The following is a 93,013-nucleotide window of genomic DNA, read 5'->3' as shown; positions in this document are numbered from 1 at the left end:
CAGCAAACGACGTAGCCGGGCCTGGCGCCCGCCCTTCCCACCGGCCGACCGTGACTGCGGCTCAACAAGCTTCCGACTGCCGCGCGCCACAGACTGGCCGGTGCGGGAGAACCCGCATGCCCGGGCCTACGAAGCCAAGCAGGCTGCGCCTAGCTTGGTGGGCTGACTGGCATGGTCGCCCGAGACGAGGGCTTTCGGGTCCATCCGGGTAAGACCCGCGTCCGTGGTCGGGCCGAACGGCAACTCCTCGCCGGACTCGTCGTCAACCAACACCCCGCCACACCCCGCGACGAATACGACCAGCTTCGTACCATCCTGCACAACGCCGCCCGCAACGGCCTGGCCGCGCAGAACCGGACCGGCCACCCCGACTTCGCTCAATACCTCATCGAACGAGTCGCCTGGGTCGGTCATCACCACCCGGCACGCGCGGCCAAGCTCGCCACGCTGCTGGCCTGAGCAATTGCAGCACCGTAGACTGACGCGGCGCGGCAACTTCGCAAGATCTCGGCAATGACGCGTCGAACCGACCGGGGCAGGGCCTGAGCAGGGCTTACGCCTGTTAGGCGATCTTCGGCAAGCGAGCACAGCAAGGGGCGCGTGCGACCCCATTAATGTGAAGACCAATAGGAAAGCGCACGTCATCAGCCAATGGGTACAGATAGAGCGTCGTCTTAGGAAACCGTTGCTCTATCCCCTGAGCTACGAGGGCGCGAGCGCCCAGTCTAGCGACCTGGGGTTCACCGGAGGTGGCAGGGAGTGGCCCACGTTCACCCACATCACCCGGACCCCGGTTCTCCCAGCCCAGAACCACACCGAGCGCACACGAACCCCGGTTTGCGACCGGCGGTCGACGCGGTGACCCGCGTAGGCACCGGTTGACCCGGGTTGGCACCCGCTGGAGAGCACACACCACGCACATCATCCAAGATCATGGTGTGCCGCCCGCTCCGCCGGCTCGGGAGCCGTCGGCCGGCGGAGCGGGCCTCGCCGGCCACCCCTCCGCGGGCTTCGAGCGCTGGCTCAGGTCACGACGCGAACGCAGGGCCAGCGTCGGCGGGACGGGGGTGAACCTGACCCGCTCGCATACCGATAGCAGGCATCGAAACCAGCCTCTCCTATCCACGCCGCGATTGGATCGGGCGGAAGTAGCTCCCGCGCATGCTCACCCGCGGCCGGCCCGCGTGGACCCCGGGGACCGGGTCGGTCCCCCGCCGGTGCTCAGGCGATCAGCGTGCCGCCGTCGACGGTCACCACCGTGCCGGTGGCGTACGTCGAGCGCAGCAGGTAAACGAACGCCTCGGCGACCTCCTCCGGCTCGCCCACCCGGCCGAGCGGCAGCGCTGCGCCGAGCTGGGCGTACATCTGCTCGCGGGTCTCCTCGGGCAACGAGTCCCACAGGGGCGAACGGATGACGCCGGCGGACACGGCGTTGACCCGGAGCGGGGCCAGCTCGACGGCGAGCGCGCGGACCAGCGCGTCGATCGCGCCGGTGATGCTGGCCGCCACCGACCAGCCCGCGCTCGGGCGGTGGTTGGCGGTGCCGGTGGTGAGGGTGATCGACCCACCCGGGCGCAGGTACGGCACGGCCGCGTTGACGGCCGACAGGGAGCCGAAGTAGCGCAGTTCGAACGCGGCGCGGGCGGTGGCGAGGTCGAGGGCGTCGACGGACATCAGCGCCAGCGGCTCACCAGCCGTGTAGATCAGATGGTCGAACGGGCCGAGATCCTCAAACAGCCGGGACACGTCCCCGGTGTCGGTGAGGTTGGCGACGTGCCCGGTGGCGCCTGCCGGCAGGGTCGACAGGGCGCGATCCACGCTGCGCCGGTTGCTGGAGGCGACCACGACCTGGGCGCCCTCGCGGGCAGCCAGGGTGGCGGTGGCGAGACCGATCCCGGAGGTTCCGCCGAGTACCACGACGCGTTGGTCGGTGAGGGCCATGATCTTGTCCTTCGGGGTGCGATGGGAAGGTGTCGTAGTGACGGTTCCACCCTGCGCCGGCCGCGGAGGCGGCGTCCAAGACCTCTTCCACCTCCTGTGATGCCCGCCGGGTATCGTTCGATGCAGGCGCCGCCGCGGATACCGCGAGGGGGCGCCGTACGCCGGAACGAGGGGCCGGATGGACGTCGATCTGCGCAAGCTCCGCTACTTCGTGGCGGTCGCCGAGGAGCTGCACTTCGGCCGGGCCGCCGCGCGCCTGCACATCGCCCAGCCGGTCCTGTCCCGCCAGATCCGGGCCCTGGAGCACGAACTCCAGGCCGAACTCTTCGTCCGGGACCGCCGCTCCACCGTCCTGACCGACGCCGGCCGCCAACTGCTGGCCGACGCCCACCCGCTGCTCGACTCGGCCGAGGCGCTGCGTCGGCGGGTCCGGCGGGCCGCGCACGGCAGGGCGACGTTCACCATCGCCTTCATGCCCGGCATCATCGTCACCGCCGAGGCCCGCGCTCTCGCCGAGCGGCACCCGGACCTGTCCGTCGGCGTCGTCCGCACCTCCTGGAACGACCAGGTCGAGGTGGTACGCGACGGGCGCGCCGACGTCAGCTACGTACGGCTGCCCGTCGACCAGCGGAGCCTGCGCCTGCTCCCACTGTTCAGCGAACCGCGCGTCGTGGTCCTGCCGGGTGACCACCGCCTGGCCGGCAGGGCGTCGGTCGACCTCGCCGAGCTGGGGGATGAGCGTCTGCTCCAGGACCCGCAGGCGGTGCCGGAGTGGCGCGACCTGCCGTACCGGCCGGCCGACTCCGACTCCCGCCCTCGTCCCGTGCTCACCTCGGTCGAGGAGAAGCTGGAGCACGTCGCCGCGTACGGCGGGGTGGTGATCCTGCCCCTGTCGACCGCGACGTTCTACACCCGGCCCGACGTCGTCCACGTGCTCGTCGACGACCTCCGGCCCAATCAGGTCTGTCTGGCCTGGGCCGAGAACAACCGGTCACCGCTGGTGCGCGAGTTCGCCGACCTGGCCGAGCGGCAGGCCCGGTCGGCGGAGGCCCCACCCCCGCCGACCGACGGCTAGCCCGACGCGGCGGGGAAGCCTCGGATCACTCGGCACCCGTCACCAGGCCCTCGACGGTGTGCTTCTGGCGGATCGGCGTAAGCGTCTCCACCACCGGGCACGGCAGGTGCGCGCACCGACGCGGGGAAATTCTCCCAGTACTCTCGGGTGACGGCCATGTCGTGGTGCGCCGCGTTGCCCGAGCCGGGGGCGTCCACGCCGAGCACCAGTACCGGGCGGGCGAGCGTCGAGACGTTCGGGATGCCCCGGTGGATGCGGCGTAACCTCTCCGTCCCGTCGCTCACGAACGCGGGGTCTACCCGGTCTACCGGCCCTGACCAGATGACGTACCCGCCGGGACGACTGCCGGTCGGCCGTGTCGGGCGGGCGAATCACCCGCCCGCCCGACACGTACCGGTCGCCGGGTGCGGCTCGCTGGGCCGGCGCGCGGCGCGGGTATCACCTCGTCGCGGTCCCCGATGGTGGATCAGCGGGCCAGGATCCCGCCCTCGATGAACAGCTCCTGCGCGTTGACACCAGTGTTGCGCAGGAGGAAGTCGGTCGCGTCGACGATCTCCGCCATCGTCACCAGCCGGCCGATCGGGGTCCGGGCGAGGTGCGGGTGGTCGGACATGTCACGCCACTTCGGGCTGTCGCCCACGATGCCGGGGTGCACGACGTTCACCCGGTGCGGGGCGATCTCGACGGCCAGGGTCTTCGCCAGGCCGGTGAGACCCGCGTTGTGGGTCGTGACCATGGTGGATCCGGGGTACGGGCGGTCCTTCGCCACCCCGCCGAAGAGCACCACCGAGGCGCCCGGGCGGAAGCGGTCGCGCAGGACCCGTACCGTCTCGGCGTAGCCGACCAGCTTGATGGTCAGCGCGGTGACCGCCGCGTCGAGGTCGAACTCGCCCAGACTGTTCGGCACCTGGCTGGTGGCGGTGATGACCAGGTGGTCGACCTCCGTGACGTCGCCGAACGCCGAGGCGATGGTCTCCGGCTGGGAGAGGTCGACGCCCAGACCTCGGGTGGCGCCACCGATCTCGGCGGCCACGGCCTCGGCGCGCGCCTTGTCCCGGCTGGTGACGACCACCGTGTCACCGCGGTCCGCGAAATGCTGGGCGATCACCCGTCCCAGCCCGTTACTTCCCCCGACGACAATGGACGTGCTCATAGGCCCTGTTCCTCTCACCGGTCATACCTTGATCAGCAGCTACTGACAGTAGCGCGGTGGGGAGCGGCGCCACGGTCGGGCGGTACGCCGTCCGGCCGGTTTTCGGGAGACACGCCTCACCTTCGTCGAACCGGTGTCCGCGGGTCGGCGTGTGGGTGGACTACCGGCTAATGACCGGTGTCGCCGGACCCGCGGGTGGGGAAGGAGAGTGGGTTTGCGGGCGGTGCCACGGTGGTGCGGACCCCTTCCGGCCCACGCCTGCCGCCGTGGCCGTGGCGCCTTCCGAAATGCCGGTCGACAACACGGAGAGTGATCGCCGTCGCATCGAAATCGCCTCCGGCCCGGCCACACGAGGCGAGGGCCGGCGCGCGGGCACGGGCGCGCGGTGCGGCGGCAGGCCCTCGGGTCGAGGAACCCGCCGCCGCACCGCTCGGAGAACCGGTCGGCGACCCTACGACCGGCGGGGCCGCAGGCCGCGCAGCGCCGTGTCGACGACCTGGTCGGCGTACTCGGGGGTCAGCGGTCCGGTGCGCTGGAGCCACCGGTTGAGCAGCGGCCCGAACACCATGTCGACGGCCACGTCGAGGTCCACGTCCTCGGCCAGCTGCCCGGCGCGTTGGGCGGCGCGCAGGCGGTCCTTCTTCAGCTCCCGCATGGGTTCGTCCAACCGCCTCGCGTACTCGGCGGCCAGGGCGGGATCGTGGACGATCTCGGTGTGCAGCGCCCGCATGGGCTGGTCGTAGCGGGGGTCGTTGAGTTCGGCGACGGTGGCCCGCAGGACCAGCTTCAGGTCGGCGGCCAGGTCACCGGTGTCCGGTAGCCCGCCGCTGGCCTGCGGGTCCTGCCCGTCCGTGGCGAGCGTGAGGAACGCGTCGAACAGCAGCGAGCCCTTGGACGGCCACCACCGGTAGATAGTCTGCTTGCCGACGCCGGCGGCGGCCGCGATGCCCTCGATGCTGAGCTTGGCGTATCCCAGCTCACCGACCAGGTCGAGCGCGGCCTTGAGGATGGCGCGGCGGGCGGTCTCGCTGCGCCGGCTGGAGTCGGGGGCGGCCTTCTGCGGGGGCATGCGGCAAATCTAGCAGGAGATGAGACGAGACGGTCCGTCTTGACAATCGCTCGGCACGCGGTAGAGTCCGGAGCAACAACAAGACGAGACGGTCCGTCTCGCTTGGGAAGGGATCGTCATGAACACCTCAGCCACCGCCGCCTCCCGGATCTGGTTCGTCACCGGCGCCAGCCGTGGCCTCGGCCGCGCCTTCACCGAGGCCGCGCTCGCCGCCGGTGACCGCGTGGTCGGGGCGGCCCGTGACGTCTCCCCGCTCGACTCCCTCCGCGCGCGGCACCCCGAACGCCTGCTGACCCTGTCCCTCGACGTCACCGACCGGGCGGCGGTCTTCGACGCCGTCGACCGGGCGGTCGCGCACTTCGGCCGGCTCGACATCGTCGTGAACAACGCCGGGGCGCTCTACGCCGGCATGGTCGAGGAGTTCACCGAGGCCGAGGCCCGCGCCCAGATGGACGTCAACTTCTTCGGCCCGCTCTGGGTCAGCCAGGCCGTCCTGCCGCACCTGCGCGCCCGGGGCGCCGGGCACGTCATCCAGATCTCCAGCATCGGCGCGCTGGGCGGCTTCCCCAGCACGGGTCTCTACAGCGCGAGCAAGTTCGCGCTGGAGGGCATGAGCGAGGCGCTGGCCGCGGAGGCCGCCCGCTTCGGCGTCAGGCTCACCATCGTCCAGCCGGGCGGCTACTGGACGGATCTCTACACCAGCAGCACGGCGACGACGCCGAACCCGGCCTACGACGAGCTGCGCGCCGAGCTGGCGCAGCAGTGGGCGGAGGGCTCGGTCGACAGCGAACCGCGACTCGCCGCGGAGGCGCTGATGACCCTGGTGGACAGCGACGATCCGCCGCTGCGCCTCCTGCTGGGCAGCATGGTCTACGACGTGGCGTTCGACATCTCCAAGCGGCGCATGGACACCTGGGCCGCCTGGGAGGACGTGAGCCGCGCCGCGGAGAGGGCGGTTCCGGCACCGCCCGCCTGACCGGCGAGCGGTCCGACCGGAACCCCATTACCACCCCGGCCGGACCGGCCCGGTGCCCGGCCCGTACTCCGACTGTCCTCTGTGGATGCGAGCATTGCCGCATGGATATCTACGAGGACGCCCGTACCGTGTCTCGCGCCGACCTGGCCGCCTGGCTGCGCCAGGTGGCGAACCAGCTGGAGTCCGACGGCCGGATCTTCTACGGCGCCGCGGGCTCGGTCGCCGTCGCGGACCAGGTGCGCTGCGAGCTGGAGATCGAGCGCGAGAGCGAGACCGAGGTGTCGGTCGAGATCGAGTTCTCCTGGACCGAGCCCGCGCCGGCGGCATCGGTCGAGGCGGCCGACGGGAAGAAGGACGACGAGCCGGCCGAGGTGTCCGAGGCCGAGGAGACCGCCGAGGCGACGCCGCAGGCGTGACTCCCGGCGACCGCCCGTCGACGGCACCGTCGGGGCCCGCCGCGGAGCCGCACGGGCCGGTCGCGAAGGAGGGCGGCGGCGCCCACCCTGCCGGTGGACGCCGCCGCCCGCGGCCCCGCACGAGGACCGCGCGTGGCCGGAGGACCGAAGAGTTTCGGACGTCACCAGCACGTCCGGCTTTCCCCGCGCCCGGCCGCCGCGGGTATGGCTGGGTCTACCCCCGAAGTCGCCCCAGACGGCTGGGCCGGCCACGGAGAGCGTCGATAGCGTCGACGCCATGACATCGGCCGAGCCTCCGCACCTGGTCAGCGCCCTGCGCCGCCGCCGCTACCTGTTCTCCTGGTGGCCGTGGCGGGCCCTTGCCTACCTGGTGACCACCGTCCCCGTCGCCGGCGTGCCCGCCATCGGGATGCTGCTGGTCGGGGCGCCCCTACTGGCGGCCGTCGACGCCGTGCGCGAACACGACCGTCCCGTCTCGCTACCCCTCGCCCTCTTCCTGGCCGTCGGCGCCCTGACCGTGGTGGCTCTCGCGCCCCTCGTCAGCGCGGGCGTCGCCGTGGTGGAGCGGTGGCGGCTCGGCATCATCGACCCGCGCCCACTGCCCGCCCGACCCTGGCCGGGCCTCGCCGCCCGCTACACCAGTGCCGCCGCCTGGCGGGAGGTGGCGTACGCCGCGTTGCTGGGCAGCGTCGTGCCGCTCGCGTACTGGCTGTACCTGCTGCTCGTCCTGATCGACCTCATGCTGGTCGCCAGCCCCTGGCTGGCCGGCGACGCCGACCAGGTCATCGTGGTCTGGAACACGGTGGACACCCCGGGTGAGGCCCTCCCGTACGCGATCGTGGGGGTCCTGCTCCTTCCCGTGCTCTGGTACGGGCTCGGCCTGCTCGCGGCGGCCCAGGGGGCGGCGGCGCGCCGGCTGCTCGGCGCGCCGGGCGACACCACCGCACTACGCGAGGTGACCCGGTCCCGGGCCCGCCTGGTCGACGCCTACGAGGCCGAGCGCCGCCGCATCGAGCGGGACCTGCACGACGCCGCGCAGCCCCGGCTGACCAGCCTCACCCTGCAACTGGGCCTGGCCCGACTGGACGTGCCCGAGGACTCCCCCGCCGCCCGGCCGTTGGCGGTGGCGCACGACCAGGCCAAGGGGCTGATGGTGATGCTCCGGCAGATCGTGCACGGCATCCGCCCGTCCAGCCTCACGGATCTCGGCCTCGCCGGGGCCGTCCGCGAACTGGCCGACGAGGCGACCATCCCGGTCGAGGTGCACGTCGGCCTCGACCGTCCGCCGGCCGAGGCGGTCGAGACCACCGCGTACTACGTGGTCTCCGAGGCGCTCAACAACGTCGCCCGGCACGCCGCGGCGACCCGGGCGGAGGTACGACTCACGCAGACCGGTGACCGGCTCGTCGTGGAGGTCTCCGACGACGGTCGGGGTGGCGCCGAGCCGGCCCGGGGCACCGGGCTGACCGGGCTGGCCGACCGGGTCGGGGCGGCCGGCGGGCGGCTACTGCTCGCCAGCCCGCCCGGCGGCCCTACCCTCGTTCGCGTGGAGCTTCCGTGCCGCCGCTGACCCGGGTCGTCCTCGCCGAGGACGAGGTCCTCCTGCGTGCCGGCCTGGTCGGCCTGCTGGAGCGGTTCGGCTTCGCGGTACTCGCCGCCGTCGGTTCGGCGCCGGAGCTGCTGGCGGCGGCTCGGGCGCACCGACCGGACCTGGTGGTCACGGACATCCGGATGCCGCCGGGCCGGCGCGACGACGGCCTGCGGGCGGCGGTCGCGTTGCGGGCCGAGCGGCCGGAGCTGGCGGTCGTGGTCCTCAGCCAGCACGTGCAGACCGAGTACGCCGCCGCGCTGCTCGACAGCGGGGACGGCCGCCGCGTCGGCTACCTGCTCAAGGACCGGGTCGCCGAGGTGACCGAGTTCGTCGAACACCTGCGCGCCGTCGCCGCGGGCGGCACGGTGGTCGATCCCGACGTCGTACGGCGGCTGCTGCACCGCCCCCGCGATCCCCTCGCCGCGCTCTCCGGCCGGGAGCGGGAGGTGCTCGCGCTCATCGCGGAGGGCCGGTCGAACGCGTCGATAGCCACGGCCCTGCACGTCACCGAGGCGGCGATCGGCAAGCACATCGGCAACATCCTGACGAAGCTCGGCCTGTTGCCCAGCGACGACACCAACCGCCGGGTGCTGGCCGTCCTCACCTACCTGCGCACGGGCCCGGCCGCCGGCCCCGACCGCTGAGGCGGCCCTCCGGCCGCGACCGCTGGCCCGGCCGCGACCGCTAATCGGGTCCGGCCGCTGGGCGGGTCCGGCCTCGACCGCCGGCCCGGCCGCGACCCAGGGGCGCGCCGCGACTCAGCGGTGACGGCCGGCCCGGCTCACGAGACCCGCGCCGACCGGGCCCGCGCCAGGCGGGCACGCAGCCCCGCGGTCACCGAGCGACCGCCGGTGAGACACCAGACCGCGATGACCGGGTCGCAGATCGCGCAGCCGAACGAGGAGCCGGGCGCGAACGGCAGGATCGGGTTGCCCTTGAGGTGATGCACGACGTCCCAGGCGGTGTGCAGCAGCCACCCGACGCCGATGAACGTCCACGACTCCAGGCCCCGCCAGGCGACGTACGTCAGCACCCCGGTGAACGCGACCTCGACGACGCCGAGGCCGCCGCCGCTGAGGTACGCCGCCCCGGCCCCGCCCACCATCACCGCGTTGAACCGGCGGCGGTGCGGTTCGGGGATGAGCGAGTTCAGCAGGACGTACAGGACACCGATGAGCAGCGGTACGAGAAGAGTCACGCGCCGAAGCTACGGGTGACGGGCGCCGCCGGGCAGTGGCCGGGCGGACGGTGATCGACGGGATCGCGCCAGGATGGACGGATGCAGCGTGTCGCCGTTCTCGCCTTCGACGGCGTGGTCCCCTTCGACCTGTCCGTGCCGATCGAGGTCTTCGGCCGGGCGCGGCTCGCCGACGACCGCCCCGCGTACGAGGTGCGGGTCTGCGCCCCGACCGACCAGGTCCGCGCCGGCCTGGTGACCATCGGCGCGACACACGACCTGGGTTGGGCGGCGGAGGCGGACCTGCTCGTCGTCCCAGGCGCCGCCGACCTCGGCGAGCCGGTGCCGGAGGCCGTCGTCGCGGCGCTCCGCGCGGCCGGGGGCACCTTGGTGTCGATCTGCACCGGGGCCTTCGTCCTCGCCGCGGCCGGCGTGCTCGACGGCCGCCGGGCCACCACGCACTGGGCGGCGGCCGCCGAGCTGGCCCGCCGCCACCCGGCGGTCGAGGTGGACCCGGACGTGCTCTACGTCGACGAGGGGCGGGTGCTCACCTCGGCCGGTGCCGCCGCGGGTCTCGACCTGTGCCTGCACCTCGTCCGCCGGGACCACGGCGCGGCGGTGGCGGCCGAGACCGCCCGGCGGTGCGTGATGCCGCTGGAGCGCGCCGGCGGGCAGGCCCAGTTCGTCGCCCACGAACCACCCCTGCCGGAGGGGCACTCGTTGCAGCCGCTGCTCGACTGGCTGGTCGCGAACCTGGCCACGCCCCTGACCCTCGCCGACATCGCCGCTCGGGCCGCGATGAGCACCCGGTCGCTCAGCCGGCACTTCCAACGGCAGACCGGCACCACGCCGGTGCAGTGGCTCAACCGGCAGCGGGTCCGTCGCGCCCAACAGCTGCTGGAGCGGACGACCACCCCGGTCGAGCGCATCGGCGCGCTGGTCGGCTTCACGTCCGCGACCGCGTTCCGGGAGTGCTTCCGGCAGGTCGTCGGGGTGAGCCCCCGGGAGTACCGCAGGGCGTTCTCCCCCGACCCGAGAGGTCACGCGCGCGGATCGACCGCCGACGCCTCCTCACCGGGTCGCCGGTAGACGCCGTACCACCAGGTCGCGGCGAGCTCCCGGGCGGCGGTCTCGTCACCGCTGCCGTCGTCCCGGGCGACGTGGTCCGCCAGGAACCGTTCGCCCCCGATCACGACCAGCCGGCCGGCGATGAGCGGGTCGACGCCCGGCGGGGTGCGGCCCGCCCGCTGCTCGGCGCTCAGGAGCCGGTGGGTGTTGGCGATGAACCGGTCGACCCGGTCGTTCCAGAACCGGCGCACCGCGGGCTCGTAGGCCGACACCTCGTTGATCGCGGCGAGCACGGCGGCGTGCCGCCGGTAGACCGTGAGGATGCGGCGGAACGTCTCGGTGAGGGCCGCCAGCCCGGCCTCGTCCTCCGCGGGACTCCAGGCCCCGGCGACCTCGTAGGAGGCCCGGGTCAGCGAGTCGGCCAGCCGCATGAGCAGCTGGGTCTTGTCGGCGAAGTGGGTGTAGAAGGTCGACCGGGCCACGCCCGCCTCGCGGGCGATGCGCTGCACGCCCAGCTCGGTGAAGCTCTCCCCCTCCGCCAGCAGGCGCTCGGTGGTGGCGAGGATCCGCGCCTCGACCGTGAGCCGGCGGTCGGCACCGCCGGAGCGTCGGCGGGTGATGGAAGGCATAGCCAGATCCTAGGCACCCCGCCGGGGCCCTCGGTACGCTTTGCCGGACACTGTGTCCGACGTACTGTCCGACACGACGACGAGCGCGGCCCGGCCGCGTACCACGCAGGGAGCTGTCACCTTGAAGTACCGACTCCTCGGCCCCACCGGTGTCTGGGTCTCCGAGCTCTCGCTCGGCACGATGACGTTCGGCGGGGCGAACCACCCCGTCTACTCCACGCTCGGCGCCCTCGGGCGGGAGGACGCCGACCGGATGGTCGGCACGGCGCTGGACGCCGGGATCAACTTCGTCGACACGGCGGACGTCTACAGCGACGGCGAGAGCGAGGAGCTGCTCGGCCACGCGCTCCGCCACCGTCGCGACGACGTGGTGCTCGCCACGAAGGGCTACGCGCCGACGGGCCCCGGCCCCAACCACGTCGGCTGGTCGCGGCTGCACCTGCTCCGCGCGCTCGACGCGAGCCTGCGCCGGCTGGGCACCGATCACATCGACCTCTACCAGCTGCACAACTTCGACCCGGTGACCCCGTTCGAGGAGGTCCTCTCCGCGCTCGACGACGCCGTCCGGCAGGGCAAGATCCGCTACGTCGGCTGCGCGAATCTCGCCGCCTGGCAGGTCACCAAGGCCCTCGGCGTGTCCGCGCTGCGCAACCTGGCCGGCTTAGTGTCGGTGCAGGCGTACTACTCGCTGGTCGGCCGGGACGTCGAGCGCGACCTGGTGCCCATGGCCCAGGCCGAGAACGTCGCGCTCACGGTCTGGAGCCCGCTGGCCGGCGGCTTCCTCACCGGGAAGATCAACCGGGACGGGGAGTCCTCCGGGACGTCCCGCCGCACCGCGGACGGTGGGCAGGACTTCCCGCCGGTCGACCGCGAGCACGGGCACAAGGTGCTCGACGTGGTACGCGACGTCGCCGGCCGCCACGGGGTGAGCATCCCGCAGGTCGCGATCGCGTGGTTGCTCACCCGGCCGGCCGTCACGAGCGTCATCGTGGGCGCCCGGACGCTCGACCAGCTCACCGACAACATCGCCGCGAGCGAGCTGGCCCTCACCGAGCAGGACCTCGCCGAGCTGGACGCGGTGAGCCGGCAGGCGCCCGCGTACCCGAACTGGATCCACGACATGTTCGCCCCGGTGCGCAACCCGAACGGCTGAGCGCCGGCGGGCCGCGGACCGCCGGTCCGCGGCCCGCCGTATCGGCGTCGTGGCCCCACCCCCGCCTGGGATAGGATGGGCGCGGAAGGCGCAGATGGGGACGAGTACCGTCGCACGCAGCCAGCAGCGATCCGGGGATGGTGGGAGCCCGGAGGTGTGCGCGGCGGGAAGATCACCCCGGAGCCGTCGGAAGAAAGGCCGCCAGGCCGAGTAGAACCGACCGAAACCAAACGAGAGGGCCGGACACCGGCCAAGGAGGGTGGTACCGCGGGGCCCCACGGCCTCGTCCCTCCGGCGGAGCTTCAGCACACGCGCCGACGGAGGAGCGATGTACCGCAGCGTACCGACCCAGGTCGATCTGCCCGACCTCGATCACCAGGTCCTGCACTTCTGGCACGCCAACAGCATCTTCAAGCGCAGCCTGGAGCAGTCCGCGGGCCGGCCGGAGTGGGTCTTCTACGAGGGGCCGCCGACCGCCAACGGCATGCCCGGCGCCCACCACATCGAGGCGCGCGTCTTCAAGGACGTCTTCCCGCGCTACAAGACGATGAAGGGCTTCCACGTCGCCCGGAAGGCCGGCTGGGACTGCCACGGCCTGCCCGTCGAGCTCGCCGTCGAGCGGGAGCTCGGCTTCTCGGGCAAGCAGGACATCGAGAAGTTCGGCATCGCCGAGTTCAACGCCCGGTGCCGCGAGTCCGTGACCCGGCACACCGACGCGTTCGCCGAGCTGACCGAGCGCATGGGCTACTGGGTCGACATGGACGACGCCTACCGGACCATGGACCCGGAGTACATCGAGTCCGTCTGGTGGTCGCTGAAGCAGATCTTCGACAAGGGCCTGCTCGTCGAGGACTTCCGGGTCGCTCCGTGGTGCCCCCGGGACGAGACCGGCCTGTCGGACCACGAGCTGGCCCAGGGGTACGAGACGGTCGTCGACCCGTCCGTCTTCGTCCGGTTCCCGCTGACCTCCGGGCCGCTGGCGGACCGGGCCGCGCTGCTGGTCTGGACGACCACCCCGTGGACCCTGCCCTCGAACGTCGCCGTGGCCGTACACCCCGACGTGCGGTACGTGGTCGCCAGCGACGGCAACGAGCAGCTCGTCGTCGCCGAGCCGCTGCTGGCGTACGCGCTGGGCGACGGCTGGGAGCTCACCGGCGAGTCGTTCAAGGGCAAGGAGCTGGAGCGGTGGACCTACCGGCCGCCGTTCGACCTGGTCGAGGTGCCCGACGCGCACTTCGTGGTGCTCGCGTCCTACGTGACAACCGACAGCGGCACCGGCCTCGTCCACCAGGCCCCGGCGTTCGGCGCGGACGACCTCGCCACCGCCCGGGCGTACGGCCTGCCGATGGTCAACCCGGTGCAGTCGAACGGCCGGTTCTCCCCGGAGATCCCGCTGGTCGGCGGACGGTTCTTCAAGGAGGCCGACCGGCCCCTCATCGAGGACCTCCAGCTGCGCGGCCTGCTGTTCAAGAACGTCCCCTACGAGCACACCTACCCGCACTGCTGGCGCTGCCACACCGCGCTGATCTACTACGCCCAGCCGTCCTGGTACGTCCGGACCACCGCCGTCCGCGACGCGCTGCTACGCGAGAACGAGCGCACCACCTGGCACCCCGGCACGGTCAAGCACGGCCGGTACGGCGACTGGCTCAACAACAACGTCGACTGGGCGCTGTCCCGGCGACGCTACTGGGGCACGCCGCTGCCCATCTGGCGGTGCCCGAACGACCACCTCACCTGCGTGGGCTCCCTCACCGAGCTGAGCGAGCTGACCGGCACCGACGTGACCGGCCTCGACCCGCACCGGCCGTTCATCGACGAGGTCACCTTCGCCTGCCACTGCGGCGAGACCGCCCGCCGGGTGCCCGAGGTCATCGACGCCTGGTACGACTCGGGCTCCATGCCGTTCGCGCAGTTCGGCTACCCGTACCGGAACAAGGAGCTGTTCGAGCAGCGCTACCCGGCGCAGTTCATCTCCGAGGCCATCGACCAGACGCGCGGCTGGTTCTACACGCTGATGGCGGTGGGCACGCTGGTCTTCGACCGTTCCCCGTACGAGACCGTGGTCTGCCTCGGCCACATCCTCGCCGAGGACGGCCGGAAGATGTCCAAGCACCTGGGCAACATCCTGGAGCCGATCCCGCTGCTGGAACAGCACGGCGCGGACGCGGTGCGCTGGTTCATGGCCGCCGTCGGTTCGCCCTGGTCGGCCCGGCGGGTCGGGCACACCGCGCTCCAGGAGGTCGTCCGCAAGACCCTGCTGACCTACTGGAACACGGTCGCCTTCCAGTCGCTGTACGGCCGTACCGCGGGGTGGACCCCGTCGGCCGCGGACCCGGCGCCGACCGACCGGCCGGTGCTCGACCGGTGGCTGCTCTCCGAGCTGAACACGCTGGTCAAGCAGGTCGACGCCGCGATGGCCGCGTTCGACACGCACCAGGCCGGCCGGCTGCTCGCCGCGTTCATCGACGACATGTCCAACTGGTACGTGCGGCGCAGCCGGCGGCGCTTCTGGCGGGGTGACGCGTCCGCGCTCGCCACCCTGCACGAGGCCCTGTCCACGGTCACGCTGCTGCTCGCGCCGCTCACCCCGTTCGTCACCGAGCGGGTCTGGCAGGACATGGTCGTGCCGGTCGACCCGGAGGCGCCGCAGTCGGTGCACCTGGCGCCGTACCCGGTCGCCGACGAGTCGCTGATCGATTCGGCGCTGTCCCGGCAGATGGCGCTCGCCCGCCGGCTGGTCGAGCTGGGCCGGGCGGCCCGGGCCGACTCGGGGATGAAGGTCCGTCAGCCGCTGTCCCGCGCGCTGGCCTCGGCGGCCGGCTTCGACGAGCTCACCCCGGAGCTGCTGGCCGAGATCGCCGCCGAACTGAACGTCGGGTCGGTCGACCCGGTCGGCGGGGCGGGCGGGTCGCTCGTGGACACCACGGCGAAGGCCAACTTCCGCACCCTCGGTCGGCGGTTCGGCAAGGCGGTGCAGCAGGTCGCGGCCGCCATCGCCGCGGCCGACGCGGCCGCCCTGAAGGACTCGCTGCGGGACACCGGCTCGGCGACCGTCCAGGTGGGCGACGAGACGGTGACGGTCGGCCCGGACGAGGTCGTGGTCACCGAGACGCCGCGCGAGGGCTGGGCGGTGGCCAGTGACGCCGGCGCCACCCTGGCGCTGGATCTGCACCTCACCCCGGAGCTGCGCCGCGCGGGCGTGGCCCGCGACGCGATCCGACAGATCCAGGAGGCACGCAAGGCCAGCGGCCTGGAGGTGACCGACCGGATCGAGCTGCGGTACCGCACCGACCGGGAGGAGACCGGGCTGGCGCTGCGCGAGCACCGCGACCTGGTGGCCGAGGAGGTGCTGGCGACCGACTGCGCCGAGGGCGAGCCGTCCTGGGACGACGCGGAGCCGTTCACCGACGACTCCCTGGGGCTCACCTTCTGGCTCCGCAGGTCCTGACCCGGCCCCTCGTGTCGATCATGCGGTTGTGGTGGGGGCGAAGGGCGTGGAACGCCCCGAACCCGGCACCACAACTGCGTGATCGTCGGGGTCGGGCGGGTCAGGCTGCCGCGCGGGTGCGGGCCTGCACCGCCCGTGCCCGGGCGGCGTGGGTGGCGGCTTCCCCCTCGCGGCCCAGCCGGCTGGCGAGCGCGGCCAGGTAGCCGGCCACCGGCCCGAGGCTGAGCACGCCGCTGCCCGCCCCCGCCAGCTCGTCGGCGGCGGGCAGCAGCTCGGCGTACGCGTACCCTGCGGTGAGCTCGTCCCCGGTGACCAGCGCGGTCCGGGCCATGAGGCAGAGGCGGGCCTCCCGGAGCAGGTCGTGCGGTGACTCGGGCAGGGCACGCAGGGCGGCCACGGCCTCGTCGCGCCGGCCGGCGCAGGCCAGGGCCACCGGCCGGACCCACGGTTCGTACGGCCCCCAGTCCGTCGCGTCGGCCACGGCGACGGCCGCGTCCGGGGGCGCCTCGGCCAGGCGCAACGACAGCAGGGCCAGCGGCAGCAGGCCCTCCTCCATGCCGGGCATCCCGCCGCGTGGCAGGCGTTCCCGCGCCCGCCGGTACGCCACCTCCGCCTCGGCCCGGCGACCGGCGAGAGCGAGCCGCAGGGCGGCGTACCAGGCGGTGAAGACACCCACCAGAGGAAGGTCGTGCCGCGCGGCGAGGCGGTCGGCGGCCGTCGCTGCCGAATCCGCGGCGGCGAGGTCCCCCGACGCGCAGTGCGCCTGCACGAGGATGAGGTGGCCGAGCACCTCGAACGTCACCAGGTCGTGCCGGGCGGCCAGGTCGACCAGTTCCGCGCCGATACGGGCCCGCTCGGGAGCCAGGCCGGTCCGCGCGAAGGTGTGCATGAACCGGGCGTTGAGCGCGTACGCCAGCAGTGCCGGCTGCCGCCGTGGCCGGGCCAGTGTCTCCGCCTCGACCGCCGCGCGGTGGCCCCGGTCGGTGGTGGTGCCGCGCAGCTCCAGTGCCAGGCTGCTCAGCAGGCGGCTGCGCCGCTCCACGTCCTCTGCGCCGACCCCGGTCAGGGCGCGCTCGGCGGCCCGGACGATCCGGGCGGAGAGCGCCTCGTCGTCGTTGCGGGTCCATACCGCCGGCACGTCGAACGCGGTGAGCACGTCGGCGGTCAACTCCGGGTCGTCCAGCCGCTCCGCCACGCCGATCGCCTCCGACCGGCAGGCACGAGTCCGGTCCAGGTGCCCGGTCACCGCGAGCGCGCGACCCAGCCCCATCACCGCGGCGAGCCGTCCCCGTACGTCGCCGTCGCCGGCCCGGTCGTGGGCGTCCACCGCCTCCTGCCACAGGCGGGCCGCCTGGTGCGGGTGGGCACGGCGTTCGGCCTGCTCGGCGGCGGCGCGGGCGTAGCGGGCGGCGCGGGCCGCCCCCGCCCGGGTGCCCGCCCGACCGAAGTGGTGGGCGAGCGCCACGACGTCGTCCGGGTGCAGCGCCTCGATCGCGGCACCGGCGGCGGCGTGCCAGCGGGCCCGGCGGGGCGCGGACAGGTCCCCGTAGATGGTGTCGCGCACCAGGATGTGGGTGAACCGCAGGCCGTCGGCCGCCTCCCGCTCGGTGAGGAAACCGGCGGCCAGCGCCGGGTCCAGCGCGTCGAGCAGCGCGACGTCGCCCGGCTCCTCGACGAGGCGCGCCAGCACCTCCGGGTCGATCTCGCGGCCGAGCACCGCGGCCCGGCGCAGCACGTCCTGCGTGGCCTCCGGCAGCCGCGCCAGCCGGTGCCGGATGACGTCGCGTACGCCGGCCGGCACCTGCTCCAGCGCCGCGTCGCCCTCGGCCGCCAGCAGCCGGGCCAGTTCGCGTACGAAGAACGGGTTTCCGCCGCTGCGCCGGTGGATCGACCGGACCGCGGTCTCGGCCAGGTCCCGTCCGGCGACGAGGCGGGCGAGGTCACCGGTGGCCGGCTCGGGCAGCCCGCCCAGGTAGACCCGCAGCGGCTCCAGCCGGGCGAGTCGGGCCAGCGCCGCGGTGAGGTCCGGCCCGATCTCGGTGGCCCGGTACGCCCCGACGACCAGCACCGGGCCGGTGACCGGATCGGGCTCGGCGAGCAGCGCGGTGACCAGGTCCAGGGTGCCCTGGTCGGCACGGTGCAGGTCGTCGAGGACCAGCACCACCGGCGCCCGGGCCGCCGCAGCGGAGACCTGCGCCACGGCGGCACGGTGCAGGCGGAACCGGGCCACGGCCGGGTCACCCGCGGCGGCCTCCGGCACCTCCGCCCCGGCTCCTGCCGGGCCGGTCCCGGCGACCGCGGCCAACCGCTCGGCCACCTGCCGCCACGGCCAGGCCACCGGGGCGCCCTCGTACTCGGGGCTGCGCCCCCACGCCGTCGTCCAGCCGGCCTCCGCGAGATGGTCGGTCAGCGCCTCGGCCAGCGCTGACTTTCCGGCGCCCGCCTCCCCGCTGAGCAGCGCCACGGCCGGCACGCCCCCTCGGGCCACCCGCTCGGCCAGCTCCTGGAGGCGGGCCAGCTCCCCGTCCCGGCCCACGAACGGGCGTCGCACGGCGGCGGTCAGCGGGGCGGGCGCCTGCGGCGCGGGGGCCGGCGGAGTGGTCAGGTGCGGCGCCTGGCCGAGGATGTCGGCCTCCAGCTGCCGCAACCGGGGGCCGGGGTCGACGCCGAGTTCGGCCACCAGCGTCTCCCGTGCCCGCCGCAGCGCGGCCAACGCGTCGCCCTGCCGGCCCGCGCGGTAGAGGGCCAGGGCGAGCAGCCGCCAGGCGTCCTCGCGCAGCGGCTGGTCGGCGACGTGCGCCCGCAGGTCGGACGCCGCCTCGGCGGGCCGGCCCAGCGCCAGCAACGCCTCGGCCCGCCGCTCCACGGCCAGCAGCCGTAGCTCGTCCAACCGGTCGATCTCCGCGCGTGCCCAGGGCCGGTCGGCGTACTCGGCGTAGGCCGGGCCGCGCCAGAGGGCGAGCGCGGCGTCGAGCCGGGACAGGGCAGTTCCCGGCGCACCGCCGGCGAGCAGCTCGCCCGCCTCGCCGACCGCCGTCTCGAACCGCCAGGCGTCGACCGCGTCCGGCTCGGCGTGCAGCGCGTACCCGGGCGGGGAGGTGACCAGCAGCCGGGCCGGTCGGCGGGGCGGCCGGTCGGGTTCCAGCGCCCGGCGCAGGTCGGCGACGAAGGTACGGATCGCGCCCACCGCGCCCTCCGGCGGCTCCTCCCACAGGGCCTCGACCAGCCGGTCGACCGGCACCACGCGCCCTCTGCCGACCAGTAGACGGGCCAGCACGGCGCGGTGACGAGCGCCCCGGAGCGCCACCGGGCCGCCCGAGGTGCGGGCCTGCACCGGCCCCAGCACGCCGAACGCCACCGCGGAGGCGGGGGTCGGCTCGCTGGTCATGGCCCCAATCTAGGCAGCCGGGCGCGATGGGCACGCCCCGGCCAGCACTCATCCGCTGCTGATCCGGTGCTGATCGCGGGGGCGGAGGCTCGACGGGCACGCCGGGCCGGGGCACTCACGCCCGCGGGTCCGGGCCTTCCGCCAGAAAGGATCTCCCATGGATCTCCGGATCGAGGGTTTCGACTACCAGCGCGTCCCGGTCGCCGAGGGCGTGACGCTCCAGGCCGCCGTGGGCGGTTCCGGCAGTCCCGTCGTGCTGCTGCACGGCTTCCCGCAGACCCACCTCATGTGGCGGCATGTCGCGGCCGACCTCGCCGCGGACCACACCGTGATCTGTCCCGACCTGCGAGGTTACGGCGACAGCGACAAGCCCGCCGACACCGACGGCGAGCGGTACGCCAAGCGGACCATGGCCGCCGACGTCGTGGCGCTCGCCCGGGCGCTGGGGCACGAGCGGTTCGCCCTGGCCGGGCACGACCGCGGCGCTCTCGTCGCCGTCCGCGCCGGACTCGACCACCCGGAGGCGGTCACCCACCTCGCCGCCCTCGACGTGCTGCCCACCCTCGACATGTGGGACGTCCTGCACGGCACCACGGCGGCGGTCGGTTTCCACCTCTACCTCATGGCACAGCCGCCCGGCCTGCCCGAGCAGCTGATCAGCGCGAGCGCGGACGCCTTCTTCGGGCACTTCCTCGACGTCTGGACGCGCGCCCCGGAGGCGATCCCGGCGGACGTGCGGGCCGCGTACCTGGCGGCGTCGCGGGCGGCGGTCCCGTCGATCGTGGCCGACTACCGCGCCACGGCCGGCATCGACGTCGCGCACGATCGTGCCGACCGGGCCGCCGGGCGACGGCTGCGGATGCCGGTGACCGTGCTCCAGCAGGACTGGGGTGCCGCGCTCGGCTATGACGCCGCGGCGCTGTGGCGGGCGTGGGCGCCGGATCTGACGCACCGCACCGTCTCCTGCGGCCACTTCATGGCCGAGGAGGCGCCGGCCGAGGTCGTCGCCGCGCTGCGGGAGCTGCTGGACCGGTAGGCGGCCACGGCCGGAGTCGCAGGTGACGGCCGACCACCTGCCGTCACGCTCCGCCACCGAGTCGTCCGCGACCGACCCACCCTGTGGGGTCCTTTGCTCTGCACCCCGATCTGCACCGGACACGGCGCGTCACGGTCGGGTCGGGAGCGAGCCGGCATCCACATCGCGTTTAAGCAGCTCAGCCTGCTGGTGCACATGCGGGTGCAGAGCAAAGCGTCGAGAGGGGGACGGGGCGGGTCCGGCGAGAGGTGACGCTCGGTCAGATGACTCCGAGTGAGCGGGCCGGCGCCGATCCCCTCGTCGACAGGGCGGCGGGAGAGAATTTTCGCGGCGCGTGTCGATCGGCGCCGGTCCCGTTCGTCGTGAGGTCGTACGGCAGCCAGAGGAGACGACAGGAGTCGGACATGAAGTACATGCTGCTCATCTACAGCGGTTCCGCGGACGCGCCGGACCCGTGCACCGTCGAGGACTGGATGGCCTTCGACAAGGAGGTCACGGAGGCCGGCGTGGTCGTCTCCAGCCACTCGCTGGCCGACCTGACCACCGCCACCACCGTCCGGGTGGGCGTCGGCGGAGAACGGACCGTCACCGACGGCCCGTTCGCGGAGAGCCGCGAGGTGCTCGGCGGCTACTACGTCATCGACGTGCCGGACCTCGACGTCGCCCTGGACTGGGCGGCCCGCTGCCCGGGGTCACGCGGCAACGGCGCCGTCGAGGTGCGGCCGGTCGCCGAGTTCTGAGAGGGACCGGGATGGACGAGCGAGCGGCCGGCACCCGCGCCTCCGTGGAGGCGGTGTTCCGCGAGGAGCAGGGCCGGCTGCTCGCCGCCCTGGTGCACCGCTTCGGCGACCTCGACCTCGCCGAGGACGTGGCGTCCGAGGCGATCGAGGCGGCCCTGGTGCACTGGCCCGTCGACGGGGTACCGGCACGGCCCGGCGCCTGGCTGCTCACCACGGCCCGGCGCCGGGCCGTGGACCGCCTCCGCCGAGACCAGGCGTACGCCGCCCGGCTGGCCGTCCTCGCCGCGGAGGCGGAACGGGCCGGCGACGGCGCACCGGCGGAGACCGACGGCGGCCTCCCCGACGAGCGGTTGCGCCTCTTCTTCACCTGCGCCCACCCGGCGTTGCCGGCGGCCGACCGCGGCGCGCTGACCCTGCGCTACCTCGCCGGCCTGACCACGCCCGAGGTGGCCCGCGCCTACCTCGTGCCGATGGCGACGATGGCCCAGCGGCTGGTCCGCGCCAAGAAGAAGATCCGCGAGGCCCGGATCCCGTTCCGGGTGCCCGGCCCGGAGGAGCTACCCGCCCGGCTGCCCGGCGTGCTCCAGGCCGTGTACTCGATCTTCACCGAGGGGTACGCCGCCAGCTCGGGCCCCCACCTCCAGCGGCTCGACCTCGCCGAGGAGGCCATCCGGCTGGCCCGCATCCTGCGGCGGCTGCTCCCCGCCGAGCGGGAGGTGGCCGGTCTGCTCGCACTGATGCTCCTCGTGCACGCCCGGCGGGACGCGCGCACCGACCCCGAGGGTGAGCTGGTGCTCCTCGACGCGCAGGACCGCACGCGCTGGGACCGGGCGATGATCGCCGAGGGGCAGGCCCTCGTGGTCACGGCGCTGACCGGCGGTCCGCCCGGCCCGTACGGGGTACAGGCCGCGATCGCCGCGCTGCACGACGAGGCCGCCGACGAGGCGTCCACCGACTGGCCGCAGGTGGTGGCGCTCTACGACGTGCTCCTCGCGCTGACGTCCTCGCCGGTCGTGGCCCTCAACCGGGCCGTGGCGGTCGCCATGCGGGACGGCCCGGTGGCCGGCCTCGCGCTCCTCGACGCGCTGGAGGGTGAGCCGCGGCTGCGCGAGTACCACCCGTACGCGGCCGCCCGGGCGGAGCTGCTGCATCGGCTCGGCCGCCGGACAGAGGCCGCGCGCGCCTACCGCCGGGCGCTCGACCTGGCCGGCACGGAGCCGGAGCGGGCGCACCTGCGCCGCCGGTTGGCCGCGGTGGAGTGAACCCGGGCGCGGGTCACGCGCCGGCGCGCTCCTGGGCGACGAGTTCCCGCGTGGCCGGGGCGACCTCGTTGGCGAAGGTCTCGATCATGGTGGGGTCGTCGGTCGCCAGGATGAAGCCGCTCACCCCGTACTCCAGGGTCAGGCCGGCGAGGTCCTCCGCCCACTGCTCCGGCGGGCCGTCGAGCAGCGCCCGGCCGGTCGGCGTGAACCGGCCGCCGACGTTGAGCAGGCGCCGGACCCGGGCCGGGTCCCGGCCGGCCGCGGCCGCGCCCGCGTCGATCTGCTCGTTCATGGTGGTCAGGTCGGCGGGCCCGCCGGGCAGGTACTGGAGGGTGGGCAGCCAGCCGTCGGCGACCCGGCCGGTCAGCCGCAGGATCCGCGGCTTGTAGGCGCCGATCCAGACGCCGACGGGATGAGCCGGCGCCGGGCCCCGCTTCGCACCGTTGACCTTGTAGAACTCGCCGTCGACGCGGACCCCACCCGGCTTGTCCGCCGCCCACACCTCCCGGATCACGCGGATGGCCTCGTCGAGCGCGGTGATGGACTGCTTCGGGGTGAGCCGCCGCCCGCCCATCGCCTCGATGGCCTCCCAGAAGGCGCCCGCGCCGATGCCCAGCTCGAACCGGCCGCCGCTCAGCAGGTCCAGGCTCGCCGCGCTACGGGCGATCACCGCGGGCTGCCGCAGCGGCAGGTTCAGCACGTTGGCGCTGAGGTGGACCCGCTCGGTACGCGCCGCCACGTAGCTCAGCAGGGTCCAGGTGTCGTGGAACCGCGGCTGGTACGGGTGGTCCTGGAACGTGACCAGGTCCAGCCCGACGCTATCGGCCAGCACGGCCAGGTCGACGGCGTGGCGGACGGGCTGGACGGTGGGCGTGGTGAAGGTGCCGAACATCAGGTCGTGCCCGTAGTCGGTCATGACGTCGTCCTCGATGCGGTGTCGGGTGCGATGGAAAGGTTGTCGTCGAAGAGGTTCTCCGGGTCGTACTGCGCCTTCAGCCGGCGCAGCCGGGCCAGCGTGGCGGGCGGGAAGGCCTCGGTGAGACGCTCCGGGCGCTGGTCGGTGTCGAAGTTCAGGTAGGTGCCGCGCTGGTGTCCGGCCATGAGGCCGTCCCACAGCATGTCCAACCGTCCCCGGTGCCGTCCCATCGCCGTCACGTGGAAGTTGGCCTCCCGGTGGTGCCATGCCATCGCGTCCGGGGCCACGTCGTTGACCGCGCCGCCGATCGACCGGATGTGGAAGAAGTAGACGACGCCGCTGGCCAGCAGGCGGGCGGCGGCGGCGGCGAACTCCGGCGTGATGTGCTCCAGGAGGAGGGACCGGCTGATCGGCTCGCCCTGCCCGTGGTGAGGCCCCTCGGTCGCGTTGGCCATCACCGAGGCGTACGGCGTGATGACCACCTGCTGGTCGTAGCCGGGCGCCACGTCGGCGATCGGTTGCAGTTGGCTGACGATCGTCGCCGGGTCGTCCGAGTCGACCACGGCCATCACCTGCGCCACCGGCCGGCCCGGCCCCATGATGAGCGCGCTCGTCAGGTCGCGCGGGGCGGCCTCGACCGCGGCGCCCCAGCGGGTCAGGAGACCGGCCGGGTCGCTGGCGTCGAGGACGAACTGCGCCCAGCCGACCGGTCCGACCTCGTCGACCTCGAACTCGAACGCGGTGGCCACGCCGAACGCCGCACCCGCACCGCGCACCGCCCAGAACAGGTCCGGGTTCTCCGTCTCGCTGGCCCGGACCTGCGTGCCGTCGGCGAGCACCAGTTCGACCGCCCGCAGGTGGTCGATGGTCAGTCCGTGCTTGCGGGCCAGCCATCCGACGCCACCCGCCGTGGCCAGGCCGCCGACCGCCACCCCGCCGTAGTCGCCGGAGCTGAGTGCCCAGCCGTAGGGGTCGAGAGCCGCAGCGACGTCCATCCAGCGCGCTCCCGGGCCGAGCCGGACCAGCCGGTTCTCCTTGTCCAGCACCTCGATCCCGTTGAGCCGCCCCACGTCGATCACGATGCCGCCGTCGTTGGTCGACCGGCCACGGATCCCGTGGCCGCCGCTGCGGATGCCCAGTGGCACGTCCCGGTGCCGGCGGGCGAAGGCGAGCGCCTCGGCGACCTCGGCCGGGTCGCGCGGCCGCAGGACCAGGCCGGGCGCGCCGCCCCGCAGGTAGTTCGACCTGATCCGGGCGTACTCCAGGTCGCCGGGCTCCACCGCCGTGTCCGCCAGCGAGTCGGGCACGTCGTCGTACCCGATGCCCGGACGCCGCCTGGCGCGGGCCGCCGCGCCGCGTCGCGGTCCGCGCGGCGGCGCCGGCAGCAGCCGTTCGGCGGCCTCGCGCAGCGGCGGGACCACCTCCCGCGCGAACCGTTCCAGCGTCTCGGTGTCGTCGACGGCGAGGATGAGGGTGCGGACGCCCTCGTCCACGATCAGCGGCAACAGGTCGTCGACCCAGCCGGTGGCGGGGCCGTCCAGGAACCCCTGGCGGGTCTCGGCGAAGCGGCCGGAGACGGTCACCAGCCGCCGGATCTCCCCCGGGTCCCGGCCCGCCTTCCGGGCCGCCTCGTCGATGATCCGGTTGCCCTTCCGGAGGCCGTCCGGCCCGTCCGGGCCGAGCGTGGCGAGCCATCCGTCGGCCTTCGCGGCGACCAGCCGCAGCAGCCGGGGAGCGGCGCCGCCGAGCCAGACCGGGATCGGGTGGGCCGGCAGCGGCCCCCGCGGCGCACCGTCGAGGCGGTGGTGGTGGCCGGCGTAGTGCACCGGCGCCGGCTCGCCGGCGTCGAGGACGGCCCGGACGACGTCGACCGCCTCGCCGAGCGCGTCGACCGCCCCGGTCGCGGCGAGTCGCGGCCCGCCCATCGCCTCGACCGCCACCGGGTCGCCGGGGCCGAGGGCCAGCGCCAACCGGCCGCCGGACAGCAGGTCGAGGCTGGCGGCGGAGTGGGCGAGCACCGTGGGGTACGCCAACGGGGTGGTGAGCACGTGGGCGGCGAGGTGGATCCGCTCTGTCCGGCCGGCGACCCAGGAGAGCAGCGTCCAGGTGTCCAGGTGGTCCGGCCGGTCCGGGGCGTCCGCGACGGTGACCAGGTCGTATCCGAGCGCTTCGCTGCGTCTCGCGAACTCCACCGCGGTATCGGGCGACGCGGTCACCGGCGTGACGCGCGAGCCGAACTCGAGGCGGTGGTGGGGGTTGGCTGACACGATGTCTCCCGGAGGTTGATGCGTCAACCAGCGTAGGGCCACGCGCTGCCGACGCGCCTGTGATACCGGTCATGCCGGCTCCCAGCCGGTTCCTCTGCGCGAGCCGGGGTCGCCCTGGTCGAATTACGCTGGTCGGATGGGGGAATCGGCCGACCGGCCCGGCGAGCGCGAGTACGAGGTCTGGCGCGCCTTCCACCGCATGCACGACCAGCTCGCACTGGCATTGAACCAGCATCTCCAGCAGGACGCGGGCATCTCCGAACCCGACTTCCAGGTGCTCTCCGCGCTCGCCGAGGCGCCGCGGCACGCCGCGCGGGCCCGCCACCTGCGCGCGGAACTCCACTGGGAGAAGAGCCGGCTCGCGCACCAGATCCGCCGGATGGAGCAGCGCGGCCTGGTCGTCCGGGACGAGTGCCCGGAGGACGGCCGCGCCGCCACCGTCCGGCTCACCGATGCCGGCCTGGCAACCGTCCGCGCCGCCACCCAGGCCCACGCCGCCCGGGTGCGCGACCTCTTCGTGGACGCCCTCACCCCGGCCCAGCTCGAGGCCCTGCACGCGGCCGGCGCTGCGGTGCTGGCCCGGCTGCGGCAGCGCTGCCCGGCCGAGGCGCCGTGACCGGGGGGCCGAGCCTAGACTGCCGGCATGAGGCGGCGGGCGTGACCGGGCGGGTGTGGCCTTCGACGCCGTACGGACACGTCTGCTGGGTCTACGACGATCCGGCCGCGTTCACCGCGCAGGCCCAGATGTTCCTCACCGCCGGTCTGCTCGCCGGCGAGCGGCTCCGGTACGTCACGGCCGGTCCGCCCGAGCCGGTGCGCGCGCGGCTCTCGGCCACCCCCGTGCTGCGCGAGGCGCTGGCCGGCGGAGCGGCCGAGGTCGTGCCGCTGGGCGACACCTACCGCTCCGGCACGGTGGTGGACGGTCCGGCGCAGGTCCGGGCGTACGCGGCGGCGACCGAGGCCGCCCTCGCCGCCGGCTACCGCGGGCTACGGGTGGTCGCCGAGGCCACCCCGCTGGTCCGCACCCGGGCCCAGCTCGACGCGTTCGCCCGCTACGAGCACCTGGTGGACCGGTACATGCGGGGGAAGCCGTTCGCCGCGATGTGCGGCTACGACCGGCGCGACGTCGGCCGCTCCGGGGTGGCCGAGCTGGCCTGCCTGCACCCGGTGACGAACGCCGCGGAGGCGCCGTTCCAGCTCTACGCCGCCGATCCGGCCGGCGACCGGGTCGGGCTCGCCGGCGAGGTCGACCAGACCAGCGCCGACCTGCTCGACAGCGCCCTGGAACGGGTCGACCTGCGACCGGTCGACGGCCGGCTGGTGGTGGAGGCACCCCGGTTGCGCTTCATCGACCACCGGGCGCTGCGGCGACTCCGCGAGTACGCTCACCGCCGCGGAGCCGCCCTCGTGCTGCGCTCCCCGCTCGCCGCGCCTGCCCGCCTCTCGGCGCTGCTCGACCTGCCCGGCCTCACGGTGGAGGTGGGCCGATGAGGACAGGTGCCGCCGCCGGGCACCACGGCTACTACCACGAGGCCGTGCGGTACGACTCGGACGAGGACCTGCTCGCCGTCGCCGTACCGTTCCTCCTCGGCGGGGTGGCGGCGGGCGAGCCGACGTTCGTCGCCCTCGGTGAGCGCACCGGCGGCCTGATCCGTGCCGCGCTGCCCGCCGGGTCGGGGGTCCGGTTCCTGCCCGGCGGCAGCGTCTACGCCCGGCCCACCGCCGCGATCCGCTCCTACCGTCAGCTGCTCACCGAGCAGGTGGCCGCCGGCGCCGGGCAGATCCGGATCATCGGGGAGCTGCCCCGGGAGGCGTTCGGCGCGACCTGGGACTGGTGGGCGCGGTACGAGTCGGCCATCAACCACGCGTACGACGACTTCCCGCTCTGGAGCATGTGCGCGTACGACAGCCGAATCACCCCGCCCGGGGTGCTCGCCGAGGTCGCCCGCACCCACCCTCGGTTCGCCACCCCGGACGGGGAGCACCGGACCAGCCCCACGTACACCGAGCCGGTCGTCTACCTGACCGAGGAGCGGGCCGCGCCGCCCGACCCGATCCAGGCCGAACCGCCCCTCATCGAGCTGACCGACCCCACGGCGGCGCAGGCTCGCGCCGCCGTGCAGGCCGTCGACCGCGGGGTGCTGCCGCCGGACGACGTCGACGACCTGGTGGTCGCGGTGAGCGAGACCGTCAGCAACGCGCTGCGCCACGGTCGGCCGCCGGTCCGGCTGCGCCTGTGGGCCGGCCCGGACCGAATCGTGGCCACCGTCAGCGACTGCGGCGACGGCCCGAAGGACCCGTTCGCCGGGCTGCTGCCGGCCGGCACGGGCGCGACCGGCGGTCTCGGCCTCTGGATCACCTTCCAGTCGTGCAACCACGTGAGCCTGCACCGGGGCGGCCCGGCCGGCTTCACGCTCCGGCTGACCGCGGGCAACCCGCACGTCCAGGTCTGACCGGGGTCACTCGGCCACGACCAGCGCCTGCGGTGCGGCCTGCTTCATGCGCGTACGCAGCCACTTGAGCTGCAGGGCGGTCTCCCCCTCGCAGCGCCGCACGACCGCGAGCAGGTCCCGGTCCCGGGCGCCGTACGCGGCCTGCCCCACGACCGTCCAGCAGATGTCGCACTCGGCGGCCATCAGGTAGAGGTCCTGCAGGTCGCGGAGCAGCCCGATCCCGCCGCTCCGGGTGCCCCGGAACAGCTCCGAGTGCAGCCGGTCCGGCTCGGCGGGCGCCTCCTCGGCGTACCGGGCGGCGAACGGTCGCAGCTGCGCGGCGTACTCGTCGCAGCGCTCCGCCAGCTGGTGGCAGAGGTGGTAGACGTCCGGCTCCTCCCGGTGGGCCGTGCCGACCTCCCGGAACGCGCCGGCCAGGTTCACCTGCGCGCGGTGCAGCAGGCCGAGATAGTGCGCGAGATGCACGGTCACTCCCCTTCCGCTCGGCTGCTGGCGTCGGCCGCCGCCCCGCCGACCGTCGCCGGCACGGCGGCGACGGTGGGCGCGCCGCCGCCCACGGTCGGGGCCGGGGACGGTACGCCCCCGCCGTCGGCGAGCCGGGCCACGGCCACCGCGGCGACCTTGAACAGCGGCTGCTTGGAGACGGGGTCCCACGCCGTGATGGTGAGTTCGTTGGCGGCCCGGGGCGTGCGCTCGGCCGGGTCCTGGTCGAACCACCCGTAGTGGAACGGCAGGAAGACCACCCCGGGGCGGATGCCGGCGAGCCGCGCGCGGGCCTGCACGGCGCCGCGCGCCGAGGCGATGCCGACCAGGTCCCCCTCGGCGATGCCGAGCCGCTCGGCGTCGGCCGGGTTCAGCTCCACCCAGACGTCGGGGGCCGCCGCGTTCAGCTGCGGGGCCCGCCCGGTCTTCGTCCGGGTGTGGAAGTGGTAGACGGTGCGGCCGGTCGTGAGCAGCAGCGGCCGCTCCTCGTCGGGCACCTCCGGCGAGGGCCGGTAGTCGACCGCGTGCAGGAACGCCCGCCCGCCCGGCTGTTTCGCCCGGTACTCCTCGGCGGTGAACTCGGCGCCGGTGGCCAGGTCCTGGCCGTACGTCTCGCACACCTCGGGGTCGGTGCGGAAGACCGCGTCCACGTAGAGCCGTTCCGTGCCGTCGGGGTGAGCCTCGGTGCAGGGCCACTGGATGCCGCTGCCGCCGCGCAGCTTGTCGTAGCTGAGGCCGGTGTAGTCGCACGGCCGCCCGCGTGAGCACTCCTTCCACGCCTCGAACGCCTCCTCCGGGGTCGTCCACCGGACCAGCGGCCGGCCGTCGCGGTCACGGAAGTCCATCCGCCGCGCGTAGTCCAGGAAGATGTCCAGGTCGGCGCGGGCCTCGCCGGGCGGGTCGACGGCCTTCTCGCTGAGGTGCACCGTGCGGTCCACGTTGGTGAAGGTGCCCGTCTTCTCGCCCCAGGTGGCGGCGGGCAGCACCACGTCGGCCAGCTCCGCCGTCTCGGTGAGGAAGAGGTCCTGCACCACCACGAACAGCTCCGGTCGCCGCAGGATGTGCCGGATGCGGGACAGGTCGGGCAGGGAGACGGCCGGGTTGGTGGCGCTGATCCAGAGCAGCTTGATCGAGCCCTGCTCGGCGTACCGGAAGATCTGCATGGCGTGGGTGGGCGGCGCCCAGTGCGGGATGACCTCGGGTTCGACGTTCCAGAGCCGGGCCAGCTCCGCGATGTGCTCCGGATTGTCCCAGTTCCGCAGCCCGGGCAGGTCCCCGTCCGCGCCGGTCTCCCGGGTGTTCTGCGCGGTGGGCTGGCCGTTCATCTGGTAGATGCCGGCTCCCGGCCGGCCGATCATGCCCCGCAGCAGGTGCAGGTTGTTGACCTGGCAGGCCGCCGCCGTGGCCTGGTTGGACTGGTAGAAGCCCTGCAGGACGGTGGAGAGCAGGCGCTGGGACGCACCGAGCAGCTCGGCGGCGCGGCTGACGTCGGCGGCTGGCACGTCGCAGATGTCGGCCACCCGCTGCGGCGGGTAGGCGTCGACCGTCCGGCACAGCTCGTCGAAGCCGAGGGTGTGCGCGGTGACGTACTCCTCGTCGTACCAGCCGTTACGGATGATCTCCCGCAGCAGGCCGTTCATCAGGGCCATGTTGGTGCCGTTGCGGATCGCGAGGTGCACGTCGGCCTCGCGGGCGACCGGCGTGGCCCGCGGGTCGACCGCGAGCATCGCGGGCGGGTTCGGCCCGCGCCGCCGGTCCAGCATCCGCATCCAGAGCACCGTCTGGGTCTCGGCGACGTTGTGCCCCCAGAGCGCGATCGCGTCGCAGTGGTCGACGTCGGAGTACGAGCCCGGCTGCCCGTCCGCCCCGAAGGTCGCCTTCAGGGCCGACGCCGCGGTCGCCGTGCAGAGCCGGGTGTTGCCGTCCATGTGCGGGGTGCCGAGGCCCGCCTTCCCGATCACGCCGAGCGTGTAGTACTCCTCGAGGAAGAGCTGTCCGGTGGTGTAGAAGCCGAAGTGACCCCACCCACCGGGGCCGTCGAGCAGCTCCTTCGACCGGGCGACGACGCGCCCCATCGCGGTGTCCCAGTCGGTCTCCACGAGCCGGCCGCCCTCGCGCACCAGCGGGCGGGTCAGCCGGTCGGGGCTGTGGTTTGCCTGCCAGCCGTAGAGGTCCTTGGGGTCGACGCGGCCCCGGTTGACCCGGTCCACGGCCCGCCCCCGAACGCCGACGATCCGGCCGCCCCTCACCGCGATGTCGAGCGCGTCCCCGTTCGAGTGGAGGATGGACGCGGACTGGATCCAGGTGTCCACGTCCGACTCGCGCAGACCCTCGTCGAGGAAGGTGTCCACCCGCGCCGGCCACTCCTGCCCCGGCCCGTACGGGGTCCGATCACCCCACGGATCGGCGATCCGGTCGACCATGTCCCGCCTCCTCCTCATCACGGAGCCCACACCGGCATCGCGCGACCGGCGGCCCGGTTGTACGCCCAGTCCACGATCGTCACCAGCAGCACCGCCACGGCGGCGACGACCAGTTGGGCGGGTCTGTGCAGCAGCCCGAGACTCACGATCAGCGTGGTCGCCCCGGCCGGTGGATGCGACATCCGCAGCAGGTACAGCACCGTCACCGTGACGGCCAGCGACCCGGCCGCCGCGACGATCCGCAGGCCCGAGACGCCCTCCTGGAGCACCGACGGTTGATCGGTGAGCCCGCAGGCCACGAGGAAGGCGTACCCGGCCAGCAGCGCCACCACGTGCCCCACGACGGTGTTGCGCGGCGACGACTCCGGCGCCTGCGGCTTCTCGACGTGCAGCATCACCGAGGGCCCGAGGCTCGGGAAGAGCCAGGGCTGGCCGGTCGCGATCGCGACGGCGCCGGCCACCACGACGGGGAGGGCGCTGCCCACGAAGGTGTGCGTGGCCTCCCGCGCGCTCGCCATCCCGTGACCCCCACTCCTCGCCCCCTCGCCCCGATCCTCACACCTGCCCCGTTCCGCGCCGCCGAAACGGGAAAGCGGGACCCCTGTCGTGAGGTGGCACGGGGCGCAGGAATGGCACGACGGGGGCCGGGTAGCCGGGACCGTGATCGACTGGGGACAGCTGTTCGTTCCGAGCACGCCGCTGCCGGAGACGGTCATCCGGGGCAGCGTGATGTACCTGACCCTGTTCGGGCTTCTCCGGGTCATCCTGAAACGGGAGAGCGGCACCACCGGTGTCACCGACCTGCTGGTCATCGTGCTGCTCGCCGACGCCGCGCAGAACGGCATGTCCGGCAACTACACCTCGATCACCGACGGGGTGCTGCTCGTCGCGGTGATCATCGGCTGGTCGTACCTGCTGGACGCCGTCGCGTTCCGCTGGCCCGCCGCGGCCCGGTTGATCCGGCCCGGCTCGCTGGTCCTGGTGCGCGACGGGCGGATCATGCACCGCAACATGCGCCGGGAACTCATCACCGACGAGGAGCTGCGGCAGCAACTGCGCGAGCAGGGAGTCGACGACATCGCGAAGGTACGGGAGGCCCGGATGGAGTCCGACGGGCAGATCAGCGTCACCACCCGCAACGGTGACGACTCGCAGCAACAGAGCGAGAGACGGCGGGCACCGTGACCGCGTTTGCCCGTCCCGGCACCGGGAAAGCGTGCGGTTGCCCGGCGCGAGGCCGCGCCTCGCGCCCGTGACAACGGATGGAGGCTGAGATGACCGGCCGGGAGCAACTGCACGATCTGCGTCAGCGCGCCCACAACGCGGGCATCGAGGGCAACTCCAAGATGACGGAGAGCCAGCTGAAGGACGCGCTCAAGCGCGTCGACAAGGGCATGGACCCGCAGATGGCGAAGCAGCAGGCCAAGCGCTGACCCCGCGCCGTCCCGCCGGCCGTCCGGAACGTTCCGGGCGGCCGGCGGTCGTCGGTCAACCGATCGTCGCCAGCAGGTCCCGGCAGGCCCGCTCGCAGGCCCGGCACGCCTCGGCGCAGATGCGGCAGTGTTCGTGCCGGTCGGCGTGACGTTCGCACTCGTCACCGCAGGCCCGGCAGGCGGTGGCGCACGCCTCCAGCAGGCTCCGGGTCACGTTGGCGTCGTAGCCGGTGTGCCGGGACAGCACCCGCGAGGTCGCCGTGCAGACGTCCGCGCAGTCCAGGTCCGTCCGCACGCACTTCGCCAGCTCGGCGACCATCTCCTCGCTCAGGCAGGCGTCGGCGCACGCCGTGCAGGCCTGGGCACAATCGTTCAGCGTGTCGATCACCGCGGCCAGCTTCGCCCGGTCCAGGTTGATCGACTTCGGGTACGCGTCGAGCATGGGCTTGGTGACGCTGGCCATCGCTGACTGCCTCCGATCTCGGCGGACATCGTTGCGACCTGCCGTACCCGGGACCGTCTTCTCCATGCCCCGGCGCGGCCGGCGCTCCCGACCCCCGGGCCGTCGTCAACAAGGCGTCAAGATTGCCCGCTCCCCCGTCAATTCGCCGTATCGGCGCCGGCCCCCGCGCCACACCGTGGCCACGATGGCGACATGACCTCACGACGGTTGGGTCGGCGGGACGAGCCGGTGGACCTCGGGCCGCGGGCCCGGTGGTCCCCGGACGGCCCGGTCGACGCGCTGACGACGGACGAGCCGGAACGACGGCACGAAGCGCTCGTCGGGGTGCGGCTGACCGCCGCCACGCCCGGCAGCCACCTGCTGGAGTACCTGCGTAGCGAGCCCTGCGCGGTGGCCGCGTGGTGGGTCGCGGCGGACCTCGACGCCGTCGTACGGCTCTCCGCCCCCAGCCTGACCGTGCTGCACCGGGCCATGGCCGACCTGCGCCGCCGCGGCGGCGCGGAGATCGTCGTCACGCACAGCATCCTGCGCGCGCTCGACCTGTCGGGCGCCGCCGCCCCGGCGCGCCTGCGGACGCCGGCATGAGCCGCGCGTCGTCCGCCCCACGGGTCGTCGTGGGCGTGGACCGGCCGCCCGCCGGCCACCGTCTCCATCGAAAGGCAGCAACGATGGATACCTACGTCGTCCCGGTACGCGACACGCCGGGGCGGCAGGCGCTGACCGTACGGACCGGCCGGCTCCCGCAGGGGCAGCGGGTCGGTCTCGCGTTCACCGGGCCGGGCCAGCTGGCCCGCGCGATGGGCGCCGACCAGCCGTGGATCCGGCTCTGCGAGTCGGCCCTGCGGTCGATGCTCCGGCCGTTGGGCATCGACCGGATCCAGGTCGACCCGCTGCTGGTGGCCCCGCCGGTGCGGCCGGGGCCGCCCCGCGTACCCGCGCCCCGGCGCGCCGACGCCGCGCCCGGCCGGTTCCCGGACGCGGTCGGGGCCGCACCCGCCCCGGCGCACGTCGCCACCACCCCGCCGCACGTCGCCACCACCCCGCCGCACGTCGCCACCGCTCCGGCGGAGCGGCGGTGAGTCAGGGGCGGTAGCGGTAGCCCATGCCGGGCTCGGTGATCAGGTGCCGGGGCCGGGCCGGGTCGTCCTCCAGCTTGCGGCGCAGCTGGGCCAGGTACTGCCGCAGGTAGTTGCTCTCGTTCTCGTACTCCGGCCCCCACACCTCGTGCAGCAGTTGACGCTGGCTGACCAGCTTGCCGGGGTGCCGCAGCAGCTTCTCCAGCACCGACCACTGGATGGGGGTCAGCTTGACCTCGGTGCCGTCGTCGCGCACGACCGTGCGGTCGGCGAGGTTCACGGTGTTGCTCCCCACCCGCAGCGTGGCGCTCGCGTCGGCCGGCGAGCCGAGCCGCCGGGTCACCGCCCGGATCCGCGCCAGCAGTTCCTCGACCCCGAACGGCTTGGTCACGTAGTCGTCGGCGCCCGCGTCCAGCGCCTCCACCTTGTCCTCGCTGCCGGCCCGCCCGGAGAGCACGATGATCGGCACGCCGGTCCAGCCCCGCAGGCCACGGATCACCTCGACCCCGTCCATGTCCGGCAGGCCGAGATCGAGGACCACCAGGTCGGGCGGGTGTCCGGCGGCGGACTTGAGCGCGCCGGCGCCGGTGTCGGCCACCTCCACGTCGTACCGGCGGGCGCGCAGGTTGATCCGCAGGGCGCGCAGGATCTGCGGCTCGTCGTCGACGACCAGGATGCGTGTCATTCCTGTGGTCCCTCCACCAGGCCCTGCTGGATCGCGGCGGGCAGCCGCAGCACCATGGTCAGTCCACCACCCGGCGTGGTCTCCGGGGTGAGACTGCCCCCCATCGCCTCCGCGAGCCCGCGCGACAGGGCCAGCCCGAGCCCCACACCGGTCTGGTTGTCCCGGTCGCCGAGGCGCTGGAAGGGCAGGAACACGTGCTCCCACTTGTCCTCCGGGATGCCCGGCCCCGTGTCGATGACCCGCAGCTCGACCTGACCGGCGTGGGCGCTCGCGGTGACCGTGGGCGGTTGCCCGGGCGGGCTGTACCGCAGCGCGTTGGCGATGACGTTGACGAGCACCCGCTCCAGCAGGCCGGGGTCGGCGGTGGCGGCCGGCAGGTCGGCCGGGATGTCGGTGGTGACCCCCACGGCCGGCGGCCCCAGCTCGTCCAGCGCGCGCGGCACGGCGTCCTCCAGGCCGATGGCGACCGGGGTGAGCCCGAGCACGCCGGCCTGGAGCCGGCTCATGTCGAGCAGGTTGGCGACCAGCCGGGCCAGGCGGTCCAGCGACTCCTCCGCAGTGGCGAGAAGCTCCGCCCGGTCGTCCTCGTCGAACTCGACGTCGGGGCTGCGCAGGCTGGTCACCGCCGCCTTGGCCGAGGCGAGCGGCGTACGCAGGTCGTGGCTGACCGCGGCGAGCAGGGCGGTCCGCATCCGGTCGGCCTCGGCCAGCGGCCGGGCGGTCGCCGCCTCCTCGGCGAGCCGCTCCTGCCGGAGCGCCACGGCCGCCTGGGCGGCGAACGCCTCGACCAGGCGCCGGTCGGCGGCCTCCAGCCGGGCGCCGCAGAGCACCACGGTGATCCGCTCGTCGACCGGCACCACGGTCTCGCCGCCGACCGGTGTGGTGGGCGGGTCGTCGCCCACGCTCGCCACCACGCACCAGGCCCGCTCCTCGCGGGCCCGGGCCGGCCTCCCGCTGGCCTCCTCGGCGAGCTCCAGCACGCTGACCGCGCGCAACCCGAACGTCTCCCGCAGTTGGTCGAGCAGTGCGATCAGCGGGCGTCCGCCGCGGAGTACCCCACCGGCCACCGCGGCGAGGGTCTGGGCGTCCGCGGCGGCGCGGGCGGCCTCCCGGGTGCGGCGGGCGGCGACGTCCACGATCCAGCTGACCGACAGCGCCACCCCGACGAAGACGGCCAGGGCGAGCAGGTTGTCCGGCTCCGCGATGGTCAGCGTGTTGAACGGCGGCGTGAAGAACCAGTTGAGCAGCAGGGAACCGCCGAGCGCGGTCACCAGGGCCGGCCAGAGCCCGCCGACCAGCGCGACCGCGACGACGGCGGCGAGGAAGAGCAGGATGTCGCTGGCCAGGGTGAGGTCGGGCAGGACCGTGAGCAGCACGGTGAGCAGCGGTACGCCGACCGCGGCGAGGCCGAAGCCGAGCAGCCGCCGGCGCCGGGACAGTGCCGCCGGCACGGCGGCCGCCCGGCGCCCGCGACCGGCCTGCGTGTGCGTGACCAGGTGCACGTCGATGGCGCCGGACTGCGCGATCGTGGTGACGCCGACCCCGCGGGAGAGGATCTGGGCGAGCCGGCCCCGGCGGCTCGCGCCGAGCACGAGCTGGGTGGCGTTGACCCCCCGGGCGAAGTCGAGCAGCGCGGCCGGAACGTCGGTGCCCAGCACCTGGTGGTAGGTGCCGCCGAGGCTCTCCACCAGCACCCGCTGGCGGGCGAGCTGCGCCGGGTCCGCGCCGACCAGCCCGTCGCTGCGGGCCACGTGCACGGCGAGCAGGTCGGCGCCCTTGCTGCGGGCGGCGACCCGCGCGGCCCGCCGGATCAGCGTCTCCCCCTCCGGGCCGCCGGTCAGCGCGACGACGACCCGCTCGCGGGCCTCCCAGGTCTCGGCGATGCCCTGCTGGTCGCGGTAGCGGCCGAGCTGCTCGTCGACCTTGTCGGCCAGCCACAGCAGCGCCAGCTCGCGCAGCGCGGTGAGGTTGCCGACCCGGAAGTAGTTGCCCAGCGCGGCGTCGATCTTGTCGGGCCGGTAGATGTTGCCGTGCGCCATCCGGCGGCGCAGCGCCTCGGGGGTCATGTCGACCAGCTCGACCTGCTCGGCCGCCCGGACGATCTCGTCCGGCACCGTCTCCCGCTGGACGGTCCCGGTGATCTGCGCGACGACGTCGTTGACCGACTCGAGGTGCTGGATGTTGACCGTGGAGAGCACGTCGATGCCGGCGTCGAGCAGCTCCTGCACGTCCTGCCAGCGCTTGCCGTTGCGCGAGCCGGGCACGTTCGTGTGCGCCAGCTCGTCCACCACGGCGACCTCGGGCCGGCGGGCGAGGAGCGCGTCCACGTCCATCTCGGTGAACTCGGCGCCGCGGTACTCGACGGCGCGGCGCGGCACCTGCTCCAGGTCGCCGATCATGGCCGCGGTGTGCTTGCGGCCGTGCGTCTCGACCAGCCCGATCACCACGTCGGTGCCCCGCTCGGCCCGCCGGTGGGCCTCCTCCAGCATCGCGTACGTCTTGCCGACGCCCGGGGCGGCGCCCAGGTAGATGCGCAGCTCTCCTCGTGGCACGGGACCATCCTCTCCCTGCGATGACGGTACGGGGCGGGGCCACCGGAGTGGCCCCGCCCCGCGTGGATCGGGCGCTCAGCGGGCGGGGAACTCCCGGTCCAGGGCCACGTTGAGTTCCAGCACGTTGACCCCGGGCTCACCCATGAAGCCGAGCGACCGTCCCGTGGTGTGCGCGTCGACCAGGCGGCGGACCGCCGCCGGGTCCGCGCCGCGCTCGCGGGCGACCCGGCCCACCTGCAGTTCGGCGTACGCCGGGCTGATGTGCGGGTCGAGGCCGCTGCCGCTCGCGGTGACGGCGTCCGCGGGGACCGCCGGGTCGGCGGGGGCGTCGCCGCGGATCGGGGTGACGATCCCGCCCTCGGCCACGTAGTCGGTGCCGGGCCGGGCCAGCTCGACCCGGACGCCCTGGTAGCTGGCGAGGAACGGGGTGGCCGGCGCGGTCTGGTTGACGCTGACCACCCGCGTGACCGGGCCGGTGAGCCCGTCCGCGCGGAACACCGCGAGCACCGCGCCGACCCCGTCGGGGGTGCAGAACGGCCGGCTCCCGTCGACGCCGTTGAGCTCGCCGACCGCCTTGCTGCGCTCGCAGACCTGCGTGAGCAGGCTCTGCGTGGACTCCTCGGGGTCGGTGGCGATGGTGTCCACCACGCTCTCCGGGCCGAGGTTGCTGGCCGCCGTGGCGGTCGGGTCGTAGCCGGCGCCGGCCGCCGACGGTCGGCTCTGGAAGTAGCGCGCGATCGGGTTGCCGTCGGCGTCGGTGAAGGACTGGCCGATGAGGCTGCTGCCGACGGTCCTCCCGTCGACGGTGAGGAGGGAGCCCTCGGCCCTGCCGTCGAGGCCGGGGATCCGGCCCACGGCGACCAGGGCGAGCGGGTAGACCAGGCCGAGCAGGACGGTGAAGACGAGCAGGGCCCGCAGGGCGGCGAGGTGCTGGGCGAGCCAGGTTGGTAGGCGCATCACGAGATCCCTGGGATGAACTGGATGAGCAGGTCGATGAGTTTGATGCCGAGGAACGGCACGACGAGGCCGCCCAGGCCGTAGAGCCAGAGGTTCCGGCTGAGCAGCTTCGACGCGCTGGCCGGCCGGTAGCGCACGCCCCGCAGGGCGAGCGGGATCAGCACGACGATGATGATCGCGTTGAAGATGACGGCGGAGAGGATCGCCGACTCCGGGCTCGCCAGCCGCATGACGTTCAGCGCGTCCAGGGTCGGGTAGAGGCCCGCGAACATGGCCGGGATGATCGCGAAGTACTTCGCCACGTCGTTGGCGATGGAGAACGTGGTCAGCGCGCCCCGGGTGATGAGCAACTGCTTGCCGATCTCGACGATCTCGATGAGCTTCGTCGGGTCGGAGTCGAGGTCGACCATGTTGCCGGCCTCCTTGGCGGCTGACGTGCCGGTGTTCATGGCCACGCCGACATCGGCCTGGGCGAGCGCCGGGGCGTCGTTGGTGCCGTCGCCGGTCATCGCGACCAGCCGGCCGCCCTCCTGCTCCTTCTTGATCAGGGCAAGCTTGTCCTCGGGCGTGGCCTCCGCGAGAAAGTCGTCCACGCCGGCCTCGTCGGCGATCGCCTTCGCGGTCCGCGGGTTGTCCCCGGTGATCATCACGGTGCGGATGCCCATCCGGCGCATCTCGTCGAACCGCTCGCGCATCCCGGACTTCACCACGTCCTTGAGGTGGATGACGCCGAGCGCGCGGGCCGGCTCGCCCTCGACGTGCTCGGCGACCACGAGCGGCGTGCCGCCGGTGCCGCTGATCGCGTCCACCAGGTCGCCGACCTGTCCGGTGGGGTGTCCGCCGTTGTCGCGTACCCACTTCATGACGGCCGCCGCCGCGCCCTTGCGGATCCGGCGCACCCCGCCGTCCACGCTCTCCGCGCCGAGGTCGACGCCGCTCATCCGGGTCTGCGCGGTGAACGGCACGAAGGTGGCGTGCGGCATGACGCCCGGCTCGCGCTCGCGCAGCCCGTACTCGTTCTTGGCGAGGACGACCACCGAGCGCCCCTCCGGCGTCTCGTCGGCCAGACTGGACAGCTGCGCCGCGTCGGCGACCTCCGCCGCCTCGACGCCCTCGACGGGCAGGAACTCGGCGGCCTGCCGGTTGCCCAGCGTGATCGTGCCGGTCTTGTCCAGCAGCAGCGTGTTCACGTCGCCCGCCGCCTCGACCGCGCGACCGCTCACCGCGAGCACGTTGCGCTGTACCAGGCGGTCCATGCCCGCGATCCCGATCGCCGACAGGAGCGCCCCGATGGTGGTGGGGATGAGGCAGACGAGCAGGGAGACCAGCACCACGCCGGTGACCCCGCCGTCGGTGATCGCGCCGGTGTCCGCCGCGGCGGCCTGGAAACCCTTCGAGAAGATCGCCAACGGCTGGAGAGTGACCACCGCCATCAGGAAGATGATCGTGAGCGCGGCGAGCAGGATGTTCAGCGCGATCTCGTTCGGCGTCTTCTGCCGGTTGGCGCCCTCGACGAGGGCGATCATCCGGTCGATGAAGCTCTCCCCCGGCTTCTGGGTGATCTTCACGACGATCCGGTCGGAGAGGACCCGGGTGCCGCCGGTGACCGCGCTGCGGTCGCCGCCGGACTCCCGGATCACCGGCGCGGACTCGCCCGTGATGGCCGACTCGTCGACGCTGGCGATGCCCTCGACCACGTCGCCGTCACCGGGGATGACGCCGCCCGCCTCGACCAGGACGATGTCGCCCTGCTTCAGCTCCGGGGCGGGCACCGCCTCGTCCCGGTAGGCGTTCGGGGCGGAGCCCGGCGTCCAACCGATCAGGCGGGTGGCGATGGTGTCCCGCTTCGCCTGCCGCAGGGTGGCGGCCTGGGCCTTGCCCCGGCCCTCCGCCACCGCCTCGGCGAGGTTGGCGAAGACCACGGTCAGCCAGAGCCACACGGTGATCGCCCAGGCGAACACGGACGGCTCCGCGAACGCGAGGACGGTGGTGAAGACGGCGCCGATCTCGACGATCAGCATCACCGGGTTGCGCCACAGCGTGCGCGGGTCGAGCTTGCGCAGCGCGTCCGGCAGGGACCGGAACAGCTGCTTCGGGTCGAGCAGACCGCCGCCGACCCGGTTGCCCTGGGTGGCGGGCGTACCGGCGGTCGGCGCCCCGCCGGCCCCCGATGTCACCGACGTGACGGACATGTTCTCGTTCCTCATGGGGATCAGAGCCCTTCGGCCAGCGGGCCGAGCGCGAGAGCGGGCAGGAAGGTCAGCGCGACGAGGACCACCGTGACGCCGGCGACCATCCCGACGAAGAGCGGGCGGTGGGTCGGCAGGGTGCCCTCGGACGCGGGCACGGGCTGCTGCCGGGCCAGCGCACCGGCCAGGGCCAGCACGAAGATGATCGGCAGGAACCGGCCGAGCAGCATGCACAACCCGAGCGCCGTGTCCCACCAGGTGGTGTTCACCGTGATGCCGGCGAACGCCGAGCCGTTGTTGTTGCTGGCCGACGTGAACGCGTAGAGCACCTCGGAGAGCCCGTGCGGGCCGACGTTCAGGGCGGTGGCGTTGTTGCCGGTGGCGAAGGCCGCCGCCGTGCCGATCAGCACCAGGGCCGGCGTGATCAGGAAGTACATCGAGGCGAACTTGATCTCCCGGGCGCCGATCTTCTTGCCCAGGTACTCGGGCGTGCGGCCGACCATCAGGCCGGCCACGAAGACCGTGATCACCGCGAGGATCAGCAGGCCGTACAGGCCCGCGCCGACGCCGCCGGGCGCCACCTCGCCGAGCATCATGTTGACCAGCGGCATCATGCCGCCCAGCGGGGTGAACGAGTCGTGGAACGAGTTGACGGCACCGGTGGAGGTCAACGTGGTCGCCGCGGCGAAGGTGGCCGAGTTCGACACGTCGAACCGGACCTCCTTGCCCTCCAACGCCGCGCCGACCGCCTGCGGCACGGTGCCGTGCCCGGTCAGCTCGAAGACGTTGGTGAGGGTGACGCTGGCCAGCGCGAGGATGGCCATCACGGCGACGATCGCGTACCCCTGCCGCCGCTGGCCGACCATCCGGCCGAAGACCCGGGGCAGGCTGAACGGGATCAGCAGGATCAGGAAGATCTCCACCCAGTTCGTCCAGGCCGTCGGGTTCTCGAACGGGTGGGCGCTGTTGGCGTTGTAGAAGCCGCCACCGTTGGTGCCCAGCTCCTTGATTACTTCCTGGCCGGCCACCGGGCCACCGGTGATCGTCTGGCTGCCGCCGGTCAGCGTGGTCACGTCGGTGCCGGCGGAGAGGTTCTGCACCACCCCGCCGATCATCAGCACGATCGCGCCGAGCACGGCGACGGGCAGCAGGATCCGCAGGGTGATCCGGGTCAGGTCGACCCAGAAGTTGCCCAGGTGCTCCGTCCGGTGCCGGGCGAACCCGCGCACCAGGGCGACGGCGACCGCGATGCCGACCGACGTGGAGACGAAGTTCTGCACCGCGAGGCCCGCCATCTGCACCAGGTGGCCCATGGTCGACTCACCCGAGTACGACTGCCAGTTCGTGTTGGTCACGAACGACACCGCGGTGTTCCAGGCGCCGTGCGGCACCACCGGGTCGAAGCCCAGCGACAACCAGAGCTTGTCCTGCACCCGCTGGAACAGGTAGAGGAACAGCAGTGACACGACCGAGAAGGCCAGCACGCTGCGGGCGTAGACGCCCCAGCTCTGCTCGGCGGCCGGGTTGACCCCGACCAGCCGGTAGATCCCGCGCTCGACGCGGGACTGCCGGGTGCCGGAGACCACCCGGTGCATGTAGTCGCCGAACGGCCGGTGGACGGCGACCAGCGCCACCACCAGCGACAGGACGAAGATGACGCCGGCTGTTGTCATGGTCATCAGAAGCGCTCCGGGAACAGCAGGGCGGCGACCAGGAAGATCCCCAGGCCGATCGCGAGCACCAGGCCGACGGCGTTGACGGCGCTCACAGCTTCTCCACCGCCCGGACCACCAGGGCGAGCGCCGCGAAGAGCGCCACCGTCAGGACCACGAACACCACGTCAGACACGCTGACTCCTCGTACGGATAAGGTTCGTCGCGACCGCCCACCGGTCGCGCCGGGCAATCAAAGCCCTCGGGAAAGGGGCGCGGCAGGGCCTATAACGGGACCATGACGGCGGCGTTCGGCTTTTTGACGCCCTTTTCACGGCCCGCCCTCCTTCGGGTGAACCGGGCCACACCATCGGCCGTTCCGGCTGGTCGGGTGCGTTCGCGGCGCGGTCCGAGCGGCGGACGCGGGGCCGGTCGGGCGGCGATCGAGGTCTGTTGACACGTTGCCGAACGGGCACGAGGGTGGGGGCCATGTCGACGCCCCATCCCTCGCCGTGGCGCACGCCGGAGCACGACGACCTGGCCGACCTGGCCCGACGCTTCTTCGTGAAGGAGGTCGTGCCGCACGCCGACCGGCTGGCCGCCCAGGGCCACCCGGACCGCGAGCACTACCGCCGCGCGGGCGAGCTGGGCCTGCTCGGCCTCTCCGTCCCCGAGCAGTACGGCGGCGGGGGCGGCGACTTCACCCACGAGGCGGTGATGCTCCAGGAGCAGACGTACGCCGGGGAGAGCAGCCTCGGCCTGGCCGTGCACAGCGGCATCGTCACCGGCTACCTCGTGGCGTACGGCAGCGAGGAGCAGAAGCGGCGCTGGCTGCCCGGTCTGTGCCGCGGCGAGTTGGTCGGCGCCATCGCGATGACCGAACCGGACGGCGGCTCGGACCTCCAGGCGATGCGCACCCGGGCGGTCCGCGACGGCGACGACTACCTCGTCACGGGCGCGAAGACGTTCATCAGCAACGGCGGGCTGGCCGACCTGATCATCGTGGCCGTCAAGACCGATCCGGGGCAGCGCGCGGCCGGCATCTCCCTGCTGGTCTGCGAGGTCGGCGGCGACCCGGAGGGCTTCCGCCGGGGGCGGCTGCTCTCCAAGATCGGCCTGCACGCCAACGACACGGCCGAGCTGTCCTTCGACGGGCTCCGGGTGCCGGCGGCCAACCTGCTCGGCGACGCCGAAGGGCTCGGCTTCGTGCAGCTCATGCAGCAGCTTCCCCAGGAACGGCTGGTCATCGCGGTGGGCGCGGTCGCCGCCATGGAGCGGGCCGTCGAGCTGACCGTGGCGTACGCGAAGGAGCGGACCGCGTTCGGCAAGCCGCTGCTCGGGCACCAGAACACGCGCATGGTGCTCGCCGAGTGCGCGACCCGGGCCCGGGCGAGCCGGGTCTTCCTGGACGACTGCGTCGCGCGCCACGCCCGCGGCGAGCTGGACGTGGCGACCGCCGCCATGGCGAAGTACTGGCTCACCGACGGCCAGTGCGAGGTCATCGACCGCTGCCTGCAGCTCTTCGGCGGGTACGGCTACACCACCGAGTACCCGATCGCCCGCATGTACGCCGACGCCCGGGCGCAGAAGATCTACGGCGGCACCAACGAGATCATGAAGGAGCTGATCGCCCGTGCCCTCTGACGGCGGCGGGCCGCTGGCCGGCGTGCGGGTGGTCGAGCTGGCCAGCCTCGCGCCCGCGCCGTTCGGCTGCATGGTCCTGGCCGACCTCGGTGCCGACGTGGTCCGGGTGGACCGTCCCGGCGGCCCCGACGCGGGCCGGCTGGCCGCGCCCGAGGGCGGGCCGTTGCAGCGCGGCCGGCGGGTCACCGCCCTGGACCTGAAGACGCCGCAGGGCGTGGCGGACCTGCTCCGCCTGGTGGACCGCGCGGACGTGCTGGTCGAGGCGTACCGGCCGGGGGTCGCCGAGCGGCTGGGCTTCGGCCCGGAGGTGGCCCTCGCCCGCAACCCCCGACTGGTGTACGCCCGGATGACCGGCTGGGGGCAGGACGGCCCGCTGGCGGCCCGGGCCGGGCACGACATCGACTACATCGCGGTGGCCGGGGCGCTGGAGCCGCTGGGCCGCGCGGGCGAACGCCCGTACGCGCCGTTGAACCTCGTCGGGGACTTCGCGGGCGGCGGCATGCTCCTCGCGGTCGGGGTGCTGGCCGCGCTGCTGGAGCGGGAGCGCTCCGGCGTCGGGCAGGTGGTGGACGCGGCGATGGTCGACGGCTCGGCGCTGCTGACCGCGTTCCTGCACGGCATGCTCGGCGCCGGGCTCTGGTCGGCGCCGCGCGGGCGCAACCTGCTCGACGGTGGGGCGCCGTTCTACGACACGTACCGCACGGCGGACGGCGGCTTCATGGCCGTGGGCGCGCTGGAGCCGGCGTTCTACGCCGCCCTCCTCACCGGCCTGGGCCTGGCCGACGATCCCGGCCTGCCCGCCCAGTACGACCCGACCGGCTGGGAGGAGCTGCGCCGCCGGTTCGCCGAGCGGTTCGCGAGCCGGACCCGGGACGAGTGGACGGCCGTCTTCGCCAACCTGGACGCCTGCGTGGCGCCGGTGCTCGCCCCCACCGAGGCGCACCGGCACCCGCACAACGCCGCCCGGGGCACGTTCGTCGAGGTCGGCGGCGAGATCCAGCCGTCCCCGGCCCCCCGCTTCAGCCGCACCCCACCGCCACCCCCCACCCCACCCCGACCTCCCGAGCCGGTGTCACGGATCGTGGACGGATCCTGGTAGGAGCGCGCCGCTGAAGGGCGCATTCCTACCAGGATCCGACGCCGCACCTACACCCGCGCCGGTTCGCGCTCCGGGTCGACAGTCGACGGGTCCGGGTCGTCGTCGTGCTCCTCGTCGAGCATGGTGGCCTCGTCGAACGGCCGCTCGCCGGAGAGCACCGCCTGCGCCTGCTCGCGGTCGAACTCACCGGTCCAGCGGCCGATCAGCACGGTGGCGACGGCGTTGCCGGCGAAGTTGGTCAGCGCCCGCGCCTCGGACATGAACCGGTCGATGCCCACGATGAGGCCGACCCCGTCGACCAGGTCGGGCCGGTGCGACTGGAGGCCGCCGGCGAGCGTGGCCAGGCCGGCGCCGGTGATGCCCGCGGCGCCCTTCGAGGCGATGATCATGAAGACCAGCAGCGAGACCTGCTCGCCCACGGAGAGCGGGTCGCCCATCGCGGAGGCGATGAAGAGCGAGGCCATGGTCAGGTAGATGGCGGTGCCGTCCAGGTTGAAGGAGTAGCCGGTCGGCACGGTGATGCCCACGACCGGCTTGCTGACCCCGACGTGCTCCATCTTGGCGATCAGTCGCGGCAGCGCCGACTCCGACGACGAGGTGGAGACGATCAGCAGGAACTCCCGGCCCAGGTAGCGCAGCAGCGAGAAGATCGAGATCCGGGCCACGAACCACAGCAGCGCACCGAGCACCACCAGCACGAAGATCAGGCAGGTGGCGTAGAAGCCGAGCATGATCTGCGCGAGGCTCTTGAGCGCGTCCACTCCCGTGGCGCCGACCACCGCCGCGATCGCGCCGAAGGCGCCGATCGGAGCCAGCCACATGATCATGGTCAGGATCTTGAAGACCAGGCGCTGGATGGTGCCGACGGCCCGCAGGACGGGCTCGCCCCGGCGGCCCATGCCCTGCACGGCGAAGCCCACGAGGAGGGCGACCAGCAGCGTCTGGAGCACCTCACCGCCGGTCAGCGCGGAGAGCAGCGAGGTCGGGATGATGCCGAGCAGGAAGTCGACGGTCCCCTCGCTCTCGGAGCCCGCCGCCTTCTGGCCGGCCTCGGCCAGCTCGCTGCTGAGGTGGAGCCCGGAGCCGGGGTGGACCAGGTTGCCCACCACGAGGCCGATGGCCAGCGCGACGGTCGACATGACCAGGAAGTAACCGAGCGCCAGGCCGCCGACCTTGCCGACCTTCGCGGCCTGGCGTACGGAGCCGACACCGAGCACGATCGTGCAGAAGATGACCGGGCTGATCATCATCTTGATCAGCGCCACGAAGCCGGTGCCCAGGGGCTTGAGCTCCTGCGCCGCGTCGGGGGCCGCGAAGCCGAGGAGGATGCCCGCCAGGACGGCGACGATCACCGCGAGATACAGGAAGTGTGTGCGGTCGCGCCGGGACCGCGCGACCGGTGTGCTGGTGGTGGGGGTCTGCATGGCTGAGACTGTGGCCCAGGTCTCACCCGGAATCAGCCTTGCGTTCATTCTGTTCACCGACCTGAGGTGCCGGCGGAGCAGGGGCGCGACGGCCCGTCACGACGAGGAGACATGACCGGACGGAAGTGGAGCATCGCGGGCCAGCTGTTCGCCCTCCAGGTCCTGGTGGTGACGCTGCTCGTGGCCGCCGCCACCCTGGGGGTCGCGCTGGTCGCGCGCGCCGACGCCCGGGAGGCGGCCCGCGACGAGGTGCTGGCCGTCGCCGAGACGGTGGCCCGCTCCCCGGACGTCGCCCAGGCGCTGCGCTCCCCCGACCCGTCCGCCACCCTCCAGCCGTACGCCGAGTCGATCCGGCGCGCCACACGGACCGACTTCGTGGTGGTCATGGCCCCGGACCGCACCCGCTATTCGCACACGGACCCCGCCCAGATCGGGCGACCGTTCATCGGCGAGATCGCGCCGGCGCTGGCCGGGCGGCCGATCACCGTGGTCAACACCGGCACCCTCGGCGAGTCGGTCCGGGCGGTGGTGCCGGTTCGCGCCGCCGACGGCACCGTGACCGGGCTCGTGTCCGTCGGCATCACCACCGAGGCGATCAACCGGAAGCTGCTCGACCGCTCCCCCGTGCTGCTCGTCGCCACCGCCGCCGCCCTGGCCCTGGCGGCCGCCGGGTCCTGGCTGCTCAGCCGGCGACTGCGCCGGCAGACCCACGGCCTGGGCCCCGCCCAGATCACCCGGATGTACGAGTACTACGACGCGGTGCTGCACTCCGTCGGCGAGGGACTGGTGGTGATCGGCCCGGACGGCCGGATCGCGTTGATCAACGACGAGGGCCGCCGGCTGCTGGGGCTGCCGGCCGACGCGGCGCTGGTGGACCGCCCGGTGACCGAGGTGCCGCTGCCCGCCCTCCTGACCGAGCTGGTCACGACCGGACGGACCGCCCGGGACGAGCTGATCCTCACCGCCGACCGCGCGCTGGTGGCCAACCTCCGGCCCACCGGCACGGGTGGCCGGGCCATGGGCACCGTGCTGACCCTGCGCGACCACACCGACCTGCGCGCCCTGACGAGCGAGCTGGACTCCGTCCGCGGGCTCACCGAGGCGCTGCGGTCGCAGGCGCACGAGGCCGCGAACCGGCTGCACACCGTGCTCACCCTGGTCGAGCTGGGCCGCACCGAGGAGGCCGTGCGGCTGGCCACCGAGGAGATGGCGTCGGCCCAGCAGCTCACCGACCAGGTGGTCGGCGCGATCGCCGAGCCGGCCCTGGCCGCGCTGCTGCTCGGCAAGTCGGCCCAGGCCGCCGAGCGTGGCGTCGAGCTGACCGTCGACCCCGCGTCCCGGCTCGACGTGGGCACCCTGCCCGTGGGAGACCTGCTCACGGTGGTCGGCAACCTGGTCGACAACGCGCTGGAGGCGGTCGCGGGCGGGCAGCCGCCCCGGCGCGTACGCGTCCGGGTGACCGAGGCCCCCGGCGACGTGCTGGTGGAGGTGACCGACAACGGCGCCGGGCTGCCGCCGGAGCGGGTCGCCGACGCGTTCCGCCGGGACTGGTCGACCAAGGCCAGCGGCCGGGGCCTCGGTCTCGCCCTGGTGGGGCAGGTGCTCGCCCGGCACGGCGGCCGGCACGAGGTGGCGGCCGCCGCGGCAGGCGGGACCGTGTTCCGGGTGCGGCTGCCGGTGCCCGCGGAGCGGACGGCATGAGCGACCACGGCGCGGGCACCGGGACGGCCGACATCCGGGTGCTCGTCGTCGAGGACGAGGAGCTGATCGCGGAGGCGCACCGCGCGTACACCGAGCGGGTCCCCGGCTTCCGCGTGGTCGGCGTGGCGCACGACGCCCGGGAGGCCATGCGGGTGCTGCGGCGTACCGGCGCGGACGCGGTCGATCTGGTGCTGCTCGACCTGCACCTGCCCGATATGCCCGGCCTGGACGTCTGCCGCGCGATGCGCGCGGCGGGCAGTGACGCGGACGTGCTGGCCGTCACGTCGGCCCGCGACCTGGCGATGGTCCGCGCCGCGGTGGCCCTCGGGGTGACGCACTACCTGCTCAAGCCGTTCACGTTCGCCGCCTTCCGGGACAAGCTGGAGCGGTACGCCGAGTACCGGAGGCAGACCTCGGCGGGCGGGGCGGTCGCCGCGCAGCACGAGGTGGACCGGATGCTCGCCACCCTGCGGGGGACGGCGCCGGACACGCTGCCGAAGGGCCTGGTCGCGCAGACGCTCGACGCCGTGCTGGACGTGCTGCGTCGCCGGCCGGGGCTCTCCGCCTCCGAGGTCGCCGAGCACGCCGGGATGTCGCGGGTCACGGCCCGGCGCTACCTGGAGCACCTGGCCGAGAGCGGCCGCGTCACCCGTACGCCGCGCTACGGCACGCCGGGACGTCCCGAGGTGGAGTACCGCCCCACCTGACGGCCGGCCGGCTCGCCACGCCGCCGGTCGGACCCCCCGCCGCGACGCCCGCGGAGGCGGTACCAGCCGGCGAAGAGGGCCGTGGCGAGCAGCAGCTCGGCGAGGTCACCGCCGTAGTACATGAGCACGGCGGCCTCGTGCAGCGCCGCGACGTCCCGGCCCTCCAGGCCGGGCGGCAGCGTCTCGGCGCGGGCGTAGAGGTACTTCGCCAGCACCGAGTGCCCGGCCGCCGCGACGAGCAGGGCGCCGGCGCGTACGGGCAGGCCGGGGCGGCGGGGCGCCGGGTCCGGCCCGGCGACGGACCAGGCGAAGAGGTAACCGGCGAGCAGGTAGTGCAGGTGCAGCCCGTGGTGCAGCAGGGAGTGGTGCTCCGCCGACGCGTACAGCGGGGTGAGCATGACCAGGTAGAGCCCGCCGGTGCTGAGCAGCGCCGCCGTGGCGGGATGGGCGAGCAGGTGCACCGGGCGGGCCCGCAGCACCCGCCCGACGGCCCGGCGGACCGGTGGCGTGGCGACCCGCAACAGCAGGGTCACCGGGGCGCCGAGCGCCAGCGCGAGCGGCGCCAGCATGCCGAGGAGCAGGTGTCGCGCCATGTGCCCGGCGGGACCGCCGGGCAGCGGACCCGGTGGGCCCAGGGCGAGGGCCAGCAGGGCGCACCCGGCGAGCCAGGCCGCGGTGCGCCGCCGTCGCCAGCCGCGCCGGTCCCGGGAGACGGCGAGGAGGTACGCGCCGGCCAGCAGGGCGACCAGCGCCAGCGGCAGCAGGTCCGCGTCGGCGGACCGGTGCGGCCCCGCGAGCACGGTCACCGGGCCCGGGCCCGCCGGGACCAGGCTCTCCAGGTGAGCAGTGCGCCGGCGACCAGCAGCAGGCCGCCCCCCACGTTCCACGCCACGTCGTACGGCAGCAGGTGCACCCCGTACCGGATCTGGTGCAGCCGCAGCACCTTGTGGTCGACGATGCCGTCGAAGACCTGGAACGCGCCGGCGCCCAGCAGGAACCCGCCCCAGGCGGAGCGGGGCGCCAGCACCTGCCGACGGCGCAGGTCGGCGAACCAGAAGAAGCCGCCGACCAGGGCCAGCAGCTCGGCCGCGTGCAGCAACCCGTCGGAGAGCAGCGCCACCGACGGCGTCGAGCGATCGTAGAAGTGGTGCCAGCCCAGGATCTGGTGGAAGACGATCTCGTCGACGGCGGCCATCACGGCGACGCCGATCACGGCACCGGCGGCCGTCGACCGGCGATCGTCCATCGCGTACCCACCTCACCTCGCGTCCGACCCCGCACTACCCGAAACCGGACGGAACATGCCGGACCTCCGGTACCCGTCGGGTGTCCGGCCCGACGGCGGGCATGATCGTGGTGGTGGCACCGGGCCGCCGACGAGGAGGGATGACGCGTGCCGGACGCCGAGGAGTTGATCGCGGACGCTCTCACGGCCGCCCGTGGCAGCGACGTACGCCTCGCGGAGCGGCAGCTGGACCGGCTCGTGGTCGGCACGGGCGCGGCCGACGGCGCGGCGGACGTGGACGCCGCGCTGCTGCGGCGGCTGGCGAACGACGTGGGCCGGCTCTGGCCGCGCGGCTGGCAGCCGAAGGATCTGGCCCGCCTCGCCGACCGGCGGTTGGGTGCCCGGCCGGCGCGGCTGCTGCGCGACGCGATGGCCGCGCAGCGACGCGACCTGCCGGCCCCGGTCCCGTCCTGGTGGGACGCGCAGCTCCGTGACCTGGACGCCCAGGTGTGGTGGCCGGACGACCGGGGGCACCTCACGGCCTGGGCGGCGCGGGAGGGCATCGACCGGGTGACCGCGTTGCGGGAGGCCGTGGACGCCCTCGCGCTGGTGGCGGGGTTGCCGCCGATCGCCGTGCTCCGTCCGCCGCCGGGCGCGACGACGACGGGCCGGGCGGCCCGCGCGGCGGGTGGTCGCAGCGGCTCGCGGATCCTCGACCGGGTCCGGGCGTTGCTGGCGAAGGCGGAGTCGACGACCTTCCCCGCCGAGGCCGAGGCGCTGACCGGCAAGGCGCAGGAGCTGATCGCCCGCCACCGCGTCGACGAGGCGCTGCTCGCCGCCGAGACGCAGCGGCCCGACCTGCCCGGTGGGGTGCGGCTCGGCACCGACGCCCCGTACGCGGGCGCGAAGGCGCTGCTGGTGCAGGAGGTGGCGGCGGCGAACGGGTGCGAGTCGGTGTGGTCGGACGACCTCGGCTTCGCCACCGTGCTCGGCTGGCCGGACGACCTGGCCGCCGTCGAGCTGCTCTACACCTCGCTGCTGGTGCAGGCCACCGCCGCGATGCTGCGTGGCCGGGAAGAGCGCCGTACGGCGACCGGTGGCCGGCGCACCCGGGGCTACGACGAGTCCTTCCTCAACGCGTTCGCGCTGCGGATCGGGGAGCGGTTGCGGGCGGCCACCGAGGCGGCGAACCGGGAGGCGGCCGAGGAGGCGGGCGCCGACCGGCTGCTGCCGGTGCTGGCCGCGCGCGGCGAGGCGGTCCGCGAGCGGCTGGACACGCTCTTCCCCGGCGTCACCCGGGAGCGGCTGACCGTCCGGGACGAGGAGGGCTGGCTCTCCGGCACGTCGGCCGCCGATCGGGCGTCGCTCGACGTGGGCGGGACCCGGTCACCGCGGCAGGTCCGGGGCGGTCGGCGCGGCCGACGCTGAGCCGGCCGGCGTGCCCGTCCCCGCCGGGGCGAGGTTTCTGGGATTTTCTTCCGGGCGGGTGTAGGGAACGGGGCTCCGGCTCCGACCCCTCGGTGAGCCGCACCACCGACGGGCGGCGAGGACGCGAGGAGCGGACATGAAGTACATGCTGTTGATCTGGAACCGGCCCGGCTTCGTCGAGGAGCTCTCCGAGCAGGAGCGGGTGGCGCTCTTCGGTGAGGTTGACGAGATCATGAAGGAGCTCTCCGAGTCCGGCGAGCTGGTCGGCGGTCAGGCGCTCGCCGACCCGTCGCAGACGCGTACGGTCCGGCTGGCCGGCGGCCATCCGGAGGTCGTCGACGGCCCGTTCATGGAGAGCAAGGAGCAGTTCGCCGGATACCTCGCGGTCGACTGCGACACCCCGGAACGCGCCGCGGAGATCGCGAGCCGCTGGCCCGACGTGCGGTACGGCGGCGTCATGGAGGTCCGCCCGATCATGGACGAGGCCGGGACGGAGATGTGACAGCCGGGTCGCACGAGGTCGAGGAGCTGCTGCGCGCGCTCGCGCCGCAGGTCCTCGGCCTGCTCGTCCGCCGGCACGGCCAGTTCGACAGGTGCGAGGACGCGGTCCAGGAGGCGCTGCTCGCGGCCGCGCTCCAGTGGCCGGAGCAGGGCGTGCCGGAGAACCCGCGCGCGTGGCTGCTCACCGTGGCCACCCGGCGGCTCACCGACGAGTGGCGCAGCGAGCGCGCCCGCCGGGACCGCGAGGTGGCGGTGGCCGTACGGGAGCCGGCGTACGCCACGGTCGCCCCGGCGGCGGACGCGGAGCCGCCGGCCGGCGACGACACCCTGCGCCTGCTGTTCCTCTGCTGCCATCCGGCGCTGGCCCGGTCGGCCCAGGTGGCGCTGACCCTGCGCGCGGTCGGCGGTCTGAGCACGGCGCAGATCGCCCGGGCCCACCTGGTGCCCGAGGCGACGATGAGCCAGCGCATCCGCCGGGCCAAGCAGCGGATCGAGGCGACCGGGGCACGGTTCACGATGCCGTCCCCGGCGGAGCGGGACGAGCGGCTGAGCGCCGTGCTCCAGGTGCTCTACCTGATCTTCAACGAGGGGTACACCGCCTCCAGCGGGGCGGACCTGCACCGCGCCGAGCTGACCGGGGAGGCGATCCGGCTGACCCGGATGCTGCACGGGCTGCTCCCCGGCGACGGCGAGGTGGCGGGGCTGCTCGCGTTGATGCTGCTCACCGACGCGCACCGGGCGGCGCGGGTCGGTCCGGGCGGTGAGCTGGTGCCGCTGGCCGAGCAGGACCGCACGCTCTGGGACCGGGCCGCCATCGAGGAGGGCGTCGCCCTGGTCACCGAGGCGCTCACCTGGTCGGCGCCCGGCCCGTACCAGCTCCAGGCGGCGATCGCGGCGGTGCACGCCGAGGCGCCCTCGGCGGCCGAGACCGACTGGCCGCAGATCCTCGCGCTCTACCGGCTGCTCGCCCGGGTCGCCCCGAACCCGATGGTGACCCTCAACCAGGCGGTCGCGGTGGCCATGGTGGACGGTCCCCGGGCCGGGCTCGCGACGCTCGCGCCGCTGGCGGAGGACGACCGCACCGCGAGGCACCACCGGGTCGCGGCCGTACGCGCGCACCTGCTGGAGCTGGCCGGCGAACCGGGGCCGGCCCGTGAGGAGTACCTGGCCGCCGCGCGGGCCACCACCAGCCTTCCGGAGCAGCGGTACCTGGAGCTGCGAGCCGCCCGGCTCGCGGCCGGCGAGCACGAGTGAGGACGGATCCGTGAGCATCGTGACCTGTCAACTGTCGATCTCGCTGGACGGCTACGTGGCCGGGCCGGAGCAGAGCCTCCAGGACCCGCTCGGCCGCGGCGGCCTGCGGTTCGTGCTCACCCACCGTCCGCGCGCGTCGCTGCCGATGGCCGGCGGCACCGAGTTCCGGTTCGTCACCGACGGCGTCCACTCCGCGCTGGAGCAGGCCCGGAAGGCGGCGGGTGGCCGCAGGGTCGCGGTCGCCGGCGGGGCGAGCACGGTGCGGCAGTGCCTCATGGCCGGTCTGCTCGACACGCTCCAGCTGCACATCGTCCCGATCGTGCTCGGGGCCGGCGAGCGCCTCTTCGAGGGAGTCGGGGACGTCCGGCTGGAGCAGACCGAGGTGGTCGCCGGGCCGACCGTCACCCACGTGACCTACCGGGTGCTCCGCTGACCTGCCCGGGGGCTTCAGGGGCGGCACTCGCGCATGAGGCGGCCCGGGATCTCCGTGAAGGTGTCGTCCAGCCAGGCGGACGTACGCTCGGCCCGGGTGCCGGTGTCGATCTTGTCCGCGGTGCCGGCCACCAGCGCCCTGATCTCCGGGTCCTGGGCCCGGCGTGCCTGGGCCCGCACCTGGTCGGCGAGGTCGGCGAGGGTCCGCCGGAACCGGTCGCGGATCTGCTCACCGGTCAGCTCGCGCTCGGTGGCCGCGGTCGAGTCCGCGGCGATCTTCCGGCTGGCGTCGATGATGAGGCGGTCGACCGCCTGGCACACCTCGACGGTGTTGGCGGCGGTCACGGGCGACGGGCTCGCGGTGGGTGTCGCCGCAGCGGCCGGCGTGGTGGGGGCGGGGCCGCTCGGGGTGCTCTCCCCCGACTCGGCGCCGGGCGCCTGGCATCCGGCGAGCAGCACGGCGAGCAGGGCCGCGGCGGGGGCGACCCGCCGGCCGGTCGACGTGGGCTGGGACATCGTCCTCTCCCGTCCGTGGTGGGCGTCGTCCCCCGCTCGACCCGTCCGCGCGTACCTCGTCCTGCCAACGATCCGGTGCCGGGCCGGGACACGTCGCGCGCGGCTTCCGGGCCGGGTGCGTCGTCACGACGCGAACCGGCCGGCCCACCGGGTGTCGTGCGGGACCGCGAGCGGGCTCCGCACACCGCACGCCGGGCCGGAGTGGACCAGCCCGGCGTGCGTACGAGACGCGGTCAGCGCTTGAAGGCGTCCTTCACCTTTTCGCCGGCCTGCTTGAGGTTCGCGGCGGTCTGGTCGTTGCGGCCCTCGGCCTCCAGCCGCTCGTCGTCGGTGGCCCGGCCGGCGTGCTCCTTGACCTTGCCCGCCGCGTCCTCGGCCGCGTTGCCGATCTTGTCGTCCATACCCATGACGAACCTCCCTGGGAAGCGTCGCTACGCCGCCCAGATACCCCGCAGAACCCCCCACCAACCGCCCTCACCCGTACGAGCCCCGCCCCGCGCCGCCTCCCACCCGTTGATCAAGAGGTTTGCGGCGCTCGGAAAGATCGAGAACGCCGCAAACCTCTTGATCACCGCGTCAGGCGGGGAGGGGACGGAAGCGGCGGAGGCGGAGGCTGTTGGCGACCACGAAGACCGAGGAGAGGGCCATGGTGGCGCCCGCGATCATCGGGTTGAGCAGCCCGGCCGCCGCCAGCGGCAGCGCCGCCACGTTGTAGCCGAACGCCCAGACCAGGTTGCCCCGGATCGTGTTGAGCGTGCGCCGGGCCAGCCGGATCGCGTCCACGGCGGCGGTCAGGTCACCGCGGACCAGCGTCAGGTCGGACGCCTCGATCGCCACGTCGGCGCCCGTACCCATGGCCAGCCCGAGGTCGGCCTGGGCCAGCGCGGCCGCGTCGTTGATCCCGTCGCCGACCATCGCGACGGCACGGCCCTCGCCCTGGAGCCGCCGCACCACGTCGACCTTGTCGGCCGGCAGCACCTCGGCGATCACCTGGTCGATGCCGACCTCGGCCGCCACCGCCCGCGCCACCGTGGTGTTGTCGCCCGTGAGCAGCACCGGGGTCAGACCCAGCTCACGCAGCCGGGCGACGGCGGCTCGGCTGGTGGGCTTGACCACGTCGGCGACCGCGAGGACCCCGCGGGCCCGCCCGTCCCACCCGGCCAGCACCGCCGTCCGCCCGGCGGCCTCCGCGTCGGTCACCGCCCGTTCGACCTCCGAAGGTACGACGAGACCCCGCTCCCGCAGCAGCCGGAGCCGCCCGACGATCACCTCCCGGCCGTCCACCGACCCGGTCACGCCGAGCCCCTCGACGTTGGCGAAGCCGCTGACCGGCGGCAGCGCGCCGGCCTCGGCGGCGCCGGCGGCCACCGCGCGGGCGATCGGGTGCTCGGAGGCGGTCTCCAGCGCCCCGGCCAGCCGCAGCAGGTCGTCGGCGTCGGTGCCCTCGGCGGGCAGCACGTCCACCAGGGTCATCCGGCCGCTGGTCACGGTGCCGGTCTTGTCCAACACGACCGTGTCCACCTTGCGGGTGCGCTCCAGCGCCTCCGGCCCCTTGATGAGGATGCCGAACTGGGCGCCGCGGCCGGTGCCGACGAGCAGCGCGGTCGGGGTGGCCAGGCCGAGGGCGCACGGGCAGGCGATGATCAGGACGGCCACCGCGGCCGTGAACGCCGCCGTCGGCCCGGCCCCGGTGCCGAGCCACCAGCCCAGTGTGCCAGCGGCCAGGGCGATCACGATCGGGACGAAGACCCCGGAGATCCGGTCCGCGAGCCGCTGCACCGCCGCCTTGCCGCTCTGCGCCTGCTCGACGAGACGGGCCATCTGGGCCAGTTGGGTGTCTCCGCCGACGCGGGTCGCGGTCACCACCAGCCGGCCTCCGGCGTTGACCGTGGCGCCGACGACGGCGTCGCCCGGGCCGACCTCGACGGGGACCGACTCGCCGGTCAGCATGCTGGCGTCGACGGCCGAGGTGCCCTCGTCGACCACGCCGTCCGTGGCGATCTTCTCGCCGGGCCGGACGACGAACCGGTCCCCGACCGCGAGCTGGTCGACGGGGATCCGCGTCTCCGCCCCGCCACGCAGCACGGCCACGTCCCGGGCGCCGAGTTCGAGCAGCGCGCGCAGCGCGGCCCCGGCGGTCCGCTTCGAGCGGGCCTCGAAGTACCGTCCGGCGAGGATGAACGTGGTCACCCCGGCCGCCGCCTCCAGGTAGATGTTCCCGGCGCCGTCGGAGCGGGTGATGTCGAAGCGGAAGGGGTGCGTCATGCCCGGCATCCCCGCGTCGCCCAGGAAGAGCGCCCAGAGCGACCAGCCGAAGGCCGCGACGGTGCCCACCGAGACGAGGGTGTCCATGGTGGCGGCGCCGTGCCGCAGGTTGATCAGGGCGGCCCGGTGGAACGGCAGGCCGCCCCAGACGACGACCGGCGCGGCCAGGGTCAACGACAGCCACTGCCAGTAGTCGAACTGCCAGGCCGGCACCATGGCCAGCAGGATCACCGGGACGGTGAGCGCCACCGACACCCAGAGCCGGTCGCGCAGGCCGCGCAGCTCGTCGACGGGCGCCTCGGCGGCCACCCCCTCCGCCGCGGGCGGGAGCGGCACCTTCGCCGTGTAGCCGGTCTTCTCGACCGTGGCGATCAGGTCGTCCGGGGTGACCTCGTCGGCGTACCGGACGGTGGCCTTCTCGGTGGCGTAGTTGACGGTGGCGGAGACGCCCTCCATCCGGTTGAGCTTCTTCTCGATCCGGGCCGCGCAGGAGGCGCAGGTCATGCCCCCGATGGCGAGTTCGATCTGGTTCGGCGCCGTCGGCAGCGGTGTGCTGCTGGTGGTGGTCATCACGGCTCCCGTCAGTTGTGCCCGTGACCGGGCGTGCCGTGCTCGGCGGTGCCGGTCGGGTCGGGTGTGCCGGGCGTGGGTGCGATCTCGCTGGCCGGGGCCCCGGCCACGACGGTGAATTCGGCGGTACGCACCACGCCGGCGTGCTTGAAGTCGAGGTAGAGGCGGTAGGTGCCGACGGAGGGCACCTCGGCCTGGAAGGTGACGTCCGGCCCGGGGCGCGTCCGCCCGTCGCCGGGCGCGCCGTCCGGGTGCACGTGCAGGTACGCGAGGTCGCCCTGGCGCAGCGCCACCAGGTGCCCGTACGCCCCGAGGTAGGGCTCCAGGTCGGTGACGGGGGCGCCGTCGCGGGTGACCGTCAGGGTCAGCGCGGCCGTGTGCCCGGGCCGCGGGTCACCGGCCAGGGCGACGGTGTAACCGTCGACGGTCGTGCTGGCGGCCGGCGCCGGCAACGGCCGTGCGGTGAGCGGGCCGGGCACGGTCACGTCGACGCCGAGGGTGAGCGCCTCCCCACCGGTGGGGGCGAAGTCGGCGAAGACCCGCCACACGCCGGGCCCGTCGAGCGGGGACGCGATCCGCCAGGTGCCGTCCGCCCCCATCTCGGGGTGCACGTGCCGGTAGCCCGACAGGTCGCGTCGCGCCACGATCAGGTGCATCCGCTTGTCGTGCTCGACGTCGTACGCCGTCACGGGCCGGCCGTCGGGGCCGGTGATGCGGAAGGCGAACTCGCCGGCCGGCGCGGTGACCGGGGTGAGGGTGTAGCCACGGTCCGAGACGAGCAGGCCGCCGGGGATCCCGCCGCCCCGCGGGTCGCCGTGCCCGGCGTCGGAGTGCCCGGTGGTGCCGGTGTCGCCGTGTCCGGTGGCGGTCTCGTCTTGACGGGATTCGGCGGCCGGGGTGACGGGGCCGACCATCTGGCCGACCCCGTACGCCGCGCCGAACACCGCCGCCAGACCGAGAGCGAAGCCGCTCAACTTCATCGCGGTGTTCATGGTGGTACCTCGATCCGGGTCAGGCGTCGACGAGGTCGTAGCCGGCCTCGTCGACGGCGGCGCGAACCGCGCTGGTGTCCAGCGGGCTCTCACTGGTGACGGTGACCCGGCCGCTGGCCAGGTCGACCTGGACGTCGCTGACGCCTGGGATCGCGCCGACCTCGGCGCTGACCGAGCTGACGCAGTGGCCGCAGGTCATGCCCTGCACCTGGTACGTCGTGGTGACCATCGGACCTCTCCTTCCGCCGCCCAGCCTATACCCCCTAGGGGTAATTGCCGGGCAGACTCGTCCCCTTGTTCCGTACCGGTACCCGGTGGGGGTACCGACACGGGGAACCGTAGCATACCCCCAGGGGGTACGCTATCCTTGTGGCATGACCACACCGACTCCGATCCGCGGATACACGGCCAGCAAGGACCAGTTGCTCGCGCGGCTGCGCCGGATCGAGGGACAGGTACGCGGCGTCGAGAAGATGGTCGACGAGGACCGCTACTGCATCGACGTGCTCACCCAGATCTCCGCGATCCAGGCCGCGCTGGACAAGGTCGCCCTCGGGCTGCTCGACGGGCACGCCCGGCACTGCATGCACGAGGGAGCCGCCGAGGGCCGCGCCGACGAGATGGCCACCGAGATGATGGCCGCCGTGGGCCGCCTCATGAAGCGCGGCTGACCCTCACTCCCGACCGAGGCGCACCCGGCGCAGCAGTTGCGCGTTGAGCGCCACCACGATCGTGGAGGCGGACATCAGCACCGCGGCGACCGCCGGGTTCAGCGCGAACCCCACCCCGGCCAGCACCCCGGCGGCCAGCGGCAGGGCGATCACGTTGTAGCCCGCCGCCCACGCGAGGTTCTGCAGCATCTTCCGGTACGACGCGCGCGACAGCCGGATCACCGCGGCCACCCCGCGCGGGTCGGAGGAGGCGAGTACGACTCCGGCGGACTCGATCGCGACGTCGGTGCCGGCGCCGATCGCGACGCCCACGTCGGCCCGGGCCAGCGCCGGCGCGTCGTTCACCCCGTCACCGACCATCGCCACGGTCAGGCCACGCCGCTGCAACTCGGTGACCTTGGCGTCCTTGTCCGCCGGAAGCACCTCGGCGAACACCTCGTCGCCCGCGCCGAACCCGAGATCGGCGGCCACCGCCTCGGCGACCGGCCGCGCGTCGCCGGTGATCATCGCGACCGTCCGTACGCCCTGGGCGCGCAACTCCGCGATCGCCTCGCGCGCCTCGGGGCGCACCTCGTCGGTCAGGGCGAGCGCCCCGAGCACGGCGTCCGGCAGCCGCACGAGGTGCAGCACGGCCGCTCCCCGGGCGCTCCAGGAGTCGACCGCGGGTCGCAGCTCCTCGGGAAGATCCACCCGAAGCTCCCGCAGCAGCGCCGGGCCGCCGACCGCGTACGCGACGCCCTCGACGGTGGCCTGCACCCCGCGGCCCGGCAGCGACCGGAACCCGGTCGCCCGGGCGGCCCCGCCGCGCGCGCCCGCCGCCGCCACGATGGCCCGGGCCAGCGGATGTTCACTGTCCGACTCGACGGCCGCGGCGAGCCGCACCAGCTCGTCCCGGTCGGCGCCGGACGCTGCGGCCACGTCGGTGACGGCGTGCTCGCCCCGGGTCAGCGTGCCGGTCTTGTCGAAGAGCACCGCGTCGACCGACCGCATCCGCTCCAGCGCCAGGCGGTCCTTGACCAGGATCCCGGCCTTCGCCGCGAGCGCCGTGGACAGCGCGATCACCAGGGGGATCGCCAGACCGAGCGCGTGCGGGCAGGCGATGACGAGCACCGTGACGGCGCGGACCACCGCCTCGTCGAGCCGGCCGAGCGACGTCCAGACCACCACGGTGAGCACGGCGGTGGCGGTCGCGACGTAGAACAGGGCGGCCGCGAACCGGTCGGCCAGGACCTGCGCGCGTCCACTGGACTGTTGCGCCTCGGCGACCATGCGCTGGATGCCGGCGAGCGCGGTCTGCTCGCCGACGGCCTCGACCCGCACCCGCAGCGCCGAGTCGGTGGCGACCGTCCCGGCCACCACCCGTTCCCCGACGGCCCGGGGCACCGGGCGGGACTCCCCGGTGATCATCGACTCGTCCAGCTCGGCCCCGCCGGCCACGACCTCGCCGTCCGCCGGCACCCGACCGCCCGGCCGGACGAGCACCACGTCACCGACCCGCAGGTCCCCGATCGGGACCGGCTCGACCTGCCCGTCTTCCGTCACCCGCTCGGCCTCGTCGGGCAGGAGCGCGGCGAGCGCCGCGAGCGCGCCCCGTGCCTGCCCGATCGCCCGCATCTCCTGCCAGTGGCCGAGCAGCATGATGGTGACCAGGGCGGCCAGCTCCCACCAGAAGTCCAGGTCGAAGGCGCCCGCGCTGGTGGCGAGCGAGGCGAGGTAGGCGACGCTGATCGCCATCGCCACCAGCAGCATCATGCCGGGCGCCCGGTCCCGCACCTCGCGTACGGCGCCGACCAGAAACGGCCAGCCGCCCCACCAGAAGACCACCGACCCGAGCACCGGCCCGACCCAGGAGAGGCCGGGCGCCTCCAGCCGGTAGCCGAACCAGTCCATGACCATGTGGCTGGTGACGACCACCGGCACGGTGAGCGCCAGGCACAGCCAGAACCGCCGCCGGAACATCTCCGGGTCGTGGCCGGCGTGCTTGTCGTGCCCGCCGTGGCCGGCACGCCCCCCGGCGTGCTCGTCGTGACCGGCGCCCCCGCTGTGCTGGCCGTGGCCGGCGGACGGGTCGGTGGGTGGGGGCGCGTCGGGCTCTGGATGCGGGTGCGACGAGGTCGGGTGGCCGGGCATGCCCCCACGATGCCGGTTCTCCGGCGCTCGCGCGCGCCTTCCGCCGCGCGCGTCGCCGTCCGGGCCGCGCCCTGGCCGGTGGTGGCGGGGGCGTGCCGCGCGCCGCGCGAGGCGCACCCAGCACCTCCCTGGTTAGCATTCCGACGATGGGTTTCCGGACACCGCGTCATCGAGCCCGCCGGGCGCCGGCTCCGCCCGCCGCCGGCGGCCCCGCCCGTCCGCTCGGGCACCTCGCCGTACGTGGTCACGCCGCCACCCTGCGGCCACCTGGTGCGGGCACCGCCGGGGGGATCCCGGATCGCTGAACCGATCACTCCGCCGGCACGTACCCCGCCCCGGAATCGTTGGGAGATTCGTCATGGGCGCTGACCACACCCGTCCCGCTCCGTCCGCCCCACCCCGGGTGCGACGGATCCTCGTCGCGACGGTGGTCCCCCTCGTCCTCGCCACGGTGGTCGCCGCCCTGCTGCTCTGGCCACGCGACGCGGCGGCGCCCGACGGCGGCGCCGACCCGCCCCGGTACCACGGCACGGTCACCCGCGTGGTGAGCGAACCCTGCCCGCCCGCCCCGGAGACACCGGAGGGGACGCCGGGTGGGCAACCACAGCGGTGCGGCTCGGTGACCGTCCGCGTGGAGAGCGGCCCGGCCTCGGGCCAGGAAGTGCAGGCACCGATCCCGGACGGCCCCGGCGCGCCCACCGTCGAGCCCGACGACGAGGTGATCGTGGTCGAGCTGTCCGACCCCGCCGACCCCTCGTCGGTGACCTGGAACATCGCCGAGCACCAGCGCGGCAAACCGTTGGTCTGGCTCGCGGTGGTCTTCGCCGCCGCGATCGTCGCGTTCGGCCGGTGGCGCGGCCTGGCGGCGCTCGCCGGTCTCGCCGCGAGCTTCGCCATCCTCCTCACCTTCGTGCTGCCGGGCATCAGCGCGGGCCGGTCACCGCTGCTCGTCGCCGTGGTCGGCGCCGCACTGATCATGTTCGTCGTCCTGTACCTGACGCACGGCGTCACCGCACAGACCTCGGTGGCGGTGCTCGGCACGCTGGGCAGCCTGGTGCTCACGGGCGTGCTGGGCACCGTGGCGACCGCCGCCACCCACCTCACCGGCTTCGGCAGCGAGGAGGCCACCACCCTGTCGATGTTCCAGGCCGACGTGGACCTGCACGGTCTGCTGCTGGCCGGGATCATCATCGGGTCGCTCGGCGTCCTCGACGACGTCACCGTCACCCAGGCGGCCACGGTGACCGAGCTGGCCCACGCGAACCCGGGGCTGTCCCGACTCCAGCTCTACCGCGCGGCCACCCGGGTCGGCCGGGCACACATCGCCTCCACCGTCAACACCATCGTGCTGGCGTACGCCGGCGCCTCGCTGCCGTTGCTGCTCCTGCTCACCGCCGACTCGCGGCCGGTGAGTCAGATCCTCACGAGCGAGTTCCTCGCCCAGGAGATCGTCCGCAGCGCGGTCGCCACGCTCGGGTTGATCGCCGCCGTTCCGCTGACGACCGGCCTCGCCGCGCTCGTCACCACGGCCGGTCGTGGCACCACCGCGCCGTCGAGCGACGAACCCGGCCCCACCGCCCCGGCCGCCCGGCCCGCGCCGGACCGGGCCGAGGTGTTGGAGGCGCTCGGCGCCGCCCGCCCCGGCCCCGCCTCCACCCCGCCTCCCGCCAGCCGCCGGGACTGGCCCGACCCGGACAGGAGCACGGACAGCGCATGGTGACACTCCTCAACGTGAGCAGGCGGTCCCGATGGCCTGAGGACTGCGTCACTCGTTACCCAGCGCTATGGCGAAATGACGCTTTTAGTCGGCATCCGGGCGTAGATCCCCACGATGCCTCTCGGGTAACCTCGCTGCCGGTCACCGCCGAAGGCGCGCAGCGGCGCCTGCGGTGCCACCGCCCAATCGCCACGCGGCGAACCGGGAACCCAGGTACGTGGGGTGAATCCGCGGCAGCGGTAGGGGCCACTTCCGCCCCGAACCCGTCAGCTAACCCGGTCGGCGGTCGACGGAAGGGAACACTGTGACGGCACCCCTACGCCGCTGGTTGACACCTGTGGTGGCCGTGTTCGCCGCGCTGGCCATGTTCGCCGGGCCCCTGCCGGCGTCCGCCGCGCCCAAGCCGAGCACCCCGTCCGGTCACGAGGACGACGACCCGCCACTGCTCACCGACGTCATCGAGACGACCAACCGCAACTACACCGCCGCGAAGGCCCGGTTGAACAAGTCGAAGCAGCGCCAGCAGGAGCTGAACCTGGAGGTCCAGAAGGCCCAGGCCGAGCTGGACGCGCTGGCACCCCAGGTCAGCGAGATCGCGGCACAGTCGTACCGGACCGGCCGGATCGGCGCGGTCGCCATGCTCCTGTCGAGCAACACCCCCGACTCCTTCGTGGAGCGCGCGACCGGCCTCGACGAGCTCAACATGGTCAACTCGCAGAAGCTGGCCCGCATCAACGAGGTCAAGAGCCGCGCCGAGCTGGCCAAGCTGGCGATCGACGCCGAGGTCCGGGAGCAACAGAAGCAGGCCGCCATCATGGCCAAGCAGAAGCGGGACGCGGAGAAGGCCCTCGCGCTCGTCGGCGGGAAGGGCTTCACGGGCGGCCTGGTGTCGGCCACCTCCCCGGTGGCGAAGATCGGCCCCGGCCGCACCGCCGACGGGGACTGGAAGTCGGAGTCGTGCAGCGAGAACGACCCCACCACCTCGGGCTGCATCACGCCGCGCACCCTGCACGCGTACAAGGAGGTCAAGCGAGCCGGCTTCAACCGCTTCGTCGGCTGTTACCGCCCCGGTGGCCCCTGGGAGCACCCGAAGGGCCGGGCCTGTGACTGGTCGTTGCAGAAGAGCGGCTTCTCGCCGTGGCACAACGACGACACCCGGATGTACGGCAACAACCTCGCCGCGTTCCTCATCCGCAACGCGGACCGGCTCGGCATCTACTACGTGATCTGGAACCGGCAGATCTGGTTCCCGGCGACCGGCTGGAAGTCCTACAGCGGTCCGTCCAACCACACAGACCACGTGCACATGTCGCTCCTGTAGCGACGACCCATGACGACGAGAGGACCGTCCCACTTTCACGCGGGGCGGTCCTCTCGCGCATCACGGATGGGGTGAAACCTCGGCCCGTCGGCCGGGGCGCGGCCTCGGCTCGCGCCTCGCCGGCTCGCCGGGGCTCAGACGGTCGCCGCGGGCAGCGTGCCGGCGACCTGGCGGACCTCGCCGGCCGCGAGCCGGTACGACATGCCGACCACCGCGCACCGCCCGGCCGCAACCTCGGCGGCCAGCGCGGCGGACCTGCCCAGCAGCGACTCGACCGTCTCCGCGATGTGGATGTCGACGATCCCGTTGATGTCGTCCACGCCCTCGGCCGTGGCACGGCGGAGGCTGGGCACGACGGCGTCCACGACCGCGCCGAGATGGCCGGGGGGCGGCGTGCCCGTCGCGACGGAGTCCCGGGCCGCCTGGACCGCACCGCACGAGTCGTGCCCGAGCACGACCACCAACGGGGCTCCGAGCACGGTGACCGCGTACTCGACGCTGCCCAGGACCTCCGGCCCGGTGGTGTGCCCGGCGGTGCGGACCACGAAGAGGTCACCGAGGCCACGGTCGAAGATGATCTCAGCGGCGAGCCGTGAGTCGGAGCAGCCGACGATCACCGCGAACGGGTGCTGCCCGACGGCGACGGCGGCACGGCGGCCGGCGTCCTGGTTGGGGTGGTCCGGTACTCCGGAGACGAACCGACGGTTGCCCGCGACAAGCTCGGCGAGCGCCTGCTCCGGGCGGAGGACCGGCGGCGTCGACTGGTCGAACCCAGTCCGCGTGCCCGGGTGCCCGGGCGATCCGGGTCCGCTCATCCCGCACCTCTATTCCCACGTGATCGGCCCTGGCCAGCCCCGTCGCAGGCCCTGGTCAACGGTCACACCCGAGCGAAGACCCGTCAAGGTATTCGTGATTTGCATTTCAGGTGTTGACGGGCGGATGACAGGCGGGCAGCACGCCACGGCGGAGCCTTCGAGATGAGCCCGAGCGGCCCTGGCCGGGCGGTGAGCCGTGCGAGCGGCCCGGGGCCGGCCAGCGGCACCGGGCCCTACGATGGCGGCCATGGCGACGATCGAGAGCGGTCACGGAAGCCCTCGGAACTGGACTTTCCTCACCAATCACGGCCATGTGCTGCTCGCCATCGCCCGTAACCCCACAGCCCGGCTGCGTGACGTCGCCGACGAGGTGGGTGTCACCGAGCGGGCCGCCCTCGCGATCGTCGCCGACCTGGAGGCCGGCGGCTACCTCAGCCGCACCCGGGTCGGCCGGCGCAACGAGTACACGCTGAACCCGGCAGGCCGGTTCCGCCACCCGGCCGAGGCGTACCTGGAGGTCGGCGCCCTGCTGGCCCTCTTCAGCGAGGCGCCGCCCAGCTCCGAGAGGCACCCGCCCGACGCGGACGCTTCCGACCCCGACCCTCGACCGCGCTGACCGGCCCCGGCCGCCACCCACGCCCAAGATCCGCGCAACATCACGGAAGGAGTGGCCTTCACGAGCCCGGGAAGCCACAACGTCCAGGATGTCGCGTGGATCTTCACCCGAGCCTGCCGGCGTGCGGGTCCGTTGGGCGCGAGGGCATCGGGCGGGTCTCCGGGGGGGCTGGGCGGTCCCGTCACCGCACGACGGGCGCGACGGCGGTAGTCTTCCGGCGTGCGCGAGAGCTTGCGGCTGGACGGGAGCGAGGTGGCCCGCCGGACCGGACGCGGGGTCCGGGCCGTCCTCTGTGGAGCCATCACGGTGCTGCTCGGCACCGCTGTCGTGCCGCCGTCGCCGGCCGTGGCAGCGCCGGCCTGCGGCCCGGCCGGTGAGGCCGCACCGACCGAGACGCCGTGGCCCCTGAAGCGGCTGGAGCCGTCGTCGGTCTGGCAGCTCACCCGGGGCGCCGGGGTGACCGTCGCCGTGATCGACTCAGGTGTGTCGGCCACCCATCCGATCCTCAAGGGGCAGGTCCGCGACGGGGCCGACTTCAACGGGCTCCCGTCCAGCAAGGGCCAGTGTGACCTGGTGGGGCACGGCACGATCGTGGCCGGCATCATCGCCGGGCGGCAGGACACGAGCACCCCGTTCGTCGGCGTCGCCCCGCAGGCCCGGATCCTCCCGATCCGGGTGCTGGCCGAGAAGCGCGCCCCCAACGACGAGTCGCTGCCCGGGGAGATCGCCGAGGCGATCCGCTGGGCCGTCGACCACGGCGCCGACATCATCAACCTGTCCCTGGTGACCCTGCCCCGGCCGGTGCTGGCCTCCGCCGTCGAGTACGCCGAGAGCAAGGGCGTCCTCCTCGTGGCCGCCGCGGGAAACCGAGAGGAGCAGCGGCAGGACTACCTCGCCTACCCGGCCGCGTACCCGGGGGTCATCGCGGTCGCCGGTGTGGACGAGCAGGGCGCGCACGTCGACAGCTCGGTCGCCGGCGACTACGTCGACATCGCCGCGCCCGGGCTCAACATCGTCGGGCCGGCACCGGGCGGCCCGGGTTACCTCGTCGAGGAGGAGGGGGGCACCAGCTTCGCCGCCGCGTACGTGTCGGGCGTGGCCGCGCTGGTCCGCTCGGCCCACCCGAGCCTCACCCCCCAGCAGGTCGCCGACCGGCTCGTCCGGACGGCGGACAGCCCGCCGGAGGGGCACAACGCCGAGATCGGCTACGGGGTGGTGAACCCGTACCGGGCGGTGACGACGCTGCTCGGTACCCGCACCGACCCTCCGCCCGGGGCGATACCCGCCCCCGACGCCCCTGATGATCCGCTGGCCTGGCAGCGCACGGTGGCGATCTGGGTGGCGGCGGCGGGCGCCGTGCTCGCCGTGGTGCTGCTGGCGGCCCGGCCGATCCTGGTTCGTGGCCGCCGCCGTGGCTGGCAGCCGGGTCGACGGCCGCCCGAGGTCGACACGCCGGTCACCGGTTGAGCACCACCCGGCACCGACCCATTGAAGTATGTGATGGGAATCACCGGCGGCCGGACCGGGGCGGCCGCAGCCGCCGGAGCGACGAGCGCCGCGACGTAGGCCCGTCGCGCGGTCGGCCCGCCGGCCGGTGCCCCGTCAGCGCGCTCCACGAACGCAAACGGCTCCGGCCCGGATGAACCGGACCGGAGCCGCGTGGCGTGCTGGTCAGCCGCCCCAGACCTTGGAGTTGCTCATCTCGGTGGTGACGTAGTTCTCGCGGGCGATGCCGACCGCGCCACCGATGTCGTTCAGGATGCGGTTGATGTCCCGAACGGCGGTGTCCCACTGGGCCTGGTGCTGCTCGTAGGCAACCCGGTCCTGACCGTCCCACTGGAGCTTGGACAGCATCTGACGGAGCGTGTCCAGCTTCTCGTCGATGGTCTTCGAGATCGCCTGCATCTGCTGGTTGGCGCTCTCGAGGACCGCGTAGTCAACCTTGATCGTCACGACTTCCTCCTCTGCTCCTGGTCAGGCGTCACGGGTTGAGGGCAGAGTGGAACTTGTCCAGCATCTGCTGCTGCTCTTCGTCGTTGACCTGGTGCGTCGTCCCCGACTTGTCGAGCAGGTCGGCGATGTTGTCCATCGCCGTCAGCAGCTTCGCGGTGTCCTCGTTCCAGCGCTGCATGAGCGACTGGAAGCCCGTCGACGCCTGCCCCTTCCACGCGATGGCCAGATCGTCCACGACGTTCCACAGCTTCTTCAGCTCGCCGTCGACCTCGCTGCGCGTGGACCGCACGTCACTCGCGGCGGTATGTAGAGTCGCTGCTTCGACCTCGAACGCCATGCTTCACACCCTTCCGTCATCTTGTGGCGGCGGACCTGCCGCGCCCTCCCCCGCGGCAAGGCGAAACACCCCACCGACGGACACTCCTGAGAAGACCGTAGCGGACCGGTTCCAGCGCGCGCAGCCCCGGGCCGTACGGCAATCGATGAAACGGGCCAATCCCCGCACGCCACGGCCGTGTGCGACGGTGCGGTGAGCTGGGTCGGGCCCCGCTCGGCACCGTCGCGGCGGGCGGCCGACGCGTGCGGTCGGCCCCGGTCCGACGACCATGGCGGCTGTCGTCCACAGTGGTTGCCCCGTGACCCTACACCGGCTCCGACCACGCGGTCTGGATGAGCTGCTGACCGTCCCGACGGCGTACCAGTGTGCCCCGGCCGGGCGGCTGCGGGCTGGGCCGCAGCGTGCCGAACACCGCACCTTCCTCGCGGTTGCCGGACATGAGCAGGCCCGGCGAGTCGAGTTCGCGCAGCCGTTGCAGCACGGGCTCGTAGAGCGCCCGGGCGACACCGCCGGCCCGCCGCGTGATGATCAGGTGCAGCCCGATGTCGCGCGCCTGGGGGAGCAGCTCGTGCAGGGCGCTGAGCGGGTTGTTGCCGCCGCTGGCCACCAGGTCGTAGTCGTCCACCAGGATGTAGAGGTCCGGCCCCTTCCACCAGCTGCGGTCCCGCAGCTGTGCCGTGGTCACGTCCGGGCCCGGCAACCGGTTGGAGAGCGCGCTGCGGATCGAGGCCAGGCCCTGCGCGAAGACCTGGTTGGACGGCGCGTAGTCGAGCAGGTGGTCCCCCTCCACCGCACCGAGCAGGCCACGCCGGTAGTCGGCGATCACCAGACGTGCCTGCGCCGGGGTGTACCGCTCGGTGATGCCCCGGGCGATGAGCCGGAGCAGGTTCGTCTTACCGCACTCGGCGTCGCCGAAGACCGTCAGGTGCGGCTCGTTGGCGAGGTCGAGGTAGACCGGCGCGAGTGCCGACTCGTTGACACCGATCGGCAGGCCCGGGACGGAGCGGTCCGCGATCCGGGCCAGCTCGCTGACCGGCAGCTTGCGCGGCAGCAGCCGGACCTTCGGCGCGGGGCGACCCGACCAGTTCTCCGCGACGTGCTTCGCCAGCGCGGCGGACGCCTCCGTGAGGTCCTCGATGTCGCGCCGGCCGTCGATCCGCGAGATCGCGGCGAGGAAGTGCAGCTTGTCGCGGGTCATGCCGCGGCCGGGGGCGCCGACCGGCACGTTCTGGGCCGTCCGCCGGTCGATCTCCGACTCGGACGGGTCACCCAGTCGCAGCTCCAGCTTGGTGCCGAGCAGGTCGCGCATGTTGATCCGGATCTCCGCCCACCGGACGGCCGTGACGACCACGTGGACGCCGAAGCCGAGCCCCCGGTTGGCCAGGTTCGTGATGGTCTGCTCCAGCTCCTCGTACTCCTGCCGGAGCGTGTTCCAGCCGTCCACCACGAGGAAGACGTCGCCGAACGGGTCGTCGGCGAACTCCCCCGCGGCCCGCCGGCGCCGGTAGCTGGCCACCGAGTCGATGCCGTGCTGGGCGAAGCGCGCCTCCCGGTCGTCCAGGATGGCCACCACCTCGGCCACGGTGCGGCGGACCGCCTCGACGTCGCGCCGGCCGGCCACCCCCGACATGTGGGGCAGCGCCTCCAGGCTGCGCAGCGCGCCGCCGCCGAAGTCCAGACAGAAGAACTGCACCTCGCGCGGCGTGTGGGTGAGCGACAGCGAGGCGAGCATCGAGCGCAGCATGGTGCTCTTGCCGCTCAGCGACGCGCCGACGATGACGACGTTGCCGCCCGCGCCGGCCAGGTCGACCATCATCGGGTCGCGCCGCTGCTCGTACGGGCGGTCGACGATGCCGACCGGCACGGCGAGCCGGCCACGGCCGGGCCAGCTCGCGGTGCAGAGGCCGAGGCTCGGGTGCACGCTGAGCTGCGGCAGCAGCTCGCCCAGGTTCGGCGGCTCGGCGAGCGGCGGCAGCCAGACCTGGTGCGCGGGGCGCCCCCGGTCCTTGAGCCGGTCGATGAGCACGTCCAGCATGGCCACGGCCTTGCCGTCCGCCGGCTCCTCCGGCTCCGGCACAGTCTCGACGGGCAGCTGCGGCGCCTGCACCGGCACGAAGTTGACCCCGTACGGCACGATGCGGCGCTGCACCAGCGCCTGCGAGCGCGACGCCTGCTGGCCCGGCGGCCGGTACGGCCCCGAGACGTACGCGGCGCGGAACCGCAGCATGGTGCTGGTATCGGTCTTGAGGTAGCCGTGGCCGGGCGCGCTCGGCAGCTCGTACGCGTCGGGCACCCCGAGCACGATCCGGCTCTCGACGGCGGAGAAGGTGCGCAGACCGATCCGGTACGACAGGTGCGTGTCGAGGCCGCGCAGCTTGCCCTCCTCCAGCCGCTGGCTGGCCAGGAGGAGGTGCACACCGAGCGACCGGCCCAGTCGGCCGATCATCACGAAGAGGTCGATGAAGTCGGGCTTCGCGGCGAGCAGCTCGCTGAACTCGTCGCAGATGATGAGCAGGCTGGGCATGGGCTCCAGCGGCTCACCGGCCGCCCGGGCCTTCTCGTACTCGAAGCGGGAGATGTAGTTGCCGGCCGCGCGCAGGACCTCCTGCCGGCGGTTCATCTCACCGGCGAGCGCGTCGCGCATACGGTCGACCAGCGGCAGCTCGTCGGCCAGGTTGGTGATGACGGCGCTGGTGTGCGGCAGCGCCTCCAGCGAGGCGAACGTCGCGCCGCCCTTGAAGTCGACCAGGACGAAGTTGAGCTCCTCCGAGGAGTGGGTGACGGCGAGCGCGGCGACCACCGTACGGAGCAGCTCGCTCTTGCCGGAGCCGGTCGCGCCGATCACCAGGCCGTGCGGGCCCATACCCTCGTGCGCCGACTCCTTGAAGTCCAGCTCGACCACGTTGCCGTCCGGGCCCACGCCGAGCGGGATGCGCAGGCGTTCGCGGTGGCTGCGCGGCCGCCACGTCTGCTGCACGTCCACGGCGGCGGCGTCGCCGACACCGAGCAGGTCGGGCAGCTCCATGCTGCGGGCCAGCGGCTCCTCGGAGGTCGTCTGCTGCTGGGAGAGCCGGTAGGGGGCGATCTGCCGGGCCAGCCCCTCGGCGGCCTCGGCGCTGAGCCGGTCGGGGATGCCGAGGCGGGTGGAGTTGGTGCCGCGCACCAGCTCCAGCGCGCTGCCGTCACCCGCGTCGAGGCAGAGCAGCCAGCGGCCGGCGTCGCGGGGCACGGTGCCGGAGAGGTCGATGACCGTGGCGCCGAGCAGGCCGGGACCCATCAGGTGACAGGTTGCCGACACTTCGCCGCCGTCGAGCACCACCACCAGGTGCGGCGCGGTGGTCAGCGGCTTCGCCTCGGGGGCGAAACGCGGCCGGTTGGCGAGCTCGTCGGCGAGCGACTCCTCCGCCTCGGCCAGGCTGGCGAAGACGAGCCGGCGGGCGCCGGCGGCGTCGGTCCGCCCGGGGTGCTGGGCGTGCGGGAGCCACTTCACCCAGTCCCAGTGCGGCTGCCGGTCCGGCGCGGCGACCACCGCGATGATCAGGTCGTCCGGCGCGTGGAAGGTGGCCAGCTGGCCCAGGGCGGCGCGGGTCAGGTCGAGCACGGGCTCCCGGTCGCCGCGCAGCACCACCCGGCTGAACGAGCGCAGCGACAGGGCGGTGGGCAGGTCGGGCACCGTCGAGTGTGCCCGGACGAACCGGCGCAGCGCGATGGCGCTCATCGGCTCCAGGTCCTCGACCGGCTTCGTCTCCGGCGGGACTATCTCCACCGCGAGCCGCTGCGGGCCGAGCGCGATCCGGGTCTCACCGAAGTCGTCCTCGGTGATGCGTCGCTCCCACAGCCGGCGGGACGCCGCGATCGACCAGAGCGCGTCCGGCTCCGGGTGACGCCAGGCCATCGCGGCCCGCTGCTGCTCGGCCGCGCGGCGGGTGCGCTTGCGCATCTGGGCCAGGTAACGCATGTAGTCACGCCGGTTGGCGTTCAGCTCGGCCTTGTCGTTGCCGCCGTTGGCCAGCGAACCGACCGCCATGCCGAGCATCGAGATGCCGAAGAGGCCACCGGCGACGTACGTCATCATGCCGCCGCCCCGGCCGGCGTACAGGAAGGCCATCGCGCCGACACCGCAGACCATCGGCAGGATCATCAGCAGCTGACCCATGCCTCGGGGCGTCGGTTCCGGCAGCTCGGGCGGGGATTCCAGCAGCACCTCACCGCGCGGTAAGGCTGGCCCCGGCTGGCGCGGGAGTCGGCGGAACACCACCGTGCTCACGGCTGTCTCCTCCCCAGAAGCGGCCCTGATGAAGTTCTGCGACGGACCGAACTCGTCGGGTGGGCATCGTACGTGGCTGTCATCGTAGGTAATCTCCCGTGGGCGTCGCGGACCCGTGGTCGATGCCCGGGCCGGGGATCGTACGGAGAGCACGAGGAGGCCACAGTGGCGACGAAGACAGCTACCGGCGGTCTCAGCCGGATCACCATCGTGGCACCACGCACGCGGATGGATCTCGCCCTACCGTCCGACGTCCCGCTCGCCGACCTGCTGCCGACGCTGCTGCGTTACGCCGGTGAGGACCTCGCCGACGAGGGCGTGCGGCACGGCGGGTGGAGCCTGGCGCGGCTGGGTGGGCAGCCGCTCGACGGCGGCCGTACGGTCACGCAGCTCGGCATCCGCGACGGCGAGGTGCTCTACTTCAACCCGCGTTCGGCGGCCGCACCCGAGGTCGTCTTCGACGACGTGGTGGATGCGGTCGCGACGGCGACCAGCAACCGGCCCGGCGCCTGGCAGGTGGCCACGACCCGGTCCTTCGGGATCCTGTTCGCGGCGGCGGCGCTCGGCGCGGGCGCGGTGGCCGCGCTCTTCGCCGGGCCGCCGCACCTGCCGGGCGCCCTGGCCGCCCTGCTGATCGCGGTGGCGCTGCTCGTCGGCGCCGCCGTGCTCTCCCGGGCGGCCGGCGACAGCCGCACCGGCGCGGTGCTGGCCACGGTCGGTGTGGCGTACGCGGGTGTCGGCGGCCTGCTGCTGCTCGCCGGGGACCGGTCGCTGACCGATCTGGCCAGCCCGCACATCCTGCTCGCGGCCACCGCCGTAGTGATCTTCGGCGCGGTGGCGGCGCTGGCCGTCGGCGACCGCCTGCCGCTCTTCCTCGGCGCCGTCGCGATCGGCGCGGCGACCGGCCTCGGTGCGGTGCTCTCCCTGACCTTCGGCATCGGTCCGGCGGCGGCCGCGGCGGTGGTGGCCGCCGTCGCGTTCGGCGCGGTGCCCGCGCTGCCCATGGCCTCCTACCGGCTGGCGCGGCTTCCCGTGCCGTCCATCCCGACCGGCCCCGACGACCTGAAGACCGACACGGAGTCCGTCGACGGCCGCCGCGTGCTGCAGCTCAGCGAGCGCGCCGACGAGTTCCTGACCGGTCTGCTGTGGACGGTGTCGCTGCTGGTGCTCGGCGCCCAGGTCGTGCTCGCCCTGGACGGCCGCCTCCCGGCGGTGCTCCTCTGCCTGGTGCTGGCGCTGCTGTCGATGCTGCGGGCCCGCCCCTTCCTCGGCCGCGCCCAGCGCACTCCGGTGCTCCTCACCGGCACCGTCGGGCTCGGCCTCACGGCCGCGGCCACCTTCGCCCACGGCGGCATGGCGACGCGGCTCGGCCTGATCGTCGGCGGGCTGCTGCTGGCCGCGGTGATCAGCCTGATCTACGGCCTCACCGTCGCCGGCAAGCGGATCTCACCCGTGTGGGGCCGGCTGCTGGACATCGTCGAGATCCTGCTGATCGTCGCGCTGGTGCCGCTGGCCGTCTGGGTCCTGGGCCTCTACGGCTGGATCGTCAACCTGCGACCCTGACCGACCCGACCCCGCCGGGCAGCGCCCCCGTCGGGGTGGCCGCCCAGACGCCCGGCCCGTGCTGGCCGTCGAGCGGGCGGGCCGGGGTGCCGCACTGGCGTGCCACGTCGCGCACCACCTTCACGAGCGCCTCGACGTGACCGTCCATGGCGGCGACGCGCAGCAGCGGCGCGACGGAGCGACCGCCCGGCAGCACGACGGCGGCCACGGTGTGCGAGGGCGCGGAGGTCGCGGTCACCGCGTCGACGAGCGGGCCGAGCGGCGCGTCCGGCCGGGGCCGCAGGGCCAGGCAGCGGTGCGTCCAGCCGCCGCCCCGCAGCCCCGTCCAGGTCTCGGTCGGCGGGTCCGGCGTGAGGTCCAGACCGGCGGCGGAGACAACGGCGGCGCGCAGTTCGTCGCGGCTGAGCGCCCGGTGGGTGAGGCCCTCCGCGTTCAGCGCCTTGCCCAGGCGGCCGATGCCGGCGGCCAGCGTGCGGTGCACACCGGCCAGGCCCCCGCCGCGGGTCACGGCCTCCGTCCGGGCGTCGCGCACCGTGAGGCGCAGCGCCACCCAGACCGTACGGTGTGCCGCGGGCGGAGCGCCCGGGGCCGGGTACCAGACGAGGGTGTGCGACACCACCTGCGCCAACGTGACAGGCGCCGTGAAGTCGGCGAGCACGCGCAGCGCCCGGTCCACCACGGACGACTCCACCGAGCCGACCGGCGCGCCCGAGCGGCCGTAGAGCGCCACCGCGGCGAACCAGCCGTGCTCGTCCTGGCCGATGCCGAGCCGGGTGCCGCGGTCGGTCAGCTCGATCACGGACAGCTGCGGGGCGAGCGACACCAGGCGCGGGTCGGCCCCACCGCCCGCGGCCAGCGCGGCGCGCGCCCGGGCCCGGCGGCGCTTCAACCGGCGCCGCAGCACGACGTCCTCGTACCACCAGCGGCCGCCCCGGCGGGCGAACACGGCCAACAGCACGATCAGGGCGACGGCGGTGACCACACCGACCAGCCAGGCCGGCCCGCCGAGCGCCGCCCAGACGGCCACCGCGCAGAGTTCCACGATGACGAGCTGGCCGACCACGAGGGGGCCGAGCCGGCCACGACGGCGCTGGTCGGCGGTCGGTACGGGGCGGTCGGGGGACGGATCCACGGCCGTGCGCGCGGGTGGCGCCTGAAGCTGCGTCATCGCTGACTGTCCCTCCTGCATGGTGCGGCTCACGGCCACGTCGATACGCTGCCGGTCGCGGGCGCTGGTCCCGGGAACCCGCCGACGGCCCCTTATCGTAGGGAAGCCCGCGACCCCACCCGGACCTGAGCGTCGCCGACCCATCCCGCCGGAGGTAAGCATGCGGACCCGCCGCGATCAGGTGCAGGCGTACCGCTTCGTCACCCGCCGGATCGTCTCCGCCCTGCTGTCGGGCGACCCCGAGACCAGCAACCTGCCGATGCGACGGCTCGGCATGGCGGTCTTCGGCAGCGTCATCGCCGCGGCCGTGGTGCTCGGCGGCGCCGGCGCGTACGGGCAGCTGACCGGCAACAGCGCCCCGCTGGAGCCGAACACCCTCGTGATCGAGCGCGAGACCGGCGCCACGTACGTCTACACCGAGGGCCGCCTGTACCCGACCCTCAACTACGCGTCGGCCCGACTGATCCTCGACCAGGCCGATCCGCCCATCCGCACGATGTCGCAGGCGTCCATCCAGGACCGGCCGCGCGGCCACACCGCGGGGATCGTCGGTGCACCCAACGCCGTGCCGGACCGCAAGTCGCTGGCCGGACTGCCCTGGTCGGTCTGCCAGGTGCCCGACCCGACCGACCCCCGACGGTCGAGGACCCACCTGGTGATCGACCGGCCGCTCCCCGGCGGCACGCCCCTCGGTGACCGGGCGGTCCTCGTCACCCTCGGTGGCGACCAGCGGTACCTGCTCACGAACGACATGCGCCTGCACCTGAGCGGCGAGAGCCGGGTGGCCGCGCTGCGGATGGCGAACGCACCCACGCTCACCGTGGGCCAGCAGCTGCTCAACGCCATCCCGGCCGGTCCCGCCCTGCGCGAGCTGTCGCTCGAGGGAATGGGCCAGCCGAGCGGGCGGTCGGTCGCGGGCCAGGCCGGCCGCGTCGGCCAGGTGTACCGGGCCGCGGACCGGCACTACGTGCTGACCCGGCAGGGCCTGGCGTCGATCGGGGAGGTGACCGCGCTGCTGCTGCTCCGCCAGGGCGGCAGGATCATCGACATCACCCCCGACCAGGTCGGCAACAACTACGTGGACCGGCGGGTGGAGGAGCAGGGTATGCCGCAGCAGCTGCCCGAGCTCTACCCCGCGCAGAACGGGCAGACGGTGGTCTGCGCGACCTACCGCGAGGGCCCGGCCGGAGGTCCGCCGGTCACCACCCTTGAGGTGTTCGACCGGGCGCCCGCGGAGCTGAGCGGCAGCCAGCCGGACTCGCTGCCCGTCCGGCAGACCAGCCGCGACTCCGTACGCACGGCGGACCAGGTGCTCCTCCCGGGTGGCAAGGGTGTGCTGGCGCAGGCGGCCGTGGGCGCGGGCCAGAGCGGCACCGGAGCGGCCGGCTCGACCGTCTACCTGATCAGCCCCCAGGGTGTCCGGTACCCGCTCGGCACGCGCGGGGGCAACGCGGTCGTGGCACTGGGCTACGGCGGGGTCACCCCGCTGGCCGTGCCCGGCTCGTTGCTCGCCCTCATCCCGACCGGGCCCACGCTGGACCGCGAGGCCGCCTCGGCCGTCTTCGAGCCCGGCGCCCCGGCGACGGGCGCCTCGACGCCGGCCCGGTCACCGAGCCCGGAGGCGAGCCGTTCGTCGCCGCCGGCGGGGGGCGGCACGCCGACACCCGGCACATCGGGCAGCAGCGCGCCGACCTCCGGTGCCCCGTCGCCCGGCACCTCGGCCACGGGTGGACAGACCACCGGGGCGCCGACCTCCGGCGCCCCGGGCAACGGCGGCTGAGCGAGTCGGCGTCCCGTGCCCGGGCGGGTAGCGGGTCGCCCGGCTCGTCGCGGTCGACTAACCTGAGGCTGGCGAAGGATGTCGATTACCACTGCGGGGATGTTGCCATGACCGGGCGCACGGAAGTCGATCTGCTGTCCCTTGAGGACTTCCACAAGCGGTTGGCCGACAGGCTGACCCAAGCCGATTCGTTGTTGCGGAAGCTCAACACCGAGATGCAGTGCAACCCGCCGGCGCTGGGCACGTTCGCCCACGCCACGAGCAACTCCCGTCGATACTCCGAGATCCACCAGTCCTACGCCGAGCAGGCCGGGCGACTCCGTCAGGCGGTGCAGGCGGCGCAGAAGGCGACCAGCACGATCCTGGCCAACTACCGCACGGCCGAGGCCCGCAACGCGGCCACGGCGGCGGACATCTCCGCGGCACTCGCCGGGGTCGACGACGCGCTCGAGCGGGAGGGGGAACCGCGTGTCTGAATACACCGCGCGCTACGAGGGCGCGAGCCACCAGGAGCTCTACGACGGCGTCATGGCGGGCCAGCCCGAGCAGATCGACGGCCTGGCGGCCCAGTGGTCGGCGCTCAAGGGCATCGTCGACGGCCTCGCCCGTGACCTCGGTGGCGACCTGGAGAAGCTCGCCAACACCTGGGTCGGCTCGGCCGGGCTCGAATACCAGCGCCGGCTGACGCTGATCGTCGACTACGCGGGCACCCTCGGCGAGGGCATGGCCGACGTCAAGCAGGCACTGACCATGATGGCCGGCGCGTTGCGGACGGCGCAGAAGCAGTCGGAGAGCCCCGAGGAGACCGACGACCACGACAAGGCCCTGTCGGGGGCGGTCAAGGGCGGCCTCACCCTCGGCCTTCCGGGCGCGGTCGTCGGCGGGTTGCTCGGCCACCAGCAGGACAAGGAAGAGCAGGAGAAGGCCCACCAACGCATGATCAAGGTGGTGGCCGACCTGGCCGAGGGCTACGACCTCTCCGCCTACGGTCGCGTCGTCCCGCCCCCGCCGCCGGATCCGGACACGCCGGGCACCCTGGACGACGGCAGGGCCGACACGCGGATCGGCCCGAACGTGAACACTCCGACGTCGGCGCCGGTGCTCAGCCACGGTGGCCCGCACACGGGCAACGCCACGATCGCCAATCCCCACGGGATCACCGGCGGGCCGGGCACGGGGCACGGCGGCGAGGGGTCGGGCACGATCGGCGGGGGGACGGTCGGCACGGGCACCGGCCCGACCGGGTCCGGTGACGTCGAGCCCGGCGTCGGCACCTCGCTCGCGGGGGTGGACGTGGCTGGCGGCACGGTGGCCACCGGCGCCTCCCCCGGCACCCTTGGCCTCGCCGGTTCCGGCGGCGCGACCCCGGGCGCCGGGTCGGGCCTGCTCGTCGGCAGCGTGGGCGCAGCGGCGCTCGGCGGCGTTGTCAGCACCGCGGCGTTGGCCGGCTCCACCGGGAGCGCCCCTCCGGCGGCAGCCCGTCCGGCCGCTGGCGCCGCCCCTGCCGATCCCCGCTCGGCGGCGGGCGTGGGGCGGGGCGTGGATGTCCGGCGTGACGGCGCGGCCCGGGACGCGGCGGTGGGCCGCGGCCGGGGTGCCGGCGTGAACCGGCCTGGCGTGCTCGGCGGCCGCGGCCAGCAGGCCGAGGACGAGTCCGACGACCGTCTGACCTGGCTGACCGAGGACGAGATGGTCTGGGGCGACGGCAAGGACGCGGCGCCCCCGGTCCTCGGCTCCGGCGGCTGACCCCGCCCGAGAACACTTCGACGGCCCGTCCGGAGCGTCTTCGGATGGGCCGTCGCCATGTCGGCCCGGCGGCCGTGAGGCGCGAACCGACCGCGCGTCGCTGACCGGAAGCGACGGCGGGCCCGCCGACAACCCACGGGCAGCGGCGGCGTGGCGGCCGGCCGTCGCCCGCTCCCGAGGCGTCCGTCCACAACGCAGGGTGGGCACGGTCACGTTCGCGGACGCCGTCGGCGCGCTGCACGGGTCGGCTCAGCGCGATAGGTTGGTGACGTGCTGTCCGTAGCGTCCACCCGCCCCACCTGGCGGGCCACGCTGCGTTCGCTGCGCGAGATGACCCGGCTGGCTGTGGCCGCGATCGCGCTCGCCGTCGGCCTCGGGGGCGCCACTCCGGCCCCGGTGCCGGCCACCGCCGCCGCTCAGCTTCAGCCCAGTGCGGTCAGCAGCCGCGCCGATGTGCTGCGCCCCGAGGCGGCACCGGTCGTCGAGCGGCTCGCCGACGCCGGCACTCCCGCACCCCGCCCGGCCGACCGGCACGTCGCCGCCGTCGCCGTCGCCGTCATGGTGCCGGCGGCTGAGACCGCTCCGGCTGGCGAGCCCGGCCGAGGCGCCCCCGCCCGGCGCGGTCCACCGCTCGCCTGATCCGAGGGCCGTCCCGCCCCCGGGCGCCGCGGTGACCTGATCGGTACGCCCGGCCCGTCCGCTCCCGGCACCCGCCGTCGCCCTGCCGGCACACGTGCGCCCCTCGGGGCCGTGTTCCGGTCGCGCTGGTGGCCGATCCAGAGCCGTGACGGGTGACCCGGGGAGGGTTGGCACCGGCATCGCCCGGCTGGCCCGGGGGCAGTCCGCACCGCTCGACGACCCGATCTCCGGTGCGGCCGGTGGCCGCCCGTCAGCGATGCGCCGCGCCCGGCGGTGGCCCTCACGCCCCAGACACGTTCCGCCCGCCCGCGGGTCCGACCGTCCACTCCCGACCAACGACCACGAGGTGCAGATGATGCAGACCGTCCTCTCCGCCGTCCTGCCCGAGGTGCCCCGCGCCGCCGTCATCTGGCTGAGCCTGCTCGCCGTGGTGACCGCCACCGTCGCCGCCCTGCTGCTGCGCCCGGGCCGGCTCTCGACCGAAGCGGCCGCCCGGATCCGCGACGCCGCCATGCCGAGCCCGCTCGAACTGGCCGAGGAGGAGCGGGAACGGGCCCGTTACGCGCAGGAGGTCGCGGTGGCCGCCGAGCGCGCGACGGCCACCGCCCAGCGCCGTCGGGCCGAGTGGCTCGCCGCGCAGGAGGCGGTCGAGGCGGCCTGGGAGGCGTACGAGGCGGCCGAGGCGGATGTCCGCCGGCTGAACGCCGCCGCGGCGATGCCCCTGCCACGCACCGCCCGCACGCCCGCCGAGTACGTCGACCGCGAGCGTTACCTGCACCGGGCGGCGCTGGACGCGTACTGGCGTCGGGAGCTGTCGGTCGAGCAGCTGAGCGACGTGTTCGCCCACCGCAACGGCTGGGATCCCCGACGCCACCCCGTGGAGCAGGAGCTGGTGCTGCGGCGCGCGGTGCGGGACAACCTCCTCGCCCGGCACCGGGCCGCGCGGGAGCAGGAGCAGGCGGCGTGGCGTCAGGCCGAACTGGCCGCGGCGGCGGCGCGCAGCCTGCGGGACGAGGCGTTCGCCGCCACCGGTCGCCGTGACGAGGAGTCGCAGGCGGTGCTGCCGCTCAGCGAGGTCGTCCGCCCGTCCGAGCAGACGCGGGAGAACCCGGTCGTGGCGCGGGGCCGCGCCGCCGTCCCGGCGTACTGAGTGCGGACGGCGCGCGGGCGGGGTCAGCAGCTCCGCCGGCCACCGTCGCGCGCCGATGACCGGGTGCCGCGCCGGCGTGGTCGATGTGGGTTAGCGTGACCGCATGTCCCGGGAAGCGTGGGTCCTCGTCGTCATCGCCGGCGTCCTGCTGCTCGCCACGCTCGTCGGCGCCGTGGTGCTGGCGGTCAAGGTGGTACGGACCCACCGCCTGCTCACCTCGTTCGGTGCCAGCGGCAAGGTGGCCCTCTACGGGGCCCTGCTCTACACGATCTTTCCGGTGGACCTGCTGCCCGACCCGATCTACCTGGACGACATGGGCGTCCTGACCGCGGCGTTGATCTATCTGGGTCGGTTGGTCCAGCGGCACCGGGCGACCGCCCGCCGGCTGCCCGGCCAGCCGGACGTGCCGCCGGAGCACGGGCGCGCCCGCCGGCCCGTGCCATGATCGGTCCACGCCGCGAGACGGGGGACGAAGATGGCCGCTGGGCACCTGTTGGACATTCGTGACGAGCGGGTCGCCGCGTTCTTCCGGGAGCGCCACCTGGCGACGCTCACCACGCTCCGCGCCGACGGCACCCCGCACGTGGTGCCCGTCGGCGTGACCCTGGACGCGGCGGACGGGCTGGCCCGGGTGATCACCTCCGCCGCGTCCCGCAAGGCCCGGCACGTGGCCGCTGGCGGCCCGGAGGGCAGGCCGGTCGCGGTCTGCCACGTCGACGGCCGGCGCTGGCTGACCGTCGAGGGACGGGCGGTCGTACGCACGGACCCGGCCGCCGTGGCCGAGGCGGAACGCCGGTACGCGCAGCGGTACCGGACCCCGCGCCCCAACCCCGAGCGGGTGGTCATCGAGATCACCGTGACCCGGCTGCTGGGCAGCCTGTGACCGACCGCGCCGACTGACCGGATCGGGTGCTTGCGGGGATTCACCCGTCCGTCCCCGCGAGGCGCCCCCGCGCGCCCTGTCCGGTTCCCGCAGGGCGCCCCCGCCCACCCCCCGAGCGGTCTGGGGCGGCCGTCACGCCACACCGGCGCGTCGTGCGCGGAATCCGCCCGCCCCCGCCGCTGTTGCACCTGTTCGCGGCGCCCCCACCTCGCCTGACGGCGAACGGCGAGGGTTTCTCCGCGGCCGCCACCGGCCCTGGAATGTCCGGTGGAGCAGGGCGGTTGCACCCCCGGTACGGCCCGGGAGGCCACATACCCGGGGCGTCGTGATCCCTGATGTGCCGAGCGCCTGTCCTGGTGCTTGCGCCTCCCCGGAGGCGTCAAACCCCCCGATTGGAGCCCGACATGAACCCGATCGTGCAGAAGAGTGGTCTGTCCGTCGCCGGCCTGCTGGTCGCCGGCGGGTGCGCGCTGGGTCCCGCGGTGGCCGCACACGCCGCCCCGGTCCAGACCGGCCCGACGACGTCCGCCCAGGCCGACAAGGGCCAGGCCGACAAGGGTGGCCACGACCGGCGTGCCGAGCGCCTGGTGGGTGTGAGCTACGAGGCACAGCCGAACTTCTACTACTGCGGCCCGGCCGCCACCCGGATCGCTCTCTCCGCCCAGGGCAAGGCGATGTCGCAGGACGAGGTCGCCGCGCTGCTGGGCACCACCGAGGCCGGCACCCCGTCGGCCCTGGACACCACCCGGGTGCTGAACGAGCTGACCGGTGGCAAGTACAAGACCACCGAGATCCGTGACTCGGTGGCGAAGCCCCACGAGGTGGAGCGGCTGCGTACCGACGTGATGAACGCGTTGGACGACGGCCGACCGGTGGTGGCCAACGTCAAGGGCACGGCCGTCGACACGGACGGCAACCCGCACTCGTACGAGGGCGGGCACTACGTCACCCTGATCGGCTACCGCGACGGCGGGGACGCGATCCGGATCGCCGACCCGGCCGACCCGACCAACAGCGAGTACTGGATGCCGCTCGCCAAGGTCGCCAACTGGATCGCGGAGCGGGGCTACTCCTCCTGATCCGCAGCCTCACCGGGCCGGGCTCCCCTTCGCGGGGCGCCCGGCCCGTCTTTTCGCGTTCCGGGCCGTTCTGCTGCGCAGCGCGGCACGCCGTGCCTCCCGGGTGGTTCTGGTCGAGAAGTTCGTCCGGGCTGTCCGATGCAGCCGGCGGCGGACCGGTGGACGGACCGCTCGCTGGCCCGCTCCGGCGGCCGTCCGCACCAACCGGTTGGCCTCCTCCGGCTCGTACCCGGTGGCCCGGAGCAGGTCGCTGGCCCCGGAGCGGAGGTCGGTGATCACGGAGTCCCCGTACGAGTGGACGCCCTGGGCCCAGGCCCTGCCGGCCAGGTCGGCCGCCTCCAGCGCGAGCCGCCGCGCCTCCTGGAGCGACTCACCGTGCCAACAGGCTCGGCCCATCTCGTCGAGCGCGTCGGCCAGTCGCAGAAACGCGGCCGGCAGCTCGGTCGGGATCGGCTCACCGTACTGGATCACGGTCGCCGACCGCCGAGCCAGGACGCGGACATCCAGCACGAGCCGCTCGAACTGCCCCACGGCGCGGGCGAGCTCGTGGAACTGTGCCCGACGGTGCCAGCGCGCCGGGGCCAGGGTGACCACCTCGTCGGCCCCGCTGAGGACCTCGTTCAGCCGGCCCAGGTCCGCGTCGGCGCCACGCAGTACCTCCAGCGCCCGGATGGCCCGCTCGGAGTCCCGCTCCTGGAGAGCGCCGGCTATCTCCTGGAGCTGCTTCTTCGTCATCTCGAACAGCGGCGCCGCGGCCCGGTTGAGCACCCGGATCGGGTTGACGGGCAGCAGCAGCGCGACCACCAGCAGACCGATGCCACCGCCCAGCAGGGCGTCGAGGATCCGGGGCACCTCGAGCCGGCCCTCCATGGGAGTCAGGGTGGAGATCAGGACGGCCGTACCGCCGGCCTGACCGACCAACGCCCCGCCCCTGCCGGCCACCAGTAGCGCGGCGGCGATGGCGAGCCCCACCACCAGGCCGGTCTGCCAGGCGCCGGTGCCGAGCACGAGGCGCAGCACGTCCCCGATCAGGATGCCCAGCCCCACGCCGGCGAGCAGTTCGAAGGTGCGGCGGGCACGCTGACCGATCGCCGTGGCGATGGTGGCGACCGCGGCCGCCGGGGCGAAGACGTGCATGCCGTGCCCGAAGAACAGTTGGGCCAGGAGCGTGGCGAGCGCGGCGGCGAGGCCGGCCTGCGTCGCGATGACCAACGTGACCTCGAGCTGGCGCAGGCGGACCTTGCCCGCCTCCCCGCCGCGACGCCGGGCCTGCGCCAGCTGCTCACTGCCACGCTCGGCGGCCGTGAGGAGATGTGACCGTTGGGGTTCCCGGTCCACACGGTCGTCGGCCATGGCGGCGGTTACCCCACCCGGCGCGGGTGATTCATGGCGCCCCGGTCACGCCCGCTCCCGGGCCGCCGCAGCGGCGGCCCGGGAGTGAGACACCGCCGGAGCGGCGCGCCGGGACGTCACCGGGACTGGTCGCCCTGACCCGTACGCGACTGGGCCTGGTCGACACCCTTGTTGATCTTTTCCTCGTACCTGCCGCCGGTGCGCTTGTTGGCCATCTCCCCGGCCTTCTTCAGCCCCTGGTCGACCTGCTTGTCGTGCTTGTTCACGAAGTCCTTGGCCTTGTCCATGAAGCTGCTCATGAGTTCCTCCTCGTCGGTGCCGAATCTGGTGCCTTCCCGACGGGCCGGAGGGCAAACGCCGGTACGGCCGGCCGGCGCTCGGTCACCGGGCCAGGTGGGTGGCGAACCAGGAGGCGGCTTCGTCGGCGACCTGTTCGAGGGTGCCGGGCTCCTCGAAGAGGTGGGTCGCACCGGGCACGACGTGCAGTTCGACCGTCCCGGGCAGCGCGTCCCGGGCCTGCTCGTTGAGGGTGATGACCTGCTCGTCGAGGCCGCCGACCAGGAGCAGTGTCGGAGCGCGTACGGCGGAGAGCGCGGAACCGGCCAGATCGGGCCGACCACCCCGGGAGACCACCGCACCCACCTGATCGGGCCGCGCGGCCGCGCTCACGAGGGCCGCGGCGGCTCCGGTGCTGGCCCCGAAGAGGCCGATCGGCGTTCCCCGGGTGGACGGCTCGGCGGCCAGCCAGTCGACGATCGCGGCCAGCCGGTCGGCCAGCAGCCCGATGTCGAAGCGCAGTTCGGCCGTCCGCGCGTCCACCGCGTCCTCGGCCGGCGTGAGCAGGTCGACCAGCACGGTCCCGAGTGCCTGCTGGTTGAGGACGCGGGCCACGGCCGTGTTACGCGGGCTGTGCCGGGAGCTGCCGCTGCCGTGGGCGAAGAGCACCACGCCGACCGGGTCGACGGGGAGGACCATGTCGGCCGGGAGCCCGGCCTCCCCGACCGGGATCGTCACCTGGCTGCTGCGCACGTCCACGGCACACCTCCACCCGCCGGCCGCGGCGACCGGCGGCAGACGGCTTACCCCGGTCGGTGGGCGACAGTCGCGTCCAGCCGGTACGACGGGCGTGGGCACGGGCGATGCCACCCCGTACGGCGCGGGCCGGAACCCGCCCCGCGAGCGCCCGTGACCGGTGGGTCGCCCGATCCCGCCCGACCGGCGTAGACCGGGCGGCGCGGGTGGCGGGGCGGCGGCGTTTGCCCGGGGGCCGGTCGGGTAGGCGACACAGGACCGCAGACCGTGTCGGCGCAACCGCGCCCCGACGGATCGCGAGGATCATCATGGCCCAGCAGCGGCAGACTTCCCGTCAGCAACAGGCGGCCCGGCAGCAGCAGAGGTCCGAGGAGGAGCGCCGGCTTCGCTCCGTGGAGCGCAACAAGGACTGGGCGGACGAGGCGGCGCACGCGCGTACCGCGGACGATCCCCGGACGATGGCGCCGAGGGACACGGCGGGGCGGCCATCGACGGGCGAGCGCTTCTGACGACGGGCACGAGCGATCGGGGCGGGCCCGCGGCCCGCCCCGATCGTGCGTGTCACGGCTCGTGTTCCGGCAGCCGGAGCAGCGGCGACCGCCCCGGCGGGTGTTCCGGAGGCGGGCCGGACGGATGCGCCGGCGGCACCGGCACGGTGACCGGGTCGTCGCAGGTGATCCGGATCGTCTCGCCGTGGTGCCGCAGCTCGAGCACGTCGTCCGGCTCGGCGTGGCGCAGCGAGTACGTGGTCTGGTGCGGTCGGACGTCCACCCGCAGCCGCTTGTCCCGCCACTGCAGCGAGAACTCCAGGCGGCTCAGGCGGCTGGAGAGCCGGGGCGAGAACGACAGGGTGCCGTCGTGGTCCCGCAGGCCGCCGAACCCGGCGACCAGGGCGATCCACGCGCCCGCGAGCGAGGCCATGTGGACGCCGTCGCGGGTGTTCTCGTTCAGGTCGTGCAGGTCCATGAGGGCGGCTTCCCGCAGGTAGCTGTGCGCCAGCTCCGGGTGGCCGACCTCGGCGGCGAGCACCGCCTGAGTGCAGGCCGAGAGGGAGGAGTCCCGTACCGTCCGCCGCTCGTAGTAGAGGAAGTTGCGGACCTTCTCCTCCGGGGAGAAGAAGTCCCCCCGCCAGTGCATGGCCAGGACCAGGTCCGCCTGCTTGATGACCTGCTTGCGGTACAGGTCGAAGTACGGGTAGTGCAGCAGCAGCGGGTACTTCTCGGCGGGGGTGTGGACGAAGTCCCACTCCTGGAGCCGGGTGAACCCCTCCACCTGCTGATGGACGCCGATGTCCTCGTCGTACGGGACGTGCATGTCGGCCGCCGCGTCCCGCCAGCTGGCCGCCTCCTCGTCCGTGACACCGAGGTTCAGCGCCTCGTCGCGGTAGCGGTTCACCACGTCGGCCGCGGCCAGCAGGTTCCGCTGCGCCATCAGGTTGGTGTAGACGTTGTCGTTCTTGACGGCCGTGTACTCGTCCGGCCCGGTCACCCCGTCGATGTGGAACCGCCCGTGCCGGTCGTGGTGCCCGAGCGAGCGCCACAGCCGGGCGGTCTCCACCAGCAGTTCCAGGCCGATATCCCGCTCCACCTGGGTGTCCCCGGTGACGAGCACGTACCGGCGCAGGGCGTCGGCGATGTCCGCGGCGATGTGGAACGCGGCCGTGCCCGCCGGCCAGTAGCCGGACGACTCCGGCCCCTCGATCGTGCGCCACGGGAAGGCGGCGCCCTGGAGGTTGAGGGTGTGCGCCCGCTCCCGCGCCTGGTCGAGGGTCGCGTGCCGCCAGTAGAGCGCGTCGCGGACGGCGCCCGGCTGGGTGTACGTGAGCACCGGCAGCACGAACATCTCCGTGTCCCAGAACGCGTGCCCGTCGTACCCCGGGCCGGTGAGCCCCTTCGCCGAGATCGGCCGCCGCTCGGCCCGCGCGCCGGCCTGGAGCACGTGGAAGAGGCCGAACCGGACGGCCTGCTGCACCTCCGGGTCACCCTCGACCCGCACGTCGGCGGCGTCCCAGAACTCGTCGAGGTAGGCCCGCTGCTCGCGGCAGAGGCCGTCCCAGCCGTCCAACCGGGCCGCGGCCAGTGCCGCGCCCACCTGGTCACGCAGGGCCGGCAGCGAGCGCCGGCTGGACCAGCCGTAGGTCAGGTACTTGACCACCCGCAGCTTCTCGCCGGGCTTGAGCACGCACCCGATGGTGGTGCGCACCCAGTCCTCGTACCCCTCGGACTCGACGGTGGTCCGCGCCGGCCCGTGCACCTCGTGGTCCATCGCGGCCGCGACCCGCAGGCCGGAGACCTTGGTCCGGTGGATGAGCAGCCCCCCGTCGTCGGTGGTCAGCTCCTCCTCGGACACCAGCGGCGACTCCAGCACGGCCGCCACCCGGGGGTCGCGGCTCTGCGCCGGCAGCGACTCGTTCGCCACCAGCTCGGACTGGACGATCAGCCGGAGCGGCCCGTCGACCGCCTCCACCTCGTAGTTGATGGCGGCGGCCGCGCGCTGGGTGAACGAGACCAGCCGGGTGCTGCGGACCTTGATCTCGCGCCCGGCCGGCGAGCGCCAGTGCAGCTCCCGGTGCAGGGTGCCCGCGCGCATGTCGAGGATCCGCTCGTGCGAGAGCAGTTCGCCGTACCGGACGTCGAGCGGCTCGTCGTCGACCATCAGCCGGATCAGCTTGCCGTTGGTCACGTTGACGATGGTCTGGCCGGACTCGGGGAAGCCGAAACCGGCCTCCGCGTACGGCAGGGGGCGCAGTTCGTAGAAGGAGTTCAGATAGGTGCCCGGCAGGCCGTGCGGCTCGCCCTCGTCGAGGTTTCCGCGCATCCCCACGTGCCCGTTGGAGAGCGCGAAGACCGACTCCGACTGGGCCAGCACGTCCATGTCCAGCTGGGTCTCCCGGACGTGCCATGGCTCGACGGGATACGCGCGCTCCCTGATCACCTGCCACGCCCCTCGTCCAGCAGCTCGGACAGGTCGCGGACCACCACGTCGGCACCGTGCGCCCGCAGCTCGTCCGCCTGGCCCACCCGGTCGACGCCGACCACGTACCCGAAGCCTCCGGCACGCCCGGCCGCCACGCCGGAGAGCGCGTCCTCGAAGACGACGGCGTTGGCCGGGTCGACGCCGAGCAGTCGCGCCCCGGCGAGGAAGCTGTCCGGCTCGGGCTTGCCGCGCAGGCCCTCCGTCCGGGCGACCAGCCCGTCCACCCGGGCCTCGATCAGCGGCTCCAGGCCGGCCGCGGCGACGACCTCTCGGCCGTTCGCGCTCGCCGTGACCACGGCCCGGCGCAGACCGGCCGCGGCGACCGCCTTGAGGTACGCCACCGAGCCGGGGTAGACGTCCACACCGCGGGTGCGCAGCTCGTGCAGGAGCAGGACGTTCTTGCGGTTGCCGAGCCCGTTGACCGTCTCGGCGTCCGGCGGGTCGTCGGGTGCGCCCTCGGGCAGCACGATCCCGCGCGAGGCCAGGAACGTGCGTACGCCGTCGGCCCGCGGCCGGCCGTCCACGTACCGGTTGTAGTCCGGGCCGGGATCGAACGGGCGGTACGGCTCCCCGGTCGCCGAGGCCCGCTGCCGCAGGTAGGCGTTGAACGTCTCGGTCCAGGCCGCGTTGTGCACCCGGGCGGTCTGCGTCAGCACACCGTCCAGGTCGAAGAGGCAGGCGGTCACGTGAGCAGGCAGGCCCAGCACACGTCGAATCTATCCACCCGGACAGGCCGACAAACGCTTTTCCGACCCGTGGGGCGCACCACTGCCGTTTCCACGCGCCGGGCTCACTGCGGGCGGAGCGTCCAGATCACGGTCATCTCCGACGTGGGCGTACCGTCGTCGGTGGCGATCTCGACCGTGACGGGGAACTCCGGGCGCTGCCCGGACTCCAGCTCGGCGAGGACCTCGGCGGGCGGGCGGCCCAGGCGGGCGGTGGCACGCACCGCGCCGAGCGCCAGCTTGCGGTACGCGATGTCGGCCCGGACGGCCAGCGGCACCGCGCGGTCGAGCACCTGGCCGAACGCGGCCAGCACCACGGCGCCGGAGGCGGTCTCCCCGAGGGTGAACATGGCGCCGGCGTGCGGGCCACCGACGTGGTTGTGGGTGGCCGGCGTGTCGGGCAGCCGGACGACCGCCCGGACGCCACCGTCGGCCTCCGGGGCGATCTCGACGAACTCGAAGCCGAGCGTACGGGCGAACGGCACGGCCTGGAGCATCCCGGCCGCCACCTGGCGAGAGTCGATGGACATGACCAGACGCTACTAGCCGGTAACTTCGCTCGGCAAGGGTGGAGTCGAGCGCGTGACCGGGCCCGCTACCGCCACCCCACGTCGATCCGGTCGCCGCGCTCGTCGAAGAAGTGCAGGGCGTCCATGCGTACCCGGACCGAGAGCGGGTGACCGGCCGAGACGGCCGGGTACGGGGCCAGGCGTACCGCCAGCTCGGCCGCGCGCCGGTGGTGCCGGCCCGGGTCGGGCAGCACGCTCGTGGTGGCGCGACCCACCGCCGGCTGCTGCTCCGGGTCGGTCGGCCGGCCGGCCAGCCGCTGCATCACCTGCCCGAAGCGGCGGAGGCCGCGCTGGCCGCCCTCCCCGGGCACGCCCCGGCTACCCATCTCGTCGACCACGATGGCCGTCGCGCCGATGTCGAGGAAGGCCAGCGACTCGTGGCCGTGGTGCTCCAGGTAGCGGATGCGGCCGTGGAGCACGTCGCCCGGGTCGTCCGGCGACACGGGGACGAGCGCCTCGGCCCGCATGCCGACCACGATGCGTTCGCCGTGGTAGTGGGCCACCGCACGGCTGCGGATGTCGTCCCACGGCAGGTAGAGGGCCTGTTCCCCGAGGGTGAGCGTGACGTAGCGGTCGAGGTGGACGTAGACCGACGCCTCCAGCAGGTTCATCCGGGGACTGCCCAGGAACGCGGCCACGTAGAGCGTGGCGGGCCGGCCGTACACCTGCGTGGGCGTGCCGACGTCCTGGAGGACGCCCCGGCGCATGATGGCGACCCGGTCGGCCATGGTGAGCGCCTCGGCCTGGTCGTGCGTGACGTAGATGGTGGTGACGCCCAGCTCCCGGGTCAGGCCGGAGATCTCCGCGCGCAGCTCGGCACGGAGACCGCTGTCGAGATTGGACAACGGCTCGTCCATGAGGAACAGGCCCGGCCGTCGGACGATGGCCCGGCCCATCGCGACGCGCTGCCGCTGCCCGCCGGAGAGCTGGCTGGGCCGGCGGCCGAGCACGTCACCGATGCCGAGCGCGCTCGCCACGTCGGTGACGCGCTCACCACGCGGGCCGGGCTCCATCCCGGCGAGCCGGAGCGGGAAGGAGATGTTGTCGCCGACCGTCATGTGCGGATAGAGCGCGAAGTCCTGGAAGACCATGGCGATCCCCCGGTCGCGCGGGGACAGGTCGTTGGCCAGCTCGCCGCCGAGCAGGATCGCGCCCTGGGTCGGGTCCTCCAACCCCGCGACCATCCGCAGCACGGTCGACTTGCCGCACCCGGACGGGCCGAGCAGCACCATGAACTCGCCGTCGTTGACGTCGAGGTTGAGGGCGTCGACGGCGACCGTGCCGTCCCTGAACACCTTGGTGACATCCTTGAGCGCGACGGTGGTCACCGCCATCTCCCCCCAGTCTCCGTGCGAACCCCGATTGACTGTGACGAAGATCATGGGCCGAGCACATCGGGTGAACGTGCCATGTTCGGACAGTGACAGCGCTGTTACGACCGATCGAACCCCGGCGATGCGACAGTCGACCGGTGCGACGGGTCAGCAGCCACGGCGCGGCGCCGCCGGCTCACCGAGGAAGACGTGGCGGACGACGCGTTCGGCCGCGTGCCCGTCGTCCAGGCCGCAGAACCGGGCACGGAACTGCTGCCGCGCCTTCGTCGCGGCCTCGGACCAGACCTCACCGGCGCGGAACAGGTGGAGCAGGTCGGGGAACGTCATGGCCACGGCGCCCGGCGGCTCGGCCGTGACGTCGAAGTAGACGCCGCGCGCCAGCCGGTACGCCTCCCAGTCCGGCGCGTAGATGACGATCGGCCGGTCCAGGACGGCGTAGTCGAACATCGCCGACGAGTAGTCGGTGACCAGCACGTCGGCGACCAGGTAGAGGTCCTCGACCCGCTGGTGGGCGCTCACGTCGCGGACGCGGTCGCGGTCCAGCGGGCGGCGGGGGCGGCGATCCCGGTCGTGGAAGTAGTGGCTGCGCATCAGCAGCCGACCGGACGGGCCCAGCGCCTCGACGAACCGGTCCGGGTCGAACGGCGGTCGGTACGTAGGCAGGTGCTCGCGGTGCGTCGGCGCGTACAGGACCACCTGCTCGGCCGCCCCGATGCCCAGGTCGGCGCGGAGCCGCAGCACGTCCTCCGCGGTGGCGGTGACGAGCCGGTCGTTGCGCGGGTAACCGACCTCCAGGGTGGTGTACGTCGCCGGGTACGCCCGGTCCCACATCTGGGTGGAGAAGCTGTTCGAGGTGATGCTGAAGTCCCACCGGTCCACGCGGCGCAGCAGTCCGGCGAAGTCCATCCGCCCGGCTCCTATCGGGTACCGCTGCTGGTCGAGCCCCATCACCTTGACCGGGGTGCCGTGGTGGGTCTGCACGTGCACCGAGCCCGGCCGCTTGCGGACGAAGTCCGGGAAGTTGACGTTGTTGACCAGCCAGCGGGCGCGGGCCAGCATCCGGTAGTACGCCGGGGTGCCCGCGACGACGTACTCCACTCCCGGTGGGAGGCTGCCGACCCGGTCCCGCCGCACGATCCACACCCCGCGGATGCCGGGGGCGAGCCGGCGGGCGGCCTCGTAGATCGCGGCCGGGTTGCAGGAGTACCCCCGGTACCAGTACGCCGCGTAGACCGCGAGGGTCTGGTCGACGGGCCGGTGCAGCTCCGCCCGGTAGTACTCGCGCAGCAGCACGTCCCGGGCACGCCGCGCGCTGCGGCGGGCCACCGGCGCCACCCGCCGCCGCGCGACACGGGCCGAGCGGCGGGCCGCGTCCCGCGCCCGGCTCGCGCTGCGCAGGGCGCTGAACGTCCGCCAGCGGCCGCTGGCGACGAGCCGGTGCTTCAACCCCTCCACCCCGTGCGGGGCGGGATAGCCGTCGGGCGGCAGCCAGCGGGCGTGGTCGGCGGTGATCTGCGCGAAGAACGCCGGGCGCAGCTCGGGGGCGATGCGCTGCCCGTTGCCGAGGACGGTCAGGTAGTGCCAGATCATCCGCTCGAAGACCGCCGGGCGCAGCTCGTCGACGGCCGGTCCCCACCGGTCCATGAGCTGGAACACCCGGTGCCACTGGGCGAAGACCTCGAAGTGCCGGTCACCACGCGTCCGGGTGATGGCGCCCGCCCGGCGCTGCCGGTAGTTGACGCAGACGTGGTCCAGCACGCCGATCCGGTCGGCCGCCATCAGCACCGGATAGGTGAACGACACGTCCTCGTACCAACCGGGCGCGAAGCGCAGCCCCAGGTCGAGCAGGAACTGCCGGCGGACCACCCGGTTCCAGGCGGTGTGCAGCAGACGCATCGTCTCCGGCCGGTCGCGCAGCCGGAACGTCCCCTCGCCGGGCGGGGAGGGGAACACGTCCTGGATCGCGCTGCGCGTCGCGGAGTTGTTCCAGTGCACCCGGACGTGATCCACCACGAGCACGTCGGGTCGGGTGGCACGCAACCGCTCCGCCACCACCGGCAGGCATCCCGGGGTCAACCAGTCGTCGCCGTCCACGAACCAGACGTACTCGCCGACGGCCCGGTCCAGCCCGACGTTGCGGGCCGGACCGAGCCCGACGTTCTCGGTCAGCCGGATCGCGTGGACCCGCGGGTCGCGGGCCGCGTACTCGTCGATGATCTCGCCGCTGTCGTCCGGCGAGCAGTCGTCGACGGCGATGACCTCCAGGTCCGTGAAGGGCTGGTCGAGGATCGAGTCGAGGCACTCACGCAGGTAGCCCTGCACTCGGAAGGCCGGAACGACGAAGCTGATCAGTGTCATCCGGCCGTCCCTCCGTCAGCCCGGCACGCCGTCCCCCGTCCGCACCGGCACCGCCGACGCCCGCGCCGCGCGGGCCGGCAGGACGACCCAGGCCAGGACGACGCTCGCCACGAAAACCACGAGAAGGTACGTACCGAGTGTAGCCATGCCGATACCCGCGAACCCGACAATTGCCGCCAGGGTCAGCAGCACCGAGCGCCCCTCCCAGCCGAACGTGGCCCCGTGCAGCGGCGGCGCCGCCTGCCGCTTCTCCAGCCGGGCGGTGAGGTCGTAGTGGTGCACGGTGAGCACGAAGACATAGCCGAAGATCAACCACGGCGGCAGGTCGCCGATCACGCCGACCGCGATGGCGAAGAGGTACTCGGCGGCCCGCAGCGCGGCCGGCACCAGCCAGTCCAGCGGACCGTCGTGCGCGGCGCGGGCGCCCAGGGCACCGGCCAGCAGCACCACCAGCGCGATCGGCAGCAGCCACCGCAGCCCGTCCGCCCCGCCGTCGCCGCGGTCGGCGACCAGCGCCGCCACCAGCAGCGCCGCCGCACCGAGGGCCGCGACCACCGCACAGGCCAGCGGGCCCGCCGCGCGGAGCGCCGGAAGCCGGCCCGCCAGCGGACCGTCGTCGCGGTGCAGGGCGGCGTCGACCGTGTCCAGCACCGGCACCCGCATCCAGCGCGCCCGCAGCGTCCGGAGCGCACCGGTGTACGCGAACGCCAGCGCACCCCAGGCCAGCACGGCGATCAGACTGACCAGCGGGTTGAACAGCGCCACGGTCAGCGCGATCAGCGCCCACCGCTCCCCGATCGGGAAGACCACCGTGCGCTTCAGCCAGTACGACAGCGACCCGGCGTCGGCCTGCACCCGCGTGGAGGCGGCGTTCAGCCGGTCACCGATGCCACCGCCGCCCGCGCCCACCGCACGGGGCCGGCGGGCCGCCTCGTCGTGCAGGACGCCGTACCAGGTGTCGGTCATGTGCCGGACGGTCTGCAGGGTCATGGCGGCGATCGCCAGCGCCCAGCCGTACCGGTGACCCGCCTGCGTCGCGCTGATGCCCAGGCCGGCGTAGACCACGTACTCCTTGGCCCGGTCGGCCATGGTGTCCAGCCAGCCGCCCCAGGCACTGAAGTGCCGGGTGTAGCGCGCCAACTGGCCGTCCACGCAGTCGAGCACGAAGCCGAGGTAGAGCAGGACCGCGCCGACGACCAACGCCGGCCGACCGCCGACCGCGAAGAGCACCGCGGCGGCCACCGCGAACGCGATCGAGATCATGGTGACCCCGGTCGGACCGAGCCCCACCCGGGCCGCCAGCCGGACCACCCGCGGGGACCAGGTGCTCACGAAGTACGTCGTGAAGAAGTCGTCCCGCTCCTTCACCGACAGGCGCAGCTCGGCCCGATCCTCGTCG

At 73.9% G+C, this 93,013-nt stretch carries 82 protein-coding genes, 1 pseudogene and 1 riboswitch (1 of these 84 only partly in view); of the genes and pseudogenes, 42 read left to right on the top strand and 41 right to left on the bottom strand.

Annotation, left to right across the window (positions count from 1 at the left end; genetic code table 11):
* The first annotated feature begins 171 nt into the window (after nucleotides 1–171).
* Complete coding sequence (locus tag SM573_RS15565; protein ID WP_393343194.1) at nucleotides 172–459, top strand: RNA-dependent RNA polymerase family protein; 288 nt, start codon at nucleotides 172–174, stop codon at nucleotides 457–459.
* A 762-nt stretch (nucleotides 460–1,221) separates the two neighbouring features.
* Here SM573_RS15565 and SM573_RS15560 read toward each other — a convergent pair.
* Nucleotides 1,222–1,941 carry an SDR family oxidoreductase gene (locus SM573_RS15560; RefSeq protein ID WP_474612883.1) on the bottom strand — a complete coding sequence of 240 codons (720 nt, stop codon included), beginning with the start codon at nucleotides 1,939–1,941 and terminating at the stop codon, nucleotides 1,222–1,224.
* A gap of 178 nt (nucleotides 1,942–2,119) precedes the next feature.
* Here SM573_RS15560 and SM573_RS15555 point away from each other — a divergent pair, with 178 nt between their 5' ends.
* Nucleotides 2,120–3,016, top strand: a complete 897-nt coding sequence (locus tag SM573_RS15555; RefSeq protein WP_474616354.1) for a LysR family transcriptional regulator — start codon at nucleotides 2,120–2,122, stop codon at nucleotides 3,014–3,016.
* A 466-nt stretch (nucleotides 3,017–3,482) separates the two neighbouring features.
* On the opposite strand, the gene SM573_RS15550 is transcribed toward SM573_RS15555, so the two are convergent.
* Both SM573_RS15550 and SM573_RS15545 read right to left on the bottom strand, forming a co-directional pair.
* Nucleotides 3,483–4,169, bottom strand: coding sequence for an SDR family NAD(P)-dependent oxidoreductase (locus SM573_RS15550; RefSeq protein WP_474616353.1), 687 nt, complete (start codon nucleotides 4,167–4,169; stop codon nucleotides 3,483–3,485).
* A 451-nt stretch (nucleotides 4,170–4,620) separates the two neighbouring features.
* Entirely contained in the window at nucleotides 4,621–5,238 is a 618-nt protein-coding gene (locus SM573_RS15545; RefSeq protein ID WP_474612880.1) for a TetR/AcrR family transcriptional regulator, read from the bottom strand.
* A gap of 118 nt (nucleotides 5,239–5,356) precedes the next feature.
* Between SM573_RS15545 and SM573_RS15540 the strand changes: the two genes are divergently transcribed.
* The 4 genes from SM573_RS15540 (at nucleotide 5,357) to SM573_RS15525 (ending at nucleotide 8,865) form a co-directional block, all read left to right on the top strand.
* Nucleotides 5,357–6,214, top strand: coding sequence for an SDR family oxidoreductase (locus tag SM573_RS15540; protein WP_474616352.1), 858 nt, complete (start codon nucleotides 5,357–5,359; stop codon nucleotides 6,212–6,214).
* A 101-nt stretch (nucleotides 6,215–6,315) separates the two neighbouring features.
* Nucleotides 6,316–6,630, top strand: coding sequence for an amphi-Trp domain-containing protein (locus tag SM573_RS15535; protein WP_474616351.1), 315 nt, complete (start codon nucleotides 6,316–6,318; stop codon nucleotides 6,628–6,630).
* A 277-nt stretch (nucleotides 6,631–6,907) separates the two neighbouring features.
* Nucleotides 6,908–8,200 (top strand): sensor histidine kinase, encoded by a 1,293-nt coding sequence (locus tag SM573_RS15530; protein WP_474616350.1) that lies wholly within the window; start codon nucleotides 6,908–6,910, stop codon nucleotides 8,198–8,200.
* Nucleotides 8,188–8,865, top strand: a complete 678-nt coding sequence (locus tag SM573_RS15525) for a response regulator transcription factor (protein ID WP_474616349.1) — start codon at nucleotides 8,188–8,190, stop codon at nucleotides 8,863–8,865. Before SM573_RS15530 ends, SM573_RS15525 begins: the two co-directional genes overlap by 13 nt.
* Before the next feature lie 137 nt (nucleotides 8,866–9,002).
* On the opposite strand, the gene SM573_RS15520 is transcribed toward SM573_RS15525, so the two are convergent.
* Entirely contained in the window at nucleotides 9,003–9,419 is a 417-nt protein-coding gene (locus SM573_RS15520) for a DUF6010 family protein (RefSeq protein ID WP_474616348.1), read from the bottom strand.
* Nucleotides 9,420–9,500: 81 nt separating this feature from the next.
* Here SM573_RS15520 and SM573_RS15515 point away from each other — a divergent pair, with 81 nt between their 5' ends.
* Nucleotides 9,501–10,487, top strand: a complete 987-nt coding sequence (locus SM573_RS15515) for a GlxA family transcriptional regulator (protein WP_474616347.1) — start codon at nucleotides 9,501–9,503, stop codon at nucleotides 10,485–10,487.
* Here the strand turns inward: SM573_RS15515 and SM573_RS15510 are convergent.
* Entirely contained in the window at nucleotides 10,439–11,095 is a 657-nt protein-coding gene (locus tag SM573_RS15510; RefSeq protein WP_474616346.1) for a TetR/AcrR family transcriptional regulator, read from the bottom strand. The genes SM573_RS15515 and SM573_RS15510 overlap by 49 nt on opposite strands.
* Nucleotides 11,096–11,216: 121 nt before the next feature.
* Here SM573_RS15510 and SM573_RS15505 point away from each other — a divergent pair, with 121 nt between their 5' ends.
* Entirely contained in the window at nucleotides 11,217–12,248 is a 1,032-nt protein-coding gene (locus SM573_RS15505) for an aldo/keto reductase (protein ID WP_474616345.1), read from the top strand.
* 328 nt (nucleotides 12,249–12,576) lie between these two features.
* Nucleotides 12,577–15,699, top strand: coding sequence for an isoleucine--tRNA ligase (gene ileS, locus SM573_RS15500; protein ID WP_474616344.1), 3,123 nt, complete (start codon nucleotides 12,577–12,579; stop codon nucleotides 15,697–15,699).
* A 100-nt stretch (nucleotides 15,700–15,799) separates the two neighbouring features.
* On the opposite strand, the gene SM573_RS15495 is transcribed toward ileS, so the two are convergent.
* Complete coding sequence (locus tag SM573_RS15495; protein WP_474616343.1) at nucleotides 15,800–19,087, bottom strand: BTAD domain-containing putative transcriptional regulator; 3,288 nt, start codon at nucleotides 19,085–19,087, stop codon at nucleotides 15,800–15,802.
* A gap of 157 nt (nucleotides 19,088–19,244) precedes the next feature.
* Here SM573_RS15495 and SM573_RS15490 point away from each other — a divergent pair, with 157 nt between their 5' ends.
* The 3 genes from SM573_RS15490 (at nucleotide 19,245) to SM573_RS15480 (ending at nucleotide 22,125) form a co-directional block, all read left to right on the top strand.
* Nucleotides 19,245–20,123 carry an alpha/beta fold hydrolase gene (locus SM573_RS15490; RefSeq protein WP_474612869.1) on the top strand — a complete coding sequence of 293 codons (879 nt, stop codon included), beginning with the start codon at nucleotides 19,245–19,247 and terminating at the stop codon, nucleotides 20,121–20,123.
* Between the two features lie 404 nt (nucleotides 20,124–20,527).
* Nucleotides 20,528–20,863, top strand: a complete 336-nt coding sequence (locus SM573_RS15485; protein ID WP_474612868.1) for a YciI family protein — start codon at nucleotides 20,528–20,530, stop codon at nucleotides 20,861–20,863.
* An 11-nt stretch (nucleotides 20,864–20,874) separates the two neighbouring features.
* Entirely contained in the window at nucleotides 20,875–22,125 is a 1,251-nt protein-coding gene (locus tag SM573_RS15480) for an RNA polymerase sigma factor (RefSeq protein WP_474612867.1), read from the top strand.
* 13 nt (nucleotides 22,126–22,138) lie between these two features.
* Here SM573_RS15480 and SM573_RS15475 read toward each other — a convergent pair whose 3' ends face one another.
* Nucleotides 22,139–23,041: an LLM class flavin-dependent oxidoreductase gene (locus SM573_RS15475; protein ID WP_474612866.1), complete on the bottom strand. Its 903-nt coding sequence runs from the start codon at nucleotides 23,039–23,041 to the stop codon at nucleotides 22,139–22,141.
* Nucleotides 23,038–25,257 carry an LLM class flavin-dependent oxidoreductase gene (locus SM573_RS15470; RefSeq protein ID WP_474612910.1) on the bottom strand — a complete coding sequence of 740 codons (2,220 nt, stop codon included), beginning with the start codon at nucleotides 25,255–25,257 and terminating at the stop codon, nucleotides 23,038–23,040. Before SM573_RS15470 ends, SM573_RS15475 begins: the two co-directional genes overlap by 4 nt.
* Nucleotides 25,258–25,444: 187 nt before the next feature.
* Here SM573_RS15470 and SM573_RS15465 point away from each other — a divergent pair, with 187 nt between their 5' ends.
* From SM573_RS15465 to SM573_RS15455, 3 genes are read left to right on the top strand one after another with little or no spacing between them, the layout of a single operon-like run.
* Nucleotides 25,445–25,924: a MarR family winged helix-turn-helix transcriptional regulator gene (locus SM573_RS15465; RefSeq protein ID WP_474612865.1), complete on the top strand. Its 480-nt coding sequence runs from the start codon at nucleotides 25,445–25,447 to the stop codon at nucleotides 25,922–25,924.
* Nucleotides 25,925–25,965: 41 nt separating this feature from the next.
* Nucleotides 25,966–26,799 carry an MEDS domain-containing protein gene (locus SM573_RS15460; RefSeq protein ID WP_474612864.1) on the top strand — a complete coding sequence of 278 codons (834 nt, stop codon included), beginning with the start codon at nucleotides 25,966–25,968 and terminating at the stop codon, nucleotides 26,797–26,799.
* Nucleotides 26,796–27,761, top strand: coding sequence for an anti-sigma factor RsbA family regulatory protein (locus SM573_RS15455; protein WP_474612863.1), 966 nt, complete (start codon nucleotides 26,796–26,798; stop codon nucleotides 27,759–27,761). Before SM573_RS15460 ends, SM573_RS15455 begins: the two co-directional genes overlap by 4 nt.
* A 6-nt stretch (nucleotides 27,762–27,767) precedes the next feature.
* On the opposite strand, the gene SM573_RS15450 is transcribed toward SM573_RS15455, so the two are convergent.
* From SM573_RS15450 to SM573_RS15440, 3 genes are read right to left on the bottom strand one after another with little or no spacing between them, the layout of a single operon-like run.
* On the bottom strand, nucleotides 27,768–28,226 hold the full coding sequence (locus SM573_RS15450) for a hypothetical protein (RefSeq protein ID WP_474612862.1): 459 nt from the start codon (nucleotides 28,224–28,226) through the stop codon (nucleotides 27,768–27,770).
* Nucleotides 28,227–28,228: 2 nt separating this feature from the next.
* Complete coding sequence (locus SM573_RS15445; protein ID WP_474616342.1) at nucleotides 28,229–30,667, bottom strand: molybdopterin oxidoreductase family protein; 2,439 nt, start codon at nucleotides 30,665–30,667, stop codon at nucleotides 28,229–28,231.
* Nucleotides 30,668–30,684: 17 nt separating this feature from the next.
* Complete coding sequence (locus SM573_RS15440; RefSeq protein WP_474612860.1) at nucleotides 30,685–31,185, bottom strand: HPP family protein; 501 nt, start codon at nucleotides 31,183–31,185, stop codon at nucleotides 30,685–30,687.
* A gap of 142 nt (nucleotides 31,186–31,327) precedes the next feature.
* On the opposite strand from SM573_RS15440, the gene SM573_RS15435 reads away from it, so the two are divergent.
* Entirely contained in the window at nucleotides 31,328–31,852 is a 525-nt protein-coding gene (locus SM573_RS15435) for a DUF421 domain-containing protein (RefSeq protein ID WP_474612859.1), read from the top strand.
* 77 nt (nucleotides 31,853–31,929) lie between these two features.
* A complete protein-coding gene (locus tag SM573_RS15430) occupies nucleotides 31,930–32,100 on the top strand; it encodes a hypothetical protein (RefSeq protein ID WP_474612858.1) in 171 nt (56 codons plus the stop codon).
* Between the two features lie 55 nt (nucleotides 32,101–32,155).
* Here SM573_RS15430 and SM573_RS15425 read toward each other — a convergent pair whose 3' ends face one another.
* Nucleotides 32,156–32,563, bottom strand: coding sequence for a four-helix bundle copper-binding protein (locus SM573_RS15425; protein WP_474612857.1), 408 nt, complete (start codon nucleotides 32,561–32,563; stop codon nucleotides 32,156–32,158).
* Nucleotides 32,564–32,755: 192 nt separating this feature from the next.
* On the opposite strand from SM573_RS15425, the gene SM573_RS15420 reads away from it, so the two are divergent.
* The gene (locus tag SM573_RS15420; protein ID WP_474616341.1) at nucleotides 32,756–33,148 is read left to right on the top strand and encodes a hypothetical protein; all 393 of its coding nucleotides are present in this window, start codon (nucleotides 32,756–32,758) and stop codon (nucleotides 33,146–33,148) included.
* Between the two features lie 83 nt (nucleotides 33,149–33,231).
* Nucleotides 33,232–33,642 (top strand): SAV_915 family protein, encoded by a 411-nt coding sequence (locus SM573_RS15415; RefSeq protein ID WP_474612855.1) that lies wholly within the window; start codon nucleotides 33,232–33,234, stop codon nucleotides 33,640–33,642.
* 1 nt (nucleotide 33,643) lies between these two features.
* On the opposite strand, the gene SM573_RS15410 is transcribed toward SM573_RS15415, so the two are convergent.
* The 6 genes from SM573_RS15410 to kdpF all read right to left on the bottom strand — a co-directional run bounded on the left by SM573_RS15410 (nucleotide 33,644) and on the right by kdpF (nucleotide 41,790).
* Nucleotides 33,644–34,324 (bottom strand): response regulator, encoded by a 681-nt coding sequence (locus tag SM573_RS15410; RefSeq protein ID WP_474612854.1) that lies wholly within the window; start codon nucleotides 34,322–34,324, stop codon nucleotides 33,644–33,646.
* Nucleotides 34,321–36,876, bottom strand: coding sequence for a sensor histidine kinase (locus SM573_RS15405; RefSeq protein ID WP_474612853.1), 2,556 nt, complete (start codon nucleotides 36,874–36,876; stop codon nucleotides 34,321–34,323). The genes SM573_RS15410 and SM573_RS15405 overlap by 4 nt, the downstream gene beginning before the upstream one ends.
* A 75-nt stretch (nucleotides 36,877–36,951) precedes the next feature.
* The gene (locus SM573_RS15400; protein ID WP_474616340.1) at nucleotides 36,952–37,833 is read right to left on the bottom strand and encodes a potassium-transporting ATPase subunit C; all 882 of its coding nucleotides are present in this window, start codon (nucleotides 37,831–37,833) and stop codon (nucleotides 36,952–36,954) included.
* On the bottom strand, nucleotides 37,833–40,025 hold the full coding sequence (gene kdpB, locus SM573_RS15395) for a potassium-transporting ATPase subunit KdpB (protein WP_474612851.1): 2,193 nt from the start codon (nucleotides 40,023–40,025) through the stop codon (nucleotides 37,833–37,835). Before kdpB ends, SM573_RS15400 begins: the two co-directional genes overlap by 1 nt.
* A gap of 20 nt (nucleotides 40,026–40,045) precedes the next feature.
* Nucleotides 40,046–41,701, bottom strand: coding sequence for a potassium-transporting ATPase subunit KdpA (gene kdpA / locus SM573_RS15390; protein ID WP_474616339.1), 1,656 nt, complete (start codon nucleotides 41,699–41,701; stop codon nucleotides 40,046–40,048).
* Complete coding sequence (gene kdpF, locus SM573_RS15385) at nucleotides 41,701–41,790, bottom strand: K(+)-transporting ATPase subunit F (RefSeq protein WP_091344381.1); 90 nt, start codon at nucleotides 41,788–41,790, stop codon at nucleotides 41,701–41,703. Before kdpF ends, kdpA begins: the two co-directional genes overlap by 1 nt.
* A 373-nt stretch (nucleotides 41,791–42,163) precedes the next feature.
* On the opposite strand from kdpF, the gene SM573_RS15380 reads away from it, so the two are divergent.
* Together SM573_RS15380 and SM573_RS15375 are read left to right on the top strand one after the other, a co-directional pair.
* Nucleotides 42,164–43,318, top strand: a complete 1,155-nt coding sequence (locus SM573_RS15380; protein WP_474612849.1) for an acyl-CoA dehydrogenase family protein — start codon at nucleotides 42,164–42,166, stop codon at nucleotides 43,316–43,318.
* Nucleotides 43,308–44,417: a CaiB/BaiF CoA transferase family protein gene (locus tag SM573_RS15375; protein WP_474616338.1), complete on the top strand. Its 1,110-nt coding sequence runs from the start codon at nucleotides 43,308–43,310 to the stop codon at nucleotides 44,415–44,417. Before SM573_RS15380 ends, SM573_RS15375 begins: the two co-directional genes overlap by 11 nt.
* A 47-nt stretch (nucleotides 44,418–44,464) precedes the next feature.
* Here SM573_RS15375 and SM573_RS15370 read toward each other — a convergent pair whose 3' ends face one another.
* The gene (locus tag SM573_RS15370) at nucleotides 44,465–45,841 is read right to left on the bottom strand and encodes a cation:dicarboxylate symporter family transporter (protein WP_474612847.1); all 1,377 of its coding nucleotides are present in this window, start codon (nucleotides 45,839–45,841) and stop codon (nucleotides 44,465–44,467) included.
* A 111-nt stretch (nucleotides 45,842–45,952) separates the two neighbouring features.
* Here SM573_RS15370 and SM573_RS15365 point away from each other — a divergent pair, with 111 nt between their 5' ends.
* Nucleotides 45,953–47,542 (top strand): sensor histidine kinase, encoded by a 1,590-nt coding sequence (locus tag SM573_RS15365; RefSeq protein WP_474616337.1) that lies wholly within the window; start codon nucleotides 45,953–45,955, stop codon nucleotides 47,540–47,542.
* On the top strand, nucleotides 47,539–48,249 hold the full coding sequence (locus SM573_RS15360; RefSeq protein WP_474612845.1) for a response regulator: 711 nt from the start codon (nucleotides 47,539–47,541) through the stop codon (nucleotides 48,247–48,249). The genes SM573_RS15365 and SM573_RS15360 overlap by 4 nt, the downstream gene beginning before the upstream one ends.
* On the opposite strand, the gene SM573_RS15355 is transcribed toward SM573_RS15360, so the two are convergent.
* On the bottom strand, nucleotides 48,204–49,055 hold the full coding sequence (locus tag SM573_RS15355) for a cytochrome c oxidase assembly protein (protein ID WP_474612844.1): 852 nt from the start codon (nucleotides 49,053–49,055) through the stop codon (nucleotides 48,204–48,206). The two genes, SM573_RS15360 and SM573_RS15355, sit on opposite strands and share 46 nt — an antisense overlap.
* Nucleotides 49,052–49,495: a DUF2243 domain-containing protein gene (locus tag SM573_RS15350; protein WP_474616336.1), complete on the bottom strand. Its 444-nt coding sequence runs from the start codon at nucleotides 49,493–49,495 to the stop codon at nucleotides 49,052–49,054. Before SM573_RS15350 ends, SM573_RS15355 begins: the two co-directional genes overlap by 4 nt.
* Nucleotides 49,496–49,642: 147 nt before the next feature.
* Between SM573_RS15350 and SM573_RS15345 the strand changes: the two genes are divergently transcribed.
* The 4 genes from SM573_RS15345 (at nucleotide 49,643) to SM573_RS15330 (ending at nucleotide 53,090) form a co-directional block, all read left to right on the top strand.
* Nucleotides 49,643–50,902 (top strand): DUF2786 domain-containing protein, encoded by a 1,260-nt coding sequence (locus SM573_RS15345; RefSeq protein ID WP_474616335.1) that lies wholly within the window; start codon nucleotides 49,643–49,645, stop codon nucleotides 50,900–50,902.
* 136 nt (nucleotides 50,903–51,038) lie between these two features.
* Nucleotides 51,039–51,404, top strand: coding sequence for a YciI family protein (locus SM573_RS15340; RefSeq protein WP_474612841.1), 366 nt, complete (start codon nucleotides 51,039–51,041; stop codon nucleotides 51,402–51,404).
* Entirely contained in the window at nucleotides 51,401–52,657 is a 1,257-nt protein-coding gene (locus SM573_RS15335; protein ID WP_474616334.1) for an RNA polymerase sigma factor, read from the top strand. Before SM573_RS15340 ends, SM573_RS15335 begins: the two co-directional genes overlap by 4 nt.
* Nucleotides 52,658–52,667: 10 nt before the next feature.
* A complete protein-coding gene (locus SM573_RS15330; protein WP_474612839.1) occupies nucleotides 52,668–53,090 on the top strand; it encodes a dihydrofolate reductase family protein in 423 nt (140 codons plus the stop codon).
* A 14-nt stretch (nucleotides 53,091–53,104) separates the two neighbouring features.
* On the opposite strand, the gene SM573_RS15325 is transcribed toward SM573_RS15330, so the two are convergent.
* The 5 genes from SM573_RS15325 to SM573_RS15305 form a co-directional block, all read right to left on the bottom strand.
* Entirely contained in the window at nucleotides 53,105–53,605 is a 501-nt protein-coding gene (locus SM573_RS15325) for a hypothetical protein (protein ID WP_474616333.1), read from the bottom strand.
* Nucleotides 53,606–53,838: 233 nt separating this feature from the next.
* Entirely contained in the window at nucleotides 53,839–54,012 is a 174-nt protein-coding gene (locus SM573_RS15320; protein ID WP_474616332.1) for a CsbD family protein, read from the bottom strand.
* Between the two features lie 169 nt (nucleotides 54,013–54,181).
* Nucleotides 54,182–56,440 carry a heavy metal translocating P-type ATPase gene (locus SM573_RS15315; RefSeq protein ID WP_474616331.1) on the bottom strand — a complete coding sequence of 753 codons (2,259 nt, stop codon included), beginning with the start codon at nucleotides 56,438–56,440 and terminating at the stop codon, nucleotides 54,182–54,184.
* Nucleotides 56,441–56,451: 11 nt separating this feature from the next.
* The gene (locus tag SM573_RS15310) at nucleotides 56,452–57,432 is read right to left on the bottom strand and encodes a hypothetical protein (protein WP_474612835.1); all 981 of its coding nucleotides are present in this window, start codon (nucleotides 57,430–57,432) and stop codon (nucleotides 56,452–56,454) included.
* A 19-nt stretch (nucleotides 57,433–57,451) separates the two neighbouring features.
* Complete coding sequence (locus SM573_RS15305) at nucleotides 57,452–57,661, bottom strand: heavy-metal-associated domain-containing protein (protein WP_474612834.1); 210 nt, start codon at nucleotides 57,659–57,661, stop codon at nucleotides 57,452–57,454.
* 145 nt (nucleotides 57,662–57,806) lie between these two features.
* Here SM573_RS15305 and SM573_RS15300 point away from each other — a divergent pair, with 145 nt between their 5' ends.
* Nucleotides 57,807–58,103 (top strand): metal-sensitive transcriptional regulator, encoded by a 297-nt coding sequence (locus SM573_RS15300; RefSeq protein WP_474612833.1) that lies wholly within the window; start codon nucleotides 57,807–57,809, stop codon nucleotides 58,101–58,103.
* A gap of 3 nt (nucleotides 58,104–58,106) precedes the next feature.
* On the opposite strand, the gene SM573_RS15295 is transcribed toward SM573_RS15300, so the two are convergent.
* Nucleotides 58,107–60,233: a heavy metal translocating P-type ATPase gene (locus SM573_RS15295; RefSeq protein ID WP_474616330.1), complete on the bottom strand. Its 2,127-nt coding sequence runs from the start codon at nucleotides 60,231–60,233 to the stop codon at nucleotides 58,107–58,109.
* Between the two features lie 358 nt (nucleotides 60,234–60,591).
* On the opposite strand from SM573_RS15295, the gene SM573_RS15290 reads away from it, so the two are divergent.
* Together SM573_RS15290 and SM573_RS15285 are read left to right on the top strand one after the other, a co-directional pair.
* Nucleotides 60,592–61,953, top strand: a complete 1,362-nt coding sequence (locus SM573_RS15290) for a YibE/F family protein (RefSeq protein ID WP_474612831.1) — start codon at nucleotides 60,592–60,594, stop codon at nucleotides 61,951–61,953.
* A 166-nt stretch (nucleotides 61,954–62,119) separates the two neighbouring features.
* A riboswitch (cyclic di-AMP (ydaO/yuaA leader) is annotated at nucleotides 62,120–62,250 on the top strand.
* A 4-nt stretch (nucleotides 62,251–62,254) separates the two neighbouring features.
* The gene (locus tag SM573_RS15285) at nucleotides 62,255–63,271 is read left to right on the top strand and encodes a coiled-coil domain-containing protein (RefSeq protein WP_474612830.1); all 1,017 of its coding nucleotides are present in this window, start codon (nucleotides 62,255–62,257) and stop codon (nucleotides 63,269–63,271) included.
* A gap of 134 nt (nucleotides 63,272–63,405) precedes the next feature.
* Here SM573_RS15285 and SM573_RS15280 read toward each other — a convergent pair whose 3' ends face one another.
* Nucleotides 63,406–64,086, bottom strand: coding sequence for a carbonic anhydrase (locus SM573_RS15280; protein ID WP_474612829.1), 681 nt, complete (start codon nucleotides 64,084–64,086; stop codon nucleotides 63,406–63,408).
* 238 nt (nucleotides 64,087–64,324) lie between these two features.
* Between SM573_RS15280 and SM573_RS15275 the strand changes: the two genes are divergently transcribed.
* Entirely contained in the window at nucleotides 64,325–64,702 is a 378-nt protein-coding gene (locus SM573_RS15275; RefSeq protein WP_474612828.1) for a helix-turn-helix transcriptional regulator, read from the top strand.
* Nucleotides 64,703–64,921: 219 nt separating this feature from the next.
* On the top strand, nucleotides 64,922–66,169 hold the full coding sequence (mycP, locus tag SM573_RS15270) for a type VII secretion-associated serine protease mycosin (RefSeq protein WP_474616329.1): 1,248 nt from the start codon (nucleotides 64,922–64,924) through the stop codon (nucleotides 66,167–66,169).
* A gap of 204 nt (nucleotides 66,170–66,373) precedes the next feature.
* Here the strand turns inward: mycP and SM573_RS15265 are convergent, their stop codons facing one another.
* From SM573_RS15265 to eccCa, 3 genes are all read right to left on the bottom strand, one after another.
* Nucleotides 66,374–66,655: a WXG100 family type VII secretion target gene (locus tag SM573_RS15265; RefSeq protein WP_474612826.1), complete on the bottom strand. Its 282-nt coding sequence runs from the start codon at nucleotides 66,653–66,655 to the stop codon at nucleotides 66,374–66,376.
* A 28-nt stretch (nucleotides 66,656–66,683) separates the two neighbouring features.
* Nucleotides 66,684–66,992 carry a WXG100 family type VII secretion target gene (locus tag SM573_RS15260; protein ID WP_091592956.1) on the bottom strand — a complete coding sequence of 103 codons (309 nt, stop codon included), beginning with the start codon at nucleotides 66,990–66,992 and terminating at the stop codon, nucleotides 66,684–66,686.
* Between the two features lie 304 nt (nucleotides 66,993–67,296).
* Complete coding sequence (gene eccCa / locus SM573_RS15255; protein WP_474612825.1) at nucleotides 67,297–71,259, bottom strand: type VII secretion protein EccCa; 3,963 nt, start codon at nucleotides 71,257–71,259, stop codon at nucleotides 67,297–67,299.
* Between the two features lie 165 nt (nucleotides 71,260–71,424).
* On the opposite strand from eccCa, the gene eccD reads away from it, so the two are divergent.
* A complete protein-coding gene (gene eccD / locus SM573_RS15250; protein ID WP_474612824.1) occupies nucleotides 71,425–72,822 on the top strand; it encodes a type VII secretion integral membrane protein EccD in 1,398 nt (465 codons plus the stop codon).
* On the opposite strand, the gene SM573_RS15245 is transcribed toward eccD, so the two are convergent.
* On the bottom strand, nucleotides 72,806–73,990 hold the full coding sequence (locus tag SM573_RS15245; RefSeq protein ID WP_474616328.1) for a type VII secretion protein EccE: 1,185 nt from the start codon (nucleotides 73,988–73,990) through the stop codon (nucleotides 72,806–72,808). The genes eccD and SM573_RS15245 overlap by 17 nt on opposite strands.
* Nucleotides 73,991–74,150: 160 nt before the next feature.
* Between SM573_RS15245 and eccB the strand changes: the two genes are divergently transcribed.
* The 8 genes from eccB (at nucleotide 74,151) to SM573_RS15205 (ending at nucleotide 81,267) form a co-directional block, all read left to right on the top strand.
* The gene (gene eccB / locus SM573_RS15240) at nucleotides 74,151–75,770 is read left to right on the top strand and encodes a type VII secretion protein EccB (protein ID WP_474616327.1); all 1,620 of its coding nucleotides are present in this window, start codon (nucleotides 74,151–74,153) and stop codon (nucleotides 75,768–75,770) included.
* 107 nt (nucleotides 75,771–75,877) lie between these two features.
* Nucleotides 75,878–76,246: a hypothetical protein gene (locus SM573_RS15235; RefSeq protein ID WP_474612821.1), complete on the top strand. Its 369-nt coding sequence runs from the start codon at nucleotides 75,878–75,880 to the stop codon at nucleotides 76,244–76,246.
* Nucleotides 76,239–77,516: a WXG100 family type VII secretion target gene (locus SM573_RS15230; protein ID WP_474616326.1), complete on the top strand. Its 1,278-nt coding sequence runs from the start codon at nucleotides 76,239–76,241 to the stop codon at nucleotides 77,514–77,516. The genes SM573_RS15235 and SM573_RS15230 overlap by 8 nt, the downstream gene beginning before the upstream one ends.
* Nucleotides 77,517–77,786: 270 nt before the next feature.
* Nucleotides 77,787–78,155 carry a hypothetical protein gene (locus SM573_RS15225; protein ID WP_474612819.1) on the top strand — a complete coding sequence of 123 codons (369 nt, stop codon included), beginning with the start codon at nucleotides 77,787–77,789 and terminating at the stop codon, nucleotides 78,153–78,155.
* A 352-nt stretch (nucleotides 78,156–78,507) separates the two neighbouring features.
* Nucleotides 78,508–79,305, top strand: coding sequence for a hypothetical protein (locus SM573_RS15220; protein ID WP_474612909.1), 798 nt, complete (start codon nucleotides 78,508–78,510; stop codon nucleotides 79,303–79,305).
* A gap of 103 nt (nucleotides 79,306–79,408) precedes the next feature.
* Nucleotides 79,409–79,750 carry a DUF1232 domain-containing protein gene (locus SM573_RS15215; protein ID WP_474612818.1) on the top strand — a complete coding sequence of 114 codons (342 nt, stop codon included), beginning with the start codon at nucleotides 79,409–79,411 and terminating at the stop codon, nucleotides 79,748–79,750.
* A 30-nt stretch (nucleotides 79,751–79,780) separates the two neighbouring features.
* Entirely contained in the window at nucleotides 79,781–80,188 is a 408-nt protein-coding gene (locus SM573_RS15210; protein WP_474612817.1) for a pyridoxamine 5'-phosphate oxidase family protein, read from the top strand.
* A gap of 404 nt (nucleotides 80,189–80,592) precedes the next feature.
* A complete protein-coding gene (locus SM573_RS15205; protein WP_474612816.1) occupies nucleotides 80,593–81,267 on the top strand; it encodes a C39 family peptidase in 675 nt (224 codons plus the stop codon).
* A 9-nt stretch (nucleotides 81,268–81,276) separates the two neighbouring features.
* On the opposite strand, the gene SM573_RS15200 is transcribed toward SM573_RS15205, so the two are convergent.
* The 3 genes from SM573_RS15200 to SM573_RS15190 form a co-directional block, all read right to left on the bottom strand.
* The gene (locus tag SM573_RS15200; RefSeq protein WP_474616325.1) at nucleotides 81,277–82,620 is read right to left on the bottom strand and encodes an FUSC family protein; all 1,344 of its coding nucleotides are present in this window, start codon (nucleotides 82,618–82,620) and stop codon (nucleotides 81,277–81,279) included.
* A 116-nt stretch (nucleotides 82,621–82,736) separates the two neighbouring features.
* Nucleotides 82,737–82,919 (bottom strand): antitoxin, encoded by a 183-nt coding sequence (locus tag SM573_RS15195; RefSeq protein WP_474612814.1) that lies wholly within the window; start codon nucleotides 82,917–82,919, stop codon nucleotides 82,737–82,739.
* A gap of 82 nt (nucleotides 82,920–83,001) precedes the next feature.
* Nucleotides 83,002–83,655: a dienelactone hydrolase family protein gene (locus SM573_RS15190; protein WP_474616324.1), complete on the bottom strand. Its 654-nt coding sequence runs from the start codon at nucleotides 83,653–83,655 to the stop codon at nucleotides 83,002–83,004.
* Between the two features lie 305 nt (nucleotides 83,656–83,960).
* Here SM573_RS15190 and SM573_RS15185 point away from each other — a divergent pair, with 305 nt between their 5' ends.
* Complete coding sequence (locus tag SM573_RS15185; protein WP_474612812.1) at nucleotides 83,961–84,161, top strand: hypothetical protein; 201 nt, start codon at nucleotides 83,961–83,963, stop codon at nucleotides 84,159–84,161.
* Between the two features lie 52 nt (nucleotides 84,162–84,213).
* Here SM573_RS15185 and SM573_RS15180 read toward each other — a convergent pair whose 3' ends face one another.
* The 6 genes and pseudogenes from SM573_RS15180 to SM573_RS15155 form a co-directional block, all read right to left on the bottom strand.
* Nucleotides 84,214–86,586, bottom strand: coding sequence for a glycoside hydrolase family 65 protein (locus tag SM573_RS15180; protein ID WP_474616323.1), 2,373 nt, complete (start codon nucleotides 86,584–86,586; stop codon nucleotides 84,214–84,216).
* The gene (locus tag SM573_RS15175) at nucleotides 86,583–87,335 is read right to left on the bottom strand and encodes an HAD family hydrolase (RefSeq protein WP_474612810.1); all 753 of its coding nucleotides are present in this window, start codon (nucleotides 87,333–87,335) and stop codon (nucleotides 86,583–86,585) included. Before SM573_RS15175 ends, SM573_RS15180 begins: the two co-directional genes overlap by 4 nt.
* 83 nt (nucleotides 87,336–87,418) lie before the next feature.
* Nucleotides 87,419–87,883, bottom strand: coding sequence for a DUF4442 domain-containing protein (locus SM573_RS15170; protein ID WP_474612809.1), 465 nt, complete (start codon nucleotides 87,881–87,883; stop codon nucleotides 87,419–87,421).
* A 65-nt stretch (nucleotides 87,884–87,948) separates the two neighbouring features.
* Nucleotides 87,949–89,250, bottom strand: coding sequence for an ABC transporter ATP-binding protein (locus SM573_RS15165; RefSeq protein WP_474612808.1), 1,302 nt, complete (start codon nucleotides 89,248–89,250; stop codon nucleotides 87,949–87,951).
* A gap of 153 nt (nucleotides 89,251–89,403) precedes the next feature.
* Nucleotides 89,404–91,614: a bifunctional glycosyltransferase/CDP-glycerol:glycerophosphate glycerophosphotransferase gene (locus SM573_RS15160; RefSeq protein ID WP_474616322.1), complete on the bottom strand. Its 2,211-nt coding sequence runs from the start codon at nucleotides 91,612–91,614 to the stop codon at nucleotides 89,404–89,406.
* A gap of 19 nt (nucleotides 91,615–91,633) precedes the next feature.
* Nucleotides 91,634–93,013 (bottom strand): annotated as a pseudogene (locus tag SM573_RS15155) (DUF5941 domain-containing protein); its annotated part runs 593 nt beyond the window's last position; the annotation flags it as partial.

The sequence above is a fragment of the Micromonospora xinjiangensis genome (assembly GCF_056150165.1).
Note: the sequence above shows the minus strand (reverse complement) of the source record. Positions and strands in the feature narration are given on the sequence as shown.

Coding starts and splice junctions, on each gene's coding strand:
- SM573_RS15565 (WP_393343194.1), top strand. CDS start 172: ATGGTCGCCCGAGACGAGGGCTTTCGGGTCCATCCGGGTAAGACCCGC.
- SM573_RS15560 (WP_474612883.1), bottom strand. CDS start 1,941: ATGGCCCTCACCGACCAACGCGTCGTGGTACTCGGCGGAACCTCCGGG.
- SM573_RS15555 (WP_474616354.1), top strand. CDS start 2,120: ATGGACGTCGATCTGCGCAAGCTCCGCTACTTCGTGGCGGTCGCCGAG.
- SM573_RS15550 (WP_474616353.1), bottom strand. CDS start 4,169: ATGAGCACGTCCATTGTCGTCGGGGGAAGTAACGGGCTGGGACGGGTG.
- SM573_RS15545 (WP_474612880.1), bottom strand. CDS start 5,238: ATGCCCCCGCAGAAGGCCGCCCCCGACTCCAGCCGGCGCAGCGAGACC.
- SM573_RS15540 (WP_474616352.1), top strand. CDS start 5,357: ATGAACACCTCAGCCACCGCCGCCTCCCGGATCTGGTTCGTCACCGGC.
- SM573_RS15535 (WP_474616351.1), top strand. CDS start 6,316: ATGGATATCTACGAGGACGCCCGTACCGTGTCTCGCGCCGACCTGGCC.
- SM573_RS15530 (WP_474616350.1), top strand. CDS start 6,908: ATGACATCGGCCGAGCCTCCGCACCTGGTCAGCGCCCTGCGCCGCCGC.
- SM573_RS15515 (WP_474616347.1), top strand. CDS start 9,501: ATGCAGCGTGTCGCCGTTCTCGCCTTCGACGGCGTGGTCCCCTTCGAC.
- SM573_RS15510 (WP_474616346.1), bottom strand. CDS start 11,095: ATGCCTTCCATCACCCGCCGACGCTCCGGCGGTGCCGACCGCCGGCTC.
- ileS (WP_474616344.1), top strand. CDS start 12,577: ATGTACCGCAGCGTACCGACCCAGGTCGATCTGCCCGACCTCGATCAC.
- SM573_RS15495 (WP_474616343.1), bottom strand. CDS start 19,087: ATGACCAGCGAGCCGACCCCCGCCTCCGCGGTGGCGTTCGGCGTGCTG.
- SM573_RS15490 (WP_474612869.1), top strand. CDS start 19,245: ATGGATCTCCGGATCGAGGGTTTCGACTACCAGCGCGTCCCGGTCGCC.
- SM573_RS15485 (WP_474612868.1), top strand. CDS start 20,528: ATGAAGTACATGCTGCTCATCTACAGCGGTTCCGCGGACGCGCCGGAC.
- SM573_RS15480 (WP_474612867.1), top strand. CDS start 20,875: ATGGACGAGCGAGCGGCCGGCACCCGCGCCTCCGTGGAGGCGGTGTTC.
- SM573_RS15475 (WP_474612866.1), bottom strand. CDS start 23,041: ATGACCGACTACGGGCACGACCTGATGTTCGGCACCTTCACCACGCCC.
- SM573_RS15465 (WP_474612865.1), top strand. CDS start 25,445: ATGGGGGAATCGGCCGACCGGCCCGGCGAGCGCGAGTACGAGGTCTGG.
- SM573_RS15455 (WP_474612863.1), top strand. CDS start 26,796: ATGAGGACAGGTGCCGCCGCCGGGCACCACGGCTACTACCACGAGGCC.
- SM573_RS15445 (WP_474616342.1), bottom strand. CDS start 30,667: ATGGTCGACCGGATCGCCGATCCGTGGGGTGATCGGACCCCGTACGGG.
- SM573_RS15440 (WP_474612860.1), bottom strand. CDS start 31,185: ATGGCGAGCGCGCGGGAGGCCACGCACACCTTCGTGGGCAGCGCCCTC.
- SM573_RS15430 (WP_474612858.1), top strand. CDS start 31,930: ATGGAGGCTGAGATGACCGGCCGGGAGCAACTGCACGATCTGCGTCAG.
- SM573_RS15425 (WP_474612857.1), bottom strand. CDS start 32,563: ATGGCCAGCGTCACCAAGCCCATGCTCGACGCGTACCCGAAGTCGATC.
- SM573_RS15420 (WP_474616341.1), top strand. CDS start 32,756: ATGACCTCACGACGGTTGGGTCGGCGGGACGAGCCGGTGGACCTCGGG.
- SM573_RS15415 (WP_474612855.1), top strand. CDS start 33,232: ATGGATACCTACGTCGTCCCGGTACGCGACACGCCGGGGCGGCAGGCG.
- SM573_RS15410 (WP_474612854.1), bottom strand. CDS start 34,324: ATGACACGCATCCTGGTCGTCGACGACGAGCCGCAGATCCTGCGCGCC.
- SM573_RS15400 (WP_474616340.1), bottom strand. CDS start 37,833: ATGCGCCTACCAACCTGGCTCGCCCAGCACCTCGCCGCCCTGCGGGCC.
- kdpB (WP_474612851.1), bottom strand. CDS start 40,025: ATGTCCGTCACGTCGGTGACATCGGGGGCCGGCGGGGCGCCGACCGCC.
- kdpA (WP_474616339.1), bottom strand. CDS start 41,701: ATGACCATGACAACAGCCGGCGTCATCTTCGTCCTGTCGCTGGTGGTG.
- SM573_RS15380 (WP_474612849.1), top strand. CDS start 42,164: ATGTCGACGCCCCATCCCTCGCCGTGGCGCACGCCGGAGCACGACGAC.
- SM573_RS15370 (WP_474612847.1), bottom strand. CDS start 45,841: ATGCAGACCCCCACCACCAGCACACCGGTCGCGCGGTCCCGGCGCGAC.
- SM573_RS15365 (WP_474616337.1), top strand. CDS start 45,953: ATGACCGGACGGAAGTGGAGCATCGCGGGCCAGCTGTTCGCCCTCCAG.
- SM573_RS15360 (WP_474612845.1), top strand. CDS start 47,539: ATGAGCGACCACGGCGCGGGCACCGGGACGGCCGACATCCGGGTGCTC.
- SM573_RS15350 (WP_474616336.1), bottom strand. CDS start 49,495: ATGGACGATCGCCGGTCGACGGCCGCCGGTGCCGTGATCGGCGTCGCC.
- SM573_RS15340 (WP_474612841.1), top strand. CDS start 51,039: ATGAAGTACATGCTGTTGATCTGGAACCGGCCCGGCTTCGTCGAGGAG.
- SM573_RS15325 (WP_474616333.1), bottom strand. CDS start 53,605: ATGTCCCAGCCCACGTCGACCGGCCGGCGGGTCGCCCCCGCCGCGGCC.
- SM573_RS15320 (WP_474616332.1), bottom strand. CDS start 54,012: ATGGGTATGGACGACAAGATCGGCAACGCGGCCGAGGACGCGGCGGGC.
- SM573_RS15315 (WP_474616331.1), bottom strand. CDS start 56,440: ATGACCACCACCAGCAGCACACCGCTGCCGACGGCGCCGAACCAGATC.
- SM573_RS15310 (WP_474612835.1), bottom strand. CDS start 57,432: ATGAACACCGCGATGAAGTTGAGCGGCTTCGCTCTCGGTCTGGCGGCG.
- SM573_RS15305 (WP_474612834.1), bottom strand. CDS start 57,661: ATGGTCACCACGACGTACCAGGTGCAGGGCATGACCTGCGGCCACTGC.
- SM573_RS15300 (WP_474612833.1), top strand. CDS start 57,807: ATGACCACACCGACTCCGATCCGCGGATACACGGCCAGCAAGGACCAG.
- SM573_RS15295 (WP_474616330.1), bottom strand. CDS start 60,233: ATGCCCGGCCACCCGACCTCGTCGCACCCGCATCCAGAGCCCGACGCG.
- SM573_RS15290 (WP_474612831.1), top strand. CDS start 60,592: ATGGGCGCTGACCACACCCGTCCCGCTCCGTCCGCCCCACCCCGGGTG.
- SM573_RS15280 (WP_474612829.1), bottom strand. CDS start 64,086: ATGAGCGGACCCGGATCGCCCGGGCACCCGGGCACGCGGACTGGGTTC.
- SM573_RS15275 (WP_474612828.1), top strand. CDS start 64,325: ATGGCGGCCATGGCGACGATCGAGAGCGGTCACGGAAGCCCTCGGAAC.
- SM573_RS15260 (WP_091592956.1), bottom strand. CDS start 66,992: ATGGCGTTCGAGGTCGAAGCAGCGACTCTACATACCGCCGCGAGTGAC.
- SM573_RS15245 (WP_474616328.1), bottom strand. CDS start 73,990: ATGACGCAGCTTCAGGCGCCACCCGCGCGCACGGCCGTGGATCCGTCC.
- eccB (WP_474616327.1), top strand. CDS start 74,151: ATGCGGACCCGCCGCGATCAGGTGCAGGCGTACCGCTTCGTCACCCGC.
- SM573_RS15235 (WP_474612821.1), top strand. CDS start 75,878: ATGACCGGGCGCACGGAAGTCGATCTGCTGTCCCTTGAGGACTTCCAC.
- SM573_RS15220 (WP_474612909.1), top strand. CDS start 78,508: ATGATGCAGACCGTCCTCTCCGCCGTCCTGCCCGAGGTGCCCCGCGCC.
- SM573_RS15215 (WP_474612818.1), top strand. CDS start 79,409: ATGTCCCGGGAAGCGTGGGTCCTCGTCGTCATCGCCGGCGTCCTGCTG.
- SM573_RS15210 (WP_474612817.1), top strand. CDS start 79,781: ATGGCCGCTGGGCACCTGTTGGACATTCGTGACGAGCGGGTCGCCGCG.
- SM573_RS15205 (WP_474612816.1), top strand. CDS start 80,593: ATGAACCCGATCGTGCAGAAGAGTGGTCTGTCCGTCGCCGGCCTGCTG.
- SM573_RS15200 (WP_474616325.1), bottom strand. CDS start 82,620: ATGGCCGACGACCGTGTGGACCGGGAACCCCAACGGTCACATCTCCTC.
- SM573_RS15195 (WP_474612814.1), bottom strand. CDS start 82,919: ATGAGCAGCTTCATGGACAAGGCCAAGGACTTCGTGAACAAGCACGAC.
- SM573_RS15185 (WP_474612812.1), top strand. CDS start 83,961: ATGGCCCAGCAGCGGCAGACTTCCCGTCAGCAACAGGCGGCCCGGCAG.
- SM573_RS15170 (WP_474612809.1), bottom strand. CDS start 87,883: ATGTCCATCGACTCTCGCCAGGTGGCGGCCGGGATGCTCCAGGCCGTG.
- SM573_RS15160 (WP_474616322.1), bottom strand. CDS start 91,614: ATGACACTGATCAGCTTCGTCGTTCCGGCCTTCCGAGTGCAGGGCTAC.